Source organism: uncultured Limimaricola sp. (genome assembly GCF_964022235.1).
Lineage (GTDB): Bacteria > Pseudomonadota > Alphaproteobacteria > Rhodobacterales > Rhodobacteraceae > Limimaricola.
On the sequence record NZ_CAXHZL010000002.1, the window covers coordinates 279,963 to 387,481 of the forward strand.

A 107,519-nucleotide genomic window follows, 5' to 3' on the forward strand; every position below is an offset into this window, starting at 1 on the left:
GCGCATATCGTGCAAGGGTGGGACGAGGTGCATGGCAAGTGGAAGCCAAAGCCCTTCGATCTCGTGGCGTTCAAGCGGGTGATGACCAAGTGGCAGGTGGCGCTGGCCGACGACGGCTGGAACTCGCTGTTCTGGAGCAATCACGACCTGCCGCGCGCGGTGTCGAAATACGGCGACACGGGGCGTTTCCGCATCGCGTCGGCCAAGATGCTCGCCACGGTGCTGCACATGATGAAGGGCACGCCTTACATCTATCAAGGCGAGGAGATCGGCATGACCAACGTCTCCTTTACCGACATCAGCCAGTTTCGCGACATCGAGACGCTGAACTTTCACCGGATCCAGACCGCCGCCGGGGTGACGCCGGGCGATTTCCTCGCCGGGGCCAACTCTAACGGCCGCGACAACGCGCGCACGCCGATGCAATGGGACGCGGGTGATCAGGCGGGCTTCACCACTGGCGAGCCGTGGATCGAGGTGAACCCCAATCACGCCACGATCAACGTCGCCGCCGATCGGGCGAACCCGGACGGAATCTTTGCGCATTACCGCGAGCTGGCCGATCTGCGCCGCGAGTTGGCGGTGATGCGCGAGGGTGATTTCACGCCCTACCTCGAAGACCACCCGAAGGTCATCGCCTATGCGCGCCGCCATGCGGGGGCGCGGATCTCAGTGCTGGCCAATTTCACCGGCGAAACGGTGCCGGTCGAGGTGCCCGAGGGCCTCGCGATCACGGGGCGGAGCCTCAGCGCCAACTACGCGGATCGCGGAGCGCTGACCGGCACGGTCGAGTTGCGCCCCTATGAGGCGGTGGCGATCCTCGGGGCGTGAGCGACGGCGCGGGCAATCGCCCGCGCCTTGCGTCATGCGCTATACGTCCGCGGGATCGACCGCAGGATCGACCGCGCGGCGATAGAGATGCCATGTCGCGTGACCCAGGATCGGCAGCACGAAGATCAGCCCGACCATCAGCGTCGCCATGCCGAGACCGAGCCCCACCACGACGATCGCGCCCCAGATCGCCACGGTGCGCGGGTTCTCGCGCGCCAGCTGCGCCGAGGCCTTGACCGCGCGGCGCACGCCGACGTGCCGATCGAGCAGGAGCGGGAACGAAATCAGGCCGATCACCAGCACCGCCGAGGCCAACACGAAGCCGATGCCCGTGCCGATGATCGACATCGCCCAGCCCGGGCCGGTGGTCAGCGTGTCGCTGAAGAAGGCACCCATCGAGACCGGCGGCTCCGGCCCCAAGGTGACCGCGTAGAGGATCCAGGCCGCCAGCATCCAGACTACGAAGATGGCCAGAAACACGAGGCCCAGCGTCAGGATCGCGATGGCCGATGGCGATTCCGCCACCTTGAAGGCCGCGCCCCAGTTCGGATGCCCGCCCGCCTCGCGGCGGCGGCTCATCTCGTAGAGGCCGACGGCGGCAACCGGTCCCAAGAGAGCGAAACCGGTGATCAACGGCACCAGAAGCGGCAACAGGTTCGCGTTCATGGCAAAGCGGATCAGCACCAGCCCGGCCAGTGGATAGACCACGCACAGGAAGATCACGTCGGATCGGAACGCCTTGAAATCTTCGTATCCCGCGCGCAGCGCCGCCTTGAGGTCCGCGGTGTCGATGCGTCGTAGCCGGATCGGTGCGGTGTCGCGACCGATGGTCTCGCGCGCGCCCTCGCCCAAGTGATGCGAACCTGCCCCCAGAATATGCCCCGCCCAGCTGAGCGGGTTGCCGATGGTCTTGTCGATATGTCCGTCGGTCTTTGCCATGATGCCGTCCTCCCTGATCGCCAAGGGACGGCCCCGCCCGGATCGGATGCGCCGCGGCGGGGTCATCCGGATAGGGCGATGCTAGCACGGTTTTACCGTCATGGCTCTCACCCACGCGTGTCCAAAGGTTACAACACGTCGAGCAGTCGTGACTCGAAGTGACCACCGCCCCGGCCACGGACGCGTAGGCTGATCTCATTCGGTAATGAGGGAGGTAACGATGAAAACGACGTTCAAGATGGCGGCGGTGCTGGGTCTGGGCCTTGCCGGCGCGGCGGTGGCGCAGGATGCGGCGATGTTCGGCGGCGACGAGGATCAGGCCTACGCCGCGCAGGTCTGGCAGGCGATGGTGGACCAGAACCTCGCCGGTGAGGGTGCGATCATGTCCTTCCCCTATCCTGGCACCGACCCGCACGGGATGATGCTCGAGACCTTCTATTCCCGCGCGACCATCGACGGACACGACGGCGCGCTGGTGGTCAAGCGCAACTACGGCCCCGAGGGTGTCTCGGTCGACGAGGTGCTGGGGGCCCCCGCGGAACATCTGGGCGCGGTGACGGTGATGTACCGGCGCGAGGCGGGGTATGACGACGAGACCGGCAACTGGTTCTATGCCAAATACCTGCCGGACGGCACGCTCGACATGACCCCCGATGGCATGGCGCTGGCGGGTCTGGTGGGCAAGAACGCCGAGGCTGGCTGCATTGCGTGCCACCAGAACGCGGGCGACAACTACCTCTTTACCACCGAGGCCGAACTGGAGCCGATGATGGAGTGACTTCCGGGGGGCCGGGGAGATCGCGACGCGTGGCCCATATGGGCCGTATTGCAGCGGCAGAATGACCGGCCCGTCTGATCGGGCCGCAAGGCCCCCCTGCCCCCCGCAGATCACAGCGGGGGCGTCCCGCGCCCCCGAGCTCGGCCTGTCGACGCAAAGGGCGAGCTATCTCGTGCGAGGGGCTTGGGCCTATGACCCAACGGTCACCTCTCCGCGCGCGCCTCTGCCCGGCGCGGAGTCTCCCGCAGTCGCCCCATGACATGCGAATCGATCAGCAAACCCGCGCGCAATACGTCGCCCCGCTTGGTCCCCTCCACCTCGAAACCATGCCGTTCGTAGAGGCGGATCGCGGTGAGGTTGTCGGCGTTCACCTCGAGTTCGAGGCGCTGTAGGCCCAGCCAGTTGTCGGCGAGGTCGAGAAGCGCGCCGAGGATCGCGGTGCTGTAGCCCCGGCCGACATGATCGTCATGGACGATGAGCAGCACCTCCCCCACATGCGCGCGGCGCCGCCCGCATCGCATCAGCCCGCCGTGAGCGACGATCATGGAGTCATGTCCCTCCCGCTCGATGACCCCGACGAGAAAATGGTCGCCCGAGTCGGCCGAGAGGCGACGCTCGATCCGGCTTTGAGGATCATGAGGCAGCCTCAGCGTGCCGTGTCGCACGCCCGGCAGGTTCGCCATCGCGGTGAGGGCCTCGGCATCGGAGGGTTCGGCCCCACGAATGCGGAGGGTGGGAGCGTTGGTCATGCCAGTGGCCATCCGGTCACGTGTTACTCCGCGAAGAAGCCCGGCCCGGCCCGGCCCAGAAGCCGCTTGCCCATCTCGTGGCCCAGCGCCGCGCCGTCGGCAATGACGCAGTCGCCTGCGTCTTCAAGCACCTCCGAGCCATCGGGGCGCAGGATTTCGCCGCGCAAGCGCAGCCTGCCGTCCGACAGCTCCGCGAGCCCCGCGATCGGCGTCTGGCACGAGCCGTCGAGGGCGGCGAGAAAGGCGCGCTCGGCGGCGAGGCGCTGCGCCGTCTCCTCGTGGTGGATCGGCTCCAGAAGCGCTGCCACGCGGCTGTCCGCGCCGCGCCGTTCGATGCCGATGGCGCCTTGGGCGATGGCGGGCAGCATCTCGTCGGTGCCGATGGCGCGAGCGGGCACCTCGTCCATCTTGAGCCGGTTCAGACCGGCCATGGCCAGAAACGTCGCCTCGGCCACGCGATCCTCGAGTTTCTTCAGCCGCGTCTGCACGTTGCCGCGAAACTCCACGACGTTCAGATCGGGACGCCGTGCGAGGATCTGCGCCTTGCGCCGCAGGCTCGAGGTGCCGACCGTCGCCCCTTGGGCCAGATCCGGGATCGCGGTGTGGCTCAGGCTCACGAAGGCGTCGCGGGGATCCTCGCGGGTCAGGTAGCCGTCGAGCACCAGCCCGCCGGGCTGCGCGACCGGCATGTCCTTCATCGAATGCACCGCGATGTCGATGCCGCCGTCGAGAAGCGCGTCCTCGATCTCCTTGGTGAACAGCCCCTTGCCGCCGATCTGGCTCAGGGGGCGGTCGATCACGCGGTCACCGGTGGTGCGGATGATCACCACCTCGAAGGCCTCGAACGGCAGGTCCCAGGCGTGGGCCAACAGGCCGCGCGTCTCGTTGGCCTGCGCCAGCGCCAGCGGCGAGCCGCGGGTGCCGATGCGCAGGGGCTTGGCGGGGGAGGGAAGATCGCGGGTCATGCGCCAATCTCTACGCGCGGGCCGGGCGCACGGCAACCGCGACCGCCCGTCGCGCCCCGTCCGGCTTGACTTTGCCCCCCCGCGGCGGGACGAGGTGACATGACCCATGCCCCCACCCCCCCGTCGAAGCTCATGCTGCGCGCCCTTGCGGGCGAAACCCTGCCCGTGCCGCCGATCTGGATGATGCGGCAAGCGGGGCGCTATCTGCCGGAGTATCGCGCAACGCGCGCGAAGGCCGGAGACTTCCTGTCGCTGTGCTACAACCCCGAGCTGGCCGCCGAGGTGACGCTGCAGCCGATCCGCCGTTATGGCTTCGATGCTTCGATTCTCTTCGCCGATATCCTTCTGGTGCCGCAGGCGCTGGGCCTCGATCTGTGGTTCGTTACCGGCGAAGGCCCGCGGCTTTCGCCGATCATGGAAAAGGGCGGCGTCGCGGCGTTGAAACCGGCGGATGCGATCCACGAGCACCTCGCCCCGGTCTACGAGACGGTGAAGATCCTCGCGCGCGAACTGCCTTCCGAGACGACGCTGATCGGCTTTGCCGGATCGCCCTGGACCGTGGCCACCTACATGATCGCCGGGCGCGGCACGCCGGATCAGGGCCCGGCGCATGCGCTCAAGGACGAGAACCGGCCCGAGTTCGAGGCGGTGATCGACCGGATCACCGAGGCCACGATCGAGTATCTCTCGGCGCAGGTCGCGGCGGGTGCCGAGGTGGTCAAGCTGTTCGACAGCTGGGCCGGTTCGCTCAAGGGCGACGATCTCGACCGCTATTCCATCGCGCCGATGGCCCGGATCACTTCCGAGCTGAAGGCGCGGCACCCGGGCCTGCCGGTCATCGCCTTCCCGCGCGGCGCAGGCGCGCGTTTCGTCGATGCCGCGCGCGCCATCGGCGCCGATTGCATCGCGCTCGACGATGGGGTCAGCCCGGAATGGGCGGCCGAGCACGTGCAACCCATCGCCTGCGTGCAGGGCAACCTCGCCAGCCGCCACATGGTCACCGGCGGTCAGGATCTCATCGACGAGACCCGGCGCATCCGCGATGCCTTCTCGAAGGGGCCGCATGTGTTCAACCTCGGCCACGGCATCACGCCGGACGCCGACCCCGAGAACGTGGCGCTGATGATCGAGACGCTGCGCGAGACGCGTTAACCCATGCCGGTCGGGCGCTGGGTCGAGCCCCAGCGCCGCCGGTCGTGGTGCCAGCTTTGCAGGGCCCAACCGGTCCATGCAAAGACGTAGAATGCCCCCGCCACCAGCACGATCAGCCCCGGCACCGGGCCGATGTCGGCACGGTCCACGAACATCTCGAAATTCTCGACCGGCGTTGGATGCACGATCAGCTTGCCGATATAGGCGGCAGCCTGGATGATCAGGATCCACAGGTAATTGCGGCGGATGCGACGGCCCACCGAGACCCGGAACGACACGTGGTAGCGCGGCACCCAGTAATCCTCGGCCAGTTCCCTCTGCCAGCCCTCGCCCAGCCGCAGATCGCCATCCTGCAAGAGCGGCGCGTAGAAATGCGTCTCCATCCAGCGACAGCGCGCGCGCCAGACGTTGAAGTAGCGGTAGCGCCGCGCCTCCAGCATCAGGAAGAACAGGATCAGGATGCCGACCAGCACCAGCGGCAGAGGCGAGGCCTCGCGCGAGGCAAACGCGATCGACAGCGCGATCCCGAGCGTCACCACCGCCCAGTTGGTCGTGGTGTCGAGCCGGGTGCGCCAGATCGTCGAGCGGTAGACCTCGCCGCGCCAAAGATGCGCCAGCGCCCCGATCTCGGCTGCGGTCAGCTCGCGCCGTGCGTCGGTCTCGTCTCTTACCATGGCGCGATCCTCCCCGCCCCCATCTGACACGGGCGCGGGCGAGCGGTCAAAGCCCTTGGAAGATCACACCCATTTCGCCAGCGGCGGCAAGCTCATCAGCACCGCGTCCGGGTCGTGTCCGGTGGCAAGGCCGAACTTGGTGCCGCGGTCGTAGACGAGGTTGTATTCGGCATAGAGGCCGCGGTGGCGCAGCTGCGCGTCCTTGTCGGCCTCGTTCCACGGCATGGCGCGGCGCGCCTCGGCCAGTGGCAGCCATGCGGGCAGAAAGGCGCGGCCAATGTCTTGGGTCAGCGCGAAATCCTCGCGCCAGTCACCGGTGCAGCGATCATCCATGAAGACGCCGCCGACGCCGCGCGCGCGCTTGCGGTGCGGGATATAGAAATACTCGTCCGCCCAGGCCTTGAGGCGAGGGTAGAGATCGGCCCCGTGCGGGTCGAGATGGGCCTTCAGCGTGTCGTGAAAATGCGCGGTGTCCTCGGCGTATTCGATGCAGGGGTTGAGGTCGGCGCCACCGCCGAACCACCACGCGCCGGGCGTCCAGAACATCCGCGTGTTCATGTGCACGGCGGGAGCATGCGGGTTTTGCATATGCGCCACGAGGCTGATGCCGCTGGCCCAGAACCGCGGGTCCTCCGCGATGCCCGGCACGCCGCGCGCGGCCATCGAGGCCTGCGCCGCCTGCCCCAGCGTGCCGTAGACGGTCGAGATGTTGACGCCGACCTTCTCGAACACCCGGCCTCCGCGCAGCACGCACATGCGCCCACCGCCCGCGTCCTCGCCCTCGTCACCGGTGCGTTTGGTCGGCGTCACCTCGAAGCGGCCCGGCGCCTGTTCGGACAGAGGGCCCTCCGAATGGTTCTGCTCCAGCGCCTCGAAGGCGGCGAAGATCTCGCCTTGCAGCGCGGCGAACCAGTCCGACGCCTGTTCTTTCTCGGATGTCATGGCCTGCGACGTCATGCCTGCCCCCTGCTATTGAATATCCGGAGCGTCTAGCATTCTCTCCAGCGACCCGCCATGCGACCCGCTGGCCCCCGACCGAATCGACCGGAGATCTACGATGCGTACCGCCCTGTTTCTGTTGCTGCCCCTGACCCTCGCTGCCTGCGCCACCCCGCGCGAGAGCTGTCTGTCCTCGGTCGGTCGCCAAGGTCGGGTGATCGATGCGCTGATCTCGCAGACCCGTGGCAACGTCATGCGCGGCTATGCGATCGAAGAGCGCGAAGAACTGCGCACCCGCCGCGAGCTGTGCGAGTTCCGGCGCAACGATGGCTCGATCGGTCGCCGCTTTTGCGACAAGACCACCGCCGAGGATGTGCGCGTGCCGGTGACCATCGACATCGAGGCCGAGAAGGTGAAGCTCGACCAGCTTCTGGCGCGGCGCGAGGCGTTGACCCGTGCCGAAAGCGCGGCAAAGGCGCAATGCGTGGCGCGCTACCCCCAGTAAGCCCTTTGGGGGCGGCGCGGCTCGACCCTAGTGCGCGGCGACGTGGCTGGGGTCGATCAGGCTGCGCCCGCCGTCCACGGTGATCACCTGGCCCGTGACAAAGGCCGAGGCGTCCGAGGCGAGATACTGCACCGCGTCCGACACCTCGCTGGCGCTTGCGATGCGGCCCAGCGGGGTGCATTGCAGGATCGCCTCGCGGATCTCGTCATGATCGGACAACGACTGCTTGAGCGAGGCGCTCATCACCGAGCCGAAGGCCACGGCATTGACGCGGATGCGCTTGGGCGCCAAGGCCACGGCCATCGAGCGGGTCATCTGGTCCAGTGCGGCACAGCTCACCGAATAGGCCAGCAGCTGCGGATGGGTGAGGCGCGCCGCAATTGAGCTGAGGTTGATGATCGAGCCCAGCGGCGCTTCGCTTTCGGGGTCGGCCTGCTTGATCATGCGCCGCGCCGTCGCCTGGCTCAGCCGGAGTGCAGACATCAGGTTCTGATCGAGAAGCCGCTCGACCGAATCGTCCTCCGCGTCGAAGGGGTCCGAGATTCGCACCTGCCGCGCCGCGTTGACAAGGATGTCGATGCGGTCGAAGGCGTCGATGGTGAACGACAGCAGGTTGGTGATGGTCAGACGCTCGCGCAGGTCGCCCGCGAAGTGACGCACCGGGCCATCGGCCTCGCGCAACACGCTCGTTTCGCGCTCGAGCGCGGCCTCGTCGCGGTCGACGAATACGACGTTGGCGCCCGCCTCGACCATGGCGCGCGCGATGGCGAGGCCGACGCCATGCGCCGCCCCTGTCACGATCGCGGTCTTGCCGGCGATGGAAAAGCTCATGACGGTCTCCGGGGAAAGGAACGTGTCAGCGGGGTTTCTTGTCGGTGGGCTTGAGAGGCCGGATCGCGTGGAACAGCTTGAAGGTGCCGTCGCCGCCGACCTCCTCGACCGAGCGGAAGCTGTCGCGCAGCGCCGCCTCGTAGGGCAGGTGCCGATTGGCGACCATCCACAGCTGTCCCGACGGGGCCAGCATCCGCGCCGCCGCCAGAATGAAAGCACGGCCCAGCGCCGGATCGGCGGCGCGGCCCACGTGGAACGGCGGGTTCGAGACGATCCCGTCATAAAGATGGCCGGGCTTGAACCGCGTGACATCGGCCCAATGGAAGGCCGCGCGCGGGTCGGTGACGTTGCGGCGCGCACATTCGAGCGCCAGCGTCTCGGCCTCGATCAGGTCGATCGACTTCACGCCGTCGCGCTCCAGCACCACGCGCGCCAGATAGCCCCAGCCCGCGCCGAGATCGGCCATGCGCGAGGGCATCTTCTTGGGCAGGGCGGCGGCCAGCATCTGCGAGCCCCGGTCCGGCCCATCGGCCGAAAAGGCCCCCCATTGCGTCACGAAGCCGCCGTCGACCTCGGAGGGCGCGGGCGCGGCCCAGTCCGACAGGTCAACCGAGGCGGAGTCGAACCAGAACAGCCGGCCATGCGCGCGGGTCACGCAAGGCAGATCGCCCACCCGCGCGCGCATCTCGCGCCACAGGCTGTCGACGCCGTCGGTCTTTTGCCCATCGACGATCACCATCGGCGCAAGCCGCGCCGCCTGGGCCAGCATGGCGCGGGCCAGCGGCTTGGAGCGCGGCACGAAGACCACGGCGGCGCTGGCGGGTTCAGGCGCGGCCTCGGGTGCGGGCACGCTCCAGCCTTGCGCCTCCCAAGCGTCGATGTCGGGGCGAAAGCCGTGCAGGATAAGGGTGCGATCCTTGGGCAACGCCGAAAGATCGACGTCGGCTGCGGGACGCAGCGCGAGGATCGTGCCCTCGGGCAGCACGAGCGCGCCGCTCTCGATCGCGGTGGTCAGTCGGGCATCGGCCATGGGGACTCCGAAGGCAGGGGGTGAAAACAGGGCATCGGGGCCCCTATTCCCTTTCCATCGTGCATTGCAACGGGTGCTGGTGCCGCTGGGCGAAATCCATCACCTGCGCCACCTTGGTTTCGGCGATCTCATAGGAGAACACGCCGACCACGGCGAGCCCCTTCTTGTGCACGGTGAGCATGATCTCGAAGGCCTGCGCATGGCTCAGCCCGAAGAACCGCTCGAGCACATGCACGACGAACTCCATCGGCGTGTAGTCATCGTTGAGGATCAGCACCTTGTAGAGCGGAGGCCGCTTGGTCTTGGGGCGAGTCTCGACCTTGACGCCGGTGAGGTCGTCGCCATCGCCATCGTCGCCCGGCCCCGCCATGCGCGCCGCCCTGTTCGCCGCCCTGTTCGCCGTCGTCCGTGCCGCCATCCGCGCCACCATCTGCGTCGTCGTGCCTTGCATCGTCATCCGCTCTCCGGCCATCTCGGCTTGGGCTCCGCGTCTCGTTGCCAATCCCGCTCTCGCTTCGTTATATATGCGCCCCGTGCCCGGTGAAAAGCCCGGCCCTTGCCGTGGAGCGCCACAGATGCCGGATCGTTGGACCATCGCCTTCGACGCAGACGACACGCTGTGGCACAACGAGCGGTTTTTCCGCTCCACCCAAGCACGTTTCGTCGAGCTTTTGCGCGATCACGCGGGCGAGGATCGCCTGCGTGAGCGGCTGCTCGCGGCCGAGCGGCGCAACCTCGGGCGGTATGGGTTCGGGGTGAAGGGATTCGTGCTGTCGATGATCGAGACCGCGATCGAGGTCAGCGAGGCCCGCGTGCCCGCCACGGCGATCGCCGAGATCATGGATCTGGGCCGCGAGATGCTGGCGCATCCGATCGAGCTTCTGCCCGGTGTCGAGCAGGCGATCGCTGCACTGTCGGGCGAGGCCCGGCTGGTGCTCGTCACCAAGGGCGACCTGCTCGACCAAGAACGCAAGCTGGCGCAATCGGGTTTGGGCGAGGCTTTCGAGGCGGTCGAGATCGTGTCGGACAAGACCGCGCCTGTCTATGCCGCCATCTTCACCCGCCACGCGATCCGACCCGACCGCGCCGTCATGGTCGGCAATTCGCTGAAATCCGACGTGCTGCCGGTGATCGAAGCGGGAGGCTGGGGCGTACATGTCCCATCGGAGACGACCTGGGAGCTGGAGCACGCCGAGGCGCCGGAGGCGCATCCGCGATTCCGCCGGATCGACAGCCTCGCGGCTCTACCCGCGATGGTTGCCGAACTTTGCGCCTGATCCCGCAAAGGAAACCCTTGCCTGCGGCTTTCGCGCCACGTCCGCCCCGCAAAGATCCCGGCCCAGGCCCCTGTCGGCGCTGCACTCCTTCGGTATAGGGCGAGTCGCGCGCGGCAGCTTCGTGCGATGCTTGAGGACAACGGGCAAAGTATTTGGAAACATATCTATTTTAGTGACGCCACGTTTATGATACATATTGAGACATAATTGAGGTGCCCGCATGAAGACGGTCATCCGCGAGGCAAAACAAAGGGCAATCACGTGAGCAGTCGTCTGTTGCGGACGGCCCGGATCGGGCTGTTTCTAGTCACTACCCTTACGGCGGGTATCACCATCGCCACCGGCGCGCTTGCCGCGCCTTACGCGGCGATGGTCGTGGACGCCAAGACAGGGGCCGTCATCCACGAGGAAAATGCCGACACGCGTCTGCATCCCGCCTCGCTGACCAAGATGATGACCCTCTATATCGCCTTCCACGCGATCCAGCGCGGCGAAATCTCCCTCGATTCCGAGGTGACGATCCCCTCCCGCGCCGCGGCACAGCCCCCTTCCAAGCTCGGGCTGCGCACCGGCCAGAAGATCAAGTTCCGCTACCTGCTGCGCGCCGCGGCCGTGAAATCGGCCAACGATGCCGCCACCGCGATCGGCTTTGCCATCTCGGGCAGCGAAGAGGGCTTTGCCAAGCGGATGAACGCGACCGCGCAGGCGATGGGCATGCGCAACACCCACTTCGTGAACATGAACGGCCTGACCTCCGACGGTCACCTGTCGACCGCGCGCGACATGACGGTGCTGGGCCGCCACATGATCTATGACTTCCCGCAATACTATAACCTGTTCTCGCGCCGCTCGGCCGATGCGGGCATGTCGCAGGTCAACAACACCAACCGCCGCTTCCTCGACGCCTACAAAGGGGCCGACGGCATCAAGACCGGCTTCACCAATGCCGCGGGCTACAACCTCGTGGCCTCGGCGCAGCGCGGCGACCGCCGGATCATTGCCACGGTCTTCGGCGGCACCTCGACCGCGAACCGCAACGCGCAGGTGATGAAGCTGCTCGACAAGGGCTTTGCCAGCCAGCCCGGTCAGGCAGCACCGACGCAGGCCCCGGCGCTCGTCGCCGCCACCCCGGCGCTCGGCCCCACCACCGGGGCGCACACGATCCGCGTGACCGGCGTGGTCAAGCGCAGCCTGCGCCCGCAGCAGCGTCCGGGCACTGCCGCCGCTCCGGTGCTGGTCGCCACCGCGTCGGGCATCGAGGACGCGCTCGCCGCGGCGCTGCTCGTCTCCGCCTCGCCCTCGGCTGCCGCACAGGAAGAGGTGGCCCCGGCCCGCGTCGCGGTTGCCGCTGCTCCCGCCCCCACCGCCCCGATCACGGATCTGAGCGACATGGCCCCCGCCACCGCCGAGCTTTTCGCCGAGGCCGGGATCACCGCCGACACCACGCCCGAAGCCCGCCCGACCGAGATGATCATGACCGCCGCCGCGATCGCGCCGGTCGATGCGTCGCGGATGCAGGCGGTGCCAGAGGTGGTGACCCGCGTGTCGACCTCGGGTGGCCGGCTCTGGGGCATCAACGTCGGTCGCTTCAACAGCCGCGGCTCGGCCGAGCGGGTCCTGATCCAGACCGCGCTCAACGAGCCCGGCGCGCTCGACGGGGCGCTGCGGCGGGTGACCCAGCGCGCGGGTGGCTTTGACGCCAACTTCATGGGTCTCACCAACGAGGCCGCCGATCTGGCCTGCCGCCGCCTGCAGGCACGCGGCGCGATGTGTTTCATGATCGGGCCGTCCTGAGCCTTCTCCTCCCGGGCTCGTCACGACCCCTTCGGCGCCGCGTTCTTCCTCCCGGAACGCGGCGCCGTCTTGTTTTCGGGCCTGCGCGCGCGTTTGATGACCGCGCCCAGAACCGGAGCCCATATGACCCGACTTGCCGTCATCCCCCCTGCCCCGCGGCGCTTTGCCACCACCGACCCGACGCTCGAGGTCGAGCTACACCGCATTTTCTGCGTCGGGCGCAACTATGCAGCCCACGCGCGCGAAATGGGCAATGACGACCGCGAGCCGCCGTTCTTCTTCACCAAGCCCGCGAGCGCCGCCGTCGCCTCTGGTGCGACGCTTTCCTACCCCCCCGCCACCTCCAATCTGCATCACGAGGCCGAGCTGGTGCTGCTGATCGGGATCGGCGGCGCCGACATCGCGATCGACACGGCGCTCGAGCACGTCTGGGGCTACGGCGTGGGAAACGACCTGACCCGGCGCGACCTGCAGGCCGAAGCCAAGGAAATGCGTCGCCCCTGGGACATGGCGAAGGGGTTCGACGCTTCGGCGGTTCTCGGGCCGCTCCACCCCGCCTCGGAGATCGGCCACCCGTCCAAGGGCCGGATCACCGCGCAGGTGAACGGAGAGTTGCGGCAGGAGGCCGATCTGTCGGACATGATCTGGAGCGTGGCCGAGATCGTGTCGCATCTGTCTCGGCTGGTGTCGCTGTGCCCCGGCGATCTCATCATGACCGGCACGCCCGAAGGCGTGGGCTCGGTCGCGCCGGGTCAGGACTGCGTGGTGGCGATCGAAGGTCTGGGCGAGGCCCGGTTCCGCTACGCCTGACCGGCGGCCATCGCTCTCGTATATGTAGATGCGCCTGCCCCCTTGCGGGGCGGCGCAAGCCTCAGAACGCCGCCGCCATCAGCTCGCGCGTGTAGGCGGACTTGGGCGCGTTGAAGATCTCTGCCGCGGGCCCTGCCTCGACCACGTCGCCGTTCTTCATCACCATCACCTTGTGGCTGAGCGCGCGCACGACCTTGAGATCATGGCTGATGAAGACATAGGCGAGGCCGTATTTGCGCTGCAGATCGCGCAGCAGATCGACGATCTGCACCTGCACCGTCATGTCGAGCGCCGAGGTCGGCTCGTCGAGCACGATCAGACGCGGGCGCAGGATCAGCGCACGGGCGATTGCGATGCGCTGGCGCTGTCCCCCCGAGAACTCGTGCGGATAGCGGTCCATCGCCACCGGATCTAGCCCAACCTCGCGCATGATCTCGGCCACCATGTCGCGCCGGTTGCGCCCTTTTTCGACGCCGTGCACGCCCAGACCCTCGGAGATAATCTGCGAGACGGTCATGCGCGGGCTGAGCGAGCCGAAAGGGTCCTGAAACACGATCTGGATCTCGGAGCGCAGCGGCCGCATGCGGCGCTGGCTGAGGTCCTGGATCTCCTGACCGTCGAACAGAATGCGCCCTTCCGAGCCGATGAGCCGCGCCATGGCCAGAGCCAGCGTGGTCTTGCCCGAGCCGCTTTCGCCCACCACGCCCACGGTTTCGCCCGCGCGAACCGAAAGCGTCGCGTCGTTGACGGCCTTCACATGGCCCACGGTGCGCTTGAGCAGGCCGCGGTGGATCGGAAACCAGATCTTCAGATGCTCGGTCTCGGCCACCACGGGGGCGGTTTCGGATACCGGCTCTGGCAGGCCGGTCGATTCGGCCTCGAGCAACATCCGGGTATAGGGGTGCTGCGGGTTGGCGAAGATCGCTTCGGTCGGCCCCTGCTCGACGATCTCGCCGTCCTTCATGACGCAGACCCGGTCGGCGATGCGGCGCACGATCCCGAGGTCGTGGGTGATGAACAGCATCGACATCGCGCCGTCGCGCTTGAGCTCGGCCAGAAGTTCGAGGATCTGCGCCTGAATCGTCACGTCGAGGGCGGTGGTCGGCTCGTCGGCGACGAGCAGGTCCGGCCCGTTGGCCAGCGCCATGGCGATCATCACGCGCTGCCGCTGGCCGCCAGAAAGCTGGTGCGGATAGGCGTCGAGCCGGGTTTCGGGGTCGCGGATGCCGACGCGGGTCAAAAGCTCGATGATCCGGGTTCGCACCGCCGCCCCGCGCAGGCCCTGATGCAGCTCGATCGATTCCGACAGCTGCCGCTCGAGCGTGTGTAGCGGGTTGAGCGAGGTCATCGGCTCTTGGAAGATGAAGGAGATGTCGTTGCCGCGCACCCGGCGCAGATCGGCCTCGGGCGCGCCGACCATCTCGCGGCCCTCGTAGCGCACTGACCCCGAAAGCTCCGCCGTCTCGCCCAGAAGCTGGACCGTCGAGAGCGCGGTGACCGATTTGCCCGAGCCGCTCTCGCCCACCAGCGCCACGGTCTCGCCGCGCGCCACGCTAAAGGAGACGCCGCGCACGGCGGGGATCAGCGCGCCGTCCTGCCGGAAGCTCACGCGCAGGTCGCTGACATCGAGGATCGTGTCGGTCATGCGAAGGTCTTCCTCGGGTCGAAGGCGTCACGCACCCCTTCGAAGATGAACACCAGAAGCGACAGCATGATCGCGAAGGTGAAAAAGGCGGTGAAGCCGAGCCACGGGGCTTGCAGGTTCTGTTTGGCCTGCAACGTCAGCTCGCCCAGGCTGGGCGCCGAGGACGGCAGGCCGAAGCCGAGGAAATCGAGCGAGGCCAGCGTGCCGATCGCCCCCGTGACGAGGAAGGGCAGCATCGTCACGGTCGCCACCATGGCGTTCGGCAGCATGTGGCGGAACATGATCTTGCTGTCGGATACGCCGAGCGCCCGCGCCGCGCGAATGTATTCGAAGTTGCGCGCCCGCAGGAATTCGGCCCGCACCACACCGACCAGCGAGGGCCAGCCGAACAGCACGGTGAGAAAGACCAAGAGCCAGAAACTTCGCCCCAATATCGCAAAGACGATGATGATCACGTAAAGCGAAGGCGTGCCGGTCCAGATCTCGATGAAGCGTTGAAAGATCAGGTCGGTCCAGCCGCCGAAATAGCCCTGCACCGCGCCCGCGACGATGCCGATGAGCGAGGAGGCCAGCGTCACGATGATCGCGAAGACGATCGAGAGGCGAAAGCCGTAGATGACGCGGGCAACGACGTCGCGCTTGGTGTCGTCGGTGCCGAGCCAGTTGGTCTCGGAGGGCGGCGCGGGTGCGACGCCGGGCACGTCGACGATGGTGTCGAAGGCATAGGGGATCGGCGGCCAGACCAGCCAGCCCTTTTCGAACTCCGACATGTCGTTGGCGATGAGCGGCAAAGGCTCGCCCGCTTCGACCGCCGCCATGATCTCGCGCGGGGCATCGAAGCAGTCGGTCAGCCCGCCGGTGACGATCAGGCACCGCACCTCGGGGTCCGAATAGGCGGCCTCGGTCGGGAAATCGCCGCCGAAATCCTGCTCGGAGTAAAAGCTGATGATCGGGCTGCGAATCTCGCCACGGTAGCTCACCAGCAGGGGCCGGTCGTTGGCCAGAAGCTCGGCAAAGAGGCTGAGACCGAACAGCACCGAGAAGATGACGAGCGACCACAGCGCCCGGCGGTTGCGCTTGAAGTTGCGCCAACGGCGCGCGTTGAGCGGGGACAGCGCCATTCAGCCTCTCCGTTCGAAGTCGATGCGCGGATCGATCAGCACATATGTGAGGTCGGTGACGATGCCGACGACCAGCCCCATGAGCGAGAAGGCAAACAGCGTGCCGAACACCACCGGGTAGTCGCGCGCCACCGCCGCCTCGAACCCGAGGCGCCCAAGACCGTCGAGCGAGAACAGCGTCTCGATGATCAACGAGCCGCCGAAGAACACGCCGATGAACAGCGCCGGAAAGCCCGAGATCACGATCAGCATGGCATTGCGAAACACGTGGCCATAGAGAACCTTGCGCTCGCTCAGCCCCTTGGCCCGCGCCGTCATCACGTACTGCTTCTTGATCTCGTCGAGAAACGAGTTCTTGGTCAGCAGCGTCAGCGTGGCAAAGGCCGAGATGGTCGAGGCGAGGACGGGAAGCGCGATGTGCCAGAAGTAGTCGAGCACCTTGCCGACGAGGCTCAGGCTTTCCCAGTTGTCCGAGGTCAGGCCCCGCAGCGGGAAGATGCGCCAGTAAGAGCCGCCCGCGAAGAGCACGATCAGCAGGATCGCGAAGAGAAAGCCCGGGATGGCATAGCCCACGATGATCGCTCCGCTCGTCCATGTGTCGAAGGACGAGCCGTCGCGCACCGCCTTGCGGATGCCCAGCGGGATCGAGATCATGTAGGCCAGCAACGTCGACCAGAGCCCCAGCGTGATCGAGACCGGCATCTTTTCGAGCACGAGGTCGATCACCGAGATCGAGCGGAAGTAGCTCTCTCCGAAATCGAAGCGCATGTAGTTCCACATCATGTTCAGGAACCGCTCGAGCGGCGGCTTGTCAAAGCCGAACTCGCGCTCGAGCTCGGCGATGAACTCGGGCGGCAGGCCGCGCGCACCGATGTAGTCGCTCTCGCCACCGCCGCCCTGGCTCACCTCGCTGCCGCCGCCGGCAAAGCTCTCGAACACGTCGCCACCGCCCTCCATCTGGGCGATGATCTGCTCGATCGGCCCGCCGGGCACGAACTGCACGAGGGCAAAGTTGATGATCATGATCCCGAGCAGCGTCGGGATCACGAGCAGCAATCGTCTGAGGATGTAGGCGCCCATGCGGTCGGAAGCTCTCCCTTATCGCAGCGCGCCCGCGGCGCGCAGCCTGTCTGCGGCCTCGGCGTCGTACCACCAGAAGTCGATCTCGCCCAGAGCGAAGGGCGGCATCGGCTCGGGGTGCCGGAACTGGTCGTAATAGGCGACGGTATGGACGTCCTTGTACCACTGCGGCACCCAGAACATCTCGGCGCGCAGCACCCGGTCGAGCGCTTGGGTGGCAGTGCTTAACTCTTCGAGCGATTGTGCATCGATCACCGTGGTCACGAGACGATCCACCGCCGGGCTGCGCAGCCGCATCAGGTTGCGAGAGCTGTCGTCGGCGGTTTTGGCGGCGTACCACTGCTCCAACTCGACGCCCGGTTCGAAGCCCATCGAGAAAGTGTGGTTCACGAGGTCGAAATCGCCCGAGCGGGTGCGCTCCACGTATTGCGAGGTGTCGACCCGCTCCAGCACGCCCTTCACCCCGAGCCGCGCGAGGTTCTCGATGAAAGGGTTCACGATGCGGTCGAATTGCGGGCTGTATTGAAGGAATATCAGCTCCAGCAGCTCGCCATCCTTGTGGCGCAGGCCGTCGTCGCCGATGATCCAGCCAGCCTCTTCGAGAAGCTGCCCGGCGCGGCGATATGTGCCGCGATCGGGAGTGTTGTTGGCCGCGTCGAGCCGCGGCGCGCCGCGCACCTCGTCGGTGAGGATGGCTTCCGGCAGAAGCCCCTCTTCGACCAGGGGTGCGAGGATCGCGCGCTCGCCCTCCGATGGCGTGCCGGTCGCTTCGAGATCGGAGTTCTCCCAGAAACTGTCGACCCGCTCGTAGAGCCCGTAGAACAGCGACTCGTTGGACCATTCGAAGTTGAACATCATGCCGATGGCTTCGCGGACGCGGGGGTCCTGCCACTTGGGATCGTCGAGGTTGAACACGAAGGCCTGCGCCCCGGCGATGGTGCCGTCGGGCACTTCTTCGGTCTTGACCCACCCCTTCTGGATGGCCGGAAAGTCGTAGCCCGTGGCCCAGTCCTTGGAGGAGTTTTCGACCCGGAAGGTGTATTCGCCCGACTTGAAGCCCTCGAAGGCGGCGGCGCTGTCGGCGAAATATTCGATCCGGATGCTGTCGAAGTTGTTGCGGCCGATGTTGAACGGATGCTCCGCGCCCCAGAAGTTCTCGTTGCGGCCATAGACGATGCGCCGGTTGAACTCGGCGCTCTCGAGCTCGTAGGGGCCGGTGCCGAGGAACGGCTCCTTGGTGCTTTCGTCGATCCGCGCGCCGGTCTCCTCGAACCAGGCCTTGGAGAAGGCCACGGTGCCGCCCGCAAAGCCGATCACGTCGCGGCGCGGCGCGTCCTCGGTGAAGGTGAACTTGATGCGGTGCGGGCCCAGCACTTCGACGCTCTCGAGGAAGTTCGAGACCACGGCGCGGTACTCGGCGATGCCCTGTTCGAGAAACAGCTCGTTGGTGAACTTCAGATCTTCGGCGGTCATCGGCGTGCCATCGGCAAAGGTCACGTCGTCACGCAGGTTGAAGATCACCCAGTCGCGGCTCTCGGGGTATTCGAGCGTGGTGCACAGGTAGCAGTACATCGCATAGGCGTCGTCGGCCACGGAGGTCATGATCCGCTCGTGCGGCAGCGAATTGAGCGCGGCCGCCACGCCCTGACGCGAATAGGAGTTGAAGCTGTCGAAGGTGCCCTGCGACCATTCGCTGATCTCGCCGCCCTTGGGCGCGTCGGGATTGACGTAGTCGAGATGCGCGATGTCGGGGCCGTATTTCAGATCGCCGAAATTGGTGTAGCCGTGGCTGGTGATGACACGTTCCGCACCTGCCGCGTCCGCCTGCTCCGCCTCGGGCAGCGCCACCTGCGGCAATGTCACGCGCGGCGCGTCCTGTCCGCTTGCGGATTGGGCGCCTGCGGCTTGCGCCAGCAACAGCGCGCCGAGCGCCAGCGCGGAACCGGTGATCCAGAGGCGCGGGTCAAAGCGGGCCTGCGGCTGCGTGGCGGCTTGGGCGGGACGGCGGGTCTGCATCTTGCGCTCCTCTTGGCGAAACGGCCATGTCGGGCGAGGCTAGCGGTGCAAGCGCCTGACGTTCAAGGCGAGATTGCGTGAGCGGCACGTGTCCGCCGCGTCGAACCGCGAGACCGGCATGCGAAAGGGGCCGCCCCTTCCGGAGCGGCCCCTTCGAAATCCGGTGGTGGCAGAGGATCAGCCGCCGATGGTCGCGAGATAGGCGATCAGGTTGGCGCGGTCCTCGGCACCCTTGAGACCGTTGTAGGTCATCTTGGTGCCCGGCGCGTAATCGCGCGGGTTGGCGAGAAAGCCGTTGAGATGCTCGGGGTCCCAGACATCGGCCACGGCCTTGAGCGCACCCGAGTAGCTGTAGCCCGGATAGGCGCCGACCTCGCGGCCGACCACGCCGTGAAGCGAGGGGCCGGTGCCGTTCACGCCCTCTTCGAGCGCGTGGCAGGAGCGGCAGTTGCGCCACACGCCTTCACCGGCGGAGGCATCGGCCGAGGCATAGATCTCCTCGAAGGGCACGGCCTCTTCTTCGGCGCCGCCACCCTCGCCGCCCTCTTCGACCGGGATCGAATAGGCCTGCGCGTGCTCTTCGCCGTGACCACCGCCGCTGCTATAGATGATATCGGCGGCCCAGCCACCAAGGAGGAAGACCAGCAGCGTACCGCAAAGGCCGCCAACGACCTTGGTCAGGGTCATCGTGTCGAACATGTCGCGTTCCATTCCGTTCGGCGTTTCGGGGGTATGTATCCGCTTCCCGCGCGATGTTGCAAGGTGTAGTCCCGCGACGAATTGCCCTTATGGGGACGCCTGTTCAGGGGAGGATCCGCCGTGGCCGGTCGCATCGCATTTCAGGGGGAACTCGGCGCTTACGGGCATCAGGCCTGCGCCGAAGCCCGGCCCGATCTGGAGCCGCTGCCCTGCACCACTTTCGAAGACGCGATCGAGGCGGTGCGCAAGGGCACGGCCGAGCTTGGCATGATCGCGGTCGAAAACTCGACCTATGGCCGGGTCGCGGACGTGCATCACCTGCTCCCTGAAAGCGGGCTGCATATCGTCGACGAGGCCTTCGTGCGGGTGCATATCAACCTGCTGGGCGTAAAGGGCGCACGTCTGGCGCAGGTTGAGACCGCGACCAGCCACACCGTGCTTCTGGGTCAGTGCCGGGGTTTCCTGCGCGAGCACGGCATCTCGACCATCACCGGTGCCGACACCGCCGGATCGGCCCGCGCCATCGCCGAGGCGGGCGATCCGCGCCACGCCGCTCTGGCCTCCGAGATCGCGGCCTCGATCTACGGTCTCGACGTGCTGGCGCGCCACATCGAGGATCACGCGCGCAACACCACGCGGTTTCTCGTCATGTCGCGCGAACCCGACCTGAAGCGGCGCGGTAAATCGGGGATGATGACCAGCTTCGTGTTCCGGGTGCGCAACATCCCGGCCGCGCTCTACAAGGCGATGGGCGGCTTCGCGACCAACGGCGTCAACATGACCAAGCTCGAGAGCTACATGGTCGGCGGCCAGTTCACCGCGACGCAGTTCTATGCGGAGATCGAGGGCCATCCCGATGACCGCAACGTCCAGCTCGCCTTCGACGAACTGGACTACTTCACCGACAGCATTCGGCTCATGGGCGTGTTTCCCGCCGCCCCCCGCCGACACGAGCCGGCGCCGCGCGGCTGAAGCCTCAGCCCGCGCGCCGCGCCCAGCGCGCTTCGATCTCGCGCGCATAGCCTTCGAGCCGCCCGGCAAGGCGCGTCTCGAGCGAGCCATGCGCCAGCTTCAGCGATTGCAGCACCAGCCGTCCCGGCATCGAGCGCGGCGCGAACCGGACCGACAGGCCGAGATGGCTGCCACCGTTGCCGTCGGGCAGCGCCTCGATGCGCACGAAGATCTCAACGCCGGAGCTTTCGCCCTGCACGGTGTAATCCTGAGGCGCGTCAAAGGCGATGACGCGGGCGGCGACGTCGCGCTCGCGGCCCAGCACCTTGACCGACGCGTTCCAGCCGCGGCCCACGGGCGCGGGGCCGCCCTGTTTCTGCACCTCGATGCCGCGCCGTAGCGCCTGCCGTTCGAAGGCGGTGAAATCGCTGGCCTGTTCGAAGACGAAGTCCCGCGGTGCGGCGACGGCCTGTTTCGACTTGAGTTCCATGACGCTGCCTCGGTCTGCCTCGCGGGGCGTGTGTTCGCCCGGCGGCGCCGGTTCTCGCGTCAATCGAGCCGACCCGCAAGCCAGTTCCACATCAGGTGCCGGGCGATGGAGCCGTTAAGCGGCGCGCGGATCTGGGTGTCTTCGCCCGCAAAGATCCGCGCCAGCCGCTGCCGCGACACCCAATGCGCTGCCGCGATCTCGGCGGGGTCTGGCCGCAGGATCGGGCGCTCCGGCCCCGTGACCTCGCCCCGGCATCCCAGCATCAGCGACGCCGGAAAGGGCCAGGGCTGGCTTGCCACGTAGCGCACCGGCCCGACCGTGACGCCCACCTCCTCCAGAACCTCGCGGCGCACCGCCGCTTCGACCGTCTCGCCCGGTTCGACAAAGCCCGCGAGCACCGAGTGCATGGTGTCGGGCCAGGCCGGGGCGCGGCCCAGAAGCACGGCGTCGCCATGCGTCACCAGCATGATCACCACCGGGTCGGTGCGCGGGAAATGCGGCGTGCCGCAGGCCGGGCAATCACGTCGCCACCCCGCCTCGGCCAATACGCTGGGTGCGCCGCAGCGCGCGCAGAACCGGTGCGATGCGTGCCAGTTCAGCACCGCGCGCGCCATCGCCGCCAGTTCCGCGTCGCGCGGCTCCAGCGTCGCCATGGTGCCGCGTAGCTCGGCAAATCGCGCCCCCGCCATGCCCGGACAATCCACCGCCTCGGAAGGATCGGGAGCCTCGGGCGCACCTGGCCAATCGGCAATCGGCCGCGCAAAGATCCCCGCGCCCGTCGAATCTCGCCCCAGCAGCACCGCCGCCTCGGGCGCGCCCTCGAACAGGGCGTGATCCGGTGGCACGCCCTTGAGCCGCCCCTCCGCGAGCGGCACCCGACCCCGCCACAGCGGTATCACCCATGTGTCAGGCCGCGCCACGAGCGTCGCCACGGCCTGCGAATCACCGCGGATCTCGGCCGCGCGATCGAGTCCGCCGCCGCCGAAAGTGATGTCGTCCAGCGGCCCCATGCGCGTCTTTCCTTACATTTGGCCGCAATGACGCTGCGGCGTCTGGAAGAATGCGTAACGTCGCGTGGATGTAAAGCTGTGCAGCTGCCCTTTGGTAACCCTAGGTTGCCGACCATCCTTCGGGGCGACCCGTCGGACAGGAGGTTCGAAGGGAACGGCGCATGGGGTCCAAGGCGGTCGGGGCGGTGGGGAACGGTGGCGATTCGATCGCGCTGCGATTGATATGCACTACGGATCTGCACGGGCATGTGCTGCCGTGGGACTATCTCGCGGGGCGGTGCGACCCGAGCATCGGACTGGCGCGTATCGCGCCCCTGATCCACGCGCATCGCCGCCGACGCGCCAATGTCATGCTGTTCGACAATGGTGATTTTCTTCAGGGCAACCCGATGACGGACTCTGAGACCGACCGGCTCGCGCGGGGCGGTGCCGGGCCGCACGCCGTGGTCGCGGCGATGAACACGCTGGGCTACGACGCGGGCACGCTGGGCAACCACGAGTTCAACCAAGGCCTCGGAGTGCTGCGGCGGGTACTGCGCGGCTTCGGCCATCCCCTGACCTCCTCCAACCTCACGCTGGCGCCCGGCGCCGGGGCACCTCTGGTATCGCCAGGGTTGTTGCTGCGGCGGCGGCTGACGCGACGCGACGGACGGGCCGTGCTCCTCAGGATCGGCGTGATGGGCGTGGCCCCGCCGCAGACCGCCGAGTGGGACCGGCTGCGGCTCGGGGGGCGGCTTCAGGCCGAGGACATGGTCCTTGCGGCGCGGCGTCAGGCAGCGGAACTGCGCGCGCGTGGTGCCGACATCGTCGTCTTGCTCGCGCACAGCGGTCCCGGCGCCGCACGCCCCCTCCGGGGGGCCGAGAACGCAGGCCGCGCGCTGGCGGCGTTGCCGGACATCGATGCGCTTTTTCTGGGGCATACGCACAGCCTGCTGCCCGATCCGCGTCTGGCCGGGCAGGACGGCGTGTTCGCGCGTCCCGTCGCGCAGGCCGGGCGCTTTGGCAGCCATCTGGGGGTGATCGACCTCGACCTGCGGCGCGCCCATCCCGGCGACAGGTGGCGCAGCCGCGGCACGGGGTGGATCGAAAGCCCGAGCGCGCGCGGCTGCGACGCCGTGACGGCGGCCCCGGTGCGGCGCGCGCACCGGGCGGCGCTGGCGGGCCTGCGGCGCCCCGTCGGACACAGCACCCTGCCGATCGACAGCCATTTCGCCCTCGTGGCCCCCGACCGCTCCCTGCAGCTTGCCGCCGACGCGCTACGGGCGGCGGCGGGACGGATGCTGGCAAGGCGCGCGGAGGCGGCGCTGCCGCTCCTCGTCGCCGTCAGACCCTTTCGGGCCGGGGGGCATGGCGGTGCCGGACACTACCTGTCGCTACCCGCCGGCGCGCTGACCGAGCGCCACCTGCAGGCGCTGCACCCGCACCCCGACCGGCTGTGCCTGACGGTGGTCGATCGCGCGGCGCTGCTCGACTGGCTCGAGCGCGGCGCGGCACTGTTCTGCCGGGTGCTGCCCGGCCGCCGCGATCAACCGCTGATCGACCCCGCGCGCCCGCCCTACGGCTTTGAGGTGATCGACGGGCTCGACTGGCGCATCGATCCCAGCCGCCCCGCCGGGCAGGGCCGCGTCGACGACCTGCGCCATGACGGCCGCCCCGTCGGGCCGGCCGACCGCTTTGTCATAGCCACGACGAGCTATCGCCTGGGCGGCGAGGACGCGCTGCCACGGCGGCTACGCGCGGGTCAGGTGCCCGTGGAGGGGCCGCTGCTGCGCGAGGCGCTACGCGCACATCTGGCCTCTGGCCCGGTAACGCCACGGCCCCGTCCCTCCTGGCGCTTTGCCGCCCTGCCCCGCACCGCGGCGTGGTTCGATGCCCCGCCCGAGGCCCGGCAGGCCGCCGCAAGCCTCGGCGCGCGCCAGATCGCGCCGATCGGCCCCGCCGCCGATGGCTTCCACCGGTTCCGGCTCTGCTTTGGCCCCGAGGGTGCGGCGCTTCCCATCGACTCGGCCCCCCGGCTTGGCTATGGCGGTCCCGCCAGAACAAGGACGCCCCGATGCCCCGCCGCTATGACGCTGTGATCTTCGACCTCGACGGCACGCTGGTCGACACTGAAACGCTGTGCAATGCCGAGGCGCTTGTGGCGCTGCGCGCGCAGGGCATCGAGATCGATCACGACTTCTTCGAAAGCCTCGCGGGCGTGCACGACGCGCGGCGGATCGAGCTGATCCGCGAACACACGGGCCAGCCGCTCGACGCGGAGCGTTTTCTCGAAGACTGGGACGCGCAGGTCGACGCGCGCCTTGCGCCGGGGCTTCCCCTCAAGACCGGGGCCGAAGAGCTGATCGCGGCCATCGCCGGGCTTGGTCTGCCAATGGCGATCGCCACCTCGTCGCGCCGCACGCCGGGGCTGAGCAAGATCCGCGCCGCCGGGCTTGAGGCGCATGTCGACACCATCGTCACGGTCGACGACATCGCCCACGCCAAGCCCGCACCCGACGCCTATCTCGAAGCCGCGCGCCGTCTCGGCACCGACCCCGCACGATGCCTCGTCTTCGAGGACAGCGACACCGGCGCCGAAGCAGGCCGCGCCGCCGGGATGGTCGTGGTGCAGGTGCCCGAGGCCTCCGGCACCAAGGGATCGCACGCCACTCATCTGGTCACGGGGCTCATCGAAGGCGCGCGTGCCGCCGGGCTTTTGCCCCTGACTGTGTGATCTCTCGGGCTTGCACCTCGGCGCGGCCTTGCCTATATCGCCTTTTGAGAGGTTGGCGCGGGCGAGCGCCTCGCCAACCCGGTCAGGTCCGGAAGGAAGCAGCCGTAACGAGCCCCGCTTGGGTCGTTGTCCAGCCTCTCACCCACCCGAACCACGGAGGACGTCATGCGGAATGTGATCACCCTCCGGGCCGGGGCCGCCTGAGCCGCCCCTTGCCCGACGCGACGCCGCCCGCCCTCGCGGGCTCGTGTTCTTTCGTGACGGGACCAATACAGTGACAGACATCACGCTTTCCGATCTCGGCTGGTCGGACCATTTCGCGCGGCAGCTCGAAGAGGGCGACACGCCCGCGCGCATTGCCGAAATCCATCGCACCATTCTCGTGGCGCTCACTCCTGACGGCCCGGTCAAGATCGGCGCGCCGTCCGGCGCGGGTTCCTTTGCCGTGGGCGACTGGGTCGGAATGCGCGACGCACAGGCGCGGATGCGCCTCGCGCCACGCAGCCAGATCGCCCGGAAGGCCGCCGGACACACCGTCTCGCGCCAGCTCGTGGCCGCCAATGTCGACACGCTCGGCATCGTCACCAGCTGCAACGACGACTTCAACCCGGCGCGGCTGGAGCGCTACGTGGCGCTTGCCATGGCGGGCGACTGCCTGCCGCTGGTGATCGTGACCAAGGCCGACCTCGTGGACGAGGTGGAGCCCTACCTCGCGCAGGCCCGCGCGATCTCGCCGCAGGTGGTGGCGATGGCGCTCAACGCGCGCGATCTGGACGACGCCTCGCGGCTCGAGCCGTGGTGCGGGCCGGGGCAGACGCTGGCGCTCGTCGGCTCCTCGGGCGTCGGCAAGACGACTTTGCAGAACGCACTCACTGGCGGGGCCGGGGCCACCGCGGGGGTGCGCTCCGACGATGCCAAGGGGCGGCACACCACGACCTACCGGGCGCTGCGGCGCTGCCGCGCAGGGGGCTGGCTGATCGACACGCCGGGCATGCGCGAGCTGCAGCTCACCGACACCGCCGAGGGCATCGAGGAGCTGTTCGACGACGTGACGGCGCTGGTGAGCGCATGCCGCTTCACCGATTGCGCGCATGAGACCGAGCCGGGGTGCGCGGTGCGCGCGGCCATCGCGGCGGGGGATCTCGACCCCGAGCGCCTCACACGCTGGCGCAAGCTGGAGGCCGAGGACCGCCACAACAGCGAAAGCCTCGCCGAGGGGCGCGCGCGCGGTCGCAGTTTCACCAAGCACATCAAGTCGACGCAGCGCGGCGCGCGTCGCCGCAAGGGCGGTTGACGCCCCGCCTCCCGCCGGGCCTGATGGCCCGGCAGGAGGACGCATGGACGACACCGATGGCGACCGCGAGGTCGACGCCAAGACCCAATGGGCCGAGGATCGCACCGATTGGGCCGAGGACCGCACGCTTCTGGCCAACGAGCGGACCTTTGCGGGCTGGATGCGCACCGGCATGGCGGCGCTTGCCGTGGCGATCGGGCTCAAGGCGGTGTTCGGCGAGTTCGAACCCACTTGGGTCGCCAAGGCGACGGCGACGATCTTCGTCGCCATCGCGGTGCTGATCTTTGCCGCCGCCGCGCGTGAGACTCGCCGCGCGCAGCGGCGCATCTCCAGCCATGTGGCCGAGGCACAGGGCGCGCGGCGGATGCTGATCCTCGCGGTGCTGCTGTCGCTCGGCGCGATTGCCACGGGCGCGATCCTGTGGCTGCTCTGAGCCCGCACATGGTGGACCTCCCCGGCCCCAAGGCCTAGTTTGGCCCGGTCCCTCACCCGGAGCCCTACGCATGTCCGACACCCCCGCCTATCAGGTCCTCGCCCGGAAATACCGGCCCGAGACCTTTGCCGATCTCGTCGGGCAGGATGCGATGGTGCGCACGCTGAAGAACGCCTTTGCCGCGAACCGCATCGCGCAAGCCTTCATCATGACCGGCATCCGGGGCACGGGTAAGACGACGACGGCGCGGATCATCGCCAAGGGCATGAACTGTATCGGTCCCGACGGTCAGGGCGGCCCCACGACCGAGCCTTGCGGCCAGTGCGAGCATTGCGTGGCGATCATGGAGGGCCGCCACGTCGACGTGATGGAGATGGACGCGGCCTCCAACACCGGCGTCGCCAACATCCGCGAGATCATCGACAGCGTGCACTACCGGGCGGCTTCGGCGCGCTACAAGGTCTATATCATCGACGAGGTTCACATGCTGTCAACGGGGGCGTTCAACGCGCTTTTGAAGACGCTGGAGGAGCCGCCCGAACACGTGAAGTTCATCTTTGCCACCACCGAGATCCGCAAGGTGCCGGTGACGGTGTTGTCGCGTTGTCAGCGCTTCGATCTGCGCCGGATCGAGCCCGAGGTGATGATCGCGCTGCTTCGAAAGATCGCGACCGCGGAGTCCGCCGAGATCGCCGACGACGCGCTGGCGCTGATCACGCGGGCCGCCGAAGGCTCGGCGCGCGATGCGACCTCGCTTCTCGACCAGGCGATCAGCCATGGCGCGGGCGAGACCACGGCCGAGCAGATCCGTGCGATGCTGGGCCTCGCCGACCGGGGCCGGGTGCTCGATCTGTTCGATATGATCCTGAAGGGGGACGCGGCGAGCGCGCTGACCGAGCTGTCGGGCCAGTATGCCGAAGGCGCCGACCCGATGGCGGTGCTACGCGATCTGGCCGAGATCGCGCATTGGGTTTCGGTCATCAAGATCACACCCGAGGCCGCCGACGATCCCACGGTCGGCCCCGACGAACGGGCGCGCGGCGCACAGATGGCCGAGGCCCTGCCGATGCGGGTGCTGACCCGGCTGTGGCAGATGCTTCTGAAGGCGCTGGAGGAAGTCGCCCACGCCCCCAATGCCATGATGGCCGCCGAGATGGCGGTGATCCGTCTCACCCATGTGGCCGACCTTCCCTCACCCGAGGAACTGGTGCGCAAGTTGCAGGACATGCCCGTCCCTCCGCCGCCTTCGGGCGGCGGAGGCGGCGGCGCGCGCCCCGCGCAGGGCGATCAGATGCAGGCGCGCGGCACGCCTGCGCCCACCCATGCCAGCCCCTCCGGCGCTTCGGCACGCGGCGGCGCACAGCCCGCTGTGGCCATCGCCACGGAGAACGCTCTGGCGCGCTATGCCCGCTTCGAGGATGTGGTCGAGCTGATCCGGCATCACCGCGATGTGCAGATGCTGATCGAGGTGGAAACCACGCTGCGCCTCGTGCGCTACAGCCCCGGCAGGATCGAATTCGCGCCCACCGAAGACGCGCGCTCGGACATGGCGCAGCGGCTGGGCCAGAAGCTGCAGGCCTGGACCGGTGCGCGCTGGGCGATGAGCGTCGTGGCCACGGGCGGTGAGCCCACCATTGCCGAGACGCGTGACGCCGCCACGCTGGCGCTCCGGCAGGAGGCCGAGGCGCATCCGCTGGTCCGCGCGGTCTTCGCGGCCTTTCCAAAGGCCAGGATCACCGAGATCCGCACCGAGGCCGAGCGCGCGCAGCACGCGGCCGAGGATGCGCTGGCCGAAGTCGAGGACGAATGGGACCCCTTCGAGGAGGAGTGAGCCCAATCGCTGCGCCGCCCTTGTGACATGGCCCCCGCGACCGTATCTCTGGGCCAACACATTCGAGGAGATCAACGATGTTCAAGGGGCTTGGTGGCCTGGGCGACATGTCCAAGATGATGAAGGCCGCGCAGGAGATGCAGAGCAAAATGGCGCAGATCCAGGAGGATCTGGCCTCCATTACCGTGACCGGCGAGAGCGGCGCGGGACTGGTGAAGGCCACGGCGACGGCCAAGGGCGAGCTTACGGGCCTCGACATCGACCCGTCGATCTTCGTGGCCTCCGAAAAGGAAGTGGTCGAGGATCTGATCCTCGCCGCGATCAAGGACGCGCAGTCGCGCGCGAGCGAGCGTGCCCAGTCCGAGATGAAGAAGATCACCGAAGAGCTCGGCCTGCCTGCCGGCATGAACCTGCCGTTCTGAGGCACCCCCTGCGCCCTCCCTCGTCAAACAAGCGATCCCGACCCGCCAGCCCGCGAAAGGCCCGATCATGAGCGAGGACCGTGAGGCCATCGACCGGCTGATCGAGCTGATGTCGCGGCTGCCGGGTTTGGGGCCGCGATCGGCCCGGCGCGCCGTGCTGCATCTGGTGAAAAAGCGCGGCACGCTGCTGACGCCCTTGGCCGAGACGATGACCGAGGTGGGGGCCACCGCGCGCGAGTGCCTCAACTGCGGCAATGTCGGCACCGGCGACGTTTGCGGCATCTGCGCCGACGAGCGGCGCGCGACGGGGCAGATCTGCGTGGTCGAGGATGTGGCCGATCTCTGGGCGATGGAGCGCTCGGGCGTGTTCAAGGGTCGCTACCATGTGCTCGGCGGCACGCTCTCGGCGCTCGACGCCGTGGGCCCCGACGAGTTGCGCATTCCGCGCCTCATGGACCGGGTGAAATCCGAGGCGGTGTCGGAGGTGATCCTCGCGCTCGGGGCCACCATCGACGGTCAGACCACGGCGCATTACATTTCCGACCAACTGCCCGACGTATCGGTCACCTCGTTGGCTCAGGGCGTGCCGGTGGGCGGCGAGCTGGACTATCTCGACGATGGCACGATCAGCGCGGCGCTCAGGGCAAGGCGCAGCCTCTGACCCCTTGCGGCACCGTCGAGGGACGTTCTATTCCCCTCCCCAAGCGAGGACCACCTCCGCCCCATCGCGGGCCTGACGAGCCGGGACGACCCGGTGGACATGGCACAGCGGAGGCTCCATGCGCACGAAATCCGATCGTATCCGGCAGGCCGTCAGCTTCGAATTGATCGGGCTGGCCACGGTCACGCCTCTGGGATCGTGGATTTACGGCTTCCCGCTGCTCGATATCGGCACGATCAGCGTGATCTCTTCGCTGGTGGCGACCTGCTGGAACTATGTGTTCAATTTCATCTTCGATCATGCGCTGCGGTACTGGCGCGGCACCACGGCCAAGACGCTGCCTCTGCGCGCGCTGCATGCCACGGCCTTCGAGCTGGGGCTGCTGCTGATCCTGCTGCCGATCTTCTCGTGGTGGCTCGATCTGGGCTATCTGGAAGCCTTCATGATCCAGCTCAGCTTCGCGCTGTTCTACCTCGTCTACACGATTGTCTTCACTTGGGTCTATGACCGGGTGTTTCCCGATCCGAGCGCCCGGGCCGCTGCCTGAGCAGATGCCCTCTGGTCCAGTGTCGGGACGCGAGGCGTCCCTGCGGCGCCGGGGGCGCATGCCTCCCGGCGCCGCATGAAGATCAGTTGTCCTCGTCGTCCTCGTCGTCGCCCTTGCCCGGCAGGTTGAAGAAGCTGTCGGCGTCCTTGACGTCGCGCTTGTCCTCCTTTTCCTCCTCCTCGTCGGCGGCGTTGCTCTCGGAGAGCGAGAAGCTCTCGAGGCCCGACATCGAGGACGGCATCTTGGGCTCGGGTGCCATGCCGAGGCTCTGCTCGGTCGAGACCAGCTTGCGGCGCTCGTCGTCGGTCATGGCCGAGCCGTCGCGCAGGCGCTTGGCGTTGGCCTGCTGCACGGCGGCATCAAGCTCGGACTGGCGGCATAGGCCCAGAGCCACGGGATCGATCGGGTCGATGTTGCCGATGTTCCAATGGGTGCGCTCGCGGATCGCCTGGATCGTCGGCTTGGTGGTGCCGACGAGCTTGGAGACCTGGCCGTCCGACAGCTCGGGGTGGAACTTGACCAGCCACAGGATCGAGGCGGGCCGGTCCTGACGCTTGGACAGCGGCGTGTAGCGCGGGCCACGGCGCTTTTCTTCGCCCACTGCGGAAGCGTTGAACTTCAGCTTGAGCTTGTAGAGCGGGTTCTTCTCCGCCTTCTCGATCTCGTCCGGCGTCAGTTGGTTGTTGGCGACGGGGTCGAACCCCTTGACGCCAGCGGCCACGTCGCCGTCCGCGATGCCCTGCACCTCGAGCTCGTGCAGGCCGCAGAAGTCGCCGATCTGCTTGAAGCTGATCGTCGTGTTGTCCACCAGCCAGACGGCGGTGGCCTTGGCCATGAGCGGTTTGTCAGCCATGTGAACACCCTTTCGAAAAACACGTTTCCCCCGGCCCCGGCCTGGGGCGGACCGCTCGGGCGATCCTTGTTTCCATTTTCGGGGAACTCAACGGGCTATATAGGGATCAGACAAGCAGGAGGAAAGACATAAATGACCCTTGCGGCAAGAGCATTCGCGGTGCTGGCGCTCCTCGCCTCGCCCCTGCGCGCCGAGACGGCGGGCACGTTCGACTACTATGTGCTGAGCCTGAGCTGGTCGCCCGGCTGGTGCGCCCGCGAGGGGGACGCGCGCGACTCGGAGCAATGCGATGCAAGCCGCGATCTGGGTTGGGTGCTGCACGGGCTCTGGCCGCAGTACGAGGACGGCTGGCCCGACTACTGCGCCACGCCCAGCGCGCCGCCGTCGCGGGCGCGCACTCAGGCGATGTCGGACATCATGGGCACTTCCGGCTCGGCCTGGCACCAGTGGAAGAAGCACGGCACCTGCTCGGGGCTGTCGGCGGACGCCTATTTCGAGACCGCGCGCGAGGCTTACGAGAGCGTCACCCGTCCCGAGGAGTTCCGCAGGCTCGACCGCGAGATCACCCTGCCCGCCACGCTGGTCGAGGAGGCGTTTTTGCGCGACAACCCGGATCTCGCGGCGGATGGCCTCACCGTCACCTGCCAGAGCGGCATGGTGCAGGAGGTGCGGATCTGCCTGACGCGCGATCTGGAGCCGCGCGACTGCGGGCGCGACGTGATCCGCGACTGCACGCTGGGGGACGCGCTGATGCTGCCGATCCGTTAGGGCGCGCCCAGCATGTCGAAGAAGGCGACGGTGGCCGCGACCATCTCGTCGAGCCGCTCGGGCCCCTCGAAGGCATCGAACGTGTGGTCCATCTCGCGCAGCCACAGCTCCTCGCGCCCCTCGTGGGCCCCGAGCAGCATTTCGGCCTGCGCCGGATCGACCGTGGCGTCATTGGTGCCCTGTGCCACGAAGAGCGGGCCGTCGTAGCTCGACATCTCACCCACCGGGTCGGCCTCGATGATGCCTTCGAAAAAGGGCTGTCCGAGCGTCACCTGCGCCTCCCATGGCAGGGTCACGGTGGTCGGCGTCTCGGACATCACCCCCGCCGCCAGCACCTCGGCCCCGAACAGGGTCGAGAAGGTGATCTGCGGGTCGGCCACCGCCGCCCAGAGCGCCATCGCCTCGATATCCGCCCCGCGCCCGGCGAGGGTGGCGGCGACAAGCCCGCCTTGGCTCCAGCCGATCAGATAGAGCGGCCCGGCGGTGCGGTCGTCCTGCGCCAGCCAGTCGAGCGCAGCACCCGCATCCGCGATCTGGCTCTCGAAGGTGGTGTCGGCGAAGGCGAAGCCTTCGGTGCTCTCGCCCGAACCGCGAAAATCGATGCGCAGGCTGGCATAGCCCGCCTCGGCCAGTAGCCGCGCAGTGCGCCGAAACACGCCCTCGCCCGTCCCCGCGATGTCGAGCTCGTCGCGGTCACCGGTGAAGCCGTGCAACAGCAGCACCGTGGGTGCAGGCCCGTCGGGCGGCAGCGCCAGCGTGCCGAAGACCTCCGTGCCCTCGACCTCGATGGCGACGCGGTCCGACAGACCTGCACGCCCGTCCGACAGAGGCAGCGGGCGCGGCCAAGGCGCTGTGATCATCAAGGTGGTGAGGTCGATCTCGGACGGTGCGGCCTCCTCGGCCGCCGCGCTGGCGTCCGGCCCAAGAAGCGGGGGTCCCGACCCGCCGGGGACGGATGGCTCCGCCTCCTGCGCGACAAGCGGGGCGGCGGCGAGAAGCGCCGTACCGACAAGGGCGAGAAACGGCTTGGTCATGGAGGGTCTCCGAGGGCGTATCGGCTGCCCGATAGGGCGGCCAAGGCGCCCGGCTGTCAAGCGTTCCGCGGGGGCCTCCCCTCCCCCGCGGAACGGGGTGCGCAGGCCTCAGCCGATGGCAGCGGCGCGCACGTCCTCATTGATGTGCGGCACATACTGCGCAAAGTTGTCGGCGAACATCTGCGCCAGCTTCCGCGCCTGCGCATCATAGGCCGAGGCATCGGCCCAAGTGCTACGCGGATCGAGCAGCGCGTCGTCTACGCCCTCGACCGAGGCCGGCACATCGAAGCCGAAATTCGGATCCTTGCGGAAGCTACCCTCGGCCAGCGTGCCGTCCAGCGCCGCGGCCAGAAGCGCGCGTGTCGCCGCGATCGGCATCCGCTTGCCGGTGCCATAGGCGCCGCCGGTCCAGCCGGTGTTCACCAGCCAGCAGGTGGCGCCGTGATTGCCGATCTTTTCCTGCAGCAGCTTGCCGTATTCCTCGGGGCGACGCGGCATGAAGGGCGCGCCGAAGCAGGTCGAGAAGGTGGGCTCAGGCTCGGTCACGCCGCGCTCGGTGCCCGCGACCTTGGAGGTGAAACCTGACAGGAAATGGTACATCGCCTGCGCCGGGGTCAGCCGCGCGATGGGGGGCAGCACGCCGAAGGCGTCGCAGGTGAGCATCACGATGTTCTTGGGGTGCCCGCCCAGCGCCGTCTCGGAGGCGTTGGAGATGTAGTTCAACGGGTAGGCGCAGCGCATGTTCGCGGTGAGCGAGCTGTCCTCGAAATCGAGCGCCAGCGTGTCGTCGTCGCGCACCATGTTCTCGATCACGGTGGCGAACTTCTGGGTCGTGGCATAGATCTCGGGCTCGGCCTCTGCCGAGAGCGAGATCGTCTTGGCGTAGCAGCCGCCTTCGAAGTTGAAGGTGCCGCGATCCGACCAGCCATGCTCGTCATCGCCGATCAACACGCGGCTGGGGTCGGCCGAAAGCGTGGTCTTGCCGGTGCCCGACAGGCCGAAGAACACGGCCGTATCGACCGGGTTGCCCGGCGCGTGGTTGGCCGAGCAGTGCATCGGCATGATGCCCTTGGCGGGCAGCAGATAGTTCAGCAGCGTGAACACGGCCTTCTTGTTCTCGCCCGCGTACTCGGTACCGCCGATCAGGATCAGCTTCTCATCGAGATTGAGGGCGATGACGGTGCCGGAGCGGCAGCCGTGGCGCTCGGGGTCGGCGCGAAAGCTCGGCGCGTTGATCACGGTGTATTCGGGCGCGAAGCCGTCGAGTTCCGCGCGCTCGGGGCGGCGCAGCAGGTGCCGGATGAACAGCCCGTGCCAGGCCAACTCGGTCACCATGCGCACGTCGATGCGGTGCGCGGGGTCGGCCCCGGCGAAGAGGTCCTGCACATGCATGGAACGACCCGCGAGATGCGCGAGCATATCGGCCTTGAGCGTGGCGAAGGCACCCGGCTCCATCGCGGCGTTGTTCTCCCACCAGATCGTGTCTTCGGTGGTGGCCGAGCGGACCACGAACTTGTCGCGCGGGCTGCGGCCCGTGTGTTGGCCGGTAGTAACGAGCAGCGTGCCGCCCTGCCCCAGCTCACCCTCGCCGGCACGGATTGCCGCCTGCATCAGCTGCGGCTCGGTCAGGTTGTAATAGACCTCGCCCAGTCCGGAGACCCCTTGTGCCTCGAGGGTCATCTCGGGGTTCACGCGTCCATGCTGCATCTGTCCGGCTCCTCTCATCGGGGCCGTCCTCCGGCCCGTTACAAAGGGCTTAACACAATGATTTCCAAGGCGGCCATGCAGTTAGCGCAACCATATCCGCTGTTAGCGCAACCGCCTCGCGCGGAGGGCTACCGCTGCGGCAAAGACGGGCGAGCGGCGGGGCCGAACGGCCGCAAAGGTGAGGCATTTTAGCCATTGGTTATCGTATTTCGGCGCAAATGGGGCGTCTTTGGGGCCATGATTCGCCCTGCAGGCTTGATCTGCGGGTGGCAAACCGGAAGAACAGTGCAAAGCCCGTAAACAAGAATCCATGCCGAAGAGGGATCCCGAATGTCGAGAATCGCACTGGTAGATGACGACAGGAACATCCTGACTTCCGTATCGATGACGCTCGAGGCCGAGGGCTTCGAAGTCGAGACATACAACGACGGGCAGATGGCGCTCGACGCCTTCAACAAGAAGCTCCCCGACATGGCCGTGCTCGACATCAAGATGCCGCGCATGGATGGCATGGATCTGCTGCAGCGGCTGCGCCAGAAGACGCAGATGCCGGTGATTTTCCTGACCTCCAAGGATGACGAGATCGACGAGGTTCTGGGCCTTCGCATGGGGGCCGACGATTACGTCAAGAAGCCCTTCAGCCAGCGTCTGTTGGTCGAGCGGATCCGCACGCTGCTGCGCCGTCAGGACGCGATCTCGGGCGAGACGGTCGAGGTCACCGAGGACAACAAGGTGATGGAGCGCGGCCAGCTCACCATGGACCCGCTGCGCCATGCGGTGAAGTGGAAGGGCAAGGACGTCTCGCTCACCGTCACCGAGTTCCTGCTGCTGCAGGCGCTGGCACAGCGTCCGGGCTTCGTGAAGAGCCGCGATCAGCTGATGGACGTGGCCTATGACGATCAGGTCTATGTCGACGACCGCACCATCGACAGCCACATCAAGCGGCTGCGCAAGAAGATGCGCAACGCCGATCCGGATTTCTCGGCGATCGAGACCCTGTATGGGATCGGTTATCGCTACAACGAGGAATAGGGTCCGCCGCCGGAGGATGAACCCCGCATGACCGCCGCCCCCAAAATCGACGTGAGGGATCTCAACTCGGTCCGCCGCGCCGCCCGCGGCGGGGAGGGCGAGCCGCGCGAGCGGGTGGTTCTGGGCGACGACTGGGTCACGCCACAGAACGCCGACCAACCGCGTCGCCGCCGCCGGCTGGTGCAGCTCAACCGTTCGCCGCTGGCGCGCAAGATCATCACCTTCAACCTGATCGCGCTGCTGCTCCTAGTGGCGGGGATGCTCTATTTCACCCCCTCGCGCGACAACCTCGCCTTCCAGCGCGCCTCGTCACTGGTAAGTCAGGCCGAGTTGGTGGCGGATCTGTTCGAGGTGCAGCTGCCCGTCGGCGGGCCCGTGAACCTGATCACCGGCGACGGCATCGACGTGCAGACGAGCCTCGCCGCGCTCGATCTGCGCGATGGCATCGAGCTGCGGGTCTATGATCCCTCGGGCCGGCTCGTGGGCGAAACCGCCGCGACCGGGCGCGAAGCGGTGAGCGGCCTCGATCTGGGTCAGGGCGGCACGCTGCTCACCGATCTTCTCAATTCCGGCTGGGAGGCGCTGGCGGGGCTGTTGTCGCCCCAAGGTACCGCCCCCCCCGCCTTCGGCACCGCCGACGCGGCGCGCGCGCTGGTCTCGCCCGCCCTCACCGGCGGCACTGCGGTGCAGACCCGCACCGACGCGCAGGGCCGCACGATCTTTGCCGTCGCGACCCCGATCCAGCAGGGCCGCCGCGCCGTGGGCGTGGTGGCGATCACCTCCGCGGCGGGCGAAATCGACGGGCTGGTGCGCCGCGAGCGCGAGCAGGTGCTGCAGATGTTCGTGGTCGGCATCCTCGTGTCGATCGGCCTGAGCCTCGTGCTCGCCTCGACCATCGCCAACCCGCTTTCCGAGCTGGCCGCGGCCGCCGAAACAGGGCGCGACCGCAACGCCCGCAAGTTCGCCCCTACCCGCGTGCGCATCCCCGACCTGACCGCGCGCCCCGACGAGATCGGCCGCCTATCGGCGGCGCTGCGCGGCATGGTCGCGGCACTCTATGACCGGATCGAGGGCAACGAACAGTTCGCCGCCGATGTGGCGCATGAGATCAAGAACCCGCTCGCCTCGCTGCGTTCGGCCGTGGGCAGCCTGCGCATCGTCAAGCGCGAGGATCACCGCGAGAAGCTGCTCGACGTCATTGAACACGATGTGCGTCGTCTCGATCGGCTGGTGTCGGACATCTCCAACGCCTCGCGGCTCGACGCCGAGCTGGTCAAGGAGGAGGAAGAAGGGTTCGACCTGCTCAAGATGCTGTCGAACCTCAACGACTTCCTTGGTCGCGAAGCCGCGCTCAAGGGCATCGACTTCATCGCCGACCTGCCATCGCGACCGATCCTGATTCAGGGCCTCGAAGGGCGTCTGGCGCAGGTCTTCGTGAACCTGATCACCAACGCGGTCTCGTTCTGCGAGGATGGCGACGCGATCCGCATCTGGGCGCGTCAGCGCGAGAACCGCGTGCTCGTAGTGGTCGAAGACACCGGCCCCGGCATCCCCGAAGAGGCGCTGACCAAGATCTTTCAGCGTTTCTATTCCGAGCGCCCCGAACAGCAGTTCGGCAACAACTCCGGCCTCGGCCTCGCCATCTCCAAGCAGATCGTCGAGGCGCATGGCGGCGTGATCTGGGCCGAGAACATCCGTCCCACCGAGGCCGATCCCACCTCCGAGCCACTGGGCGCGCGCTTTGTCGTGGGCCTGCCGGTCTGACACGCCAGCCGCCGCTCACTCTCCATGCCAGCTGCGTGGCATGGCGGGGGCGCGGGGTCCTGATCTCCGGCCCCTCGGGCAGCGGCAAGTCGACGCTGGCGCTGGCGCTGATGGCTTTGGGCTGTGATCTGGTGGCCGACGACCGCACCCATCTGGCCCCTGCCCCGCAGGGGGGACTCTGGGCAAGCTGCCCCGCCGTCATCGCCGGGTTGATCGAGGCGCGCGGCGTCGGGCTGCTCTCGGCAGTCCCCTGTGGACCGGTACGGCTCTGTCTTGCGGTGAAGCGCGGCACGCCCGAGACGGCACGTCTTCCGCCGGAACGTCGCGTCACGTATCTGGGATGTTCGCTCCCCTTGCTTCACGATATCGATACGGGCCATTTCGCGCCTGCGATCCTGCAGTATCTGAAGGCAGGACGGAGAGAACCATGATACCCGACCCTGCCCTTGCCAACACCACCCCCCGCACCGCCGCTGACGACGGTCGTCAATGCGTCGTGCTCGTTACCGGCCCCTCAGGGGCCGGGCGCACGACCGCGATCAACGTGCTCGAAGATCTCGGCCACGAGGTGATCGACAACCTGCCGCTGTCGCTCTTGGGGCGCCTGCTCGACGGGCCGCCGCTGTCACAGCCGCTGGCGCTGGGGCTCGACGTGCGCAATCGCGACTTCACGACCGATGCGCTGATCGACGCGATCGACCGGTTGGCCAAGCGGACGGAGCTGCGGCTGCAGGTGCTCTATATCGACTGCGACGAGGACGAGCTGGTGCGCCGCTACTCCGAAACGCGACGCCGCCATCCTCTCGCCCCTGCCGACAGCCCCTTGGCCGGCATCGCCCGCGAGCGCGAGCTTCTGGTGCCGGTGCGCGCGCGGGCCGACGTGCTTCTCGACAGCTCGGGCCTGTCGCCCCATGACCTGCGCGCCGAGATCGAACGCTGGTTCGCGCCACCCGAGGGACGCACGCTGGCGGTGACGATCCAGAGTTTCTCGTACAAGCGCGGTCTGCCACGCGGGCTCGATCTCGTCATCGACTGCCGTTTTCTGAGCAACCCGCATTGGGAGCCGGCGCTGCGCCCGCTCGACGGGCGCGACGCGGAGGTCGATGCCTATGTGGCGAGCGATCCGCGCTTTGACGGCTTCTTCACCTCGATGTGCGACTTTGTGGTGCCGCTGCTTCCAGCCTATCACGCCGAGGGCAAGACGCATCTGTCGATCGGTTTCGGTTGTACCGGCGGGCAACACCGTTCGGTCGCCGTGACCGAGCGGTTGGCCAAGGCCCTTGCGAAGGAGGGATGGCAGGTGTCTAAACGTCACAGGGAGCTGGAACGCCGGGCCGGGACGGGTGTCTCGTCGGCCGCACGGGGACAAGTCGCGTGATCGGAATCGTCATCGTGGCCCATGGGGGCCTCGCACGCGAATACCTCGCGGCCGTGGAACATGTCGTGGGCCAGCAGGTCGGCGTCATGGCCATCACCATCCTGCCGGACGACGACCGCGCCGCCAAGCAAGAAGAGATCTGCATCGCCGCCGATAGCGTCGACATGGGCGACGGCGTGGTGATCGTGACCGACATGTTCGGCGGCTCGCCCTCGAACCTGTCGCTCAGGGCCTGCTCGGTCTCGGATCGCCGAATCCTTTACGGCGCCAACCTCCCCATGCTCATCAAGCTTGCCAAGTCGCGCGGCAAGACCGTCCCCGAGGCGGTGCGCGCGGCGCTCACGGCTGGCCGCAAATACATCGACAGCCTCATCGTCGATGCGGGGCTGCAGACGGAGACACGTACCGGAACATGACGACCAAGAAACGCCTGCAGATCATCAACGTGAAAGGGCTTCACGCCCGCGCCTCTGCCAAGCTCGCCGAGACCGTCGAATCCTTCGACGCCGAAGCGACCGTCAGCCGGGACGGTCTTTCGACCACCGGCGACAGCATCATGGGCCTCCTCATGCTCGCCGCCTCGCGCGGCACTTGGATCGAAGTTGAAACCTCGGGCGCCGAGGCCGAACGTCTCGCCGACGCGATCGAGACCCTCGTTTCCGACTGTTTCGGCGAAGGGGGCTGAGGCCCTGAGCTGACCCGCTCTCGCATGACGGATCGATCACGCTTCAAGGCGGCGCTGCGCAGGCGGAGCTCGCTGTTGGTCTGGGTCAGCTCCGAGACGCTCCAGCATGGCGGAAAGAGCGGCAAGCGTGGGCGGCCGGATCAGCTCGGCCAGCCGAAACCTATTAGGCCGCCAAGAGCCATACCGCATCGTGGGACACGATCAATGAGAGCGGAAAGCAGGCGTTCGCTTGGGAACGTACCCAGTTCTGCTCTGGCCGTTTGATACAGACAGCAGGCTTGTTGACTACCATGGTGCTGTCCACCGCGTGTGACGGTCTACCCTATCGCAAGCAAGGCCCCCTGGCTGAAGTCTGATACGAAACGTGCCGCCCGATTGGGCGGCACGTCATACGTTCCTTTCGGATTGCCAAGATCAGTTCGGCGTCAGTTTGTGGATCATGCCTTCGTCCACAGCGGTGTAGAGACTGCCATTCGGCCCCAGGACGACCGAGCGGAAGCGACCGGCATCCATCGGCAGGGTCATTTCCGTGACATCGACCACTGCCATGTCCTCATCGAGTTCGACCACGTCGATCCGTTGGCCGATCGGCGTTCCACCAAAACCGATGCCCATCACGCCGACGACCATGGCGCCGTCCCAGTCGCCCCATTGTTCGCCCGTCAGGAACGCGGCGGAGGAAGAGCCCTGCGACCAACCATTGTTGTCCCAGATTGGCGGCATGGCATCGGGGTAGGTTTCGAAATCGGTCATCGGCATGAAGGCGGCCCGCTCATAGCGGTTCATGCCCTCCATCTGGTTCGGACTGTAACCGCAGTAATCATCGGGACAGTCTTCGCGACCGGCCATGTTCGGCCGCGGGTCCCAACCACCATTGCCACCATTTTCGAGCACGGTGATCTCATCCGAATGCCAGGGTCCGTGCTCGACGACGATCGGCGTGTTGTTCTCGGGGTGGAAGGCGATGCCCTGCACGTTGCGGTGGCCGTAGGTGTAGGTGCGTTTGTCAAAGCCCTCGGGCGGGTTATTGTCCGGAGCCGCGTTGCCATCCGTGTCGATGCGAAGCACCTTGCTTCCCATCAGCGTCGGGCTTTGAGGGATCTCCTCGTTATGGTTGTCGCCGGTCGTCAGGTAGAGGAACCCGTCCCCTGGATTGAAACGAACGCGACCTCCGTTATGCGCACCCGGCCCGCCGAAAGGATGGTCACTGGCCTCCATCTTGTAGGGCACATCCTCGACGATGTCGGTGCGATCCGAAACGCCGGTGAAGTCTTCGTTCACGACCAGCCGCATCAGCCTGTTGGTATGCGGGTCCGACATATTGGACGTGGAGTAGACGTAGATGCGTCGATTCTCCGAAAAGTTCGGGTCGACCGCGACGCCCATCATACCAGCCTGACCTTCGCAGAACAGGTCATCCTCGGTGGCGGGGTAACCTTCCGCCCCACCCATCCCGAGGAGGGCGTTGACGTCGCCAGAGGGCATTCGGACGGAAAGGCCCTTGCATTTTTCGGTGAAGAACATCGTCTCGTCATCGAGAAACGCCATGTCCCATGGATTTTCGAGATCCGAAAGTACGACCTCGTGCTGAAGGCTGCTGGTATTGGATCCGACCTCGGCGACCGCAGCGCCGCCTGTAGCCAGCGTACCCGCGGCCAAGGCCAGCAGCCAAGTCGCTGTGCTCGAACGTAGTGATGTTGTCATGTTCTCTCCTCCCAGAGCAATCTCAACGAAACAGTTATTGACTTGGAGTCAATGATAACGAAATAAATGCAGCTCCATGTCGAACAGTGAAGGCAATGCCTTGGCATACCCTCATGCCGCCTGAAGATCAGTCACCCATGATTACCTTGATCCCAATTACTCGAAAGTCTCCGAAATATAGATTGCGAGACTTGCGATATCTTCGTCGGAAAGGTCGGCGGCCATCGGTGCCATGAGTGCCGTGTTCGGTCCAACCTTTTCCCCCGCGCGGTATGTGGTCAGGCGCTCTACGAGATACTCCGCCTCATGACCGGCGAGCTTTGGAAAACTGGCCATACCTTTGGCTTTCGGGCCGTGGCAGTTCTTGCAAGTATCTTTATAAAGCTCTTCGCCTATAGCGATGTCGCCTATGACCTCCGCGTTTTCCAACGTGTCGGCACTGGAGCTCTCCACGTTATCAGCGCCATCGCTTTTGTCAGAGACGTCTTCAACCTTATCGGTCTCACTGGAAACCGTATCAGCCGTTTCCGCGTCTTTTCCTGTCTTGTAATTACTGCCTTCAGCCAACAAGGGCGAGCCAATCAGCATCATCATGCCAACAAGACTAGTTATAATTTTCTGATGCATGTGAATCTCAATAGTTTCATGTCCTGCGAAACAAGATGTTCTGCGAGTGGAACGTGGGGCAATGTCTGTGCAGGTCTCAGGTTCGCCGATTTCAAACTCCATCATCCATGAAAGAACCAGAAGCAGGCAAGGAGTATATTTTGTTGTCGGCAGGCCATTTCGGCTTACGTATCAATATTCCGCATGAAGACTTATGCTGCGCGGCAGCATTGTCGTTCTGATCATTTTAGGTCCCCTCCGGCGCAACGTAGGACGCGCCGGCAGCGGTAGATCCCTGTCCGCTCGACCTGCTCTTTGTCAGGGGCAAGGACGGCATCAGGTACCTACTCAACGCATGTCCAGGCGGTATGAAGGACCCGATCAAGGTGCTCAGGCAGCCGTGACGACCACGGCGTTGCAACAAGGTGCCGCGCCAACGGAAAGAGAGAGAGGCACCGCCTGCTCGGAGACCAACCCCGGCTGGCCGGCTGTCTTGTATCGCTCAGTGCCCAGAATTGAGCTGCCGGCAGGCCATGACCGCCCGGTTGTCGATGGAGGTCCTCAGGGCAGGCTCCAAGAGGAGCGGGAGCTGTTCTTCGAAGAACTCTCTCATACCGCTCATCGATCCAGGCATGTCGATCTCCAAGACGACGTCGCTGACCGCTATGAAGGTCTCTCCCACGGTGCAGGTGGTAAGATCGATCGCCACCCGTGCGTCGATTCCTGCACTTATGAAGCCAGAGCCTAGCGCATTTGCTGAGGTCTCGCATGCAAGGCTTCCGACAAGGCTTGCAGTCATGTCGTCACCTTCGATGACCAACGACGCCTTCTCGACACTGACCGAGCGCAGTCGGTCCACCCCGATCTTCATCCCCATCAGTTCCGTAGATGCACTTGCGCATGGGTTTGCGTTGATGACCCACCCCTCTAGAACCGTGGGATGCGCGCCCTGCTGGGCCAAAGTCGGGTCGGCAGCGAATAGAACGAGCAAGCCCAAGCCGCGGTACCACATGCTAACTCCTGCGTTGTCGCATCAAGCCTAGCACGAGCGGCGAGAGCGGAAACTGCTCATTGAAGCCGCACGGACCGCACCGCGAATGGCGGCCCCGGCCAGTCGATGCCCTTCTTCAGGGGGCCATAGCGGCGAGAGCGACCACCAGTCGGCCGATCGGTTTGGGCTCAAGGCGGTCAATCGCGACTGATCGCCGCGCAGTTGCTGACGCCCCTACTCGCCCCGCCAGAAGGATGAGCGGCAATGGATTCGGGAAAAGGTGGAGAACCCTCTGCCCGGAGAGCGCGAAGCCGCATCCTTCGAGATGAGGTCTTGATGAAGTGCGCAACGATAGGCCGAGCCCGTCAGGGCCACCAGTAGGTGCAGGTGAAGTGGCGCATGATAGCCCTGCCTCGGATATTCACAGGACAGTGCGCCCCTGATCCGACTGGAGACCCCGGACAGGTTCGGGAGGGTCGAGTGACGTCCGGACGGCGAGGCGGCAGTGTCGGGGTCCGGGACGTCGGCCCCGGAGAATGGTAGCTTGATCGCTCAAGCCCTAAGCGGCGACGGCGCGGACCACCGAGTAAGTAGAGCCCCCTGCGCAGCTATAGCTGGCGCAGGTTCTCCCTGTTCCACCGTCTCCGGAGGGAACGACCGATTCGTTGGGCGAACGAGGCATCACGATCGGTCAAAAGGAACGGGCATCCTAGGACAGCATGATCTCAAGGGGTGCAACGCCGATGTTCGCTGCACTGGCTGCGCACTTCGGTATTACGCAGGACGCGGACGCGGGGATGAGAGATCGGCGGGCCGCCCTGTAAAACTCACGTCCCGAAGCTGGCCAGCCAGAGGTAGAACGGCAGGCCCACCGTGATGTTGAAAGGGAAGGTCACACCCAGCGACAGCGTCAGGTAGATCCCCGCCTCTGCCTTTGGCAGCGCGATCCGCATCGCCGCCGGTACCGCGATGTAGGAGGCGGAGGCGGCAAGGACTATCAGCAGGAACAGGCTGCCGGTCTGCAATCCGATCGTTGATCCGACCGTCCAGCCCAGCAGCGCGCCGGTGATCGGCATCAGCAGTCCGAAGGAGAACAGGCCCGGGTTCAGCATGTGCCGGTTGGCCGACAGGCTGCGACCGGCAGAGATCCCCATGTCGAGCAGGAACAGGCACAGGATGCCGACGAAGGGCGTGACGACGAAGGGGGCGATCATCTGCATGCCCTTGTCCTGCGTGACGGCCCCGATCACGAAGGCTCCCGAGAGCAGCATCACCGATCCATTGGCAAACAACTCGCGTGCCGGAACGCTGCTGGTGGTCTGATCGCCGGAATACCGATGCGCGATCCACAGCGCCGAAAGGATCGCCGGGACCTCCATGCTGGCGGCCACCGCCACCATGTAGCCGTCGAACGCGATGCCGGAGAGCTCGAGTAGGCTGGACGCCGCGACGAAGGTCACGATCGAGATCGACCCATAGTGTCCTGCCACCGCCGCCGCGTTCATCGCATCGAGCCGTGTCATGACCCGCAGCAGCACGAAAGCCAGAAACGGGATCAGGAAAGACAGGAGCAGGCCGGCCAGAAGGGCGACCAGCAGCTCGCCGCGCACACCGTGCTCCGCCAGGCTGTGACCGCCTTTGAAGCCGATCGCCAGAAGCAGGTAGAGCGACATGAACTTGGCCGCGCCCTCCGGAATGGAGAGGTCGCTGCGCACCAAGGCCGCGATCAGACCAAGCACGAAAAACAGGATCGTGGGCACCATGAGGTTGCCCGTAAGGGTGTCGAACACGGCAGGCATTTACGAACTCCATTCAGCTTCGCTTCCCTTGCCGCAAATCCACCCATAGCTTAAATACTTTCTACAGGATGATCATATAGCTTGTGGTTATGAATGAGACCCACGTTTCGTCAGCTGGAATACATTGTCGCGGTGCATCAACTCGGCAGCTTTAGCTTGGCCGCAGACACGCTGCACGTCAGCCAGCCAAGCCTTTCGAACCAGATCGCCGCGGTGGAAAGCGACCTTGGAGTGCGGCTGTTCAAGCGGGGGCGCGGCGGGACTCAGGCGACGGCGAAGGGCCTCGAATTCGTTCACCGGGCGCGCCGCATCCTGGCAGAGGTGGAGAACCTGCGCAGCGTCATGACCTCCGCCCTGCCCTTCGGCGGGCGGCTGAGGCTCGGTGTCCTGCCGTCGATCGGCCCCTACCTTCTGCCGCAAGTGATGCAGTCGTTGCACCGCGATCAACCCGACCTGCGCGTCGTCGTGCGCGAGGAAAACACCCTGAGCCTCGACGAGGGCATCCGAAACGGACGTTTCGACGCCATCATCTCCACCCCCGAAGATCACCCCAACACCTGGCAACAGCCCCTGTTCACGGAGACGCTGTGGGTGGCGGTGACGACGGATCACCCCATTGCCTCCCTCGACCGGGTCGGTGCCGCCGATCTGACCGGGCAGCGTCTCCTGACGCTGGACACGGGGCACCGACTGGCGCGTATCGTCTATGGCCTCGCGGGCCTGAGCGGGGGCATCGTGTCCGATGACTACGAAGGCACAAGCCTCGACTCCATCCTGCTGATGGCCGCGACCGGTGCCGGGGTCGCGGTATTGCCCGACCTCTTCGCCCGCCGCCAAGCTATCCACCGGAAGGAAGTCGTGGTCAGGCCGCTCGACATGCCGGACGCGAACAGGGGTATCAGCCTGTTGTTCTCGAATGATCAGCCAACCGATGAAAGCCGCGAGCGTCTGGCCGCCGCGATACGAAGTGCGGCAAGGTCGCTCGATCTGGACGTATCCGATGCGTGACATGCCTCAAGGCTGCAAGGCGCCGCGGTATCGAGAGGGGGACGACAGCAGGGAGCGACCGCACTCCGCCCAACCCTGCCCAGCAGATGGGCCGGTCATTCGCACTCGCCTGCCAGTTCCCTGCACCACAGAGTCCGACCATGTCCGACCTAAGCTTCACCGTCCTGATAGGCAGGGCCGGTGGGTGAGCCTCTCTACCACGGGTCGCTCGTATTCCTCCACGCCCTCGGCCAGCTCTTCCCTCTTCAGGTCGTAGCGCCGTGCCTTGATCTGCTCAAACTCCTGCGGCAAATCAAGATCGACGATAAAGCAAAGCCCGCTTCCGGCAGACGTCGCACCGCCAGCTGAACTTCGCCCTCCCTTTTGGGCGAGCCATCAGGCCGACATTTAACGATCGGGCAGCAGCCCCCTCCCCCGTCCCGGCCCGATCAGCGCGTCGGCACAGGTGTTTCGCCCCGGTAGTCGTAAAACCCGCGCTTGGTCTTGCGCCCAAGCCAGCCCGCTTCGACGTATTTCGTCAGCAGGGGACAGGGCCGGTACTTCGTATCCGCCAGTCCGTCGTGCAGCACGTTCATGATGGCGAGACAGGTGTCGAGCCCGATGAAATCGGCCAACTCCAGCGGCCCCATCGGATGATTCGCGCCGAGCTTGAGCGAGGTGTCGATGGACGACACAGAGCCCACGCCTTCGTAGAGCGTATAGACTGCCTCGTTGATCATCGGCATCAGGATGCGGTTGACGATGAAGGCCGGAAAATCTTCGGAGGTCGCGGCGGTCTTGCCAAGCCGGTCCACCACGTCGAAGCAGGCGCGAAAGGTCTCCTCGTCGGTGGCGATGCCACGGATCAGTTCCACCAGCTGCATCACCGGCACCGGGTTCATGAAGTGAAACCCCATGAATTTCTCGGGGCGGTCGGTGCGAGAGGCGAGCCGCGTGATCGAGATCGACGAGGTGTTCGAGGTCAGGATCGTGTGCGGCGCGAGATGCGGCACCAGCTCTTCGAAGATCGCGGTCTTCACGGCTTCGCGCTCGGTCGCGGCCTCGATGATGAGGTCGCAAGGGCCCAGATCGGTGAGGGTCGGCGTCGTTGAAATGCGGCCCATCGCGGCAGACTTCTCCGCCTCCGAAACCGCCCCCTTCGACACCTGTCGATCAAGGTTGCGCTCGATCAGCGCAACGGCCCGGTCGAGCGCCTCGGTGCTCACGTCGGTCATCACGACTTCATAGCCTGCAAGCGAAAACACATGGGCGATGCCATTGCCCATTTGCCCCGCGCCCACGATGCCCACCCGTTCGATCGTCATTGTCCGCCATCCCTGTCCTGTTTGGCGCAGCATAGGTCCGCCCCCGCCCCGGTCACAAGGGCAGCGAGACCCTTAGCGGTATCTCAAGGCTTTCATGGTCTGATCGTCGGCGGGAAAATGGGTGAGAGTGTGCAATGAAGCATGACAAAACCGGTCTGCTGACCGGCGATATCGCGCGTGTGTGTTATGAAGGATCGCGGCTTGAGGTGCGGGGGCCGGAGCGCACCCTGTCGGGACGTTATCTCGCCTGCCTCGGCGGCACCGAAACTTTTGGGCCGGGGATGTCCGCCCCCTTTGCAACCCTGCTCGAAGAACGGATGGGACGGGAATGCGTTAACTTGGGCACGCTCAACGCGGGTGCCGGGGCGCATCTGGGCGATCCGGCCCTGCTAGAGATCTGCAACGGCGCCGAACGGGTGGTGTTGCAGGTCACGGGCGCGCAGGGGGTGTCGAACCGGCTCTACACGGTGCACCCCCGCCGCAACGACCGCTTCCTGAAAGCGTCTGCGACGCTCCGGGCGTTCTATCCGGATGTCGACTTCACCGAGTTCTGCTTCGTGCGCCACATGCTGTCGTCCCTGCAAGACCTGTGCCCCGAACGGTTCGAGACCCTGCGCAAGGAGTTGCACACCGCGTGGACGATGCGGATGCGCAAGCTGATCAGCTGCCTCACGGTCCCGGTGACGCTGGTGGTCCTGCCGGAGCGGCGGGGCGACGGTCGGTTGGGGGATGACCCGCTGTTCGTCACAAGCGAAATGGTCGAGGCGCTGCGACCCATCGTGAACGACATCGTCACAGCGCCCAGCTCCCACCTGTCCGAAGCCATGCGACATCGGGCAGTCGCGGAAGCGCTCGACGCATCCTTTGCAGATTGCGCGGCCTGATTGCCGATCCCGCGCAGGCCGAAGCGGCCTGAAAGATGCGTATTTCTTGAGTAAAGTGGCCAGCATGCGGCCCGGCGGGGGATGTCCCGCGCCGGGCCGTCCGGATCAGAGCTTTTCGGTCAGCTCGGGCAGCGCGGTGAAGAGATCCGCGACGAGGCCGTAGTCGGCGACCTGGAAGATCGGCGCCTCCTCGTCCTTGTTGATCGCCACGATGACCTTGCTGTCCTTCATCCCCGCGAGGTGCTGGATCGCGCCCGAGATGCCGACCGCGATGTAAAGCGCGGGTGCGACCACCTTGCCGGTCTGGCCGACCTGCCAGTCGTTCGGCGCATAGCCCGAGTCGACCGCCGCGCGGGACGCGCCCACGGCGGCGCCGAGCTTGTCGGCGAGCTTCTCGATCAGCGCGAAGTTTTCCTCCGAGCCGACGCCGCGCCCGCCCGAGACCACGATGCCCGCGCTTGTCAGCTCGGGCCGGTCGCTCTCGGCGAGCTTGTCCTCGACCCAGGCCGACAGGCCCGGATCGGCGGCGGCCGCCACGTCCTCGACCGAAGCCGAGCCGCCCTCACCCGCAGGCTCGAAGCCGGTGGTGCGGATGGTGAAGACGCGGGTCGCGTCGCGCGACTTCACCGTCTGCACCGCGTTGCCGGCATAGACCGGGCGGTCGAACGAGCCGTCCTCGTGGATCGCCATCACGTCGGGGATGATCATCACGTCGAGCAGGGCGGCGACGCGCGGCATGATGTTCTTGGCGTCCGTCGTCGCGGGGGCTGCGATATGCTCGTGCCCCTCGGCGAGGCTTGCGACCAGCGCCGCCACCGGCTCGGCCAGGCGGTGGGAGTAGAGCGCGTCCTCGGCGCAGAGCACCTTTGCCACGCCCGCGATCTTCGCGGCCGCCTGCGCCGCGTCCTTGGCCTTCGCCCCGACGCACAAGAGCGTCACATCGCCAAGCGGCGCCGTGGCGGCGACGGCGCGGGCGGTGGCGTCATGGTTCAGCTCGCCGTCGGTGACCTCGGCCAGAAGCAACACGCTCATCACACCACCCCCAGATCTTTGAGTTTCTCGACCAGATCATCGACCGAGCCGACCATCATCCCCGCCTTGCGCTCCGGCGGCTCGGCGGTCTTCACCACCTCGAGCCGCGGGCTCACGTCGACGCCGTAATCGGCCGGGGTCTTCTCGTCCAAGGGCTTCTTCTTGGCCTTCATGATGTTGGGCAGCGAGGCATAGCGCGGCTCGTTGAGCCGCAGGTCCACGCTCACGATCGCCGGCAGCTTGACCGAGATGGTCTGCAAGCCGCCGTCGACCTCGCGGGTGACCTGCGCGTGCTCACCGTCGATCTTCACCTCGGAGGCGAAGGTCGCCTGGGACCAGCCCAAGAGCGCCGAGAGCATCTGCCCGGTGGCGTTCATGTCGTTGTCGATCGCCTGCTTGCCGCAGAGCACGAGGCCGGGCTGCTCCTCCTCGACGATACGCGCGAGGATCTTGGCCACCGCCAGCGGCTCGATGTCCTGATCGGGGGCCTCGGCGGCGACCACGAGGATCGCCCGGTCCGCGCCCATCGCCAGCGCCGTGCGCAGGGTCTCCTGCGCCTGCTTCACGCCGATCGAGACGGCGACGATCTCCGAGGCGGTGCCCGCCTCCTTCAGCCGGATCGCCTCCTCGACCGCGATCTCGTCGAACGGGTTCATCGACATCTTCACGTTCGCCAGATCGACGCCCGAGCCGTCCGACTTCACACGCACCTTCACGTTGTAGTCGATCACCCGCTTTACGGGGACGAGAATCTTCATAACCAGCCTCTGCTTTCAGACGTTTGCCCGATTGGTAACGCGCACGTTTCGGCGGCAACAAGACCAAACCGACCATTCGACACAGGGCGACGTCGCGTTACGCGAACGTCAACCTTCACCGCCCCTCCCCAAGGGAGACAGCTCCACTCAGCCGACCTCCAACACGATCTTGCCGATGTGCGCCGAGCTTTCCATCCGCGCATGCGCCGCCGCGGCCTCGGCCAGCGGATAGGTGCTGTCCATTACCGGTGCGATGCGTCCCGCATCGAGCAAAGGCCAGACGTGATCGCGCAGTTCGGCAGCGATGGCGGCCTTGGCGGCGACCGATTGCGGGCGCAGGGTCGAGCCGGTGAGCGTCAGCCGCCGCATCATCAGCGGCGCGAGGTTCAGCTCCACCTTCGCCCCCTGCAGGAAGGCGATCTGCACCAGCCGCCCATCATCGGCGAGCGCCTTGATGTTGCGCGCGACATAGTCGCCGCCGACCATGTCAAGGATCAGATCCGCCCCGCCCTCGGCGCGCAGAACTTCCACGAAATCCGCCTCGCGGTAATTGATCGCCCGCTCCGCGCCGAGGCTCTCGCAGGCGGCGCATTTCTCCGCCGACCCGGCGGTGGCGAAGACCCGCGTGCCGAAGGACCGCGCCAGCTGGATCGCCGTCGTGCCGATGCCGGACGATCCACCATGCACGAGGAACCGCTCGCCCTCCCTCAGCGCACCGCGCATGAAGACGTTGGACCAGACGGTGAAATAGGTCTCGGGCAAGCAGGCAGCCTCCTTGAGACCCATGCCCCGCGGAACCGGCAGGCAATGCGCGGCGGGGGTGGCCACCGCCTGCGCATAGCCACCGCCGGGCGTCAGCGCGCAGACCGCATCGCCCACCGACCAGCCCGTCACCCCGGCACCAAGCGCCGCGACATGCCCGGACACCTCCAGCCCCGGCAGGTCCGAGGCATCGGATGGCGGCGCGTAGGCGCCTGCGCGTTGCAATGCATCGGGGCGGTTCACGCCCGCGAAGGCCACGTCGATCACCACTTCGCCGGGCTTCGGCTTCGGGCGCGGACGGGTGGTCATAGCCAGCACTTCGGGCCCGCCGGGGCGGGATATCTCGACCGCACGCATGCTCATCGGCGGCTGCTCCAATGGCCCGGAAGGTCCATGGGCGGTTTGTGATGCGGCGCGTGTACCCCCGACAGCAGGAACGACAGTGCCCCGGTGAAGGGTTTGAGCAGCACCGAGCTGTTTGCCTTGGCCTTGGCGCTCTCGATGCGCATCACGTCGTCGATGCGCCGGTCGATGAAGGCCCATGTCGCCTGATGATCGAGGCTGTCATCGCCGAGCCAGTAGAGCACCACCGAGGCCCAGACACCCGAAAGCGTCGCGCGCTTGGTGTACCAGTTCACGTCGTCGGAGCTGTCGCCCAGCGCGGTCCAGATCGAATCGGCGGTGCGCCACAGCAGGCGCGAGCCTTCGGCGGCGTGATGCGGCAGCGCGAAAAGCGTGGTGGCCCGGCGCAGCGCCTCCTTGTCGCGCACCGCTTCGATGCGGGTTCGCAGCGCAAAGGCGACGCGGTCGCGGTAGCGCATCTGCCCCAGATCGGCGGCGCGCACCGTCTCGATCATGGCCCGGTCACCGGCGTCGTGCAGCGCAACCGCAAGGTCGATCGCCCCGCGCGGGCACAGCGCATGGGCCTGAGGCAGCGTCATGCCGACCTCGTGAGTGGCGGCGCGAAACGCGGTGTCAGACCAGCCATCGAAGGCGACATGCGGCACGATCGCGTCGAGCAGCCGCGCGATCTCTGCCGCCTCTGGCTGCCCGGTCCCCGGCGCATCGGAATGTGGGTTGGTCATGGCGGTCTCCCTTCCACCCCAGCCTAGACAAGCTGCCGGGGCTTTGCTATATGGCCGCTTCCTGCAATCTTGAAACTCCAGCTTAGAAAGGTGGTGAAAACCACATGCAGGTCAGCGTTCGCGACAACAACGTCGATCAGGCCCTCCGGGCTCTGAAGAAGAAGTTGCAGCGCGAGGGTGTGTTCCGCGAGATGAAGCTCAAGCAACATTTCGAGAAGCCCTCCGAGAAGAAAGCACGCGAGAAGGCCGAGGCCATCCGGCGTCAGCGCAAACTCGCTCGCAAGAAAGCCCAGCGCGAAGGTCTCCTCTGAGATCCTGAAGCAAGGTTTTCGAACGATGAAACCCCCGAGCGACGGCTCCGGGGGTTTTTTCATGGTCGATGCTCTGTGATTCTAGGCTAGACTTCCCGCATGCAGCGAGGGGAGTCGCCGATGAAACCCGTCATCCTGCTTGTGGGCCGCTTGCCCGGCGTGGACGAGACCGTGGCGCGCGAACTTCAGGACATGCCCGTGGAATGGCTGGGCGCGCATGACCGGGACGAGGTGGCGCGCCAGCTCGAAGCCGAGCCGGCCATCGCCTGCGTGGTCATGGGTGCGGGGCTCGACGACCGTATCCGGGGCGAGCTGATCGGCGTGATCGCATCAAGGCGTCCGGATATCACGATCCATCTCAAGGACCGCGCCTCGGGTCCGGGCGGCATGGCAGATTTCGTACGCCGCGTCGTCGCCGCCGAAGTGCTGCGCTGATTCCCGCCTACTCCACATCGCCTCTGCGTGATCGCACCGACCTCGATGCCCGCTCGTGCGTTGGGGCACGGTATTCATCGCACTTGGAGGCTACATGCCCGGCAAACCGATACCCGACGCTGCCCTTCCCGAAATCACCCTGCCCCGCCTTGGTGGCGGCGAGCTGACCCTCGGACGCCCCCTCGAAGGGCGCGACTGGCAGATGGTGGTGGTCTATCGCGGAAAGCATTGCCCGATCTGCCACAAATACGTCTCAGGTCTGGAGCCGCTGCTGCCGAAGTACCACGAGGCCGGGATCGACGTGGTGCTCGTTTCTGCCGACCCCGAGGAAAAGGCCCGCGACTTCGTCGAGGAGACCGGCACCTCGGTCCCCGTGGCTTACGACCTGAGCGTCGCGCAGATGCTCGATCTGGGCCTTTATGTCTCCGAGCCGCGCTCGGCGCAGGAAACTGATCGGCCCTTCGCGGAACCGGCGGTCTTCGTGATCAATGGCGAGGGCAAGGTGCATATCGCCGATATCTCCAACGCTCCCTTCGCGCGTCCCGATCTTGAGGCCCTGCTGAACGGACTCAAGTTCATCCGCGACAAGGATTATCCGATCCGCGGCACCAAGCAGGCCGCCTGACCGAGATCCGATGCTGCTGCACCGGTCGGCGCCGCTCCCCTCACGGGGGGCGGCGTTTTCATGTCGGAAGGGCCGTGGTCTGGCGCACCGTGCGCAGCGCAAAGCTCGACTGCATGGTCTGCACGCCGGGCAGGCGCGCGAGGTGTCGGCGATGGATCTGTGCGAAATCCTCGCTGTCGCGCGCCACGACCTTGAGCAGGTAGTCCGCCGTGCCCGCCATCAGGTGGCATTCCAGCACATCGGGGATACGCGACACGGCCGCCTCGAAGGCGTCGAGCAGCTCGTCCGCCTGCCCCGAAAGCGTGATCTCCACGAAAACGGTGACGGGCCGCCCCATGCCGCGTGGATCGAGCAGCGCCACATAGCCCCGGATCAAACCGGACTGCTCAAGCGCCCGGACCCGGCGGTGGCAGGCCGATGGCGAAAGGTTCACCTTCTCGGAGAGCTGCGCGTTCGACAGCCGCCCGTCGGACTGCAGCGCGGCAAGAATGGCCCGGTCGATGCGGTCGATCTCGATCACTGCACGATCCTTCGAATTTGTTATCATCTGGCGCAATATCTTACGACATTTGATGAGTAACAGGCCACGATCTCGTCGGCAATTGCACGCGAGGGGTGTCAGCATGGGGGCAACAAGGAGGATGCATCATGCACATCGGTTGCCCCACTGAGATCAAGCCGCAGGAATTCCGCGTCGGCCTCACCCCCAACGCCGCACGCGAGGCGGTGGACCAAGGCCACACCGTCACCATGCAGGCCGGGGCCGGCATGGGCGCGGGCTTCACGGATGACGATTACCGCGCCGCCGGCGCGCAGATCGCCCCCACCGCCGAAGAAATCTTCGCCTCCGCCGAGATGATCGTGAAGGTGAAGGAGCCGCAGGCCGTCGAGCGCCGGATGCTGCGCGACGGGCAGATCCTGTTCACCTATCTGCACCTCGCGCCCGATCCTGCCCAGACCGAGGATCTCGTGCGCTCCGGCGCCACCTGCATCGCCTACGAGACCGTGACCGACCGCGCGGGCGGCCTGCCGCTGTTGGCGCCGATGTCCGAGGTCGCAGGCCGTCTGGCGCCGCAGGTCGGTGCCTGGACCCTGCAGAAGGCCAACGGCGGACGCGGTGTGCTCTTGGGCGGCGTGCCCGGCGTAGGCCCCGCCAATGTCGTGGTGATCGGCGGCGGTGTCGTGGGCACCCAGGCCGCCAAGATCGCCGCCGGCATGGGCGCGCGTGTCACCGTACTCGACAAGTCGCTGCCGCGGATGCGCTATCTCGACGATGTCTACGGCCGCGACTTCCGCACCGTCTATTCGAGCGCCGGTGCCACCGCCGATGCCGTGGCACAGGCCGATCTGGTGATCGGCGCGGTGCTGGTGCCGGGTGCCGCAGCACCCAAGCTGGTCACCCGCGCGCAGCTTTCGACCATGAAGCCCGGTGCCGCGATTGTCGATGTCGCCATCGATCAGGGCGGCTGCTTCGAGACCTCGAAGGCCACGACCCACGAGGACCCGATCTACGAGGTCGACGGCATCATGCACTACTGCGTCGCCAACATGCCCGGCGCGGTCGCCCGCACCTCGACGCTGGCGCTCGGCAACGCAACCATGCCCTTCGTTCTGGCCATCGCCGGCAAGGGCTGGAAGCAGGCCTGCCTCGATGACGCGCATCTGGCCGAGGGCCTCAACGTGCACGCGGGCCGGATCACCAACCTCGCCGTGGGCGAAGGCCTCGGCCGCGAGGCGATCTCGGCGCAGCAGGCGCTCGGCCGCTGAGGTGCGATGCCGCACCGGAACCCTCCGGTGCGGCGTTCGGTTTTTCTTCGCAACCCCAACAGCGGAGGAAGACCCATGGTCACCACCATCGGCACATCGAGCGACATGGCCAAGATGGTCGAGAACTTCATCCTTCTCGAACACGATGCCATCGCGGCCTACGGGACCACGATCGAGCGGCTCGAAAGCCCGGCCCACAAGGCCAAGGTCGAGGAATTTCGCCAAGACCACCTGCGCCACCTGTCGGACCTTACCGCGCTGGCGGGCCGGGTCGGCGCCAATGTCCCCCGAGAGGGCGACATGAAGGAGCTGCTCACCACCGGCAAGATCAAGCTCGCCGACATGGTCGGTGGCGATGGCGCGATCCTCAAGGCGATGGCCACCAACGAGATCGACACGATCAGCGCCTACCAGCATGCCGTGGACAACGAGGCCGTGCCCGCCACCGACAAGGAGCTGTTCCGCCGCGGTCTCGCGGATGAGCGCAAGCACAAGGACTGGATGGATCAGGCCGCCAAGGCCGCCTGAGACCCCCACAGACGAAAACGGCCGGTGCATCGCACCGGCCGTTCCGCGTTCAGACCTTCGACATCAGGCCGCGATCTGTTGCACCAGTGCGGGCACCTTGGCGCGGGCATCGTTGATCGCCTTGGCACGCGCCTCGGGCGAGAGCGCCACGCCTTCGACCCGGAGCACCGTCACATCGGTGATGCCGATGAAGCCCAGCACCTGTCGCAGATAGGGCTCGACGAAATCGGTCGTGCCATCATGCACGCCGCCGGAGGCATAGACCACGATGGTGCGACGCCCGCCTGCGAGGCCCTGCGGGCCTTCGGCGGTGTACTGGAACGTCTTGCCCGCCACCGCGACGCTGTCGATCCAGGCCTTGAGCTGGTGCGGGATCGCGAAGTTGTACATCGGCGCGCCGATCACCAGCGTGTCGGCGGACAGAAGCTGTTCGACCGCGTCGCCGGTAAACGCCGCCTCGCTCGCCGCATCGGCGAGATCGCGGCGCAGAACCTCCGTGTCGCCCTGCGCCTTGAGCTCGGCCACGATGGCCGCCGTCAGGTCGCGCGAGACCGAGTTCTCACCGAGGATGGAGCTGTCGATATGCAGGATGGTCATGTCGCAATGGTCCTTGTTTGAAGCTGTACCTTACGTAGGGGCGCACAGTGGCGCCGTGAATTCCACGTCTGCGCACATGACCTCTGCTGTGGCCGCTCAGACCTCGCGCGGCTTCAGCAGATCGCGGATATCGGTGAGCAGTTCTTCCTGCGTCGGCCCCTTGGGGGCGTTCGGCACCGGTTCGCCCTTCTCGACGGCGGCGTCCTTGATCCGGTTCACCGCCTTGACCAGCAGGAACACCACCCATGCGATGATCAAGAAGTTGATGCAGGCGGTAAGGAAGGCCCCATAGGCAAAGATCGCGGCTCCGCTTTCGCGCGCGGCCTCGAGCGAGGCCCCGGCAGGCACATCGCCCGAAAGCACGACATACATCGAGGTGAAGTCGATGCCGCCCAAGATCAGCCCGATCACCGGGTTGATCAGATCGTTGACGAGGCTCTGGACGATGGCGGTGAAAGCGGCGCCGATGATGATGCCGACCGCGAGGTCCATCACGTTGCCCTTGGCGATGAAATTGCGGAATTCCTTGATCATCGGTGTCTCCTGACTGGTTGTGCCGCGAACCTAACGCAGCCGGGCCGCGCGACCATGCCCGACCATGCAAAAGGGGCAGACCCTGCGGCCCGCCCCTCTCCTTCGTCTCCGTCGCCCGCTCAGCCGCGCAGCTCGCCGCCCGTGGCCTTGGCCACCTTGTCGACGATCTTGGCACCCACGGCCTCGATCTCCTTTTCGGTGAGCGTGGCCTCGGTGGGCTGCAGCCGCACCGTGATTGCCACCGACTTGCGCCCCTCGCCAAGGCTGCCGCCTTGGAACTGGTCGAAGACCCGCACGTCGGAGATCAGCGCCTTGTCGGCACCCTGCGCCGCGTTCACCAGCGTCAACGCTTCGACCTCGGCATCCACCACGAAGGCGAAATCGCGTTCGACCGGCTGCAGCGACGGCGGTGTGAAGGCCGCGCGCGCGGCCCCGGTCTGACGCGGCAGCGGCACCTCTTCGGGGAAGAGCACGAAGGCGACCGCCGGGCCCTTCACATCGAGCGCGGCAAGCACGCGTGGGTGCAGCTCGCCGAAGACGCCCAAGACCTTCTTGGGGCCGAGGCAGATCCGCCCGTGGCGGCCCGGATGCCACCAGCCCTCGCCCCCGCGCAGGATCTGCACCTTGGCAGGTGCGCCCATCGAGGCCAGCACGGCTTCGGCATCGGCCTTGGCGTCATAGAGGTCCACCGGGCGCGAGGCCCCATGCACGTCCTTGGGCCCGGTCCGGCCCGTCAGCAGACCCGCCACGGCGAGCTTCTGCTCGCCCGGCTCACCGCCCCAGAACACGTGCCCCGCCTCGAACAACGCCAGATCGCCGGTGCCGCGCGCCTGATTACGCGCCGCGGCACGCAAGAGGCCCGGCAGCAGATCGGGGCGCATGTGGCTCATCTCCGACGAGATCGGGTTTTCGAGCCGGGTCGCGTCCGAGCCACCGCCGAACAGCGCCGCCGCCTCGGCGTCGATGAAGCTGTAGGTGACGCATTCGTCGTAGCCGAGGGCTGCGGTCGTGCGCCGTGCCTTGGTCAGCCGGGCCTGCATCGGCGTCAGCACCGGCTGGGCCACGCCCTCGGGGCGGGGCAGCGGCACGCCCTTGAGCTTCGACAGCGAGGCCACGCGCGCGACCTCCTCGACAAGATCGGCCTCGCCCTGGATGTCCGAGCGCCACGCGGGGACATGCGCCATCTCGCCGTCGAGCCGGAAGCCGAGCCGGTCGAGCGTCTGGCGCTGCTCCTTGGTCGGGATCTCCATGCCGACGATCCGCGTCACCGCCTTGGGATCGAAGCGGTAGGCGCGGCTGGTGTCGGGGGTGGAGCCCGCGATCGCCATCTTCGACGCCTCGCCGCCCGCGTGATCGACGATCATCCGCACCGCGATCTGCAGGCCGGTGGTGACGAAATCGGTGTCGATGCCACGCTCGAACCGCTGGCGCGCGTCCGAGTGGATCTTGAGCGCGCGGCCCCCGAGTGCGATCTGCACCGGGTTCCACAAAGCGCTCTCGACGAAGACGTTGGTCGTCTCCTCGGTGACGCCGGTGTCGGCCCCGCCCATGATGCCCGCGAGGCTCTCGACGCCGTTGTCGTCGGAGATGACGATCATGCCCTTTGCCAGCGTGTACTCCTTGTCATCGAGCGCGGCAAAGCTCTCGCCCCCCGCCGCCCGGTGCACCCGCAGATTGCCCGCGACCTTGTCGGCGTCGAAGACGTGCAGTGGCCGGTTCAGGTCATAGGTGATGTAGTTGGTCACATCGACGAGAAAGCTGATCGGGCGCAGGCCGATGGCGCGCAGCCGGTCCTGCAGCCACTCGGGCGAGAGGCCGTTCTTGACGCCGCGAATGAGACGACCGGCGAAGATCGGGCAGCCGTCGCGGGTGTCGGGGGCGATCTCGACGCCGATGGGGCAGTCGTAGCCGCCCTGCACCGCGTTGACCTCGAGCGGCTTCAGCTTGCCAATGCCGCGCGCCGACAGGTCGCGCGCGATGCCGCGGATGCCGAGCGCGTCGCCGCGGTTCGGCGTGATCGCGATTTCGATGACGGGATCGACCTTGGCGGGGTCGTTCTCGGACAGCCAGTCGGCAAAGCTCTGGCCCACCTCGCCCGAGGGCAGCTCGATGATGCCCTCATGCGCGTCGCCCAGCCCCAGCTCTCGCTCCGAGCACATCATGCCGTGGCTCTCGACGCCGCGGATCTTGCCGACGCCGATGGTGAAGTCGGGGCCGGGCACGTAGGTGCCGGGCCGCGCGACGACCACGGTGATGCCTTGGCGGGCGTTGGGCGCGCCACAGATGATCTGGTCTTCGCCGCCGGGCAGCTCGACGCGGCAGATCTGCAGCTTGTCGGCGTCGGGGTGGCGCTCGGCGGCAACCACCTTGCCCAGAACGAAGTCCTTGAGTGCTGCGGCGGGGTTCTCGACGCCTTCGACCTCGAGCCCGAGATCGGTCAATGCCTCGGCGATTTCGTCCACGCTTGCCGTGGTGTCGAGATGGTCCTTGAGCCAGGAGAGGGTGAATTTCATGGGTTTGGCCCTTTACTGGTCGAGATCGGCGCGCAATGCGCGGAACGGGGTGCTCATGCAATCGCCGAGCGTCACGGAAAATCCGGTCGGAAACTCGGGGCGGTCAAAGGCCACCACAGCGCGGCCCCACATGGTCGAGCCGGTGCCGTCGGGACCGGTCAGGGTCGCGCCGCAAAAGCCATCGCCTTGGGCGATCCAATAGGCTTCGTGCACGCCACGCTGTTGCCAGTTACCCGCGAGGCCGGGGATGTAGAGACGCCCCTGTGCTCCGTCCTCGGTCGGGAAAGACAGGATGGCGGTGTCGCCCTCGTCCGCCTCATAGGCGAGCGGGCCGAGGTCGGAGACCCACATTTCGTCGGCCAGAACCGGCCCGGCTACCGCGACGGCCAGCGCCGCGCAGAGGGGGATACGCATGGTGATCACCCCCTGAGCGTCGGCACGTCGAGCGCCGCGAAGCCATAGTGCTTGAGCCAGCGCAGGTCGCTCTCGAAGAAGGCGCGCAAGTCGGGGATGCCGTATTTCAGCATCGCCAGACGGTCGATGCCAAGGCCGAAGGCGAAGCCCTGGTACTTCTCCGGATCAATCCCGGCGTTCTTGAGCACCTTGGGATGCACCATGCCCGAGCCCAGCACCTCGAGCCAATCGTCGCCCTCGCCCACCTTCACGGTGCCGTCCTGCCACGAGCACTGGATGTCCACCTCGGCCGAGGGCTCGGTGAAGGGGAAATGCGAGGCGCGGAAGCGGGTCCTCACGGACGTGCCGAAGAAGGCCGAGAGGAACTCCTCCAGCACCCATTTGAGGTTCGCCATGGTGATGTCGGTGCCGATGGCCAGCCCCTCGACCTGATGGAACATCGGGGTGTGGGTCTGATCGTAATCGGCGCGGTAGACGCGGCCCGGGCAGATGATGCGAATGGGCGCGCCATTGGCTTCCATCGAGCGGATCTGCACCGGCGAGGTGTGGGTGCGCAGCACGTGCGGCGGGCGGTCGTCGCCCTCGGCACGGTGGGTGTAGAAGGTGTCCATCTCGGCGCGGGCCGGGTGGTGGCCGGGGATGTTGAGCGCATCGAAGTTGTACCAGTCGCTCTCGATCTGCGGGCCCTCGGCCACCGAAAAGCCCATGTCGGCGAAGATCGCGATGACCTCCTCGGTCACTTGGCTGATCGGGTGGATCGTGCCTTGGCGCGCGGGCCGGGTGGGCAGTGTCACGTCGAGCCATTCGGCCTTGAGCCGCTGCTCAAGCGCTGCATCGGCAAGGGACGCGCGGCGGGCCGAGAGCGCGTCGGCGATCTCGGTCTTGAGCGCGTTCAGCTTCGGGCCCTTCTCCTGACGCTCTTCGGCGCTCATGCCGCCGAGCGTCTTCATCAGCCCCGAGATCTCGCCCTTCTTGCCCAGCGCGCGCACGCGCAGATCCTCGATGCCCGCCTCGTCGCCGGCCTCGGCGATCAGCCCCAGATACCTATCCCGAAGATCATCCATGTCGTCACCCTTTTCTGCCGGTCCGGACTAGCAGCCCCGTCCAGATACGCAAGAAGCCGCGCGACCCCTTTGGGGGTGGCGCGGCTTCCATTCAGTCTATCGCTTGGCCTTAGGCCAGAGCGGCGCGCGCCTTGTCGACGATCGCGTTGAACGCGTCGGGCTCGTGCACGGCGAGATCGGCGAGAACCTTGCGGTCCACTTCGATGCCAGCCAGCGACAGGCCGTTGATGAAGCGCGAGTAGGTCATCTGCTCGTCGAACGCACGGACACCGGCGTTGATCCGCTGGATCCACAGGGCGCGGAAGTTCCGCTTGCGGTTCTTGCGGTCGCGGGTCGCGTACTGGTTCGCCTTGTCGACGGCCTGCTTGGCCACCTTGAAGGTCTTGGAGCGACGATCGTAATAGCCCTTCGCCTGGTCAAGAATCTTCTTGTGACGGCGATGGGTGACGGTACCACCTTTGGTGCGGCTCATATCCGGATCTCCTTAGCGGGCGTAGGGCATCATCGGCTTGATGATCTTCTCATCAGCCTTGGCCAGAATCGTGGTGCCACGCGCGTCACGGATGAACTTGGTGGAGCGTTTGATCATGCCGTGGCGCTTGCCCGCCTGACCGGCCTTGATCCGGCCCGAGGCCGTCACCTTGAACCGCTTTTTGCAGCTCGACTTCGTCTTCATCTTAGGCATTTCCATCTCCCTTCCGGAACGGTGGTGGGACCGCTCGCCTCGGCATGCCAAGTGGGCCGGACGAACGGGGTGAGCGCGCCGTATAGGCGGCGCGCGAGATCAAGGCAAGGGGGGCGGTGCCCCCCCTGCCCTCATTCGAAGATCACTCGGGGTCGGCGCTGAAGATCAGACGCTCGGAGCAGGGCGCCACGCGCAGGATGTTGGTGGTGCCCGGCGTGTTGAACGGCACGCCCGCGGTCACGACGATCATGTCGCTCTCGGTGGCGAGGCCCTGCTCGCGCGCGGCGCGCGCGGCGGCGACCACGGCCATCTTGAAGCGGTCGACCTCGCCGGTGACGACGCAGTTGGTGCCCCAGGTCAGGCACAGGCGACGCGCGGTGCCGCGGATCGAGGTGAGGGCGAGGATCGGCACGCGCGGACGCTCGCGCGCCACCAGCGACGCCGTGGTGCCCGACTGCGAGAAGCAGCAGATCGCCTTGACGTTGGTGGTCTCGGCGATCTCGCGCGCAGCGGCGACAATGCCGTCGGCGACCGAGTTGTGCGCGACCTTGCGCGAGCTGTCGATGATCTCGCGGTAGGTGGGATCGTTCTCGACCTCGCCCGCGACGTTGTCCATCGTGGCGACCGCCTCAATCGGATACTGGCCGGCGGCCGATTCGGCCGAAAGCATGATCGCGTCGGCGCCCTCGTAGATCGCGGTGGCGACGTCGGAAACCTCGGCGCGCGTGGGCATCGGGCTCTCGATCATCGATTCGAGCATCTGGGTCGCGACGATCACCGGCTTGGCGGCAGCGCGGCAGCGACGCACGAGGCGCTTCTGGATCGGCGGCACGTTCTGCACGGGCAGCTCGACGCCCAAATCGCCGCGCGCGACCATGATGCCATCGGAGACAGCCAGGATCTCGTCAAAGGCCTTCACGGCGGCGGGCTTTTCGATCTTCGACAGGATGGCGGCGCGGCCGCGGCACAGCTCGCGCGCTTCTTCCACGTCGGCGGCGCGCTGCACGAAGCTCAGCGCCAGCCAGTCGACGCCGAGATCGCAGACGAACTCGAGATCCTTGCGGTCCTTTTCCGACAGCGCCGCCAGCGGCAGCACCACGTCGGGGACGTTCACGCCCTTGCGGTTCGAGATCGTGCCGCCGACGACGACTTCGCAATTGGCGAAATCGGCGCCGCAGTCCTTGACCTTGAGGCGGATCTTGCCGTCGTTGACGAGCAGCGAGGCGCCGGGCTCCAGCGCGTCGAAGATCTCCTTGTGCGGCAGCTGCACGCGGTTGAGGTCGCCCTCGGCAGCATCCAGATCGAGCCGGAAGTCGGCACCGGGCACCAGCTCTTCGGAGCCGTTGGCAAAGGCGCCGACGCGCAGCTTCGGCCCCTGCAGGTCGGCGAGAATGCCGATCGGCGTGTCGAGGTCTTCCTCGACTTGGCGGATGATCGCGTGGCGCACGCGGATTTCGTCGTGCGCGCCGTGGCTCATGTTGAGACGGAACACGTCGGCCCCGGCCTCGACCAGAGCGCGGATCACCTCGTAGGTGCTCGACGCCGGCCCCAGCGTGGCCACGATTTTCACATTGCGATGGCGCTTCATCAGAAGGATCCTCTCGACTGTCCCCATGGACGCGATAAGTGTTCGACCGGGCAGCGGACAGGTCCGTTACCGCTACCAGTGCCGGTTCGGCGCCGTTATTGCGCAAAATACGCCGCGTCACAACTGCCCGTAGGACACCTGAGCGAACGACAGCGGAGAACACCAGATTTCATGACTTCGGAAGCCTATCACATTCTCGGCGAGGAGCGCCGCTCCCGCTGGCTCGTCACCTGCGATCACGCCAGCAACCACGTGCCCGATTGGGTCTCCGGCGGCGATCTCGGCCTGCCCGCCTCGGACATGGCGCGCCACATCGCCTGGGACGTCGGCGCCGCGGGTCTGACCGAGGCTTTGGCCGAACGGCTCGACGCTCCCGCGATCCTGTCGAAATTCTCGCGCCTCGTGATCGACCCCAACCGGGGCGAAGACGACCCCACGCTGTTGATGAAGCTCTATGACGGCTCGATCATCCCCGGCAACCGGCACGCGGGCCCGGAGGAAACCAAGGAGCGCCTGGTGCGGCTGCACCGGCCCTACCACGAGGCCTATGAAGCGCTGGCGTCGCGGCGCGACGACATGGTGATCGTGGCGATCCACAGCTATACCGCACAGCTTCGGGGCCGCCCGTTTCGTCCCTGGCAGGCCGCGATCCTGCACAGCCATCTCGATTCACGCCTCGCCAACCCGTTGATCGCGCGGCTGCGCGAGGAAGCAGAGCTGACGGTGGGCGACAACGAGCCCTATTCGGGCCACCTGCCGGGCGATTCCATCGACCGCCACGCGCTTACCAAGGGGCGGCCCAATGTGCTGATCGAGGTGCGCAACGACCTGATCGAGGACGAAGCGGGACAGATTGCCTGGGCCGATCGCTTGGCACCGGCGCTGCGCGACATACTTCGCGAAACGGGACTGTAACGGGACTGCAAGGGAGACGGATCATGAGCCGGATGGACGAGATCGACGAGACGACCCGCACCGAAATCGAAGCGGCGGCGTTTCGCAGGCTGCAAAAGCACCTGATGGAAGAGCGCACAGATGTGCAGAACATCGACTTGATGAACATGGCTGGGTTCTGCCGCAACTGCCTGTCGCGCTGGATGCAGGAGGCCGCGGCCGAGCGCGGGCATGAGATGTCCAAGGACGAGGCGCGCGAGGCCTATTACGGCATGCCCTATGACGACTGGCGCGCGCAGCACCAAACCGAGGCGACGGAGGCGACGCGCGCCGCCTTCGACGCGGCGCAAAAGCACGAGGCGAGCGAGGGCTGAGCCGTCAGCCCAGGCGGCGCAGCGCCTCGACCTCAATGGCGAGGCGCGTCTCCAGATCGGCCAGACGGCGCATCTCTTCGTGGCGCGCCGTCTCGCCGGTCAGCCCGGCCAGACGGGCGCGCGCTTCTGCGATCTGCGCCCGCAGCGTCACCGCCAGCGGCCTGGCTCCCGATTCGTGCATAATGCGGTCGAGCACCGCGTCGCCGGGTACGTGCAGCCCCGCGAGCGGCTTGCCCGCCCCCGGCAGATCCTTGAAGGCCCCGTCCTGCTCGGCCTTGGCGATCATCCGGTCTATGTGATCGATGAGGGGGTGATCCATGCCCGCCGCTCCCGCGCGATGTCAGATCCCGGCCTTGCGGCTTTCCTCGAGATAGATCTCGCGCAGACGGAGCGCCACCGGACCGGGCGTGCCCTGCCCCACCTGCGCGCCGTCGATCTCCACCACCGGCATCACGAAGGTCGAGGCCGAGGTGATGAAGGCCTCGTCGGCGGCCTGCGCCTCCTCAATGGTGAAGGCGCGCTCCTCGACCTTCATCTGCGCCTCCTGCGCAAAGCGCAGCACCGCGGCGCGGGTGATGCCGTGCAGGATCTCGTTGCCGAGCTGGCGGGTGATGATGGTGCTGCCCTTGACGATATAGGCATTGTTCGAGGTGCCCTCGGTGACCGCGCCCTCTTCGACCATCCAGGCGTCGTCTGCGCCCGCCGCCTTGGCCATCATCTTGCCCATCGACGGATACAGAAGCTGCACGGTCTTGATGTCGCGGCGGCCCCAGCGGATGTCGGGGATCGAGATCACCTTGATGCCGGTCTTTGCGACCGGGCTTTCGGCGAGGCCGGGCTTCGATTGGGTAAAGAGCACCACGGTCGGCTCGGTTTCCTCAGGCGGAAAGGCGAAATCGCGATCGCCGGGCGCGCCCCGGGTGATCTGCAGGTAGATCATCCCGTCCTCGATCCCGTTGCGCGCCACCAACTCGCGGTGCACCTCAAGAAGCGCCTCTGTCTCCATCGGCTTGCGGATCTGCAATTCGGACAAGGAGCGCTCGAGCCGCGTCGCGTGGCCCGCGAAATCAATCAGCTTGCCGCCCAGCACGCTGGTGACCTCATAAACGCCATCGGCCATCAGGAAGCCGCGATCGAAGATCGAAACCTTGGCTTCGGTCTCGGGGAGGTACTCCCCGTTGACATAGACGGTGCGGGTCATGGCGCTCTCCTGTTGGCTCTTGCGCCCCTTCTGCCGCAGGGTGAAGCGCGATGCCAGAGGGTTCAGCCCCAGAGCGCGGGATCGGCGGCGTGCAAACCCTGCGCATCATGCCGCATCGGCGGCTCGCGATCCGCGGCAAGCAGCAAGGGCCCGTCGAGATCGACCACCGCCGCGCCCTGCGCCACCAGATGCGCAGGCGCCATGGCGAGCGACGAGCCGACCATGCAGCCCACCAAGACCTTGAGCCCCGCCGCCCGCGCGGCATCGCGCAATGCCAACGCCTCGGTCAGACCGCCTGTCTTGTCGAGCTTGACGTTGGCCATGTCGTATTTGCCCGCAAGGCCAGGCAGCGATGCGCGGTCGTGGCAGCTTTCATCCGCGCAGACCGGCACCGGGCGCGCAAGGCCGATCAGCGCCGCGTCCTCGCCCGCCGGAACGGGCTGCTCGACCAGCGCCACGCCGAGACGAACAAGATGCGGCGCGAGATCGGAATAGACCTCCGCGCTCCAGCCCTCGTTGGCGTCGACGATGATGGTCGAGTGAGGCGCACCGCGCCGCACGGCTTCAAGCCGGGCCATGTCGTCAGGGGTGCCGAGCTTGATCTTCAGGATCGGGCGATGCGCCTCTTCGCGTGCCCGCGCCTCCATTGCTTCGGCCGTGTCGAGCGACAGGGTGTAGGCAGTGATGAGGGCCTTCGGTCGCTCCAGCCCCGCGAGCTGCCAGACCGGAACCCCTGTCCGTTTCGCCTCTAGATCCCACAGCGCGCAATCCACCGCGTTGCGCGCAGCTCCGGGCGGCAGCGCCTCCTGTAATTCCAGCCGTGACATCCCATCGGGCAGCGCCTCGATCTGCGCTCGCACACTATCAAGGCTTTCGCCATAGCGCGCGTATGGCACACATTCACCCCGGGCTTCATGGCCGTCTCGGCAAATTCGCACGCTCAGCACCTGTGCCGCACTGCGGCTACCACGGCTGATCGTGAAGGCGCGGGCGAGCGGGAAACTCTCCTCGAAAACCTCGATCATACGGCCCTCCAGCGCCATGCCCCATCGTCGCCCATCTCGCGCAGCGCCCGCCCCTGCACCACCAGCGCATTCAGATGGCCCAGCGCCTCAGCCAGCGCCAGCCCGTAGCTGTCGCGCGTGACCGAGCGGCGGAACAAAGGCGCGAAGCAGTCGCCCCCGGTGCGCGGAACGGCAAGGTGCTTTTCCAGCCGCCCCAGCGCCTCGCGGTGACCTTGCGCCATCTGCCCAAGGCGCTCTGGCAGGCCGTGGTAGGGCTTCTTGTGGCCGGGCAGCACGAGTTGTTCGGGCCGGGCGAAGGCGGCCAGCCGCTCGCAGGCCTCGATCCAATCGGTGACGGGATCGTTCTCGGGCTCGGTCGGCTGCACGCCAAGGTTCGGACTGATCCCCGGCAACAGCTGGTCGCCGCCGATCACCAGATCGCCTCCCTCTTCCCAGAAGGTCGCATGCTCCGGCGCGTGGCCCTCACCCATGCGGATGATCCAGTCGCGTTCGCCGATACGGATGCGGTCGCCTTCCCGGATGCGGGTGTAGGAGAGCGGCAGCGGCGCGACCCAGTCGGTGAAGTTGAACGGCCGCTCGGTGCGGCGCTGCGCCAGAAGCTCGGTATCCATGCCGGCGCGCTTCCAGAACGCCACCACCGCCTTCGGTGGCAGGCTCTGATCCTCGCCCCTGAGCATCCGCGCCAGCAGATAGCCGGTGCGCGGCATCACCAGCTCCGCGCCGCGCTGGCCGAGCCAACCCGCGAGGCCGATGTGATCGGGGTGGTGATGCGTCACGACCACGCGCTGCAGCGGACGGCCGCCCAAGGGGCCCGCGAGCAGCGCCTCCCAGACCTCGCGGATCCGGGTGGTGTCGAGCCCGGTGTCGATCACGGTCCAGCCGTCGCCGTCATCGAATGCATAGACGTTCACGTGGTTGAGCGCCCAAGGCAGCGGCAGCTGCATCCACAGCACGCCGGGCGCGACTTCGGTCGCGGTGCCGGGTGCGGGCGGTTCATCAAAGGGGGTTCGAGCGCGCATGTTCTGTGTCATGGGCCAAGTGATGGCGCAGCGAACGTGCGGCGTCCAGCGGCCTAAGGCCAGACCGGCGCTCCAACGCCTCAGGCCGGATAGGCACCCCGACGCTTCAGGGAACCAGATCCTCGGCCCCCAGTGCCATCACGCACTCTGGCCCCGCCCGAAGAGCCATGAGATGCGCCGACATCTCGGGCAGCATGCGCTGGATATAGAAGGCGGCGAGCCGCTTGCGCTTGCCATTGCCCGCCTGCGCCGCTTGCAGGTGGTAATGCGCCCCTAAAAGCCGCGCGAAGGCCCGCAGGTAGGGCATGCCACCCGCGAAACGCTCGGAAACCTCGCGCCCGACGAGCCATTCGGTCGCCTCGCGCATCGTCTCGGCGGCCTGCCAGACCGGCTCGGCCAGATCCGGCACCGTCTCGCGCACCGCCTTGGCTCCGGCCTCGATCTCATCGATGAGCGTGAAGGCCGCCTCGCCGCCATCCATCATCTTGCGGCCCACGAGATCCATCGCCTGAATGCCGTTGGTGCCCTCGTAGATCGCGGTGATCCGCGCGTCGCGCAGGAATTGTGCAGCCCCCGTCTCTTCGATGAAGCCCATGCCGCCATGCACCTGAATGCCCAGATCCGCGACGTTGATCCCGGTCTCGGTGCCAAAGGCCTTGGCGATCGGCGTCAGCAGCGCCGCGCGGGCCGTCTCGGCGGCACGCCCCTCGCGGCCAAGGTCGATCGCCTTGGCGCAGGCCAATGTGATCGCGCGGGCGGCAAAGGTCTCGGCCCGCATCCTTGCCAGCATCGCGCGCACGTCCGCGTGCTCGACGATCGCCCCCGAGCCGCCCACGCGGCCCTGCTTGCGCTCCATCGCATAGGCCAGCGCCGCCTGTGTCGCCGCCTCGGCCACGCCCACGGCCTGAGAGCCGACGCCGAGCCGGGCGGTGTTCATCATGGTGAACATCGCGGCCATCCCGGCATGGGGTTCGCCCACGAGCCAGCCCTTGGCACCGTCATACTCCATCACCGCGGTGGGTGATCCGTGAATGCCGAGCTTGTGCTCGAGGCTGACCACGCGCAGGGAATTGGGAACGCCGGGGGTGCCCGACGCATCAGGGATGAGCTTGGGCACGAGGAAGAGCGAGATTCCCTTGGTCCCCGGCGCGCCGTCGGGCAGCCGCGCCAGCACCATATGCGCCACGTTGTCCGAAAAATCGTTGTCGGCCCAAGTAATGTAGATCTTCTGCCCAGTGATCCTGTAGGTCCCCTCCCCGTCCGGCTCGGCCTTGGTGCGCAGGGCACCGACATCCGATCCGGCCTGTGGTTCGGTCAGGTTCATGGTGCCGCACCATTCGCCCGAGATCAGCTTGGGCAGATAGAGCGCCTGCAGCTCAGGGCTGGCATGGTGCTCCAGCGCCTCGATCTCGGCCTGTGTCATCAAGGGGTTGAGCTGCAGCGCCAGACAGGCGCCGCCCATCATCTCGTTGACGCAGGTGGCGAGCGCCATCGGCAACCCCATGCCGCCATGCGTCTCCGCCGCCGCCATGCCGACCCAGCCGCCGGTCGCAATGGCACGATAGCCCTCGGCATAGCCCGGCGAGGTGCGCACGATGCCATTCTCGAGCCGGGCGGGGGTGAGATCGCCTGCGCGGTTCAGGGGCGCGAGGATATCGTCGCACATCCGTGCCGCCTCGTTCAGAATCGCGTCGGTCACGTCGGACGTCATCTCGGCGTGGCGCGCGGTCGCGGTCACGTCGGAAAAGCCGATCACATGCTCCAGAATGAACCGAAAATCCTCGACGGGGGCATGAAAGGGCATTGCGGGTTTCCTCCGGCACATGGCATTCCGGGGGTCGGATACCGCTGTCTACGCAGCCTGATACGCCGCCCCCCGACCTCGCAACCAGGACGCCACGTCATGACCCGACACCTCGACCCGGACGAGACCGGCCTCAAGCGTGCCGCCGAGATGCTGCGCCGGGGCGGGCTCGTCTCCTTTCCGACCGAGACGGTCTATGGCCTTGGCGGCGATGCCACCGACGACGCCGCAGTTGCGCGGATCTTCGAGGCCAAGGGGCGGCCCAGCTTCAACCCGCTCATCGTGCACCTGCCAGACGTCGAGGCGGTCGAGGCCTATTGCGTGATGGACGACACCGCGCGGCGGCTGGCCGCTACCTTCTGGCCCGGCGCCCTGACGCTGGTGCTACCGATCCGCCCCTATGCGGGGATCTCCAAGCTGGTGACGGCAGGGCTCGAGACCTTGGCGGTGCGGGTCCCCGATCACCCTCTGGCACAGTCGCTCCTGCGCGAGGCGGCATTGCCGGTGGCGGCCCCGTCGGCCAACCCCTCGGGCCGGATCAGCCCGACCACCGCGCAACACGTGCTGGCAGGGCTGGCGGGGCGGATCGACGCGGTGCTCGACGGCGGTGCCTGCGGCGTCGGGCTCGAATCCACAATTCTCGACTGCACGGGCGAGACGCCGGTGCTGCTCCGCGCGGGCGGGCTGCCCGCCGAGGCGATCGAGGCCTGCCTCGGCGCGCCGCTGGCGCTTGGCCCCGTGGCCCCCTCGACCGCGCCCAGCGCCCCCGGACAGCTCGTGTCGCATTACGCGCCCAAGGGCACGGTGCGGCTCGAGGCCACCGAGACCGAGCCGGGCGAGACCTATCTCGGCTTTGGCCCCTTGGGCGCGGACATGAACCTGTCGCGCACCGGCGATCTGGTCGAGGCGGCAGCCAATCTGTTCGATTGCCTGCACCGGCTCGACACGATGGGAGCCGAGCGGATCGCCGTGGCCCCCATCCCCGATCATGGGTTGGGCCGCGCCATCAACGACCGGCTGCGGCGCGCGGCGGCCCCGCGCGACTGAGGCCGCCCGCTTGCGTCCGCGCGACCCCGCCACTAGGCCCCACGCATGCATGTGTTCGAGAACATCATCAGCGATCGCGGCTCGAAATACGCGGTCTCCGGCGGCGCCTGCGGCTCGGAAGCCGAGGCCAAGGCCTTTCTCAAGGAGCTGCAGCGCCGCAAGAAATTCGCCAAGGCCACGCACAACAGCTGGGGGCTGCTAACGGCCCAGGGCCCGCTCAAGGGCGACGACGGCGAAAGCGGCGCAGGCATGGTGATCCTACGAATGCTGGAGCGCGACGCGGTGGAGGGGCACATCATCGTCGTGACCCGCTGGTACGGCGGCAAGCATCTGGGCGGCGACCGGTTTCGACACGTGCAGGAAGCGGTGCGGATCTACCTGTCGCGCACCGGCCTCGCGCCCTGAGGGCGCAGGGTCAGATCTCGCCTTCGGTCTCGATGTGGATGGTGGTGCCGCAATGTTTGCAATGCACCGCGTCCGCATCGTGCAGCACCAGACCGCAGGTCGCGCAGGGTTCGCGCACCTTGTGGGGGCGAAACAGCACCTGCGCCAACCGCAGAAACAGCGTCACGCCGCAGATCATGATGGCGATCGAAATCATCCGCCCCCATGTGCCCTCGAGCGTGATGTCGCCAAAGCCCGTCGTCGTCAGCGCCGTCACCGTGAAATACAGCGCATCGGCGTAGTTGCCGATATCGGGGCTGCTGCGGTGCTGCGTGGCGAAGACCACGCCCGACATCACGAAGATGAACACGCCCAGGTTGGTGGCCGCGACCAGCGCCTGTTCGCCCTCGCGAAAGAACCGAAAGTCCTGCCGCAGCCGGTCGCGGGTTTGGTACATGTGCAAGAGCCGCAGCATCCGCACCACCCGCAGGAAGGCAAAGCCCTCGCCCGCGAGCGGCGCAAAGAAGGACACCGCGCTGACCACGTCGGCAAGGGTCGTGGGATAGACCAGGAAGCGCCAGGGACGCGGCGCCAACCAGATCCGGGCGGCCAGATCGACGACGATAACGATGCCGAAGCCGATGTCGACGATCTGCACCCAAGGGCCGTAGGCCGTGAAGGAGGTGACGACGACGAAGAGGATGGCCACGAGGTCGAAGGCCAGCAGCCAATAGCGAAAGGCATGCGCCCGCGAAGTGTCGCCCTCGTAGAGTTCTTGCAACGTGTCCCTGAGGCGGCCCTTCATCGGTCTCTCCGTTCCGCGCGCGGCCCCGTGCCGGTGCGGCGCACATCTTGCACGGGCGCGCCGGGCTGTCGATCCGAAGGGGTAGGCCTGCTTGTCCCCGCCCGGCCCGGCCAGTCCTCTCGGGCCCGTGGCCGACCCGTGCCGCTTTACCCCGCGCCCGCCCCGGCCCTATAAGGCCCGCGCAGCATCCCGGAGCCTTGCCCATGACCTTCCGTGCCCGTCATCTCCTGGGGATCGAGCCCCTGCATCCCACCGAGATCACCGAGCTTCTCGACACCGCGCAGAGCTATGCCGAGCTGAACCGGCAGGGCCGCGCGCCGCGCGACGTGTTGGCGGGGCTGACCCAGATCAACATGTTCTTCGAGAATTCGACCCGCACGCAGGCCAGCTTCGAGATCGCCGGCAAGCGGCTCGGGGCCGATGTGATGAACATGGCGATGCAGGCCAGCTCGGTGAAAAAGGGTGAGACACTGATAGACACCGCGCTGACGCTCAACGCGATGCGCCCCGACCTGCTGGTGGTGCGTCACCCCAATTCCGGCGCGGTCGACCTGCTGGCGCAGAAGGTGAACTGTTCGGTTCTCAACGCCGGCGACGGGCGGCACGAGCACCCCACCCAGGCGCTGCTCGACGGGCTAACCATCCGCCGCGCCAAGGGGCGGCTGCACCGGCTGTCGATCGCGATCTGCGGCGACATCGCGCACAGCCGCGTCGCGCGCTCCAACATCATGCTCTTGGGCAAGATGGAGAACCGCATCCGCCTGATCGCGCCACCGACGCTGATGCCGTCCGGCGTGGCCGAGTTCGGTGTCGAGGTGTTCGACGACATGGTCGAGGGGCTGAAGGACGTCGACGTGGTGATGATGCTCAGGCTTCAGAAAGAGCGCATGGACGGCGGCTTCATCCCGTCCGAGCGCGAGTATTTCCACCGCTACGGGCTGGACGCGGCCAAGCTCGCGCATGCCAAACCAGACGCCATCGTGATGCATCCGGGGCCCATGAACCGGGGCGTCGAGATCGACGGCACCATCGCCGACGACATCAACCGCAGCGTCATTCAAGAGCAGGTCGAGATGGGCGTCGCGGTGCGCATGGCGGCGATGGACCTTCTGGCGCGCAACGCGCGCATGGCACGCCAAGAGACCGGAGTGATGGCATGAGCCTTCTTTTTACCAATGCCCGACTGATCGACCCCGAGGCCGGGGAAAAGCGCGGCGCGCTTCTGGTCGAGAATGGTCGCATCACGGCGGTGATCGAGAGCGGCGAGCTGCCGCAGGCGGCGCAGGTGATCGACTGCCGCGGGCATTGCCTCGCGCCGGGCATCGTCGATCTCGGGGTCAAGGTCTCGGAGCCCGGCGAGCGCCACAAGGAGAGCTTTGCATCGGCAGGCCGTGCCGCCGCCGCCGGTGGCGTCACCACCATCGTCACCCGCCCCGACACCCTGCCCGCGATCGACACGCCCGAAACGCTCGAGTTCGTGGTGCGCCGCGCGCGTGAGGACAGCCCGGTGCGGATGTTGCCGATGGCGGCGCTGACCAAGGGCCGCGAGGGCCGCGAGATGACCGAGATCGGGTTTCTGAAGGACGCGGGCGCCGTGGCCTTCACCGATTGCGACCGGGTCGTCACCGACACCAAGGTGTTTTCCCGCGCGCTGACCTACGCCCGCTCGCTCGGTGCCCTCGTCATGGCGCATGTGCAGGAGCCGGGCCTGTCGAACGGCGCGGTCGTCACATCTGGCAAGTTCGCCTCGCTGCGCGGACTGCCGGGCGTGTCGCCGATGGCCGAGCGCATGGCGCTCGACCGCGACATCGCGCTTCTGGAGATGACCGGCGCGCGCTATCATGCTGACCAGATCACCACGGCGCGGGCGCTCCCGGCGCTGGAGCGGGCCAAGAACAACGGCCTCGACATCACGGCGGGCGTCTCGGTGCATCACCTGACGCTGAACGAGCTTGACGTCGCCGACTACCGTAGCTTCTTCAAGCTCAAGCCCCCCTTGAGGTCCGAAGACGACCGGCAGGCGGTCGGCGAAGCGCTGGCCTCTGGCCTCATCGACATCCTGTGTTCGATGCACACACCGCAGGACGAGGAGAGCAAACGCCTGCCCTTCGAGGAGGCGGCCTCGGGGGCCGTGGGGCTGGAGACCCTCCTGCCCGCCTCGATGCGGCTGGTGCATGGCGGGGTGATCGACCTGCCCGGCCTGTTCCGCGCGCTCTCGCTCAACCCGTCGAGGCGGCTCGGGCTGGAGACGGGCCGGCTGTCGAAAGGCGCGCCCGCCGATCTGGTCTGGTTCGACCCGGACGCACCCTTCGTGCTCGATCGGGCCACACTGCGCTCGAAATCGCGCAACACCCCCTTTGACGGGGCCCGTCTCGAAGGCAAGGTGCTCGGGACCTGGGTTGCAGGTCGGAGCGTGACGGAGACCCGCTGATGCCCGTGATGGAGACCACGACCGCCCTGTTGATCCTCTGGGCGGTGATCGGCTACCTCCTGGGCTCCATCCCCTTCGGCCTCATCATTACCCGCGCCATGGGCTTGGGCGACGTGCGCGCCATCGGTTCGGGCAACATCGGGGCCACCAACGTGCTGCGCACCGGCTCCAAACCGGCAGCCGTCGCGACGCTGCTGCTCGACGCGGGCAAGGCGATCGCTGCCGTGATCCTCGCCCGGATCTTCGCCGCCGAAGATGCGGCGCAGATCGCGGGGGCCGCGGCCTTCGCCGGGCATTGCTATCCGATCTGGCTCAGGTTCCGGGGCGGCAAGGGGGTGGCGACGATCCTCGGCCTGCTGATCGCGCTGAGCTGGCCCGTGGGGCTGGCCGCCTGTGCCACATGGCTCGCCGCCGCCTTCGCGTTCCGCTATTCCTCGCTCGCGGCGCTGCTCGCCGCCGGTCTCGCGCCGCTCTACTCGCTGCTGCTGGGCGACGGGCGGATCGTGTTGCTCAGCCTGGTGCTGGCGCTGATCCTCTACGCGCGCCATGCCTCCAACATCGGGCGCCTGCGCGCGGGCACCGAGCCGCGTATCGGTACGAAATAGACCTATACCCTTGATGCGTTGCATCCGCTGAACGAAGAGGGAATGCTTCACGGGTCGTCGATATGGCGCGTCAGGTCAACGGTAGCTGCAGGTTCACTAGCAATGTCCGAGCATCAGAAACAGACTCTACCGGAAGAGGTGCCGCAGCAGCACAAGAACCTCTCCACGGCCATGCTTCTGGCACTTTTTCTCGGGCCGCTGGGCGCGCATCGATTCTATATGGGCCGCACCGGTTCGGGTGCGATGATGCTGATGCTGGCCGTCACCATCGTCGGGCTGGCCGTGACTGCGCTGTGGCTCCTGATCGACCTGCCCCGGCTTCCCAAGATGATCCGCTGCCACAACGCGGCGATCGACCGGCGCCGCTCGCTCGACCGGCGCTCCGAAACGCACGGGTTTCCGCTCCTGAGCTAGGAGGCACGGCCCGCCGAAGCGGGCCACAAAACCATCCTTGGATCCCTCAGTAGGAATGCGCGGCGTAGATGCGGCTCAGATCGCCGCCCCATGCGCCATGGTACTCTTCGAGCAACTCGTCGGCGGGCGTGCGCCCGGTCTCGACGCTTTCCTTGAGCGCGTTCAGGAAATGCGTCTCGTCGGGCACCAGCCCGCCCGCACCGGGGCGCGCGCGCGCCTTGAGACCGGCCTCGGCGATCTCGACCGCCTGTCGCGCCAGATCATGCATGGAGATGTCGCCCACGCGCGCCTGCAGCCCCTGCTCGGCCGCTGCCACGCGCAGATCCTCGCGGGTCTCCGCATCCCAACCCTTGACCATGTCCCAAGCCGCGTCGAGCGCGCCCTGATCATAGGTCAGCCCGACCCAGAAGGCGGGCAGCGCGCAGAGCCGGCGCCACGGGCCGCCATCGGCGCCGCGCATCTCGATGAACTTCTTGACCCGTGCCTCGGGGAAGACCGTGGTCAGGTGATCAGCCCAGTCCGACAAGGTCGGCTTTTCGCCCGGCAGCGCCGGCAGCTCGCCCTTGAGGAAATCGCGGAACGACTGGCCCAACGCGTCGATGTACTTCCCGTCGCGATAGACAAAGTACATCGGCACATCGAGCACCCAGTCGACGTAGCGCTCGAAGCCCATGCCGTCGTCAAAAGCGAAGGGCAGCATGCCGGTGCGCGAATTGTCCAAGCCCCGCCAGATCCGCGAGCGCCAGGATTTCATGCCGTTGGGCTTGCCGTCGAAGAAGGGCGAGTTGGCAAAGAGCGCGGTGGCGACGGGCTGCAGCGCCAATGCCACGCGCAGCTTCTTGACCATGTCGGCTTCGGAGGAGAAGTCGAGGTTTACCTGCACCGTGCAGGTGCGGTACATCATCTGTTTCCCATGGGTGCCGACGCGGTCCATGTAGTCGGTCATCAACCGGTAGCGGCCTTTCGGCATCATCGGCATTTGTGCCTCGGACCACTCGGGCGCGGCCCCGAGCCCGATGAAGCCCACGCCGATCTCGTCGGCGATTTCCTTCACCTCGGCGAGGTGGCTGTTCACCTCGTCACAGGTCTGGTGGATCGTCTCGAGCGGCGCGCCGGACAGCTCGAACTGCCCGCCCGGCTCGAGGGAAATGTTGGCGCCGTCGCGCTCCAGCCCGATCAGCTTGCCCTGCTCTTCCACGGGGGACCAGCCGAAGCGGTCGCGCAGCCCTTCGAGCATGGCGCGGATCGAGCGCGGCCCCTCATAGGGCAGCGGCAGGTGGCTGTCGCGGCAATAGCCGAACTTCTCGTGCTCGGTGCCAATGCGCCAGTCGCTCTGGGGCTTGCAACCGGAGGCGAGGTATTCGGCGAGTTGCGAGTGGTGCTCGATCGGCCCGCCGCCGGATTGAGGGATGGACATGGCGCTGGCTCCTATCGTGCGAGGCGGGCTTACAGGTGTCGCGCATGGGGGCATAAGTCAATGGAGGGGCCATACGGTTTCACGCGGGGGGCTTCCGCGCCCCCGCACAGAATCGTCAGATGATCGTCATACGACGGTGAGCCGCGCAGGCCGCGTCCAGACGGTGACGACATCGCGCGCCTCGCCGTTGAGAAGCTCGATCATCCGACCCCGCTTCAGCCCCGGCAGGGCCGCGAAGGCGTCGAACAGCGTCTCGGCCCCGTCAGCGGTCACCGGAACGGCAAGCACCTCGTCGCCGGTCTCCAAGAGCCAATGCGCGGGCTTTGCGCGCCGATCGAGCCTGAGGCGGCGCACCGCGTCGAGATCGACGGTGCCGCCGGTGAGCGGCCCCATGTAGGCCACGCGCCCCTCGTCGATCTTGAGTAGCCCCGGCCCCCGCCCGTCTTGTCGAAAGCGCCAGCGCTGCACGCCGCCCACCATCAGCCCCGCGCCCAGCGCGGCGAGACCCCAGCCCAGCCACTGCAGGATGCCGAAGCTCGTGAGCGCCCACCATAGCCCAAGGCCCACGACGCCCAGCCCCGCGATCACCTCGCGCCCGCGCCACAGCGCCGCGCGCGCCTCCGGGCGCAACAGATCAGCCATCGCCCTACCCCACTTCATTCTTCAAATACTCACACCCGGCCACGGCCACGCGTTTGGGGTCCAAGCCCGTCACCGCCAATCCCCGAGCGTCATCTGCCACAGCGTCAATGCTGCCACGGCGGCGGTGTCGGCGCGTAGGATTCGCGGCCCCAAGCTGACGGGATGCGCATGTTTCAGCCCGCGCAGCCGCATCCGCTCCTTGTCCGAAAACCCGCCCTCCGGCCCGATCAGTACCGCCCATGGTCCCGGCGCGTCTGGCAGGGCCCCGCTCTCGCCCACCAGCGCCTCGTCGCAGAACATCAGGCGGCGGTCCTCGGGCCAGCCGTCGAGCAGGCGGCCAATCTTCACCGGTTCGGCCACCTGCGGCACATAGGTGCCGCCACATTGCTCGGCGGCCTCGACGGCATGGGCCTGCAGCCGGTCAACGCGGACCCTCTCCGAATTGGTGAACTCGGTCAGCACAGGGACGATGCGAGACGCGCCCATCTCGGCGGCCTTCTCGACGATGAAGTCAGTGCGCGCCTTCTTGATCGGCGCGAAGCACAGCCACAGATCGGGCGGCGGTTGCAGGGGCCGCGTCTGCGCGCCGATCTCGAGACTGCCGCCGCGCTTGTTCGCCTGCGCGAGCGTAGCGTCGAATTCGCCCGATTGCCCGTCGAAGACGGAGATGACGCTGCCCGCGGGCAGGCGCATGACCCCTGAGAGGTAATGCGCCTGCGCCGCTTCCAGCGGAACGGTTTGCCCTTCGGCCAAAGGGTGATCTACAAACAGCCGGACTTTTGATGCCATGGGGCGGACCATATGAAAGCGGCGGATCGGATGCCAGAGGCCGAAAACGGGGCCGTCGCGGATGCAGTGCGCGGCAACTGGGTCGACAACTGGGCGCCGCGCCGCGCCCGCCCCTACCTGCGGCTGAGCCGAGCCGATCGGCCGATCGGCACTTGGCTACTGCTGCTCCCCTGCTGGTGGGGCCTCGCGCTGGCGGCGCTCGCGACCGGGCGCTTCGGCCTTGAGGGTGCATGGATCGCACTGGGCTGCGCGCTTGGCGCGTTTTTGATGCGCGGTGCTGGCTGCACATGGAACGACGTGACCGACCGGCACATCGACGGATCGGTGGCGCGCACCCGGTCGCGGCCGATCCCTTCGGGGCAAGTGCGGGTGGTGCAGGCGCTGATCTGGATGGCGGCGCAGTCGCTCGTATCCCTGATCATCCTGCTCAGCTTCGACTGGGCCGCGATCTGGCTCGGCGTCGCCTCGCTGATCCCGGTGGCGATCTACCCCTTCGCCAAGCGGTTCACATGGTGGCCGCAGGTGTTTCTGGGCCTCGCTTTCAACTGGGGCGCGCTCCTGGCTTGGGCGGCGCTGGCGGGCACGCTCTCGGCGGCGCCGCTGGTGCTGTATCTCTCGGGCATCTCGTGGACGCTGTTCTACGACACGATCTATGCGCATCAGGACACCGAGGACGACGCGCTGATCGGCGTGAAATCCACGGCCCGTCTGTTCGGCGACCGCACGAAGGTCTGGCTGCGCGGGTTTCTCGTGGCGACCGTGCTCTTGATGGGCCTCGCGGTGCTTCTGGCGACCCGTGACCGGTCGATGCTGTCGCTGGTGGTGGCGCTGGGCGGGCCTTGGGCGATCGGCTGGCACATGGCCTGGCAGCTGTCGCGTTTCGACGCGTCGGACAACGCAGGCCTGCTGCGGCTGTTTCGCTCCAACCGCGACGCGGGGCTGCTGCCCGTGCTGTTTTCCGCCGCAGCCTTGGCGCTATGATTGATCTGTCCGCCCCCGCGCCCTAGAAGGCGCGGGTCGCAACAGTTCCCGGAGCCCGGATGCGCCTCCCACCCCTCGCCGCCGCCATCGCCGCCTTCGCCCTTGCCGGCGGAGTCTCGGCCATCACCGCCCGCACCGCCGTCGCCGTGGTCGAGGAGGTCTCGATCGAGCAGGTGCGCGCGGCACTCGCCTTGCAGGGCCATGATTGGGCGAAGGTGCAGGCCGACGGGCTGCAGCTGATCCTCGAAGGGGCCGCCCCGACCGAAGCCATGCGGTTTCGTGCGATTTCCGCGGCAAGCGGCATCGTCGACGCCAGCCGGGTGATCGACAACATGCAGGTGGTCGAGGCCGAAACCCCGCCACCGCCCGATTTCGCGATCGAGATCCTGCGCAACGACAGCGGCGTGTCGCTGATCGGGCTGATCCCGGCGGCGACCGACCGGGCCGCGCTGATCGCGATGATGGAAAAGGCGGCAGGCGGGCTGCCTGTGTCGGACCTGCTCGACGTGGCCGACCATCCGGTGCCCGAAACATGGCCCGCAGCGCTGCGCTATGCGGGCCGTGCGTTGCAGGCCCTGCCGCACTCCAAGCTTTCGGTGCGGCCCGGCCGGGTCCGGGTCGAGGCGATCTCCGACAGCCCCGAGGCGCAGCGCAAGCTCGAGACCGAACTGGCGCGGCTCAAGCCCGACACGGTGCGGCTGGCGCTCAGGATCAGCGCGCCGCGCCCGGTCATCACGCCCTTCACCGCGCGCTTCGTGATCGACGAGGACGGCGCCCGATTCGACGCCTGTTCCGCCGACACGAGCGAGGCGATGCGCTTGATCACCGACGCCGCCAAGGAGGCAGGCGTCGCGGGCGAGATCGACTGCACCTTGGGCCTTGGCGTGCCGTCGGGTCAGTGGGGCGAAGCAGTGGCGCGCGGCATCGCGGCTCTGGCCGAGCTTGGCGCGGGCAGCGTCACCTTTTCGGATGCGGATGTCTCGCTCATCGCGGCGCAAGGCACCGGCGCGGAGGAATTCGAGCGCATCGCGGGTCGGCTCGAGAACGACCTGCCCGATCTCTTCGCGCTCGAAGCGGTGCTGCCCGAGGCCCCCGAGGCCCGCCCCGAGGGCGCGCCCGAGTTCACCGCGGCCCTCGCCAAGGGCAAGCAGCTGCGCCTTTCGGGGCGGCTGGCCGACCAGCTTGCGAACACAACCGTCGAGAACTTCGCCCGCGCCCGTTTCGGCGGCGACGGCCTCGTGATGGCGACCCGCGTCACCGGGGGCCTGCCCGGCGATTGGTCGGTGCGGGTGCTGACGGGGCTCGAGGCGCTGTCGCTGCTTTCCGAGGGCCAACTGACCGTCGGGCCCGACAGCGTGGCGCTGAAGGGTCTCACGGGGCGCAAGACCGCGAGCGCCGACATCGCGCGGCTGATGGCCGACAAGCTTGGCCAAGGGGCCAGCTTCGACATCGACGTGGCCTACCGCGAATCGCTCGACCCGATCGCAGGCCTGCCCTCGCCCGAGGAATGCCTGCGCCAGATCGCCTTCGTGACCGCCGACACCAAGATCACCTTCGACGCGGGCTCCGCCTCGATCACTGCCGAGGCGCGGCCCGTGGTCGACGACATCGCCGAGATCGTGCGCCGCTGCCCTGAGCTGGAGATCGAGGTCGCGGGCTACACCGACAGCCAAGGCCGCGACGAGATGAACCTCGAGCTGAGCCAGAAGCGCGCCGACGCAGTGGTCGAGGCGCTGCGCCGCGCCCGCGTGCCGGTGGCGGGCTTTACCCCCGTGGGCTATGGCGAGGCCGACCCGATCGACGACAATGACACCTCGGTGGGCCGCGAGGCCAACCGCCGGATCGAGTTCAGGCTGAGCGGTGCGCAGCTTCAGGCCGAGGCGCAGGACGCGGCCGATTCGGACGATGAGGCCCAAGACGGCGAAACCAGACCCGAGCCGGAAACGGCCGACATCAATGCGCCGCAGGTCATGGACAAGCCCGCAACCGGGCCGAGGGCCCGCCCCTCGGACGACGAATAAGGACAGGGACGTGAACAGAACCGAGTTCATCATCGCCACGGCGGTCATACTTTTTGCCGCCTTCGCGCTCGGCTGGTTCGCCAGCTGGCTGGTGAACCGCTTCACCCGCGTCACCCGCGCCGATATCGGTGAGCTGGATCGCATGGCGCAATCGCTGCACGAGGCAGAAGAAACCCGCGATCAGGCGATTTCCTACGTCGAAGAGCGCGAGGCCGAGCTGACCGGCCAGCTACGCCAATCCGAGGCCGAACTGCGCGCCGCGATGGAGGCACTGCGAGAGGCGCGCCACGAGGCTGAAGACCTGCGCAACTGGATCGAGCGGCACAACAAGGGCTGATGCGCCGCGCATGCGTCGGTCGCGCGGCCCCTATGCGGCCCCCTGGCCTTCGGCCCATGGCGCGGGCTCCGAGACCCAACAGCCCCCTGCCATCCCGCCGCGATCCGGCATAGCCTGCGCCCCATGGAATCGGCACTGGACTACTGGAGCGCGCGGGCGCTGCTCGACTGGCAGATCGAGATGGGCGCGGACGAGGCGATGCTCGACGCGCCGCTCGATCGCTATACTCTCACCGACACGCGCCCTGCCGTGGCTGCGACCAAGGGGTCGGCGGCCAGGCATGCCCCGATTCCCCTCGAAGAGCCCGATCCGGTGGCGCTCGCCCGCGCCGCCGCCGAGGCCGCACCCGATCTCGATGCGCTCGCCGCCGCAATGGAAGCGTTCGAACCCTGCGACCTCAGGCGCGGCGCGCGCAGCTTCGTGTTCGCGAGCGGTCGCGCGCACGCCCGCGTCATGCTGCTGCTCGATCCGCCGCACCGCGAGGAGGACCGCGCGGGCGTCCCCGTGGCCGGACCCGCCGCCCTGCTGCTGGAGCGAATGCTCGCCGCCATCGGCCTGTCGACCGAGGCACCCGATACCGAACGCGCGGTCTACATGGCCCCGGTCCTGCCGTGGCGCAGCCCCGGCGACCGCGCCCCCGACCCCAAGGATCTGGCAATGATGCGGCCCTTTCTCGATCGTCACATCGAGCTGGCCGACCCGGAGATCCTTGTGGTCATGGGCTCGGTCGCCTGTTCCGCGCTGATGAAGGGCGGCGGGCTGCACCGGCTGCGTGGCCGCTGGGACGAGGTGGCGGGCCGTCCCGCCCTGCCGATCTTCTCGCCCGCCCACCTCATGGCCAACCCCGCCGCCAAGCGCGAGGCATGGGCCGACCTGCTGGCGCTCAAGGCGCGTCTCGACGGAGCCTCCGCATGATCGATCCCCTCGTGTTGCTGGCCTTCCTGCCCGCCGCCCTCGCGCTCAACCTCACGCCCGGCGCCGACATGATGTTCTGTCTCGGACAGGGTCTGCGCGGGGGGCCGCGCGCGGCCCTTGCCGCCGATGCGGGAATTGCGTTGGCGATCTTCGGTCATGTGACGCTGGCGGGGCTGGGCCTCGGAGCCGCCGTGGCCGCCATGCCGTGGCTCTTCGACGCGATCCGCTGGATCGGCGTCGCCTATCTCATGTGGCTCGCCATCGCCGCGCTGCGCGGCGACGGCGCAGCTGGGGAGATTCCGGCGGTGCGCCCCTCGCGCGCCTTCCGGCAGGGCCTCGTCGTCAATCTCACCAACCCCAAGGTGATCCTTTTCGTACTGGCCTTCCTGCCGCAGTTCACCGATCCCGCGCGCCCCGTGCTGCCGCAGTTCCTTGCCCTCGGCGTGGTGCTGAGTGTCGGCGGGTTGGTCGTCAACGGCGCGGTTGGCGTCTTCGCGGGCGGCGTCGGCCGCCGTCTCGCCGGCTCGGCGGCGTTCAACCGCTGGCTGGGCCGCGTCTCGGCTACGATCTTCGCAGGCCTCGCCCTGCGGCTCGCCCTTTTGCACAAGGCCTGACCATGGACCGTGAGTTTCTCCCCGTGCGCATCGCCGTCCTCACCGTGAGCGACACCCGCGACGCCTCCGACGATCGCTCTGGCGATACGCTGGTCGAGCGGCTGACCACGGCGGGGCACATTCTCGCGGCGCGCGACATCCTGCGCGACGACCGCGCCGCCATTGCAGCCAAGCTCCGCGGCTGGTGCGCAGACCCGCAGATCGACGTCGTGATCTCCACGGGGGGCACCGGCCTCACGGGGCGCGACGTGACGGTGGAGGCGCATCGCGACGTCTACGAAAAGGAGATCGACGCCTTCGGCACGGTCTTCACCATCGTGTCGATGAACAAGATCGGCACCTCGGCCGTGCAAAGCCGCGCCACGGGCGGCGTGGCGATGGGCACCTATCTATTTGCCCTGCCCGGCTCGCCCGGCGCCTGCCGCGACGCCTGGGACGAGATCCTCGCGCGGCAGCTCGACTACCGCCACAAGCCCTGCAACTTCGTCGAGATCCTGCCGCGGCTCGACGAGCATCTGCGGCGCAAGTGATCCGGGCCCAGACCTAGGCGGGCGCGCAGCCCTTGAACTCCACCGCCTCGCCGCCGCCGATCATCGTGAGAGTGAGCGCGGAGCGGTCGAGCGCCACCGGGGCGCGGGCGACGTGCGAGATGCGCGTGCTGGCGACGATGCTGCCGCCCTCGCGGCGCATCTCGACCGGGGCGGCCCAGAGCGCCGGGTCGCCGGTCTCGATCACCACGGCCCTGGCGCTCGCAGTGGCGGGCAGCGTCGCGGTGAGCGACAGCCCGTCGGCACTGGGCGAGACGGCGCAGCGCGCCGGGCCGAGACCCGCCTCGGCGGGCGTCTGGGCTCGGTCGGCCAGAGCCAGCGACAGCGTCGGATCGCGGCGCGCGCCGGTCGGCAGGTCGACCGCGAAATCAAGCATTACCGGAACGCAGACATCCTGGCACACACCGATCTCGAGCTGGCCCGCGATCCGCATCGGCGCGCCCGTCCGCGCAGGCGCGATCTCGACCGGCAACACCACCTGATCGGAATAGCCGTAGGTCTCGAACCCGCCGATGTGAAAGATCTCCGGCACCGGCCAGTGGAACGCCGCCGCGTCCACGTTTTCGGAGCCGCTCCAGCTCACCTGCGGCGGGATGCCCGCCTCGCCCGGCGCGCGCCAGTAGGTCTTCCATCCCGGCGCGAGGGTGATCCGGAACCCGGCCATCTGCGTGCCATCCTCCGCGCGCCAGCCCGGCAACATGTCGAGCCGTACGATATTATCGACCGGACCGGCGGGGGCCGCGACGGGCAGGGCCAGGGCGATCAAGACGGCGAGCGGGGCAAGGGGGATGCGACAGGTCATGCACGCAGTGATGGCCCCCCTGTGGGGCGAAGGAAAGTCACGTCGCTGCGAGAGCTATGTGTACACCCCCTTGATCGTGTGGCCCGCGCACCACATTCTGTGGGGATGGAAGCCCTGAACCCCGACCTGAGCGGCAAGCTCCTCATCGCGATGCCCGGCATGGCCGATCCGCGTTTCGACCACGCCGTGATCTTCATTTGCGCCCACTCCGACGAAGGCGCGATGGGGCTCATCGTCAACAAGCCTGCGACTGAGGTCCGGTTCTCGGATCTGCTGGAGCAGCTGGAGATCGCCTCCGACCCCGGCGTGCGCGACATCCGCGTGCACATCGGCGGCCCGGTCGAGGAAAGCCGGGGCTTCGTGCTGCACACCACCGATTACACCTCCGATCAGGGCACGCTGCAGGTCGACGAGGGCACCGCGATGACCGCGACGCTCGACGTGCTGGAGGACATCGCGCATGGGCGCGGGCCCAAATCCTCGCTGCTGGCGCTTGGTTACGCAGGATGGGGTCCGGGTCAGCTCGAGAATGAGCTGGCGCAGAACGGCTGGCTCATCGGCGAAGCGCAGCACGCGGTGGTCTTCGGCCGCGCCAACGAGCACAAGTGGTCCGCCGCCCTCAAGGGGCTTGGCATCGATCCGCTGAGCCTGTCGCCCACCTCGGGCACCGCCTGAGGGTCGGAAGCCGCGTTTTTCCCTGCACGGTCGACATGAGTATTTTCAGAGCAAAGTCGCCACAGCCTCGGGCCACTTTACTCCTGAAATACTCAAATCCGACGTATTAGCCGTCCTGCCCTTCGGCCATCAGCGCCTCGACGATGGCGCGCGCGCTGTCCGAGGACCAATCGGCCTCGCCCTGCAGCCGCCCGATCTCGCGGCCCTCCGCGTCTAGGATCAAGGTCACCGGCAGGCCGAGCACGCCCATGTCGCGCGCCAGCGCCTGTCGCGGATCCTTGTGGCGTGGCAGGCTCTCGGCGCCGATCTCGGTCAGGAACCGCTCCATGCTGGCGGGATCGTTGCGACCCGTGGCGATGGTGACGACCTCGAAGTCGTCGCCGCCATAGGCGTCCTGCAGCGCCGCGAGCTGCGGCATCTCGACCCGGCAGGGCGCGCACCACGTGGCCCAGAAGTTCACCAGCACCGGCTTGCCCTCATAAGCGGCCAGCGTCATCTCGCCGCCGTCTTCGCTCTCGAAGGCGACGTCCGATCCGCGCTGCGGCTCGGCATGGACCGCGAGCTTGCGCATGTCGCCCTCGCGCAGGGCTTCGATGTCGGCGGGGGCGGCGTTTGCAAGGCTCGTTGCCGCCATGTAAAGACCGATGAGTACGACGCTGCGCATGTGACTTCCTTCAAGGACGATAGAATGACCGAGAGCTCCAACGCGATGTGGGGCGGCCGTTTCGCCGCCGGGCCGGATGCGATCATGGAGGCGATCAACGCCTCGATCGGCTACGACCGGCGTCTTGCGCCGCAGGACATCGAAGGTTCCCGGGCCCATGCCGCGATGCTTGCGGCGCAGGGCATCATCGAGCCTAAGGACGCGGAAACGATCAGGGAAGGCCTTCTCACGGTCTTGTCAGAGATCGAAGCCGGTACGTTCGAATTCTCGACCGCGCTCGAAGACATCCACATGAACGTCGAAGCGCGGCTCAAACAGCTGATCGGCGAGCCTGCGGGCCGCCTGCACACGGCGCGCTCGCGCAACGATCAGGTGGCGACGGACCTGCGACTCTGGGTGCGCGATCAGTGCGACGCGGCCCAGGACGCGCTCACCGCGCTGATCGAGGCGCTCTTGGGTCAGGCCGAGGCGGGCGCCGACTGGGTCATGCCGGGCTTCACCCATCTGCAGACCGCGCAGCCCGTCACCTGGGGTCATCACATGATGGCCTATGTCGAAATGTTCGGCCGCGACCGCACCCGCCTTGCCAATGCCCGGGCGCTGATGAACGAAAGCCCACTGGGCGCGGCGGCTCTCGCCGGCACCTCCTTTCCGATCGACCGCGAAGCAACGGCATCGGCGCTCGGCTTCGACCGCCCGATGGCCAACAGCCTCGACGCCGTGTCGGACCGCGACTTCGCGCTCGAATTTCTGTCGTCGGCGACGATTTGCGCGATGCACCTGTCACGGTTGTCGGAAGAGCTGGTGATCTGGTCCTCGGCGCAGTTCCGCTTCGTCGCCATGTCGGACCGCTGGTCCACCGGCTCCTCGATCATGCCGCAAAAGCGCAACCCCGACGCCGCCGAGCTGATCCGCGCCAAGATCGGCCGGATCTTGGGCGCCAATGTCGCGCTGATGACGGTGATGAAGGGGCTGCCGCTCGCCTATGGCAAGGACATGCAGGAGGACAAGGAGCAGGTCTTCGACGCCGCCGACAACCTGATGTTGAGCCTCGCCGCGATGACCGGGATGATTGCTGACATGACCGCCCAGCCGGACAACCTGCGTGCCGCCGCGGCCTCGGGCTTTTCCACCGCGACCGATCTCGCCGATTGGCTGGTGCGCGCGCTGGGCCTGCCGTTCCGCGACGCGCATCACGTCACCGGATCGCTGGTGGCCCGCGCCGAAGAGAAGGGCTGCGACCTGCCCGACCTCACGCTCGAGGACATGAAGGCCGTGCACGAGGGCATTACTGAGGAGGTGTTCGGCGTGCTGACGGTCGAGGCCTCGGTCGCCTCGCGCACTGCCTACGGCGGCACCGCGCCCGCCAACGTCCGCGCCCAGATCGCGCGCTGGCGGGACGCGCTGAAGTGAGGCTGGCGCTACTGGCGCTGGCGCTGCTGGCGGGCTGCGGCGCAGGCGGCGCGCCCGAGGCCCCGGGCGCCGTGCTCGAATACGGAGAAACCATCACCGGCCGCCGCCTCGGGGTCGCACCGTGAGATGGCTCTGGCTGGCGCTGGCGGTCTGGGGGGCGCTGCACCCGCTGCGCTGGTTCATCGTCTGGGTCGCGCAGAACGGCTATTCGATGTCGGGCCTCTTTGCCGCCTGGCACGCCAACCCGGCCACCACGGGGCTGTTGTGGGACGTCACCATCGCCGCCGTGGCGCTCATCTTGTGGATTCTCTCCGAGGTGCGGGTGCGCCGCAATTGGGAGGCGCTGCTGGCGATCCCGGCGACGCTGCTGATCGGCGTGGGCTGCGGTTTGCCGCTTTACCTGTTCCTGCGCACCCGGCCGCTCTGACGCCGGTCGCAAGACGGGTAGGGCATCGCGGGGCTTGGGATCGCGGCACGATCTGCTAAGACGCGGCGGACCCATGCCAGCGGAGCGAGACCTTGGACCATTTCCTTTATCGTAACGGCCAGCTCGTGGCCGAGGACGTCGCCATCTCCGAGATCGCAGCCGCAGTCGGCACCCCGGTCTATGTCTATTCCTCCGCCACCCTGCTGCGGCACCTCAAACTGTTCGAGGACGCGCTCGACGGGCTGCCGCATCTCGTCTGCTTCGCGGTCAAGTCGCTGGGCAACGTCGCCGTGCTCAAGCTTTTGGGCGAGGCCGGAGCGGGCATGGACATCGTCTCGGGCGGTGAATACGCCCGCGCCCGCGCCGCGGGCGTTCCGGGCGATCGCATCGTGTTCTCCGGGGTCGGCAAGACCCGCGAAGAGATGCGCATGACGCTCGAAGGTGGCATCCGCCAGTTCAACGTCGAGAGCGAGCCTGAGCTTCTGGCGCTCTCGGATGTGGCCAGCGCGCTAGGCCGGACCGCGCCTATCACCATCCGCGTCAATCCGGACGTGGACGCCAAGACCCACGCCAAGATCGCCACCGGCAAATCCGAGAACAAGTTCGGCATCCCGATCGCACGTGCCCGCGAGGTCTATGCCATGGCCGCGAAACTGCCGGGCATCGAGGTGATCGGCATCGACGTGCACATCGGCAGCCAGCTCACCGAGCTGGCGCCCTTCGAGGCGGCCTTCACCAAGGTGGCCGAGCTCACGGAGGTGCTGCGCGCCGACGGGCACGACATCCGCCGCCTCGATCTCGGCGGCGGTCTGGGCATCCCCTACGAGCGCGTCAACGAGGCCCCGCCCCTGCCCTTCGACTACGGCGCGCTGATCCGGCGCACCGTCGGGCATCTGGGCTGCGAGATCGAGATCGAGCCGGGACGATTGGTGGCGGGCAACGCTGGCCTTCTGGTGAGCCGCGTCACCTATGCCAAGTCCGGCGAGGGCCGCGATTTCCTGATTCTCGATGCGGCGATGAACGACCTCATCCGTCCCGCGATGTACGAGGCGCACCACGACATCGTCCCCGTGATCGAACCCGAGGCCGGGGTCGAGACCAGGCCGTGGGACATCGTGGGCCCGGTCTGCGAGACCGGCGACACCTTTGCGCGGGGCCGCGAACTGCCCCCCGTGGGCGAGGGCGATCTCGTGGCCTTCCGCTCCGCCGGGGCTTACGGCTCGGCCATGGCCAGCGAATACAACGCCCGGCCCCTGGTGCCCGAGGTGCTGGTGAAGGGCGATCAATTCGCGGTTATTCGCCGTCGCCCGAGCTATGAGGAAATGATCGCGCGCGATAGCATTCCCGAATGGCTATGATGGAGACGGCCCAACCGCGTCCCGACGCGCCGCACGGAGCACCGGCACCCTGACCGAAACACGCGATCCCCTGTCGCATCTGAAACGCCCCGTCGCGCTAACCCGCGCCGGGATGGTGGCCGAGCGCCTGCTGCGCGCCTTCTGGCCGCTGTGGTGTGTCGTCGCTCTGGCTTTGGCACCGCTGATCGCGGGCTGGCAGGACCGACTGCCGATCGAGGCGTTCTGGGGCTGGGCGGTGCTGGCGATCTTGGGCGCGATCGCGGGTCTGGGCTGGGGTCTGTGGCGGTTTCGCTGGCCCTCGCGTGCCGCGGCCATCGACCGGCTCGACCGCAGCCTGCCGGGCTGCCCGGTCTCGGCCCTCAGCGACGCGCAGGCGACGGGGCGCGGCGATGCGGGTGCGGAAGCGCTCTGGGCCACGCATCTGGCGCGGATGCGCGCGCGCAGCGAAGGCGCGCCCGCCGCCCGGCCCAACCTGCGCCTCGCCGCGCGCGACCCCTTCGGCCTGCGCTACATCGCGCTTTTGTTTCTCGTGGTGGCGCTGCTGTTCGGCTCGGTCTGGCGGCTGGGCAGCGTCTCGAGCCTGACCCCCGGCGGCGGCGACGCTCTGGCGCAGGGCCCGGTCTGGGAGGGCTGGATCGAGCCCCCGGCCCATACCGGCCAGCCGGTGCTTTACCTGCCCGATCAACCGCCCGGAGCGATCGCGGTGCCGGTGGCCAGCACCATCACCTTGCGACTTTACGGTCAGGTCGGGGCACTGACCCTGTCCGAGACTGTTTCGGGCCGCACCGGTGAGGTGCCCGCTGCCTCCGAGCCCGCCCAGAGCTTTGCCGTCACGCGCGACGGCGAAATCCGTATCGATGGCCCCGGCGGCGCGACGTGGCAGCTTCGGGCGATCCCCGATCAGGCCCCACAGGTTTCGGTGGCGGGACCGCTCGAGACCGTCGGTCTGGGGCAGATGACCCTGCCCTTCCGGGCGAGCGACGATCACGGGGTGGTGTCGGGCAGCGCCACGATCACCCTCGACGCCGAAGCGGTCGAGCGGCGCCATGGCCTGAGCATCGCACCGGATTCGCGCCCGGATTTGACCGTCGATCTGCCGATGCCCTTCACCGGCGACCGCGCCGAGATCGAGGAGATCCTCGCGGGCGACTTCTCGGAGCATGTCTTTGCCAACCTGCCCGTGCGGATCACGCTCGACGTGGCGGATGCGGCGGGTCAGACCGGCGCGTCGGAGCCCTATCCCACCACCCTGCCCGGTCGCCGCTTCTTTCAGCCGGTGGCGCGTGCCGTGGCCGAGCAGCGACGTGATCTGCTGTGGTCGCGCGCCAACGCGGGCCGCGTCGTCGACGTGCTGCGCGCCGTCTCGCATCGCCCCGACGAGGTGTTTCCCGACCGTGCCACCTACCTGCGCCTGCGGGTGGCGCTGCGCCGTCTCGACCGGGCGCATCGGGCGGCTGACGGTCTTTCGGTAGAGGTGCAGGAGGAGATCGCGCAGGCGCTGTGGGATCTCGCCGTGCAGCTCGAGGATGGCACGCTGGCGGATGCGCGGGCACGCCTTGAGCGCGCTCAGGAGCGTCTGGCGCAGGCGATGCGCGACGGGGCCAGCGCCGACGAGATCGCCGAGCTGATGGACGAGCTGCGCGCGGCGACCGAGGATTACCTCGCCATGCTTGCCCAGAACGCCCCGCCGCCCGAGGACGGCACCGACGAGCCCTCTACCGCCGAGGGCGAGGGCATGCAGGTCACGCAGGACGAGCTGCAGGCGCTGATGGACCGGATTCAGGAGCTGATGGAAGAAGGCCGGATGGCCGAGGCGGCGGAGCTGATGGAGCAGCTCAACCGGATGATGGAGAACCTGCAGGTGGCGCAGGGCGAAGGCGGCAACGGCCCGCGCACTCCGGGACAACGCTCGATGCAAGAGCTCCAGGACAGCCTGCGCGATCAGCAGGAGCTGTCCGACGAGGCCTTCCGCGACCTGCAGGACCGTTTCAACGGCCGCGATCCGGGCCAACGCGAAGGTCAGGGCCAAGGCCAGCCCGGCCAACAACCCGGTCAGGGGCAATCAGGCCAAGGGCAAGGCCAACAGCCCGGCGAGGGGCAACAGCCCGGCGGCGAGGGCAGCCTCGCGGATCGTCAGCAGGCACTGCGCGACGAGTTGGCGCGCCAGCGGGGCGCGTTGCCGCGCCTCGACGGCGAAGCAGGCGAGCGGGCGGGCGCGGCGCTCGATCGGGCGGGGCGCGCGATGGATGAGGCCGAAGACGCGCTGCGCGCCGACGATCTGGCCCGCGCGATCGACCGGCAGGCCGAGGCGACCGAAGCGCTGCGGGGTGCTGCGCGCGAGCTGGGCGAGGCGCTGGCCCGAGGCGACCGCGACGCGCCGGATCAGCCCGGACAGGGCACGCAACAGGGGCGCGGTGCGGGCGACCGTGACCCGCTGGGCCGCGACACCGCCGAGCGCGGTGGTGCCGGCAGCCAAGAGGACATGCTCGGCGAGACCGATCCGGCCCGCCGGGCCGAAGAGCTTTTGGGTGAAATCCGCCGCCGCGCCGCCGAGCGTGAACGCCCGCAGGCCGAGCGCGATTACCTAGAGCGGCTGCTCGACCTATTCTGATCGGGCGCCAGCTTCAGCCCATCCTTCAACTCAATGTTTCCAGCAGGCCGCGCAGCCAAGCGTCGAGCTGCCCTCGCAGCCCGTCGACCGCCACGGCATAGCTCTGCAGCGGCCCCTCGAGCGATGGCAGCGCCGCGCCGATACGCCCGGCATGGGCGTAGACCAACGCCAATGCCGCCGCGATCAGCAGCACCGTGCCGAAGCCGAGCCGGAACCCGCGACCGCGCTGCACGTCGGTGCTTTCGACCGTCCGGGGCGACCCGCCCCGCATCGCGGTGCTGCGCAGGCTGGAGTTTATTTCTTCGATATCGGGCAGAAGGTCGCGCCGTGTCACCGCCCCGGTGGAAGCGGCGGCCATGCTGGCGCGCTCGCGCGCGGCCTCATGCGCCGTGATGGGGGCCTCGGACGCGTCTTCGTCATCCCAATCGTCGTGATCGCCCTCTTCGAAGTCTCCATGCGTCGTCTCATCGCGGGTCTGTCGCACGGCCGTGCGGCGGGCCTGCGACGCTCCGAGGTCTTCGTCCTCCGGGTCTTCGGCGGACAGGCTGGCCATCAGGGCCGGATCGGTCAGGTCGTCATGGTCGTCCCGGCCCTCGTCCATGTCCTCGTTGTTGTGATCGTCCTCGTCACCGGACATCTGTCCCAGACCGTCATCGGTGTCGTCGCCAATGTCGTCCTCATCGTCGTCCGGCTCGTTCCAGATAGGGCGCTCGGCGGGGGCCGCGACCGGCTCCGCGCTCTGCCACGCCCCCGGTCCGGTCGCGTCGTCGGCCTGCGACAGACGCGGGTTCTCCACGGGTGCGAACCTGTCGTCATCCTCCTCGTCATCGTCGTCATGGGGGACGTAGGTGGCCTCGTCTTCCAACCGGAGGTCACCGTCATCATCATCGTCGACATCCGGGCCGACTTCGTCCCGATCGTCCGTATCGCCATGGCCGGATGCGGGGGGCACAGGGTCCGACAGCTCCTCGCGCGCGATCTGCGTCAAGTCGGTCTCGTCGTCGTCTTCCTCCCAAAGGTCGCGGCTGTCGACGAGCGGCGCGGCGGGAGCTTGCGTCGCGCTTTGTGACAGCACCGAGGCGAAATCGATCTCCTCATCGTCCTCACCTTCGTCGAACGGGTTGAACGACGGCTCGGCCGCGCGTGGGATTGGGCTTGGGGTATCGGCCTCGCGCAGCGCCTCGGTGACCTTCGCCAGATCCTCTTCGAAGCTGTCCGTCGCCTCGTCGTCCGATCCGCCCTCGAAAGCCCCCCTGTCTTCCGGTGAAGCAGCCTCGTGCTCGTCATCGAAGCCGTCGATGTCACCGGCCTCTGCACCGCCATCGAGCGGCGCTTCGTGCGGACCGGCATCGACCTCGGTCCCTGCGGCCTCTGCGGGGTCGAGTTCCGCCGTCTTCTCTTGCTCGGGTTCTCGCACAGGCGCGGACGGCTCTGTCGGCTCGGCCTCGCGGGCCGGTGCGGCTACCGGTTGCGCGACCGCGTCCCCTGCCCCGCGGCGGCGGACGGCGGCCTCCCGCTCGGCCTCGGCGCGCAAGATCTCGGCGATCTCGGGCGTTATCGTGCTGCGCGGTGCAGGCGGAGCAACCGCGGCCCTGGTCTCGCTCTCCGTATCACTCTCGGTTTTGGGCGGGGGTTTGGCGAGCCATGTCAGCCCGCAGTTCGAGCACTGCACGTCGCGCCCCTCGGTCGGGACGGCGTCGCGGGCCACCTCGTACTGGGCTCCGCAATTCGGGCAGGTCAATCGCATCCGTCTCATCCCCTCGCGCCCGGGCAGGGCCACTGCCGGTCCAACCTAGCCCCCCGCCGCCGCCACGCCAAGAACGCGCGGTGCGCAGGCGCGTGGCTGATGCAGCGCTGCAATTGCAACCCCGGCCCCGGTCGGGCAGAAGGGGGACGCAACAGGGGGCAGCAGGTGATCGAGCTTCGGGACGTGGCCTATAGTTATGGCGGCGGAGAGCTGTTCTCCGGCCTGTCGCTTTCGCTTGCGCCGGGGTCGTTCCACTTCCTCACCGGCCCCTCGGGCGCGGGCAAGACGACGCTACTCAAGCTGTGCTACGGCGATCTGGTGCCCACCTCGGGCGAGGTGGCCCTTTGGGACGAGACCACGACCGGCATGGCCCGCGACGCGCTGGCTCTCAACCGCCGCCGCATCGGCGTGGTGCATCAGGATTGCCAGTTTCTCGACCACCTGCCCTTGCGCGACAACGTGGCGCTGCCGCTCACCGTCGCGGGACGGCACCACGAAGCCGAGGCCTACCTGCCCGATCTGCTCGGCTGGGTCGGGCTGACGCGCCATGCGGACCGCCGCCCGCCCGAGCTTTCGGGTGGCGAGCGGCAGCGCGCGGCGCTGGCGCGCGCCGTCATCATGTCGCCCGAGGTGATCATCGCCGACGAACCCACCGGCAATATCGACTGGGAGATGTCGCAGCGGCTGCTGGCCCTGTTGGTCGAGCTGAACCGCATGGGCAAGGCGGTGCTGATCGCCACCCACGACATGAACCTGATCCGCTCTGCCAAGGCGCAGGTCGCGGTGCGCACGCTGAGGCTCAAGGACCGCCAGCTTCTCGCCGCCGGAGCCGAACTGTGAAGCGCGCGCTCTGGACCGCGCTGTCGTTTCTCGCCGGTGACGTGCAGGCGGATCGCAGCGTGCCGCCCACCGGCTTTACCGCGCGGCTGACGTTGCTCACCGCCGCCGCCATGGCGCTGCTCACGGTGTTCGCGCTGTCGCTGTCGCTGGCCACGGGGCGGCTCGCCGCGCGTTGGTCCGACGATCTGGCTCAGACCTCGACGCTCAGGATCTCGGCTCCGGCCGAACAGATGGCCGCGCAGACCGCCGCGGCGCTCGACGTGCTGCGCACCACGCCGGGCATCGCCTCGGCTCGCGCGCTCACCCAAGAAGAGGAACAGGCCTTGCTCACCCCGTGGTTCGGACCGGATCTGCCGCTCGGCGCGTTGCCGATCCCGCAGTTGATCGAGATCGTCGAGACGGGCGGCGGCTATGACGCCACCGGCCTGCGTGCCCGGATGCAGGCAGAAGTGCCCGGCGCCGTGCTGGACGATCACACCCGCTGGCGGGCGCCGCTGGTCGCCGCGGCCGGCAAGCTGCGGGGCCTTGGCGCCTTGGCGATCGTGCTGATCGGCGCTTCGACGGCGGCGATGATCACGCTAGCGGCGCAATCGGCGCTCTCGGCCAACGCTCAGGTGATCCGGGTGCTGCGTCTGGTCGGCGCGCGTGACAGCTATATCGCCCGTGCCTTCGTGCGCCGCTTTACGCTGCGCGCCCTGTCGGGGGCGGCGGTGGGTACATTACTGGGGGCCGTGCTCGTTGCCCTGCTGCCCGGCGGCGCGCAGGCCAGCGACAGCTTTCTCACCGGCATCGGATTCTCCGGGGCCGACTGGCTGTGGTTGCTGCTGATCCCGCCGCTGACCGCCGCCGTGGCCTTTTCGGCCACGCGCGGCGCCGCGCGCCGTATGCTGGAGCGTCAGTCATGAGCGGGCTGGCCTACGGCTGGCGCTGGCTGCGCAGCTTGCTGTTCAGCGGGCTCGTTTACGCCTCGATGCTGCCCATCGGGCTGGCCTATGCGCCTTGGGCGATCATGAGCCGCGACGGCGCGGTGGCCGCGGCGCATCTATGGTGCCGGTTCGTGATCTGGCTGGCGCGCGTGCTCCTCGGGCTGCGCTGCGAAGTGCGCGGCACGCCCCCCACGCATGAGGTGATGATCGCCGCCAAACACCAGAGCTTTCTCGATATCATCATGATCTACGGGGCGGTGCCGCGCGGTCGCTTCATCATGAAGAAAGAGCTGATCTACACGCCCGTGCTGGGCCAGATCGCGCTGCGCATGGGCTGCGTGCCAGTCGACCGGGGTCGGCGCGGCGTGGCGATGAAACAGATGATGGCCGAGGTGCGCGCGGGTCGCGCCGATCCGGGCCAGCTCATCATCTATCCGCAAGGCACCCGCGTGCTGCCGGGGGTCGACGCGCCCTACAAGATGGGCACCGCCGCGATCTACCGCGAGCTGGGTCAGCCCTGCGTGCCCGTGGCCTGCAACGTCGGCCTGTTCTGGCCCCGGCGCGGCGTGATGCGCCGCCCCGGCACCGCCATCATCGAGTTCCTGCCCGAGATCCCGCCGGGCCTGACCCCCGCCGTCTTCATGAAGGAACTCGAGGCGGTGATCGAGCCGCGCTCGGACGCGCTGATGGCCGAAGCCGGGTTTCCGATCTCCGTAAAGGAGCGCTGATGCGCATCGTCGAAACGGTCGAGGCGCTCGAGGCCCTCTACGAGCGCCGCCCCTCGGGTGCGGCCCTCGACAAGGTGACCGACCGGCTGACGCCCACACAGGCGCGCTGGATCGCCGCCTCGCGGTTTTGCGTGCTGAGCACGGTGGGCCCCGAGGGCACCGACGCCAGCCCGCGCGGCGACGACGGCCCGGTGGTGGAGATCCGCGATGCGCGGACGCTGCTGCTGCCCGACTGGCGCGGCAATAACCGCATGGATTCGCTGCGCAACATCATCCGCGACGGGCGGGTGAGCCTGATGTTCCTCGTGCCCGGCGCCACCAGCGTCATCCGAATCAACGGCCGCGCCGTGCTCAGCGATGATCCCGAAATCACCGGTCGCTTTGCCCATGAGGGAAAGCATCCGCGCTCGGTGATTGTGGTGACGGTGGCCGAGGTCTATCCGCAATGCGCCCGCGCGGTGCTGCGCTCGGGGCTTTGGACCCGGGGCAACGAGAGCGGCGCGCTGCCCAGCGTTGGCGAGATGGTGGCCGAGGCCAAGGCGGGCTTTGACGGCGAGGCCTATGACACCGAGTGGCCGGAACGGGCCAAGTCCACGATGTGGTAAGGCCCGGCGTTTCCGCCGGGCCTTTGATGTCTCGTCGGGTCGAACAGGATGGCGCGCCTCAGGCGGCCAGCCCCTTCGAGCCGAGATCGAGGTATTTCTTGCGACGGTCGGCGCGCAGTGCCTTGCCGTCCATGCCCTTCATCTCGTCGAGCATCTTGCCGATCTCGCGGCCCACCGCGTCGATCGCGGTGTCGGCGTCGCGATGCGCGCCGCCCAGCGGTTCGGCCACGATCCGGTCGCAGACACCGAGCTCCTTGAGCTCCTGCGCGGTGAGACGCAGCGCCTCGGCCGCCTCGCGCATCTTCTCGGCATCCTTCCACAGGATCGATGCACAGCCCTCGGGCGAGATCACCGAGTAGATCGAATGCTCCAGCATCGCCACGCGGTTCGCGGTTGCAAAGGCCACGGCCCCGCCAGAGCCGCCCTCGCCGATGATCACCGAGACCAGCGGCACTTCGAGCTGCAGGCATTTTTCGGTCGAGCGGGCAATCGCCTCGGACTGGCCGCGCTCCTCGGCGCCCTTGCCCGGATAGGCGCCGGGCGTGTCCACCAGCGTCACCACCGGCAGGCCGAAGCGATGCGCGAGGTCCATCAGCCGGATCGCCTTGCGATAGCCCTCGGGGCGCGCCATGCCGAAGTTGCGCTCGATCCGGCTCTTGGTGTCGTGGCCCTTCTCATGGCCGATCACCACCACCGCGCGACCGTTCAGACGCGCGAGGCCGCCCATGACCGAATGGTCGTCGGCGAAATTGCGGTCGCCCGCGAGCGGCGTGTATTCGGTGAACAGCCGCTCGATGTAATCCTTGCAATGCGGCCGCTCGGGATGACGCGCGACCTGACATTTGCGCCAAGGCGTCAGGCTGCCATAGAGCTGAGCCAGCATGTCGTGGCCCTTGCGGTCCAGCGCCGCGGCCTCCTTCTCGACGTCCATCTCGGGGCTGCGTCGCGCCAGCGCGCGCAGCTCTTCGGCCTGGCCCTCGATCTCGGCGAGAGGCTTTTCGAATTCGAGGTAGATGGTCATGCGAAGGCCCCTGCGGTTGCTCGTCGGTGCGTATATGACGCGTCGGGAGGCCCCGTGCAACTCGCCGCCGCTTGACGCGGGGCGCGGGCGTGCCACCCTACGGCTCCCGCCCGAGGAGAAAACCGCCATGGCCGACCACATCATCGCCACTGCCGCCGAGGCGCTGGAGGCCGAGGCCCTGCCCCGGCTGCGCGAGGTCCATGCGGGCGAGAGTTCGGACACCGAGCAAGACGTCCTGCCGCCGGCGCTGCGCAAGCCCGCGCAGGGCAAGAGCCCGGCACGCTGGGCCTACGAGCGGCTGATCCATTACATCAAGCGGTTCGAGGACGGGCTGGAGCCGGGCGAAGAGGTCGCGATGGCGATGACCGGCGGGCATTCCGGCGTGCTGCGCATCCAAGGCATGGGCTATTTCGATCCCGACATCGTGACCTTCTATGGTTCCGATCCCGCCGGCGCCAAGACGCAGCTGATCCAGCACGTCACCCAGCTTTCGGTGATCCTGCGCGCCCTGCCCCGACCCCGCCCCGAAACCCCGCCCGAGCGCATCGGCTTCCAGCTCGCGCGCGAGCTCGAGGAAGAGGCGCCCGAGGGGACCGGGGACGAGACCGGGAAGGAGCCGAAGCCACAGGGACCCGATAACGCGCCCGAGACATCGTGACAAGGGGCGGGATTCGGGCTAACTCCCGGCCCGATACGCCAGATGCGAGGAGCCCCAGATGGCCGACGATCAGCACCACCACGTCCCCGGAACCATGGACATCACCGCGCAGGAGAAGACCTATGCGGGCTTTGTCAAGCTGACGATCCGCACCGTCATCGCGATCATCGTCGCTCTGATCCTGCTCGCGCTGATCAACGGCTGATCGGATGCAGCGGCGCGCGTTCCTCATGGCCGCGCCGCTGGCGCTGGCGGGCTGCGGCAACGGCGAGGCCGTCTGGGCGCCGGAGGCCGACGTGCTTCGGGCGCGCTACCGGCACGACGGGCCGCCTTCGCTCACGCTGTTTACCGTCAACAACCTGGGCACCGGCAACGGCGCGCATACCTCGCTGTTGATCAATGCGAGCCAGAGAGTGCTGTTCGACCCGGCCGGAAGCTTTGCACATTCGTCGATCCCAGAGCGCAACGACGTGCTGTTCGGGATGACCCCATCGGTCGTGGCGAGCTACATCTCCTACCATTCGCGCGCCTCCTACACGACGGTGGAGCAACAGATCGAGGTGCCCGCCGCCACAGCCGAGACGGCGCTGCGCCTCGCCTTTGCGGCGGGCCCCACGGCCCAGGCCTATTGCACCCGCGCGACCTCGAAGCTGCTGGGGCAATTGCCCGGCTTCGAAGGCCTCGGGACGACGTGGTTTCCCGACAAGTTGATGGCCCGGTTCGGCGCGCTGCCGGGTGTGGTGACCACCGAGCACAACGAAAACGACAGCGACAGCCTGCGCGACGCGCGGCGCGCCGTGGCGCGCCAGCTCGAAGGCTGAGGCCCCGCCGGCACGCGGTGGGCCTGACCCGAACTTGACCCGAACCCCGCGGGAGCCGAGCCGATGTCTGATCCTTTCGACGCGCCACCGGGCATGATCCTCGCAGGCGGGTTGTCGCGCCGGATGGGCGGCGGCGACAAGAGCCTTTTGCCCTTCGATGGCCGACCGCTTTTGTCCCATGTCATCGACCGGATGGCACCGCAGCTTCCGGCTCTCGCGCTCAATGCCAATGGCGACCCGACCCGATTCGCGCGTTTTGGTCTCGAAGTGGTGCCCGACCCGGTGCCGGACCACCCCGGACCGCTGGCGGGGGTGTTGGCGGCGATGGGCTGGGCCGAGGCGCGCGGTGCGCCTTGGGTGATCACCGTGCCGGGCGACACGCCGTGGCTGCCGGGCGACCTCGTGCCGCGGCTGATTCTCGCCGGGGAGGCCTCTGGCGGCCTGGCCGTGGCCGAAAGCGGTGGTCGGCTACACCCGGTCTGCGGGCTCTGGCCGGTGCGGCTGCGCGACAGGCTCGCCGCCGATATCGCGGCGGGCGCACGGCGCATCGGGGATTGGGCGCTGTCGCAGGGGGCGGCACGGGCCGGGTTTCCCACCGGATCGCCGGACCCCTTCGCCAATCTCAACACCCCTGCCGATTTCGCCCCACCCGGGGCCGCGGAGTGAAGATCTCCGCGGGCTTCGCGGAGAGCGAACGCGCGCAGATCGCGGCGCTCTACTGGGACGCGTTCGGGCCCAAGCTGGGGCGGGTTCTGGGCCCCCGCCGCCGCGCGCTGCGCTTCGTCGCCGCCGCGCTCGATCCCGCCCATGCGTTGTGCGCCCGCGCCCCCGACGGCACGCTGCTCGGGGTGGCCGGGTTCAAGACGATGCGCGGCGCGCTGGTGCTCGGCGGGCGGCGCGAGATGCGCGCGGCCTATGGCGTGGCGGGGGCGGCATGGCGGCGCGGCCTGCTGGCGCTGCTCGACAGCGACGTCGACAACCGCCGCTTTCTCATCGACGGGATCTTCGTGGCCCCTGAGGCGCGCGGGCGCGGCGTCGGCTCGCGGCTGATCGAGGCCTTGGCGCAGGAGGCCCGCGCCGGGGGCTACCGCGAAATCCGGCTCGAGGTGATCGACGAGAACCTGCGCGCCCGCGCGCTCTATGAACGGCGTGGCTTTTGCGCGGTGGGGCGGCGGCCCTTGGGACCGCTGCGCCTCGTCTTCGGGTTTCGAGCTGCGACGACGATGATCCGCCACCTCGGCTGAGGTTTTTACGAGAAATTGCCCGCCGCCGCGCCGAGCAGCCGGAAAGCCCGCCCGGTTCGGGTTTCGGCCAGAAGCGCGATCTCCTCGTCCTGCGCGCCGTCGCAGTAGTCGTCGAGCATGCGGTCGAACAGCCGCAGGAAGTGCTGCGCCGTGTCACGAAAGATCGTGTCCTCGCCCATCCGCGCCGCCGCGATCCCGGCCATGCCGTCGGCGTCGAGCCCACCTGCGAGCGGCGCAAGCGGCTCTCCCCTCTCGCCACGTGCAAGCGCGCGCCATGCGTCCGCAGGCGCAGGCGGCGGCGCGAGGTCATCCATGTAGATGCCGTCCTGACTCAGAAGCGTGAGCACGTCCTGGCTCGCCTGAATGAGCTGGCGCGCGCGGGTGTCGCGCAGCGCCGCGCGCAGGGCGGCAAAGCCTTCGAGATCCTGATCGCTGTCGGGAAAGTTGAGCGCCCGCGCCATCTCGGCCCGGCCCAGGGCGGGCGGTGGCGGTGGCGTGGGCTCTGGCGCCTCGGCCTCGGGCTCGGGCGCAGGCTCGGGGCGCATCACGCCAAAGCCCGCCAGCGCCGTCTCGGTCTGGCGCGAGGCGCGTTCGATCCCCGCGAGGCGTCGGTCGAGCTCGGCCGGAAGACCGCCGCCTCGCGCCTGCGTGCGCAGGCTGCGCTGCAGGGTCTGGATCTCGGCCCGCAGCCGGTGCGATTCCTCGCGCGCGCTGCGCGAGGCGTGGCTGGCGAACAGGCCGATCCAGATTAGCGCCAGCGGCACCACCACCACGAGCACCGGCCCCACCAGCGGCTGACCGCCAAGGGCCATGGCCAACCCGGCGATCACCGCCCAGGCCACGCTGGCACCGGCGGCGATGCGCTCGGCCCGGCCCATCAGCTCCCACGGCGCACCGATCTGCGCAGTCCCGGGCCGTGTCTCGGGGCGCTCCTCGAGCCGGTCATCTTGGATGTCGGGATCGTCGCTCATGCCATCCGCCCCTGCCGCATTCGCGGCGTCAAGAATAGCTGACGCTCAGGATCTCATAGGACTTCTCGCCGCCCGGCGTGCGGACCTCGACGCTGTCGCCCTTGTCCTTGCCGATCAGCGCGCGGGCCAGTGGCGACTTGATGTTGAGACGCCCCGCCTCGATGTCGGCCTCGTATTCGCCAACGATCTGGTAGGTCTTCTCCTCGTCGGTGTCCTCATCGACGAGCTTCACGGTGGCACCGAACTTGATCGTGCCCTTCATCTTCGCGGGATCGATCACCTCTGCGAGGCCGATCACCCCTTCGAGTTCCTTGATCCGGCCCTCGATGAAGCTCTGCTTTTCCTTGGCGGAATGATACTCGGCGTTCTCGCTGAGGTCGCCATGCGCGCGCGCCTCCGAGATCGCCGCGATGATCGCCGGGCGCTCGACCGATTTCAGGTGCTTGAGCTCTGCGTCGATCTTGGTGAAACCGGCGCGCGTCAGCGGGATCTTTTCCATATTCTCTAGCCTTTCCCCCGTGCGGGGCCGTGCAACACCGGACGTTCTAACCCCGCGGGGCCGCCCGAAGTCAAGCCCGCCCCCGACGCGCGTGGGGCCGATGCGGGGACATGGCCTTGAATGCGACAGCTCGAGGCGCGCATGCGCGGTGGGTCGAGTGTCGCATAAGCGCCATGGCGCCGGGTCGCAATTGTGCGTGCGCGGCGCATGCGATAGCCATTGGCCCGGAGCAGGAGAGCCAGCAGGGATCCGACATGACCGACACCACGAGCCAGATTCAGGACAAGCCCGAGCGCGAGGCGATGGAATACGACGTGGTGATCGTCGGCGCGGGGCCCGCGGGCCTCTCGGCGGCGATCCGCCTCAAGCAGCTCGACCCCGAGATCTCGGTGGTGGTGCTGGAAAAGGGCTCCGAAGTCGGCGCCCATATCCTGTCGGGCGCGGTGCTCGACCCTTGCGGCCTCGATCGGCTGTTGCCCGACTGGCGCGAGATGGGCGCGCCGATCACCGTCCCGGTCAAGGACGACCGCTTCTACATGCTGGGCGAAAGCGGATCGGTGCGCATCCCCAACCTCGCGATGCCGCCGTTGATGAACAATCACGGCAACTTCATCGTCTCGATGGGCAACGTCTGCCGCTGGATGGCCGAACAGGCCGAAAGCCTCGGCGTCGAGGTGTTTCCGGGCATGGCCTGCTCGGAGATCGTCTGGGGCGAGGATGGCCGCGTCGCGGGCGTGGTCGCGGGCGAGTTCGGCCGCAACGCCGACGGCACGCCGGGGCCGGGCTACGAGCCGGGCATGGAGCTCTTGGGCAAATACGTCTTCCTCGGCGAGGGCGTGCGCGGATCGCTGTCCAAGCAGGTGATCGAGCGCTTCGCGCTGGGCGAGGGCCGCGAGCCGCAGAAATACGGCCTCGGCATGAAGGAAATCTGGGAGATCGACCCCGCCAAGCACTCGGAGGGCCGCGTCGTCCATACCATGGGCTGGCCGCTCGAGAAGAACGCGGGTGGCGGGTCGTTCATCTACCACCTCGACAACAATCAGGTCTACGTCGGCTTCGTCGTGCATCTGGGCTACAAGAACCCCTACCTGCGCCCCTATCAGGAATTCCAGCGTTTCAAGCACCATCCGATGGTGGCCGAGCTGCTGAAGGGCGGCAAGCGCGTGGCTTATGGCGCGCGCGCGATCACCGAAGGCGGCTGGCAGTCGCTGCCGAAAACCGCCTTTCCGGGCGGCGCGCTCTTGGGCTGTTCGGCAGGCATGGTCAACGTGCCGCGCATCAAGGGTAACCACAACGCCATGCTTTCGGGCATCCACGCCGCCGAGGCCGCCTATGAGGCCATGTCTTCGGGCCGCGCCGGCGACGTGCTGGAAAGCTACGATGTGGCGGTGCGCGACGGTGCGATCGGCAAGGATCTCAAGAAGGTGCGCAACGTAAAGCCGATCTGGTCGCGCTGGGGTCTCACCGCCTCGATGGCGCTCGGCGGCTTCGACATGTGGACCAACACGCTGGGCTTCTCGCTCTTGGGCACGATGGGTCACGGCAAATCCGACGCCGAGGCGACCGAGCCCGCGAAGGATCATACCGAGATCGTCTATCCCAAGCCCGACGGGGTGTTGAGCTTCGATCGGCTGACCAGCGTCAGCTTTTCGGGGACCAACCACGAAGAAAGCCAGCCGTGTCATCTCAAGCTCAAGGACCCGAGCATCCCGATCGGTCACAATCTGCCGGTCTTTGCCGAGCCCGCGCAGCGCTATTGCCCCGCCGGGGTCTATGAGGTGGTCGAAAAGGACAATGGGCCGGAGTTCGTGATCAACTTCCAGAATTGCGTCCACTGCAAGACCTGCGACATCAAGGACCCCTCTCAGAACATCGTCTGGACAGTGCCGCAGGGGGGTGACGGGCCGAATTACCCAAACATGTGATCGCGGATATCCGCCGGTCCTAGGGAACCCACATTGCGTGATCACGTTACGCTCACTAGCGTGCCCACCAATGTGATGACCGGAACGGCAGGAGCATACCGATGGTGACTCGAAATCTGTGGGCCTTGGCCGTGACGGCCGGGCTCCTCGCGGTCCATTTGAGCCCCGCTCCGGCGGCGGCACAGAGCACACAGACCGACGCAGGGCCCTATCTCGCCGCTCGCGCTGCCGCTTCGGCTCAGGATTACGAAGCCGCCGTCGACTGGTTCCAGACCGCTCTGGGCGCCGATCCGCGCAATCCGGACCTGCTTGAAGGTGCGATCGCGGGGCTGCTGGCCACCGGCGAGATCAACGAGGCACTGCCGCTGGCCGAGCGCTTGCACGACGTCGGCGCCCGCAGTCAGGTCGCCAATATGGTGCTGCAGATCGATGCGGCGCAGCGTGGCGACTGGGCAGCCATCTTCGAGCTTTTGGAAGCGGGACGCGGCGTCGGGCCGCTCGTTGACGGGCTGACCCGGGCTTGGGCCCGGCTTGGACAAGGCCGCATGGATCTCGCGCTTTCGGCCTTCGACGAGGTGATCGAGACCCCCGGCCTGCGCGGCTTTGGCCTCTATCACAAGGCGCTGGCTTTGGCTGTGGCAGGCGATTTTGCCGCCGCCGACGAGATCTTTGCAGCCGCACCGGGCAATGGCCTGCCGATCAGCCGATCGGTCACGACCGCCCATGTGCAGATCCTGCAGCAACTCGATCGGCAGGATGACGCGCTGGCGCTGCTCGACCGGGCAGAGCGCGGCGATCCCATCCTCAGGGCGCTGCGCACCCAGATCGCGGCAGGGCCTGTACCTGGATGGACCTTCGTCACCAGCGCCGTCGACGGTCTGGCCGATCTCTATGTCACCGTCGCGGGGGCTCTGGGCGACGAAGTGCCCGGCTCCTTCGCGCTGCTCTATGCCCGTGCCGCGCTCGTGCTCGATCCCGACCGGGTCGAGGGGCTGCTGATCACGGCCAGCCTCTCGGAGCGGGCAGGACGGCTCGATCTGGCGCAATCGGCCTATGCCCGCGTGCCCAAGGACGATCCCGCCTTTGTCTCAGCCGAGCTTGGCCGTGCCGAGGTGCTGCGCCGCTCGGGCGAGCCCGCCCGCGCGCTCGAGGTGCTCGAGCAGCTGTCACGCACGGCCCCCGAATTGCCGGGTGTGCAAATCGCGATCGGCGATCTGCACCGCGCCCAAGGCGAGGACGCCGCAGCCGAGACCGCCTATAGCGACGCCATCCGTCTCGCGGGAGAAGACGTTGCATGGTGGCTGTATTACATGCGCGGGATTGCGCGTCATGCGCGTGACAACTGGTCCGGAGCCAAGGCCGATTTCCGTGCCGCGATCGCAATCGATCCCGAACGCGCCGAGGTTCTCAATTTCCTTGGCTATTCGCTGGTCGAGCGGGGCGAGGCGCTCGATGAGGCGCTCGACATGATCGAACGGGCGGTACGTGCCCAGCCCGACAACGGCGCCATTGTTGACAGCCTCGGCTGGGCCCAGTTCAAGCTTGGCCAGTACAAGGACGCGGTGGGGCACCTCGAACGGGCCGCCGAGCTGGAGCCGGTGGACCCGATCGTCAATGATCACTTGGGCGACGGCTACTGGGCCGTGGGCCGTCTGACCGAGGCGCGGTTCCAATGGCAGCGGGCGCTGTCGTTCGAACCCACCCCCGAGGCGGCCGCGCGGATCCGTGAGAAACTCGCAAAAGGGCTCGACGCGGTGATTGCCGCCGAGGGTGGCGCTCCGCTCCGGCAGGTGGCGCAGGGGCGCTGATCATGGCGCTCGACAAGGGGCTGGCCCCGGCTAAGATCAATCTGGCGCTGCATGTCACTGGCCTGCGCGCCGGGGGCTATCATCTGCTCGACAGCCTCGTGGCCTTTGCGGGCGTGGGAGATCAACTCACCGCGCTCGCTGCCACCGATCTGACGCTCGAGGTGACCGGGCCTTTCTCCAAGGGCGTGCCTCTCGACGAGAGCAACACCGTGATGCGCGCGGCCCGGGCGCTTCAGGCGGCGCGTGGCGTTACACAGGGCGCGCGGATCAAGCTGACCAAAGCCCTGCCCCATGCCGCAGGGATCGGCAGCGGATCCTCCGATGCCGCCGCGGCGCTGCGGCTGCTCAGCCAGGTCTGGGGGGTCGAGAACTTCACCCCCGGCGACCTCGAAGTGTTGGAACTGGGCGCGGATGTGCCGGTCTGCCTGAACGCGCCCGCGCCAACCCGGATGAGCGGCATAGGCGAGATTCTGACCCCGGTGCCCCCCCTGCCCTCTTGCGGTCTGGTGCTGGTCAACCCCGGGGTGGAAGTGCCCACGGGCCAGGTCTTCGACAAGCTGGAGCGCTCCGATAATTCGGCCATGGCCGTTCTGCCGGACCGGCTCGATTACGAGGGTCTGCTGGACTGGCTTGGCGCGCAGCGCAACGATCTGCAGGCCCCCGCCGAGGCGCTTGCCCCCGAGATCACCCGTGCGCTCAAGCGGCTGCGCACGATGCCCGGGGTCGATCTCGCGGTGATGTCCGGCTCGGGGGCCACCTGCGTGGGCCTCACGCGCGACATGGGCCGCGCCCGTCAGGTCGCCCGCGCCATCCAGCTGTCGGAAATGGGCTGGTGGGTCGCGCCCGCGCCGCTGCTCAGCTGATCCGCTCGACCACGTAGCTCGCCAAGTCCTCGAGCATGTCGGCCAAGGGATGGCGCGGCAGCTCGCGCAGGCTCAGGCGCGCCCGCTCGGCCCAGTCGAGCGCGGTCTGGCGCGTGCTGGCCAAGGCACCGTGTCGCGCGAGAATCGCCTGCGCCCGCGCAAGATCGCCCTCTTCGACCCGGCCCTTGCCGATGGTGCGGCTCCAGAAGGCGCGCTCCTCTGCATCGGCCTGCGCCAATGCCCGGATCACCGGCAGAGTCAGCTTGCCTTCGCGCAGATCATCGCCGAGCGCCTTGCCGATCGCCGCCGTGCCACCGTAGTCGAGCAGATCGTCGACGATCTGAAAGGCGATGCCGAGCGCGTCACCATAGGCACGCAGCGCCGCGACATGCGGCTCTGGCGCACCGGCGATGATGCCACCCACCTCGGTTGCCGCCGAGAACAGCGCCGCGGTCTTGCCGCGCACCACTCGCAGGTAGGTCTCTTCGGTGGTCTCGAGATTGCGCGCCGCCGTGAGCTGCAGCACCTCGCCCTCGGCGATGGTGGCCGAGGCGTTCGAGAGGATGCCCAGCACCCGCAGCGAGCCGGTTTCGACCATTACCTGAAACGAGCGCGCAAAGAGGTAGTCGCCCACCAGCACGGAAGAGGTGTTGTCCCACAGAAGGTTCGCGGTGGGGCGGCCCCGCCGCTGCTTGCTGTCGTCGACGACGTCGTCATGCAGCAAGGTCGCGGTATGGATGAACTCCACCGTCGCGGCGAGGTGAATATGGTAAGGACCGTCGTAGCCGCACAGCCTTGCGGCGGCGAGCGTCAGCATCGGACGCAGCCGCTTGCCGCCCGCCTCGACCAGATGCGCCGTCACCTCCGGAATGCGCGGCGCGTGCTCGGAGGCCATGCGCTCGCGGATCATCGCATTGACCGCCTGCATATCGCCCGAAAGGGCCTGCGCGAGGCGGTCGTGCGGTTTGGCGGTGGGCGTGGCAAGATCCATGGGCGGCGGTCTTCTCGACAAGGGCGTCGAAACGCCCTAGCTGGTTGCGGATGAAAGAGCTTTTGCGCAGCAATGACCCGACGGTCTTCGCCTTTGCCACCGCCCTTCTGAACGGCGAGGGTATAGACTGCTTCGAGTGGGACGTAAACACGAGCATCCTCGAAGGATCGATCGGTATCCTGCCTCGCCGCCTGATGGTGCGCGATGCGGATCATGCCGCCGCCGAACGTGCGATGCGCGACAATGACATCGATCTGGGCCGATGAAGACCTGACCCGCGACGCCTTTCTGGGCGGGCGGGTGGCACTCCTGCAGCCGCGACGTGGCTACCGGGCGGGCACCGACCCGGTGTTGCTCGCGGCGGCGGTGGAGGCCACGCCTGGCCAGAGCGTGCTCGAGCTTGGCTGCGGCGCCGGAGCGGCGATGCTGTGCCTTGCCGCACGGGTACCAGACCTCGATTTGTGCGGGGTCGAGATCCAGCCGGGCTACGCCGATCTGGCGCGGCGCAACGCCGAGAGAAACAAGGCACGGGTCGCGGTCCACACCGCCGACCTGCGCGCGCTCCCGCCCGAGATCAAGGCGCGCCGCTTCGACCACGTCATCGCCAACCCGCCATATTTCGATCGCGCCCATTCGCGCCCGGCCCCCGACCCCGCCAAGGAGACCGCCTTTGGCGCGCCGCTGTCGCTGGCGCTATGGATCGACGCCATGGCACGGCGCGTGGCCCCCTTGGGCAGATTGACGCTGATCCAGCGGGCCGATCGTCTGCCCGAGATCATCGCGGCGCTGCACGGGCGCATGGGAGGCCTCGCCGTGCGCCCACTTGTGTCGCGCGCGGGGCGGGACGCCGAAAGGGTGATCGTCACCGCGCGCCAGAGCGGCCGCGCCGCGTTTCGACTCGGGGCCCCCTTGGTGCTGCACGAGGGTGATCGGCACCTGTCGGATGCAGGCGATTTCACCCCCGAAGCCGAAGCAATTCTCCGTCATGGAGAAAAATTGCGCATCTAGCTCAACTTCTAGCGCAAGATTTCGCCGATCCTTTGCGAAAATGACGAATGCGTCGCATCTCGCAGGTGACAGAATTGTAAAACCGTGTTCGACTGAGGCTGTCGCAACCAGACACAGGAGACAGCCTATGAGCCTGACATCGCATCTGGAAGAACTGCGCAGGAAACATCAGTCGCTCTCGCAGGAGGTGGAGATGGCGCAGAGGGCGCCCGCCACCAGCGACTTCGAAATCGCTCAGATGAAAA

General features: G+C 67.5%; 117 protein-coding genes and 1 other RNA gene (2 of these 118 cut by a window edge). 66 read left to right on the forward strand and 52 right to left on the reverse strand.

All coding sequences use genetic code 11. From position 1 onward, the window contains the following. Positions 1 to 831, forward strand: the 3' portion of a protein-coding gene (locus AADJ02_RS03815; protein ID WP_341211660.1) for an alpha-glucosidase. Its footprint begins 810 nt before the window's first position; only the last 831 of its 1,641 coding nucleotides appear in the window; the start codon falls outside the window, past its left edge; it ends in the stop codon at positions 829 to 831. Positions 832 to 870: 39 nt separating this feature from the next. On the opposite strand, the gene AADJ02_RS03820 is transcribed toward AADJ02_RS03815, so the two are convergent. Next, the gene (locus AADJ02_RS03820) at positions 871 to 1,770 is read right to left on the reverse strand and encodes a DUF2189 domain-containing protein (RefSeq protein ID WP_341211661.1); all 900 of its coding nucleotides are present in this window, start codon (positions 1,768 to 1,770) and stop codon (positions 871 to 873) included. Between the two features lie 220 nt (positions 1,771 to 1,990). Between AADJ02_RS03820 and AADJ02_RS03825 the strand changes: the two genes are divergently transcribed. Next, positions 1,991 to 2,548: a cytochrome P460 family protein gene (locus AADJ02_RS03825; protein ID WP_341211662.1), complete on the forward strand. Its 558-nt coding sequence runs from the start codon at positions 1,991 to 1,993 to the stop codon at positions 2,546 to 2,548. A gap of 203 nt (positions 2,549 to 2,751) precedes the next feature. On the opposite strand, the gene AADJ02_RS03830 is transcribed toward AADJ02_RS03825, so the two are convergent. Together AADJ02_RS03830 and hemC are read right to left on the reverse strand one after the other, a co-directional pair. Next, the gene (locus AADJ02_RS03830) at positions 2,752 to 3,297 is read right to left on the reverse strand and encodes a GNAT family N-acetyltransferase (RefSeq protein ID WP_341211663.1); all 546 of its coding nucleotides are present in this window, start codon (positions 3,295 to 3,297) and stop codon (positions 2,752 to 2,754) included. 23 nt (positions 3,298 to 3,320) lie between these two features. Next, positions 3,321 to 4,262 carry a hydroxymethylbilane synthase gene (gene hemC, locus AADJ02_RS03835; RefSeq protein ID WP_341211664.1) on the reverse strand — a complete coding sequence of 314 codons (942 nt, stop codon included), beginning with the start codon at positions 4,260 to 4,262 and terminating at the stop codon, positions 3,321 to 3,323. Between the two features lie 99 nt (positions 4,263 to 4,361). On the opposite strand from hemC, the gene hemE reads away from it, so the two are divergent. Further along, entirely contained in the window at positions 4,362 to 5,414 is a 1,053-nt protein-coding gene (hemE, locus tag AADJ02_RS03840; protein WP_341211665.1) for a uroporphyrinogen decarboxylase, read from the forward strand. On the opposite strand, the gene AADJ02_RS03845 is transcribed toward hemE, so the two are convergent. Continuing rightward, positions 5,411 to 6,088, reverse strand: coding sequence for a DUF2270 domain-containing protein (locus tag AADJ02_RS03845; protein ID WP_341211666.1), 678 nt, complete (start codon positions 6,086 to 6,088; stop codon positions 5,411 to 5,413). The two genes, hemE and AADJ02_RS03845, sit on opposite strands and share 4 nt — an antisense overlap. Before the next feature lie 63 nt (positions 6,089 to 6,151). Then, positions 6,152 to 7,045: an oxygen-dependent coproporphyrinogen oxidase gene (gene hemF / locus AADJ02_RS03850; RefSeq protein WP_341211667.1), complete on the reverse strand. Its 894-nt coding sequence runs from the start codon at positions 7,043 to 7,045 to the stop codon at positions 6,152 to 6,154. A 100-nt stretch (positions 7,046 to 7,145) separates the two neighbouring features. Between hemF and AADJ02_RS03855 the strand changes: the two genes are divergently transcribed. Then, positions 7,146 to 7,532 (forward strand): hypothetical protein, encoded by a 387-nt coding sequence (locus AADJ02_RS03855; RefSeq protein ID WP_341211668.1) that lies wholly within the window; start codon positions 7,146 to 7,148, stop codon positions 7,530 to 7,532. A gap of 27 nt (positions 7,533 to 7,559) precedes the next feature. On the opposite strand, the gene AADJ02_RS03860 is transcribed toward AADJ02_RS03855, so the two are convergent. From AADJ02_RS03860 to clpS, 3 genes are read right to left on the reverse strand one after another with little or no spacing between them, the layout of a single operon-like run. Further along, positions 7,560 to 8,363, reverse strand: a complete 804-nt coding sequence (locus tag AADJ02_RS03860) for an SDR family oxidoreductase (protein WP_341211669.1) — start codon at positions 8,361 to 8,363, stop codon at positions 7,560 to 7,562. Positions 8,364 to 8,388: 25 nt separating this feature from the next. After that, complete coding sequence (locus tag AADJ02_RS03865; RefSeq protein ID WP_341211670.1) at positions 8,389 to 9,393, reverse strand: methyltransferase; 1,005 nt, start codon at positions 9,391 to 9,393, stop codon at positions 8,389 to 8,391. Between the two features lie 43 nt (positions 9,394 to 9,436). After that, complete coding sequence (gene clpS / locus AADJ02_RS03870) at positions 9,437 to 9,763, reverse strand: ATP-dependent Clp protease adapter ClpS (RefSeq protein WP_341211824.1); 327 nt, start codon at positions 9,761 to 9,763, stop codon at positions 9,437 to 9,439. A 205-nt stretch (positions 9,764 to 9,968) separates the two neighbouring features. Between clpS and AADJ02_RS03875 the strand changes: the two genes are divergently transcribed. The 3 genes from AADJ02_RS03875 to AADJ02_RS03885 all read left to right on the forward strand — a co-directional run bounded on the left by AADJ02_RS03875 (position 9,969) and on the right by AADJ02_RS03885 (position 13,274). Beyond that, positions 9,969 to 10,670, forward strand: a complete 702-nt coding sequence (locus AADJ02_RS03875; RefSeq protein WP_341211671.1) for an HAD family hydrolase — start codon at positions 9,969 to 9,971, stop codon at positions 10,668 to 10,670. Between the two features lie 369 nt (positions 10,671 to 11,039). After that, positions 11,040 to 12,464: a D-alanyl-D-alanine carboxypeptidase family protein gene (locus AADJ02_RS03880; RefSeq protein ID WP_341211825.1), complete on the forward strand. Its 1,425-nt coding sequence runs from the start codon at positions 11,040 to 11,042 to the stop codon at positions 12,462 to 12,464. 123 nt (positions 12,465 to 12,587) lie between these two features. Continuing rightward, complete coding sequence (locus tag AADJ02_RS03885) at positions 12,588 to 13,274, forward strand: fumarylacetoacetate hydrolase family protein (RefSeq protein WP_341211672.1); 687 nt, start codon at positions 12,588 to 12,590, stop codon at positions 13,272 to 13,274. 61 nt (positions 13,275 to 13,335) lie between these two features. Here the strand turns inward: AADJ02_RS03885 and AADJ02_RS03890 are convergent, their stop codons facing one another. From AADJ02_RS03890 to AADJ02_RS03910, 5 genes are all read right to left on the reverse strand, one after another. Next, positions 13,336 to 14,919 carry an ABC transporter ATP-binding protein gene (locus tag AADJ02_RS03890; RefSeq protein ID WP_341211673.1) on the reverse strand — a complete coding sequence of 528 codons (1,584 nt, stop codon included), beginning with the start codon at positions 14,917 to 14,919 and terminating at the stop codon, positions 13,336 to 13,338. Then, entirely contained in the window at positions 14,916 to 16,040 is a 1,125-nt protein-coding gene (locus AADJ02_RS03895) for an ABC transporter permease (RefSeq protein WP_341211674.1), read from the reverse strand. Before AADJ02_RS03895 ends, AADJ02_RS03890 begins: the two co-directional genes overlap by 4 nt. Continuing rightward, positions 16,041 to 17,120 carry a microcin C ABC transporter permease YejB gene (locus tag AADJ02_RS03900; RefSeq protein ID WP_341211675.1) on the reverse strand — a complete coding sequence of 360 codons (1,080 nt, stop codon included), beginning with the start codon at positions 17,118 to 17,120 and terminating at the stop codon, positions 16,041 to 16,043. Between the two features lie 18 nt (positions 17,121 to 17,138). Then, complete coding sequence (locus AADJ02_RS03905; RefSeq protein WP_341211676.1) at positions 17,139 to 19,136, reverse strand: extracellular solute-binding protein; 1,998 nt, start codon at positions 19,134 to 19,136, stop codon at positions 17,139 to 17,141. A gap of 177 nt (positions 19,137 to 19,313) precedes the next feature. Then, positions 19,314 to 19,835 (reverse strand): cytochrome c family protein, encoded by a 522-nt coding sequence (locus AADJ02_RS03910; protein WP_341211677.1) that lies wholly within the window; start codon positions 19,833 to 19,835, stop codon positions 19,314 to 19,316. Positions 19,836 to 19,955: 120 nt separating this feature from the next. Between AADJ02_RS03910 and AADJ02_RS03915 the strand changes: the two genes are divergently transcribed. Further along, positions 19,956 to 20,807, forward strand: coding sequence for a prephenate dehydratase (locus tag AADJ02_RS03915; RefSeq protein WP_341211678.1), 852 nt, complete (start codon positions 19,956 to 19,958; stop codon positions 20,805 to 20,807). Positions 20,808 to 20,811: 4 nt separating this feature from the next. On the opposite strand, the gene AADJ02_RS03920 is transcribed toward AADJ02_RS03915, so the two are convergent. Continuing rightward, complete coding sequence (locus tag AADJ02_RS03920; protein ID WP_341211679.1) at positions 20,812 to 21,276, reverse strand: SRPBCC family protein; 465 nt, start codon at positions 21,274 to 21,276, stop codon at positions 20,812 to 20,814. 59 nt (positions 21,277 to 21,335) lie between these two features. Further along, positions 21,336 to 22,286, reverse strand: a complete 951-nt coding sequence (gene nudC, locus AADJ02_RS03925; protein ID WP_341211680.1) for an NAD(+) diphosphatase — start codon at positions 22,284 to 22,286, stop codon at positions 21,336 to 21,338. Positions 22,287 to 22,447: 161 nt separating this feature from the next. Between nudC and AADJ02_RS03930 the strand changes: the two genes are divergently transcribed. The 9 genes from AADJ02_RS03930 to AADJ02_RS03970 all read left to right on the forward strand — a co-directional run bounded on the left by AADJ02_RS03930 (position 22,448) and on the right by AADJ02_RS03970 (position 30,187). Further along, entirely contained in the window at positions 22,448 to 24,364 is a 1,917-nt protein-coding gene (locus AADJ02_RS03930) for a metallophosphoesterase (RefSeq protein WP_341211681.1), read from the forward strand. Then, the gene (locus AADJ02_RS03935; protein ID WP_341211682.1) at positions 24,340 to 24,999 is read left to right on the forward strand and encodes an HAD family phosphatase; all 660 of its coding nucleotides are present in this window, start codon (positions 24,340 to 24,342) and stop codon (positions 24,997 to 24,999) included. Before AADJ02_RS03930 ends, AADJ02_RS03935 begins: the two co-directional genes overlap by 25 nt. 45 nt (positions 25,000 to 25,044) lie before the next feature. Next, positions 25,045 to 25,143: signal recognition particle sRNA small type (gene ffs / locus AADJ02_RS03940), an RNA gene on the forward strand. A gap of 130 nt (positions 25,144 to 25,273) precedes the next feature. After that, positions 25,274 to 26,293 (forward strand): ribosome small subunit-dependent GTPase A, encoded by a 1,020-nt coding sequence (gene rsgA, locus AADJ02_RS03945; protein ID WP_341211683.1) that lies wholly within the window; start codon positions 25,274 to 25,276, stop codon positions 26,291 to 26,293. Positions 26,294 to 26,336: 43 nt separating this feature from the next. After that, positions 26,337 to 26,726: a DUF202 domain-containing protein gene (locus AADJ02_RS03950; RefSeq protein WP_341211684.1), complete on the forward strand. Its 390-nt coding sequence runs from the start codon at positions 26,337 to 26,339 to the stop codon at positions 26,724 to 26,726. 70 nt (positions 26,727 to 26,796) lie between these two features. Continuing rightward, the gene (locus AADJ02_RS03955; RefSeq protein ID WP_341211685.1) at positions 26,797 to 28,557 is read left to right on the forward strand and encodes a DNA polymerase III subunit gamma/tau; all 1,761 of its coding nucleotides are present in this window, start codon (positions 26,797 to 26,799) and stop codon (positions 28,555 to 28,557) included. Positions 28,558 to 28,634: 77 nt separating this feature from the next. Beyond that, complete coding sequence (locus AADJ02_RS03960) at positions 28,635 to 28,979, forward strand: YbaB/EbfC family nucleoid-associated protein (protein ID WP_341211686.1); 345 nt, start codon at positions 28,635 to 28,637, stop codon at positions 28,977 to 28,979. Between the two features lie 67 nt (positions 28,980 to 29,046). Next, positions 29,047 to 29,640 (forward strand): recombination mediator RecR, encoded by a 594-nt coding sequence (gene recR / locus AADJ02_RS03965; RefSeq protein WP_341211687.1) that lies wholly within the window; start codon positions 29,047 to 29,049, stop codon positions 29,638 to 29,640. A gap of 118 nt (positions 29,641 to 29,758) precedes the next feature. Further along, positions 29,759 to 30,187, forward strand: a complete 429-nt coding sequence (locus tag AADJ02_RS03970; protein WP_341211688.1) for a PACE efflux transporter — start codon at positions 29,759 to 29,761, stop codon at positions 30,185 to 30,187. An 82-nt stretch (positions 30,188 to 30,269) separates the two neighbouring features. Here AADJ02_RS03970 and AADJ02_RS03975 read toward each other — a convergent pair whose 3' ends face one another. Beyond that, positions 30,270 to 31,040, reverse strand: a complete 771-nt coding sequence (locus AADJ02_RS03975) for a cell cycle transcriptional regulator TrcR (protein WP_341211689.1) — start codon at positions 31,038 to 31,040, stop codon at positions 30,270 to 30,272. Between the two features lie 132 nt (positions 31,041 to 31,172). Here AADJ02_RS03975 and AADJ02_RS03980 point away from each other — a divergent pair, with 132 nt between their 5' ends. Continuing rightward, positions 31,173 to 31,808 carry a ribonuclease T2 gene (locus tag AADJ02_RS03980; RefSeq protein ID WP_341211690.1) on the forward strand — a complete coding sequence of 212 codons (636 nt, stop codon included), beginning with the start codon at positions 31,173 to 31,175 and terminating at the stop codon, positions 31,806 to 31,808. Here the strand turns inward: AADJ02_RS03980 and AADJ02_RS03985 are convergent. Both AADJ02_RS03985 and AADJ02_RS03990 read right to left on the reverse strand, forming a co-directional pair. After that, a complete protein-coding gene (locus AADJ02_RS03985; protein ID WP_341211691.1) occupies positions 31,805 to 32,842 on the reverse strand; it encodes an alpha/beta fold hydrolase in 1,038 nt (345 codons plus the stop codon). The genes AADJ02_RS03980 and AADJ02_RS03985 overlap by 4 nt on opposite strands. 108 nt (positions 32,843 to 32,950) lie before the next feature. Beyond that, a complete protein-coding gene (locus AADJ02_RS03990) occupies positions 32,951 to 34,549 on the reverse strand; it encodes a phosphoenolpyruvate carboxykinase (protein WP_341211692.1) in 1,599 nt (532 codons plus the stop codon). A gap of 330 nt (positions 34,550 to 34,879) precedes the next feature. Between AADJ02_RS03990 and AADJ02_RS03995 the strand changes: the two genes are divergently transcribed. The 6 genes from AADJ02_RS03995 to AADJ02_RS04020 are packed head-to-tail and all read left to right on the forward strand — an operon-like array spanning position 34,880 to position 39,408. Continuing rightward, positions 34,880 to 35,581, forward strand: a complete 702-nt coding sequence (locus AADJ02_RS03995; RefSeq protein WP_341211693.1) for a response regulator transcription factor — start codon at positions 34,880 to 34,882, stop codon at positions 35,579 to 35,581. Positions 35,582 to 35,608: 27 nt separating this feature from the next. Next, positions 35,609 to 37,345 carry a sensor N-terminal transmembrane domain-containing protein gene (locus tag AADJ02_RS04000; protein ID WP_341211694.1) on the forward strand — a complete coding sequence of 579 codons (1,737 nt, stop codon included), beginning with the start codon at positions 35,609 to 35,611 and terminating at the stop codon, positions 37,343 to 37,345. Next, positions 37,342 to 37,776 carry an HPr kinase/phosphatase C-terminal domain-containing protein gene (locus AADJ02_RS04005; protein WP_341211826.1) on the forward strand — a complete coding sequence of 145 codons (435 nt, stop codon included), beginning with the start codon at positions 37,342 to 37,344 and terminating at the stop codon, positions 37,774 to 37,776. Before AADJ02_RS04000 ends, AADJ02_RS04005 begins: the two co-directional genes overlap by 4 nt. After that, on the forward strand, positions 37,773 to 38,723 hold the full coding sequence (gene rapZ, locus AADJ02_RS04010) for an RNase adapter RapZ (RefSeq protein WP_341211695.1): 951 nt from the start codon (positions 37,773 to 37,775) through the stop codon (positions 38,721 to 38,723). Before AADJ02_RS04005 ends, rapZ begins: the two co-directional genes overlap by 4 nt. After that, on the forward strand, positions 38,720 to 39,139 hold the full coding sequence (locus AADJ02_RS04015) for a PTS fructose transporter subunit IIA (protein WP_341211696.1): 420 nt from the start codon (positions 38,720 to 38,722) through the stop codon (positions 39,137 to 39,139). The genes rapZ and AADJ02_RS04015 overlap by 4 nt, the downstream gene beginning before the upstream one ends. Beyond that, entirely contained in the window at positions 39,136 to 39,408 is a 273-nt protein-coding gene (locus tag AADJ02_RS04020; RefSeq protein ID WP_341211697.1) for an HPr family phosphocarrier protein, read from the forward strand. Before AADJ02_RS04015 ends, AADJ02_RS04020 begins: the two co-directional genes overlap by 4 nt. Before the next feature lie 414 nt (positions 39,409 to 39,822). Here the strand turns inward: AADJ02_RS04020 and AADJ02_RS04025 are convergent, their stop codons facing one another. The 4 genes from AADJ02_RS04025 to AADJ02_RS04040 form a co-directional block, all read right to left on the reverse strand. After that, the gene (locus AADJ02_RS04025; RefSeq protein ID WP_341211698.1) at positions 39,823 to 41,112 is read right to left on the reverse strand and encodes a PQQ-dependent sugar dehydrogenase; all 1,290 of its coding nucleotides are present in this window, start codon (positions 41,110 to 41,112) and stop codon (positions 39,823 to 39,825) included. Between the two features lie 156 nt (positions 41,113 to 41,268). Continuing rightward, positions 41,269 to 41,706 (reverse strand): c-type cytochrome, encoded by a 438-nt coding sequence (locus AADJ02_RS04030; RefSeq protein WP_341211699.1) that lies wholly within the window; start codon positions 41,704 to 41,706, stop codon positions 41,269 to 41,271. Positions 41,707 to 42,220: 514 nt separating this feature from the next. Further along, positions 42,221 to 42,730: a hypothetical protein gene (locus tag AADJ02_RS04035; protein ID WP_341211700.1), complete on the reverse strand. Its 510-nt coding sequence runs from the start codon at positions 42,728 to 42,730 to the stop codon at positions 42,221 to 42,223. A gap of 806 nt (positions 42,731 to 43,536) precedes the next feature. Further along, a complete protein-coding gene (locus tag AADJ02_RS04040) occupies positions 43,537 to 44,508 on the reverse strand; it encodes a sodium-dependent bicarbonate transport family permease (RefSeq protein WP_341211701.1) in 972 nt (323 codons plus the stop codon). A 93-nt stretch (positions 44,509 to 44,601) separates the two neighbouring features. Here AADJ02_RS04040 and AADJ02_RS04045 point away from each other — a divergent pair, with 93 nt between their 5' ends. After that, positions 44,602 to 45,516, forward strand: coding sequence for a LysR substrate-binding domain-containing protein (locus tag AADJ02_RS04045; RefSeq protein ID WP_341211702.1), 915 nt, complete (start codon positions 44,602 to 44,604; stop codon positions 45,514 to 45,516). Between the two features lie 428 nt (positions 45,517 to 45,944). Here the strand turns inward: AADJ02_RS04045 and AADJ02_RS04050 are convergent, their stop codons facing one another. Then, positions 45,945 to 46,820, reverse strand: a complete 876-nt coding sequence (locus AADJ02_RS04050) for a 3-hydroxybutyryl-CoA dehydrogenase (RefSeq protein ID WP_341211703.1) — start codon at positions 46,818 to 46,820, stop codon at positions 45,945 to 45,947. Positions 46,821 to 46,954: 134 nt separating this feature from the next. On the opposite strand from AADJ02_RS04050, the gene AADJ02_RS04055 reads away from it, so the two are divergent. After that, on the forward strand, positions 46,955 to 47,704 hold the full coding sequence (locus tag AADJ02_RS04055) for a DUF6473 family protein (RefSeq protein WP_341211704.1): 750 nt from the start codon (positions 46,955 to 46,957) through the stop codon (positions 47,702 to 47,704). A 105-nt stretch (positions 47,705 to 47,809) separates the two neighbouring features. On the opposite strand, the gene AADJ02_RS04060 is transcribed toward AADJ02_RS04055, so the two are convergent. The 4 genes from AADJ02_RS04060 to AADJ02_RS04075 form a co-directional block, all read right to left on the reverse strand. Further along, positions 47,810 to 48,736, reverse strand: coding sequence for an FAD-binding protein (locus tag AADJ02_RS04060; protein WP_341211705.1), 927 nt, complete (start codon positions 48,734 to 48,736; stop codon positions 47,810 to 47,812). Then, positions 48,736 to 49,494 (reverse strand): electron transfer flavoprotein subunit beta/FixA family protein, encoded by a 759-nt coding sequence (locus AADJ02_RS04065; RefSeq protein ID WP_341211706.1) that lies wholly within the window; start codon positions 49,492 to 49,494, stop codon positions 48,736 to 48,738. The genes AADJ02_RS04060 and AADJ02_RS04065 overlap by 1 nt, the downstream gene beginning before the upstream one ends. A gap of 147 nt (positions 49,495 to 49,641) precedes the next feature. Then, positions 49,642 to 50,619 carry an NAD(P)H-quinone oxidoreductase gene (locus AADJ02_RS04070; RefSeq protein WP_341211707.1) on the reverse strand — a complete coding sequence of 326 codons (978 nt, stop codon included), beginning with the start codon at positions 50,617 to 50,619 and terminating at the stop codon, positions 49,642 to 49,644. Further along, on the reverse strand, positions 50,616 to 51,341 hold the full coding sequence (locus AADJ02_RS04075; RefSeq protein WP_341211708.1) for a COQ9 family protein: 726 nt from the start codon (positions 51,339 to 51,341) through the stop codon (positions 50,616 to 50,618). Before AADJ02_RS04075 ends, AADJ02_RS04070 begins: the two co-directional genes overlap by 4 nt. A gap of 104 nt (positions 51,342 to 51,445) precedes the next feature. Between AADJ02_RS04075 and rpsU the strand changes: the two genes are divergently transcribed. The 3 genes from rpsU (at position 51,446) to AADJ02_RS04090 (ending at position 52,712) form a co-directional block, all read left to right on the forward strand. Continuing rightward, positions 51,446 to 51,652 (forward strand): 30S ribosomal protein S21, encoded by a 207-nt coding sequence (rpsU, locus tag AADJ02_RS04080; protein ID WP_007255353.1) that lies wholly within the window; start codon positions 51,446 to 51,448, stop codon positions 51,650 to 51,652. A 120-nt stretch (positions 51,653 to 51,772) separates the two neighbouring features. Continuing rightward, positions 51,773 to 52,087, forward strand: coding sequence for a hypothetical protein (locus AADJ02_RS04085; protein WP_341211709.1), 315 nt, complete (start codon positions 51,773 to 51,775; stop codon positions 52,085 to 52,087). A gap of 94 nt (positions 52,088 to 52,181) precedes the next feature. Beyond that, entirely contained in the window at positions 52,182 to 52,712 is a 531-nt protein-coding gene (locus tag AADJ02_RS04090; protein WP_341211710.1) for a peroxiredoxin-like family protein, read from the forward strand. Between the two features lie 58 nt (positions 52,713 to 52,770). Here AADJ02_RS04090 and AADJ02_RS04095 read toward each other — a convergent pair whose 3' ends face one another. Next, positions 52,771 to 53,229 (reverse strand): Lrp/AsnC family transcriptional regulator, encoded by a 459-nt coding sequence (locus AADJ02_RS04095; RefSeq protein WP_341211827.1) that lies wholly within the window; start codon positions 53,227 to 53,229, stop codon positions 52,771 to 52,773. Positions 53,230 to 53,360: 131 nt separating this feature from the next. Here AADJ02_RS04095 and ald point away from each other — a divergent pair, with 131 nt between their 5' ends. Next, complete coding sequence (gene ald, locus AADJ02_RS04100; protein WP_341211711.1) at positions 53,361 to 54,479, forward strand: alanine dehydrogenase; 1,119 nt, start codon at positions 53,361 to 53,363, stop codon at positions 54,477 to 54,479. Positions 54,480 to 54,554: 75 nt separating this feature from the next. After that, positions 54,555 to 55,007, forward strand: a complete 453-nt coding sequence (locus AADJ02_RS04105) for a ferritin-like domain-containing protein (RefSeq protein ID WP_341211712.1) — start codon at positions 54,555 to 54,557, stop codon at positions 55,005 to 55,007. A 63-nt stretch (positions 55,008 to 55,070) separates the two neighbouring features. On the opposite strand, the gene AADJ02_RS04110 is transcribed toward AADJ02_RS04105, so the two are convergent. The 8 genes from AADJ02_RS04110 to pyk all read right to left on the reverse strand — a co-directional run bounded on the left by AADJ02_RS04110 (position 55,071) and on the right by pyk (position 62,402). Then, positions 55,071 to 55,604 carry an NAD(P)H-dependent oxidoreductase gene (locus AADJ02_RS04110; protein ID WP_341211713.1) on the reverse strand — a complete coding sequence of 178 codons (534 nt, stop codon included), beginning with the start codon at positions 55,602 to 55,604 and terminating at the stop codon, positions 55,071 to 55,073. Positions 55,605 to 55,700: 96 nt separating this feature from the next. Next, positions 55,701 to 56,138: a large conductance mechanosensitive channel protein MscL gene (gene mscL, locus AADJ02_RS04115; RefSeq protein WP_341211714.1), complete on the reverse strand. Its 438-nt coding sequence runs from the start codon at positions 56,136 to 56,138 to the stop codon at positions 55,701 to 55,703. Between the two features lie 119 nt (positions 56,139 to 56,257). Continuing rightward, on the reverse strand, positions 56,258 to 58,651 hold the full coding sequence (gene pheT / locus AADJ02_RS04120) for a phenylalanine--tRNA ligase subunit beta (protein WP_341211715.1): 2,394 nt from the start codon (positions 58,649 to 58,651) through the stop codon (positions 56,258 to 56,260). A gap of 12 nt (positions 58,652 to 58,663) precedes the next feature. Beyond that, entirely contained in the window at positions 58,664 to 59,065 is a 402-nt protein-coding gene (locus AADJ02_RS04125) for a hypothetical protein (RefSeq protein WP_341211716.1), read from the reverse strand. Between the two features lie 5 nt (positions 59,066 to 59,070). Then, complete coding sequence (gene pheS, locus AADJ02_RS04130; protein WP_341211717.1) at positions 59,071 to 60,129, reverse strand: phenylalanine--tRNA ligase subunit alpha; 1,059 nt, start codon at positions 60,127 to 60,129, stop codon at positions 59,071 to 59,073. A 109-nt stretch (positions 60,130 to 60,238) separates the two neighbouring features. Beyond that, the gene (gene rplT, locus AADJ02_RS04135) at positions 60,239 to 60,601 is read right to left on the reverse strand and encodes a 50S ribosomal protein L20 (protein WP_341211718.1); all 363 of its coding nucleotides are present in this window, start codon (positions 60,599 to 60,601) and stop codon (positions 60,239 to 60,241) included. A gap of 12 nt (positions 60,602 to 60,613) precedes the next feature. Then, positions 60,614 to 60,814 carry a 50S ribosomal protein L35 gene (rpmI, locus tag AADJ02_RS04140; RefSeq protein ID WP_341211719.1) on the reverse strand — a complete coding sequence of 67 codons (201 nt, stop codon included), beginning with the start codon at positions 60,812 to 60,814 and terminating at the stop codon, positions 60,614 to 60,616. Between the two features lie 142 nt (positions 60,815 to 60,956). Beyond that, complete coding sequence (pyk, locus tag AADJ02_RS04145; protein ID WP_341211720.1) at positions 60,957 to 62,402, reverse strand: pyruvate kinase; 1,446 nt, start codon at positions 62,400 to 62,402, stop codon at positions 60,957 to 60,959. A gap of 171 nt (positions 62,403 to 62,573) precedes the next feature. On the opposite strand from pyk, the gene AADJ02_RS04150 reads away from it, so the two are divergent. Both AADJ02_RS04150 and AADJ02_RS04155 read left to right on the forward strand, forming a co-directional pair. After that, positions 62,574 to 63,317 carry an N-formylglutamate amidohydrolase gene (locus AADJ02_RS04150; protein WP_341211721.1) on the forward strand — a complete coding sequence of 248 codons (744 nt, stop codon included), beginning with the start codon at positions 62,574 to 62,576 and terminating at the stop codon, positions 63,315 to 63,317. A gap of 32 nt (positions 63,318 to 63,349) precedes the next feature. Beyond that, positions 63,350 to 63,670, forward strand: coding sequence for a DUF1244 domain-containing protein (locus AADJ02_RS04155; protein WP_341211828.1), 321 nt, complete (start codon positions 63,350 to 63,352; stop codon positions 63,668 to 63,670). Positions 63,671 to 63,674: 4 nt separating this feature from the next. On the opposite strand, the gene AADJ02_RS04160 is transcribed toward AADJ02_RS04155, so the two are convergent. The 5 genes from AADJ02_RS04160 to AADJ02_RS04180 form a co-directional block, all read right to left on the reverse strand. Continuing rightward, on the reverse strand, positions 63,675 to 63,989 hold the full coding sequence (locus AADJ02_RS04160) for a DnaJ family domain-containing protein (RefSeq protein WP_341211722.1): 315 nt from the start codon (positions 63,987 to 63,989) through the stop codon (positions 63,675 to 63,677). 21 nt (positions 63,990 to 64,010) lie between these two features. Next, positions 64,011 to 64,871 carry a D-amino-acid transaminase gene (locus AADJ02_RS04165; protein WP_341211723.1) on the reverse strand — a complete coding sequence of 287 codons (861 nt, stop codon included), beginning with the start codon at positions 64,869 to 64,871 and terminating at the stop codon, positions 64,011 to 64,013. A 62-nt stretch (positions 64,872 to 64,933) separates the two neighbouring features. Next, positions 64,934 to 65,896, reverse strand: a complete 963-nt coding sequence (gene dgcA / locus AADJ02_RS04170) for an N-acetyl-D-Glu racemase DgcA (RefSeq protein WP_341211724.1) — start codon at positions 65,894 to 65,896, stop codon at positions 64,934 to 64,936. After that, the gene (locus AADJ02_RS04175) at positions 65,893 to 66,915 is read right to left on the reverse strand and encodes an MBL fold metallo-hydrolase (RefSeq protein WP_341211725.1); all 1,023 of its coding nucleotides are present in this window, start codon (positions 66,913 to 66,915) and stop codon (positions 65,893 to 65,895) included. The genes dgcA and AADJ02_RS04175 overlap by 4 nt, the downstream gene beginning before the upstream one ends. Positions 66,916 to 67,021: 106 nt before the next feature. Next, positions 67,022 to 68,719: an acyl-CoA dehydrogenase gene (locus AADJ02_RS04180; protein ID WP_341211726.1), complete on the reverse strand. Its 1,698-nt coding sequence runs from the start codon at positions 68,717 to 68,719 to the stop codon at positions 67,022 to 67,024. A gap of 99 nt (positions 68,720 to 68,818) precedes the next feature. Between AADJ02_RS04180 and AADJ02_RS04185 the strand changes: the two genes are divergently transcribed. Then, the gene (locus tag AADJ02_RS04185) at positions 68,819 to 69,766 is read left to right on the forward strand and encodes an L-threonylcarbamoyladenylate synthase (protein WP_341211727.1); all 948 of its coding nucleotides are present in this window, start codon (positions 68,819 to 68,821) and stop codon (positions 69,764 to 69,766) included. Positions 69,767 to 69,811: 45 nt separating this feature from the next. Beyond that, entirely contained in the window at positions 69,812 to 70,171 is a 360-nt protein-coding gene (locus AADJ02_RS04190) for a YigZ family protein (RefSeq protein ID WP_341211728.1), read from the forward strand. Positions 70,172 to 70,181: 10 nt separating this feature from the next. On the opposite strand, the gene AADJ02_RS04195 is transcribed toward AADJ02_RS04190, so the two are convergent. Next, complete coding sequence (locus AADJ02_RS04195) at positions 70,182 to 70,955, reverse strand: ion channel (protein WP_341211729.1); 774 nt, start codon at positions 70,953 to 70,955, stop codon at positions 70,182 to 70,184. 203 nt (positions 70,956 to 71,158) lie between these two features. On the opposite strand from AADJ02_RS04195, the gene AADJ02_RS04200 reads away from it, so the two are divergent. The 4 genes from AADJ02_RS04200 (at position 71,159) to AADJ02_RS04215 (ending at position 74,405) form a co-directional block, all read left to right on the forward strand. Continuing rightward, positions 71,159 to 72,115, forward strand: coding sequence for an aspartate carbamoyltransferase catalytic subunit (locus tag AADJ02_RS04200; RefSeq protein WP_341211730.1), 957 nt, complete (start codon positions 71,159 to 71,161; stop codon positions 72,113 to 72,115). Next, complete coding sequence (gene pyrC, locus AADJ02_RS04205) at positions 72,112 to 73,386, forward strand: dihydroorotase (RefSeq protein ID WP_341211731.1); 1,275 nt, start codon at positions 72,112 to 72,114, stop codon at positions 73,384 to 73,386. Before AADJ02_RS04200 ends, pyrC begins: the two co-directional genes overlap by 4 nt. Then, positions 73,386 to 73,991, forward strand: a complete 606-nt coding sequence (gene plsY / locus AADJ02_RS04210; protein WP_341211732.1) for a glycerol-3-phosphate 1-O-acyltransferase PlsY — start codon at positions 73,386 to 73,388, stop codon at positions 73,989 to 73,991. The genes pyrC and plsY overlap by 1 nt, the downstream gene beginning before the upstream one ends. 102 nt (positions 73,992 to 74,093) lie before the next feature. Then, a complete protein-coding gene (locus tag AADJ02_RS04215; RefSeq protein WP_341211733.1) occupies positions 74,094 to 74,405 on the forward strand; it encodes a TM2 domain-containing protein in 312 nt (103 codons plus the stop codon). Positions 74,406 to 74,451: 46 nt separating this feature from the next. Here AADJ02_RS04215 and AADJ02_RS04220 read toward each other — a convergent pair whose 3' ends face one another. From AADJ02_RS04220 to AADJ02_RS04230, 3 genes are all read right to left on the reverse strand, one after another. Continuing rightward, positions 74,452 to 75,822: a glutamate--cysteine ligase gene (locus AADJ02_RS04220; RefSeq protein ID WP_341211734.1), complete on the reverse strand. Its 1,371-nt coding sequence runs from the start codon at positions 75,820 to 75,822 to the stop codon at positions 74,452 to 74,454. A 126-nt stretch (positions 75,823 to 75,948) separates the two neighbouring features. Further along, entirely contained in the window at positions 75,949 to 76,464 is a 516-nt protein-coding gene (locus AADJ02_RS04225; protein WP_341211735.1) for a hypothetical protein, read from the reverse strand. Between the two features lie 69 nt (positions 76,465 to 76,533). After that, a complete protein-coding gene (locus AADJ02_RS04230) occupies positions 76,534 to 77,253 on the reverse strand; it encodes a 16S rRNA (uracil(1498)-N(3))-methyltransferase (protein ID WP_341211736.1) in 720 nt (239 codons plus the stop codon). A gap of 12 nt (positions 77,254 to 77,265) precedes the next feature. On the opposite strand from AADJ02_RS04230, the gene ubiA reads away from it, so the two are divergent. The 6 genes from ubiA to moaB all read left to right on the forward strand — a co-directional run bounded on the left by ubiA (position 77,266) and on the right by moaB (position 82,651). Next, complete coding sequence (ubiA, locus tag AADJ02_RS04235; protein WP_341211737.1) at positions 77,266 to 78,234, forward strand: 4-hydroxybenzoate octaprenyltransferase; 969 nt, start codon at positions 77,266 to 77,268, stop codon at positions 78,232 to 78,234. A 59-nt stretch (positions 78,235 to 78,293) separates the two neighbouring features. Further along, positions 78,294 to 80,255, forward strand: coding sequence for an OmpA family protein (locus AADJ02_RS04240; RefSeq protein ID WP_341211738.1), 1,962 nt, complete (start codon positions 78,294 to 78,296; stop codon positions 80,253 to 80,255). 10 nt (positions 80,256 to 80,265) lie between these two features. Continuing rightward, positions 80,266 to 80,592, forward strand: coding sequence for a hypothetical protein (locus AADJ02_RS04245; protein ID WP_341211739.1), 327 nt, complete (start codon positions 80,266 to 80,268; stop codon positions 80,590 to 80,592). Between the two features lie 123 nt (positions 80,593 to 80,715). Then, positions 80,716 to 81,507: a uracil-DNA glycosylase gene (locus AADJ02_RS04250; RefSeq protein ID WP_341211740.1), complete on the forward strand. Its 792-nt coding sequence runs from the start codon at positions 80,716 to 80,718 to the stop codon at positions 81,505 to 81,507. Then, complete coding sequence (locus AADJ02_RS04255; protein ID WP_341211741.1) at positions 81,504 to 82,121, forward strand: LysE family translocator; 618 nt, start codon at positions 81,504 to 81,506, stop codon at positions 82,119 to 82,121. The genes AADJ02_RS04250 and AADJ02_RS04255 overlap by 4 nt, the downstream gene beginning before the upstream one ends. Positions 82,122 to 82,123: 2 nt before the next feature. Beyond that, positions 82,124 to 82,651, forward strand: coding sequence for a molybdenum cofactor biosynthesis protein B (gene moaB / locus AADJ02_RS04260; RefSeq protein ID WP_341211742.1), 528 nt, complete (start codon positions 82,124 to 82,126; stop codon positions 82,649 to 82,651). Positions 82,652 to 82,664: 13 nt separating this feature from the next. Here moaB and AADJ02_RS04265 read toward each other — a convergent pair whose 3' ends face one another. Then, a complete protein-coding gene (locus tag AADJ02_RS04265; RefSeq protein WP_341211743.1) occupies positions 82,665 to 83,471 on the reverse strand; it encodes a protein-disulfide reductase DsbD domain-containing protein in 807 nt (268 codons plus the stop codon). Positions 83,472 to 83,576: 105 nt separating this feature from the next. Here AADJ02_RS04265 and AADJ02_RS04270 point away from each other — a divergent pair, with 105 nt between their 5' ends. Then, positions 83,577 to 84,146, forward strand: coding sequence for a YqgE/AlgH family protein (locus AADJ02_RS04270; RefSeq protein ID WP_341211744.1), 570 nt, complete (start codon positions 83,577 to 83,579; stop codon positions 84,144 to 84,146). A 106-nt stretch (positions 84,147 to 84,252) separates the two neighbouring features. Here the strand turns inward: AADJ02_RS04270 and AADJ02_RS04275 are convergent, their stop codons facing one another. After that, positions 84,253 to 84,810 (reverse strand): TlpA disulfide reductase family protein, encoded by a 558-nt coding sequence (locus AADJ02_RS04275; protein WP_341211745.1) that lies wholly within the window; start codon positions 84,808 to 84,810, stop codon positions 84,253 to 84,255. A gap of 24 nt (positions 84,811 to 84,834) precedes the next feature. On the opposite strand from AADJ02_RS04275, the gene argH reads away from it, so the two are divergent. The 5 genes from argH to AADJ02_RS04300 all read left to right on the forward strand — a co-directional run bounded on the left by argH (position 84,835) and on the right by AADJ02_RS04300 (position 90,619). Further along, positions 84,835 to 86,223, forward strand: coding sequence for an argininosuccinate lyase (gene argH / locus AADJ02_RS04280; protein WP_341211746.1), 1,389 nt, complete (start codon positions 84,835 to 84,837; stop codon positions 86,221 to 86,223). After that, complete coding sequence (locus tag AADJ02_RS04285) at positions 86,220 to 86,348, forward strand: hypothetical protein (protein ID WP_341211747.1); 129 nt, start codon at positions 86,220 to 86,222, stop codon at positions 86,346 to 86,348. Before argH ends, AADJ02_RS04285 begins: the two co-directional genes overlap by 4 nt. After that, positions 86,345 to 86,650, forward strand: coding sequence for a DUF2834 domain-containing protein (locus tag AADJ02_RS04290; protein ID WP_341211748.1), 306 nt, complete (start codon positions 86,345 to 86,347; stop codon positions 86,648 to 86,650). The genes AADJ02_RS04285 and AADJ02_RS04290 overlap by 4 nt, the downstream gene beginning before the upstream one ends. Before the next feature lie 92 nt (positions 86,651 to 86,742). Beyond that, positions 86,743 to 88,008, forward strand: a complete 1,266-nt coding sequence (lysA, locus tag AADJ02_RS04295; protein WP_341211749.1) for a diaminopimelate decarboxylase — start codon at positions 86,743 to 86,745, stop codon at positions 88,006 to 88,008. A gap of 70 nt (positions 88,009 to 88,078) precedes the next feature. Further along, a complete protein-coding gene (locus AADJ02_RS04300; protein WP_341211829.1) occupies positions 88,079 to 90,619 on the forward strand; it encodes a DUF4175 domain-containing protein in 2,541 nt (846 codons plus the stop codon). Between the two features lie 25 nt (positions 90,620 to 90,644). Here the strand turns inward: AADJ02_RS04300 and AADJ02_RS04305 are convergent, their stop codons facing one another. Next, positions 90,645 to 92,366 carry a zinc-ribbon domain-containing protein gene (locus AADJ02_RS04305; protein ID WP_341211750.1) on the reverse strand — a complete coding sequence of 574 codons (1,722 nt, stop codon included), beginning with the start codon at positions 92,364 to 92,366 and terminating at the stop codon, positions 90,645 to 90,647. A gap of 165 nt (positions 92,367 to 92,531) precedes the next feature. Between AADJ02_RS04305 and AADJ02_RS04310 the strand changes: the two genes are divergently transcribed. The 4 genes from AADJ02_RS04310 to AADJ02_RS04325 are packed head-to-tail and all read left to right on the forward strand — an operon-like array spanning position 92,532 to position 95,465. Continuing rightward, complete coding sequence (locus AADJ02_RS04310) at positions 92,532 to 93,206, forward strand: ATP-binding cassette domain-containing protein (RefSeq protein ID WP_341211830.1); 675 nt, start codon at positions 92,532 to 92,534, stop codon at positions 93,204 to 93,206. After that, the gene (locus AADJ02_RS04315) at positions 93,203 to 94,111 is read left to right on the forward strand and encodes an FtsX-like permease family protein (RefSeq protein ID WP_341211751.1); all 909 of its coding nucleotides are present in this window, start codon (positions 93,203 to 93,205) and stop codon (positions 94,109 to 94,111) included. Before AADJ02_RS04310 ends, AADJ02_RS04315 begins: the two co-directional genes overlap by 4 nt. 5 nt (positions 94,112 to 94,116) lie before the next feature. Continuing rightward, on the forward strand, positions 94,117 to 94,860 hold the full coding sequence (locus tag AADJ02_RS04320; RefSeq protein WP_341211831.1) for a lysophospholipid acyltransferase family protein: 744 nt from the start codon (positions 94,117 to 94,119) through the stop codon (positions 94,858 to 94,860). Next, positions 94,860 to 95,465 carry a pyridoxamine 5'-phosphate oxidase family protein gene (locus tag AADJ02_RS04325; RefSeq protein WP_341211752.1) on the forward strand — a complete coding sequence of 202 codons (606 nt, stop codon included), beginning with the start codon at positions 94,860 to 94,862 and terminating at the stop codon, positions 95,463 to 95,465. The genes AADJ02_RS04320 and AADJ02_RS04325 overlap by 1 nt, the downstream gene beginning before the upstream one ends. A gap of 58 nt (positions 95,466 to 95,523) precedes the next feature. On the opposite strand, the gene AADJ02_RS04330 is transcribed toward AADJ02_RS04325, so the two are convergent. Next, on the reverse strand, positions 95,524 to 96,486 hold the full coding sequence (locus tag AADJ02_RS04330) for an acetyl-CoA carboxylase carboxyltransferase subunit alpha (RefSeq protein ID WP_341211753.1): 963 nt from the start codon (positions 96,484 to 96,486) through the stop codon (positions 95,524 to 95,526). A 127-nt stretch (positions 96,487 to 96,613) separates the two neighbouring features. Here AADJ02_RS04330 and AADJ02_RS04335 point away from each other — a divergent pair, with 127 nt between their 5' ends. The 5 genes from AADJ02_RS04335 to AADJ02_RS04355 all read left to right on the forward strand — a co-directional run bounded on the left by AADJ02_RS04335 (position 96,614) and on the right by AADJ02_RS04355 (position 99,209). Then, on the forward strand, positions 96,614 to 97,144 hold the full coding sequence (locus tag AADJ02_RS04335; protein WP_341211754.1) for a hypothetical protein: 531 nt from the start codon (positions 96,614 to 96,616) through the stop codon (positions 97,142 to 97,144). 58 nt (positions 97,145 to 97,202) lie between these two features. Beyond that, the gene (locus AADJ02_RS04340; protein ID WP_341211755.1) at positions 97,203 to 97,349 is read left to right on the forward strand and encodes an aa3-type cytochrome c oxidase subunit IV; all 147 of its coding nucleotides are present in this window, start codon (positions 97,203 to 97,205) and stop codon (positions 97,347 to 97,349) included. Between the two features lie 4 nt (positions 97,350 to 97,353). Beyond that, positions 97,354 to 97,965: a hypothetical protein gene (locus AADJ02_RS04345; protein WP_341211756.1), complete on the forward strand. Its 612-nt coding sequence runs from the start codon at positions 97,354 to 97,356 to the stop codon at positions 97,963 to 97,965. A gap of 63 nt (positions 97,966 to 98,028) precedes the next feature. After that, a complete protein-coding gene (gene mobA / locus AADJ02_RS04350) occupies positions 98,029 to 98,631 on the forward strand; it encodes a molybdenum cofactor guanylyltransferase MobA (RefSeq protein WP_341211757.1) in 603 nt (200 codons plus the stop codon). After that, positions 98,628 to 99,209 carry a GNAT family N-acetyltransferase gene (locus AADJ02_RS04355; protein ID WP_341211758.1) on the forward strand — a complete coding sequence of 194 codons (582 nt, stop codon included), beginning with the start codon at positions 98,628 to 98,630 and terminating at the stop codon, positions 99,207 to 99,209. The genes mobA and AADJ02_RS04355 overlap by 4 nt, the downstream gene beginning before the upstream one ends. 5 nt (positions 99,210 to 99,214) lie before the next feature. On the opposite strand, the gene AADJ02_RS04360 is transcribed toward AADJ02_RS04355, so the two are convergent. Then, positions 99,215 to 100,180, reverse strand: coding sequence for a hypothetical protein (locus AADJ02_RS04360; RefSeq protein ID WP_341211759.1), 966 nt, complete (start codon positions 100,178 to 100,180; stop codon positions 99,215 to 99,217). A gap of 28 nt (positions 100,181 to 100,208) precedes the next feature. Beyond that, positions 100,209 to 100,679 (reverse strand): transcription elongation factor GreA, encoded by a 471-nt coding sequence (greA, locus tag AADJ02_RS04365; protein ID WP_341211760.1) that lies wholly within the window; start codon positions 100,677 to 100,679, stop codon positions 100,209 to 100,211. A gap of 254 nt (positions 100,680 to 100,933) precedes the next feature. On the opposite strand from greA, the gene AADJ02_RS04370 reads away from it, so the two are divergent. The 3 genes from AADJ02_RS04370 (at position 100,934) to AADJ02_RS04380 (ending at position 105,275) form a co-directional block, all read left to right on the forward strand. Continuing rightward, a complete protein-coding gene (locus tag AADJ02_RS04370; protein ID WP_341211761.1) occupies positions 100,934 to 102,604 on the forward strand; it encodes an electron transfer flavoprotein-ubiquinone oxidoreductase in 1,671 nt (556 codons plus the stop codon). 101 nt (positions 102,605 to 102,705) lie between these two features. Beyond that, entirely contained in the window at positions 102,706 to 104,412 is a 1,707-nt protein-coding gene (locus AADJ02_RS04375) for a tetratricopeptide repeat protein (protein WP_341211762.1), read from the forward strand. Between the two features lie 2 nt (positions 104,413 to 104,414). Next, a complete protein-coding gene (locus AADJ02_RS04380) occupies positions 104,415 to 105,275 on the forward strand; it encodes a 4-(cytidine 5'-diphospho)-2-C-methyl-D-erythritol kinase (protein WP_341211763.1) in 861 nt (286 codons plus the stop codon). Here the strand turns inward: AADJ02_RS04380 and AADJ02_RS04385 are convergent. Then, complete coding sequence (locus AADJ02_RS04385; RefSeq protein WP_341211764.1) at positions 105,268 to 106,266, reverse strand: polyprenyl synthetase family protein; 999 nt, start codon at positions 106,264 to 106,266, stop codon at positions 105,268 to 105,270. The genes AADJ02_RS04380 and AADJ02_RS04385 overlap by 8 nt on opposite strands. Before the next feature lie 50 nt (positions 106,267 to 106,316). Here AADJ02_RS04385 and AADJ02_RS04390 point away from each other — a divergent pair, with 50 nt between their 5' ends. The 3 genes from AADJ02_RS04390 to AADJ02_RS04400 all read left to right on the forward strand — a co-directional run. Continuing rightward, positions 106,317 to 106,532 carry a DUF2007 domain-containing protein gene (locus AADJ02_RS04390; protein ID WP_045319857.1) on the forward strand — a complete coding sequence of 72 codons (216 nt, stop codon included), beginning with the start codon at positions 106,317 to 106,319 and terminating at the stop codon, positions 106,530 to 106,532. Beyond that, positions 106,510 to 107,274, forward strand: coding sequence for a methyltransferase domain-containing protein (locus AADJ02_RS04395; RefSeq protein WP_341211765.1), 765 nt, complete (start codon positions 106,510 to 106,512; stop codon positions 107,272 to 107,274). The genes AADJ02_RS04390 and AADJ02_RS04395 overlap by 23 nt, the downstream gene beginning before the upstream one ends. Before the next feature lie 127 nt (positions 107,275 to 107,401). Beyond that, a protein-coding gene (locus tag AADJ02_RS04400) for a YdcH family protein (protein WP_341211766.1) crosses the window boundary here: on the forward strand, positions 107,402 to 107,519 show its 5' portion. Its footprint extends 50 nt past the window's final position; the window shows 118 of its 168 coding nt (coding positions 1-118); it begins with the start codon at positions 107,402 to 107,404; the stop codon falls past the right edge of the window.

What these genes read in the sequence shown, in the direction of transcription:
- AADJ02_RS03890 (WP_341211673.1), bottom strand. Translation starts at nt 14,919, where the DNA reads ATGACCGACACGATCCTCGATGTCAGCGACCTGCGCGTGAGCTTCCGG.
- AADJ02_RS04025 (WP_341211698.1), bottom strand. Translation starts at nt 41,112, where the DNA reads ATGACAACATCACTACGTTCGAGCACAGCGACTTGGCTGCTGGCCTTG.
- AADJ02_RS04360 (WP_341211759.1), bottom strand. Translation starts at nt 100,180, where the DNA reads ATGAGCGACGATCCCGACATCCAAGATGACCGGCTCGAGGAGCGCCCC.
- AADJ02_RS04380 (WP_341211763.1), top strand. Translation starts at nt 104,415, where the DNA reads ATGGCGCTCGACAAGGGGCTGGCCCCGGCTAAGATCAATCTGGCGCTG.
- AADJ02_RS03875 (WP_341211671.1), top strand. Translation starts at nt 9,969, where the DNA reads ATGCCGGATCGTTGGACCATCGCCTTCGACGCAGACGACACGCTGTGG.
- AADJ02_RS04040 (WP_341211701.1), bottom strand. Translation starts at nt 44,508, where the DNA reads ATGCCTGCCGTGTTCGACACCCTTACGGGCAACCTCATGGTGCCCACG.
- AADJ02_RS04065 (WP_341211706.1), bottom strand. Translation starts at nt 49,494, where the DNA reads ATGAAGATTCTCGTCCCCGTAAAGCGGGTGATCGACTACAACGTGAAG.
- AADJ02_RS03825 (WP_341211662.1), top strand. Translation starts at nt 1,991, where the DNA reads ATGAAAACGACGTTCAAGATGGCGGCGGTGCTGGGTCTGGGCCTTGCC.
- AADJ02_RS04270 (WP_341211744.1), top strand. Translation starts at nt 83,577, where the DNA reads ATGGAAGCCCTGAACCCCGACCTGAGCGGCAAGCTCCTCATCGCGATG.
- nudC (WP_341211680.1), bottom strand. Translation starts at nt 22,286, where the DNA reads ATGGGGCCGCTGGACGACATCACTTTCGGCGGCGGCGGACTCGATCGC.
- AADJ02_RS03985 (WP_341211691.1), bottom strand. Translation starts at nt 32,842, where the DNA reads ATGACCAAGCCGTTTCTCGCCCTTGTCGGTACGGCGCTTCTCGCCGCC.
- pyrC (WP_341211731.1), top strand. Translation starts at nt 72,112, where the DNA reads ATGAGCCTTCTTTTTACCAATGCCCGACTGATCGACCCCGAGGCCGGG.
- greA (WP_341211760.1), bottom strand. Translation starts at nt 100,679, where the DNA reads ATGGAAAAGATCCCGCTGACGCGCGCCGGTTTCACCAAGATCGACGCA.
- AADJ02_RS04250 (WP_341211740.1), top strand. Translation starts at nt 80,716, where the DNA reads ATGGAATCGGCACTGGACTACTGGAGCGCGCGGGCGCTGCTCGACTGG.
- AADJ02_RS04340 (WP_341211755.1), top strand. Translation starts at nt 97,203, where the DNA reads ATGGCCGACGATCAGCACCACCACGTCCCCGGAACCATGGACATCACC.
- AADJ02_RS04155 (WP_341211828.1), top strand. Translation starts at nt 63,350, where the DNA reads ATGGACGAGATCGACGAGACGACCCGCACCGAAATCGAAGCGGCGGCG.
- AADJ02_RS03950 (WP_341211684.1), top strand. Translation starts at nt 26,337, where the DNA reads ATGGACGACACCGATGGCGACCGCGAGGTCGACGCCAAGACCCAATGG.
- rpmI (WP_341211719.1), bottom strand. Translation starts at nt 60,814, where the DNA reads ATGCCTAAGATGAAGACGAAGTCGAGCTGCAAAAAGCGGTTCAAGGTG.
- AADJ02_RS04105 (WP_341211712.1), top strand. Translation starts at nt 54,555, where the DNA reads ATGGTCACCACCATCGGCACATCGAGCGACATGGCCAAGATGGTCGAG.
- AADJ02_RS04395 (WP_341211765.1), top strand. Translation starts at nt 106,510, where the DNA reads ATGACATCGATCTGGGCCGATGAAGACCTGACCCGCGACGCCTTTCTG.
- AADJ02_RS04125 (WP_341211716.1), bottom strand. Translation starts at nt 59,065, where the DNA reads ATGCGTATCCCCCTCTGCGCGGCGCTGGCCGTCGCGGTAGCCGGGCCG.
- AADJ02_RS04045 (WP_341211702.1), top strand. Translation starts at nt 44,602, where the DNA reads ATGAGACCCACGTTTCGTCAGCTGGAATACATTGTCGCGGTGCATCAA.
- AADJ02_RS03975 (WP_341211689.1), bottom strand. Translation starts at nt 31,040, where the DNA reads ATGGCTGACAAACCGCTCATGGCCAAGGCCACCGCCGTCTGGCTGGTG.
- AADJ02_RS04265 (WP_341211743.1), bottom strand. Translation starts at nt 83,471, where the DNA reads ATGACCTGTCGCATCCCCCTTGCCCCGCTCGCCGTCTTGATCGCCCTG.
- AADJ02_RS04180 (WP_341211726.1), bottom strand. Translation starts at nt 68,719, where the DNA reads ATGCCCTTTCATGCCCCCGTCGAGGATTTTCGGTTCATTCTGGAGCAT.
- AADJ02_RS03845 (WP_341211666.1), bottom strand. Translation starts at nt 6,088, where the DNA reads ATGGTAAGAGACGAGACCGACGCACGGCGCGAGCTGACCGCAGCCGAG.
- AADJ02_RS04030 (WP_341211699.1), bottom strand. Translation starts at nt 41,706, where the DNA reads ATGATGATGCTGATTGGCTCGCCCTTGTTGGCTGAAGGCAGTAATTAC.
- hemE (WP_341211665.1), top strand. Translation starts at nt 4,362, where the DNA reads ATGACCCATGCCCCCACCCCCCCGTCGAAGCTCATGCTGCGCGCCCTT.
- AADJ02_RS03930 (WP_341211681.1), top strand. Translation starts at nt 22,448, where the DNA reads ATGGGGTCCAAGGCGGTCGGGGCGGTGGGGAACGGTGGCGATTCGATC.
- AADJ02_RS04240 (WP_341211738.1), top strand. Translation starts at nt 78,294, where the DNA reads ATGCGCCTCCCACCCCTCGCCGCCGCCATCGCCGCCTTCGCCCTTGCC.
- AADJ02_RS04190 (WP_341211728.1), top strand. Translation starts at nt 69,812, where the DNA reads ATGCATGTGTTCGAGAACATCATCAGCGATCGCGGCTCGAAATACGCG.
- AADJ02_RS04375 (WP_341211762.1), top strand. Translation starts at nt 102,706, where the DNA reads ATGGTGACTCGAAATCTGTGGGCCTTGGCCGTGACGGCCGGGCTCCTC.
- AADJ02_RS03865 (WP_341211670.1), bottom strand. Translation starts at nt 9,393, where the DNA reads ATGGCCGATGCCCGACTGACCACCGCGATCGAGAGCGGCGCGCTCGTG.
- AADJ02_RS03990 (WP_341211692.1), bottom strand. Translation starts at nt 34,549, where the DNA reads ATGCAGCATGGACGCGTGAACCCCGAGATGACCCTCGAGGCACAAGGG.
- AADJ02_RS03980 (WP_341211690.1), top strand. Translation starts at nt 31,173, where the DNA reads ATGACCCTTGCGGCAAGAGCATTCGCGGTGCTGGCGCTCCTCGCCTCG.
- dgcA (WP_341211724.1), bottom strand. Translation starts at nt 65,896, where the DNA reads ATGATCGAGGTTTTCGAGGAGAGTTTCCCGCTCGCCCGCGCCTTCACG.
- AADJ02_RS03895 (WP_341211674.1), bottom strand. Translation starts at nt 16,040, where the DNA reads ATGGCGCTGTCCCCGCTCAACGCGCGCCGTTGGCGCAACTTCAAGCGC.
- AADJ02_RS03880 (WP_341211825.1), top strand. Translation starts at nt 11,040, where the DNA reads ATGGTCGTGGACGCCAAGACAGGGGCCGTCATCCACGAGGAAAATGCC.
- AADJ02_RS04035 (WP_341211700.1), bottom strand. Translation starts at nt 42,730, where the DNA reads ATGTGGTACCGCGGCTTGGGCTTGCTCGTTCTATTCGCTGCCGACCCG.
- AADJ02_RS04335 (WP_341211754.1), top strand. Translation starts at nt 96,614, where the DNA reads ATGGCCGACCACATCATCGCCACTGCCGCCGAGGCGCTGGAGGCCGAG.
- AADJ02_RS04150 (WP_341211721.1), top strand. Translation starts at nt 62,574, where the DNA reads ATGACTTCGGAAGCCTATCACATTCTCGGCGAGGAGCGCCGCTCCCGC.
- AADJ02_RS04185 (WP_341211727.1), top strand. Translation starts at nt 68,819, where the DNA reads ATGACCCGACACCTCGACCCGGACGAGACCGGCCTCAAGCGTGCCGCC.
- AADJ02_RS04325 (WP_341211752.1), top strand. Translation starts at nt 94,860, where the DNA reads ATGCGCATCGTCGAAACGGTCGAGGCGCTCGAGGCCCTCTACGAGCGC.
- AADJ02_RS04070 (WP_341211707.1), bottom strand. Translation starts at nt 50,619, where the DNA reads ATGAGCATGCGTGCGGTCGAGATATCCCGCCCCGGCGGGCCCGAAGTG.
- AADJ02_RS03885 (WP_341211672.1), top strand. Translation starts at nt 12,588, where the DNA reads ATGACCCGACTTGCCGTCATCCCCCCTGCCCCGCGGCGCTTTGCCACC.
- AADJ02_RS03970 (WP_341211688.1), top strand. Translation starts at nt 29,759, where the DNA reads ATGCGCACGAAATCCGATCGTATCCGGCAGGCCGTCAGCTTCGAATTG.
- ubiA (WP_341211737.1), top strand. Translation starts at nt 77,266, where the DNA reads ATGAAAGCGGCGGATCGGATGCCAGAGGCCGAAAACGGGGCCGTCGCG.
- AADJ02_RS04165 (WP_341211723.1), bottom strand. Translation starts at nt 64,871, where the DNA reads ATGACCCGCACCGTCTATGTCAACGGGGAGTACCTCCCCGAGACCGAA.
- AADJ02_RS04225 (WP_341211735.1), bottom strand. Translation starts at nt 76,464, where the DNA reads ATGGCTGATCTGTTGCGCCCGGAGGCGCGCGCGGCGCTGTGGCGCGGG.
- mobA (WP_341211757.1), top strand. Translation starts at nt 98,029, where the DNA reads ATGTCTGATCCTTTCGACGCGCCACCGGGCATGATCCTCGCAGGCGGG.
- AADJ02_RS04345 (WP_341211756.1), top strand. Translation starts at nt 97,354, where the DNA reads ATGCAGCGGCGCGCGTTCCTCATGGCCGCGCCGCTGGCGCTGGCGGGC.
- AADJ02_RS04175 (WP_341211725.1), bottom strand. Translation starts at nt 66,915, where the DNA reads ATGCGCGCTCGAACCCCCTTTGATGAACCGCCCGCACCCGGCACCGCG.
- AADJ02_RS04075 (WP_341211708.1), bottom strand. Translation starts at nt 51,341, where the DNA reads ATGACCAACCCACATTCCGATGCGCCGGGGACCGGGCAGCCAGAGGCG.
- AADJ02_RS04305 (WP_341211750.1), bottom strand. Translation starts at nt 92,366, where the DNA reads ATGCGATTGACCTGCCCGAATTGCGGAGCCCAGTACGAGGTGGCCCGC.
- AADJ02_RS04195 (WP_341211729.1), bottom strand. Translation starts at nt 70,955, where the DNA reads ATGAAGGGCCGCCTCAGGGACACGTTGCAAGAACTCTACGAGGGCGAC.
- plsY (WP_341211732.1), top strand. Translation starts at nt 73,386, where the DNA reads ATGCCCGTGATGGAGACCACGACCGCCCTGTTGATCCTCTGGGCGGTG.
- AADJ02_RS03905 (WP_341211676.1), bottom strand. Translation starts at nt 19,136, where the DNA reads ATGCAGACCCGCCGTCCCGCCCAAGCCGCCACGCAGCCGCAGGCCCGC.
- AADJ02_RS03935 (WP_341211682.1), top strand. Translation starts at nt 24,340, where the DNA reads ATGCCCCGCCGCTATGACGCTGTGATCTTCGACCTCGACGGCACGCTG.
- AADJ02_RS04160 (WP_341211722.1), bottom strand. Translation starts at nt 63,989, where the DNA reads ATGGATCACCCCCTCATCGATCACATAGACCGGATGATCGCCAAGGCC.
- recR (WP_341211687.1), top strand. Translation starts at nt 29,047, where the DNA reads ATGAGCGAGGACCGTGAGGCCATCGACCGGCTGATCGAGCTGATGTCG.
- AADJ02_RS04230 (WP_341211736.1), bottom strand. Translation starts at nt 77,253, where the DNA reads ATGGCATCAAAAGTCCGGCTGTTTGTAGATCACCCTTTGGCCGAAGGG.
- AADJ02_RS04275 (WP_341211745.1), bottom strand. Translation starts at nt 84,810, where the DNA reads ATGCGCAGCGTCGTACTCATCGGTCTTTACATGGCGGCAACGAGCCTT.
- ald (WP_341211711.1), top strand. Translation starts at nt 53,361, where the DNA reads ATGCACATCGGTTGCCCCACTGAGATCAAGCCGCAGGAATTCCGCGTC.
- AADJ02_RS04370 (WP_341211761.1), top strand. Translation starts at nt 100,934, where the DNA reads ATGACCGACACCACGAGCCAGATTCAGGACAAGCCCGAGCGCGAGGCG.
- AADJ02_RS04090 (WP_341211710.1), top strand. Translation starts at nt 52,182, where the DNA reads ATGCCCGGCAAACCGATACCCGACGCTGCCCTTCCCGAAATCACCCTG.
- rpsU (WP_007255353.1), top strand. Translation starts at nt 51,446, where the DNA reads ATGCAGGTCAGCGTTCGCGACAACAACGTCGATCAGGCCCTCCGGGCT.
- AADJ02_RS03910 (WP_341211677.1), bottom strand. Translation starts at nt 19,835, where the DNA reads ATGTTCGACACGATGACCCTGACCAAGGTCGTTGGCGGCCTTTGCGGT.
- AADJ02_RS03830 (WP_341211663.1), bottom strand. Translation starts at nt 3,297, where the DNA reads ATGACCAACGCTCCCACCCTCCGCATTCGTGGGGCCGAACCCTCCGAT.
- pheT (WP_341211715.1), bottom strand. Translation starts at nt 58,651, where the DNA reads ATGAAATTCACCCTCTCCTGGCTCAAGGACCATCTCGACACCACGGCA.
- mscL (WP_341211714.1), bottom strand. Translation starts at nt 56,138, where the DNA reads ATGATCAAGGAATTCCGCAATTTCATCGCCAAGGGCAACGTGATGGAC.
- AADJ02_RS03820 (WP_341211661.1), bottom strand. Translation starts at nt 1,770, where the DNA reads ATGGCAAAGACCGACGGACATATCGACAAGACCATCGGCAACCCGCTC.
- rapZ (WP_341211695.1), top strand. Translation starts at nt 37,773, where the DNA reads ATGATACCCGACCCTGCCCTTGCCAACACCACCCCCCGCACCGCCGCT.
- AADJ02_RS04060 (WP_341211705.1), bottom strand. Translation starts at nt 48,736, where the DNA reads ATGAGCGTGTTGCTTCTGGCCGAGGTCACCGACGGCGAGCTGAACCAT.
- AADJ02_RS04255 (WP_341211741.1), top strand. Translation starts at nt 81,504, where the DNA reads ATGATCGATCCCCTCGTGTTGCTGGCCTTCCTGCCCGCCGCCCTCGCG.
- AADJ02_RS04110 (WP_341211713.1), bottom strand. Translation starts at nt 55,604, where the DNA reads ATGACCATCCTGCATATCGACAGCTCCATCCTCGGTGAGAACTCGGTC.
- AADJ02_RS04390 (WP_045319857.1), top strand. Translation starts at nt 106,317, where the DNA reads ATGAAAGAGCTTTTGCGCAGCAATGACCCGACGGTCTTCGCCTTTGCC.
- AADJ02_RS03860 (WP_341211669.1), bottom strand. Translation starts at nt 8,363, where the DNA reads ATGAGCTTTTCCATCGCCGGCAAGACCGCGATCGTGACAGGGGCGGCG.
- AADJ02_RS03920 (WP_341211679.1), bottom strand. Translation starts at nt 21,276, where the DNA reads ATGGAACTCAAGTCGAAACAGGCCGTCGCCGCACCGCGGGACTTCGTC.
- AADJ02_RS03955 (WP_341211685.1), top strand. Translation starts at nt 26,797, where the DNA reads ATGTCCGACACCCCCGCCTATCAGGTCCTCGCCCGGAAATACCGGCCC.
- AADJ02_RS04050 (WP_341211703.1), bottom strand. Translation starts at nt 46,820, where the DNA reads ATGACGATCGAACGGGTGGGCATCGTGGGCGCGGGGCAAATGGGCAAT.
- AADJ02_RS04220 (WP_341211734.1), bottom strand. Translation starts at nt 75,822, where the DNA reads ATGTCCATCCCTCAATCCGGCGGCGGGCCGATCGAGCACCACTCGCAA.
- AADJ02_RS04385 (WP_341211764.1), bottom strand. Translation starts at nt 106,266, where the DNA reads ATGGATCTTGCCACGCCCACCGCCAAACCGCACGACCGCCTCGCGCAG.
- pheS (WP_341211717.1), bottom strand. Translation starts at nt 60,129, where the DNA reads ATGGATGATCTTCGGGATAGGTATCTGGGGCTGATCGCCGAGGCCGGC.
- AADJ02_RS04330 (WP_341211753.1), bottom strand. Translation starts at nt 96,486, where the DNA reads ATGACCATCTACCTCGAATTCGAAAAGCCTCTCGCCGAGATCGAGGGC.
- AADJ02_RS04055 (WP_341211704.1), top strand. Translation starts at nt 46,955, where the DNA reads ATGAAGCATGACAAAACCGGTCTGCTGACCGGCGATATCGCGCGTGTG.
- AADJ02_RS03960 (WP_341211686.1), top strand. Translation starts at nt 28,635, where the DNA reads ATGTTCAAGGGGCTTGGTGGCCTGGGCGACATGTCCAAGATGATGAAG.
- AADJ02_RS03900 (WP_341211675.1), bottom strand. Translation starts at nt 17,120, where the DNA reads ATGGGCGCCTACATCCTCAGACGATTGCTGCTCGTGATCCCGACGCTG.
- AADJ02_RS04200 (WP_341211730.1), top strand. Translation starts at nt 71,159, where the DNA reads ATGACCTTCCGTGCCCGTCATCTCCTGGGGATCGAGCCCCTGCATCCC.
- argH (WP_341211746.1), top strand. Translation starts at nt 84,835, where the DNA reads ATGACCGAGAGCTCCAACGCGATGTGGGGCGGCCGTTTCGCCGCCGGG.
- clpS (WP_341211824.1), bottom strand. Translation starts at nt 9,763, where the DNA reads ATGGCGGGGCCGGGCGACGATGGCGATGGCGACGACCTCACCGGCGTC.
- pyk (WP_341211720.1), bottom strand. Translation starts at nt 62,402, where the DNA reads ATGAAGCGCCATCGCAATGTGAAAATCGTGGCCACGCTGGGGCCGGCG.
- AADJ02_RS03855 (WP_341211668.1), top strand. Translation starts at nt 7,146, where the DNA reads ATGCGTACCGCCCTGTTTCTGTTGCTGCCCCTGACCCTCGCTGCCTGC.
- AADJ02_RS03995 (WP_341211693.1), top strand. Translation starts at nt 34,880, where the DNA reads ATGTCGAGAATCGCACTGGTAGATGACGACAGGAACATCCTGACTTCC.
- AADJ02_RS04215 (WP_341211733.1), top strand. Translation starts at nt 74,094, where the DNA reads ATGTCCGAGCATCAGAAACAGACTCTACCGGAAGAGGTGCCGCAGCAG.
- AADJ02_RS04000 (WP_341211694.1), top strand. Translation starts at nt 35,609, where the DNA reads ATGACCGCCGCCCCCAAAATCGACGTGAGGGATCTCAACTCGGTCCGC.
- hemC (WP_341211664.1), bottom strand. Translation starts at nt 4,262, where the DNA reads ATGACCCGCGATCTTCCCTCCCCCGCCAAGCCCCTGCGCATCGGCACC.
- AADJ02_RS04085 (WP_341211709.1), top strand. Translation starts at nt 51,773, where the DNA reads ATGAAACCCGTCATCCTGCTTGTGGGCCGCTTGCCCGGCGTGGACGAG.
- AADJ02_RS04020 (WP_341211697.1), top strand. Translation starts at nt 39,136, where the DNA reads ATGACGACCAAGAAACGCCTGCAGATCATCAACGTGAAAGGGCTTCAC.
- moaB (WP_341211742.1), top strand. Translation starts at nt 82,124, where the DNA reads ATGGACCGTGAGTTTCTCCCCGTGCGCATCGCCGTCCTCACCGTGAGC.
- hemF (WP_341211667.1), bottom strand. Translation starts at nt 7,045, where the DNA reads ATGACGTCGCAGGCCATGACATCCGAGAAAGAACAGGCGTCGGACTGG.
- rplT (WP_341211718.1), bottom strand. Translation starts at nt 60,601, where the DNA reads ATGAGCCGCACCAAAGGTGGTACCGTCACCCATCGCCGTCACAAGAAG.